Genomic DNA, 115,343 nt, shown 5'->3' on the forward strand with positions numbered 1-115,343 from the left:
CACGAAGCTTATAGACTCCGCGAAAATAGACCTTTCCAGTGCAGAGATACGCTTTAAAATCTCCGATCTAAAGCAAACAGATTATAAGTTCAGCCTTTCCAACTCTCAAGGTGATGAACTCGTCTTCGGGTATGATCATGCTGAAAAGGAATTTTACCTGGACAGGTCTAAAGCAGGTCAGACCGGTTTTTCTGAAGACTTTGCAAATAAGATATCCACAGCTCCGCGTATTTCGGATGCCGGCGACCTAACTGGAATTATCATTCTTGATAAGACCTCTGTTGAACTATTCTTTGACGATGGGAAAACTGTGATGACAGAAATTTTCTTTCCCAATTATCCATGGGAGCAGCTCTCTGTAAGTGCAGAGAACGGCGAATTCACCCTGGATCAGATAGATGCATACCAATTAAAATTTAAATAATAAACAACCATGAAACTAAAATTAAGCTTATTCCTGTTGCTCTTAGTGCCTTTGAGCTATATAACGGCTCAGGAGATACAGGTAACGGGAACCGTAACCACCGCGGCCGAAGGAATGCCACTTCCGGGAACCTCGGTTTTTGTAAAAGGATCCTCTCTGGGAACCTCCACAGATTTTGATGGGAATTACACCCTGGATGGGGTAGCTCCTGATGCCACCCTGGTATTCACCTTTGTGGGTTATAAAGAAACTGAAGTGCCCGTAGACGGTAGGGAAGTAATTGATATTGCCCTGGAGGCAGATGCCGCTTTGCTGGATGAAGTGGTGCTTACAGGTTATTCCCGGGAACGTAAAGTGGATGTGACCGGTGCAATCACAGTAGTAGAAACGGCACCGATCGAGGGCCAGAGCCGGAGTTCGGGTAATGCCATGCAGGCTCTTCAGGGACGTGTTCCGGGATTATTTGTTGAAAAATCCGGGGATCCTACCGGGGCCAGTAGCCGGGTGCTTATCCGGGGTATCACTACGCTGGGAAATAATGATCCTCTCTATGTTATAGACGGGGTTCCAACTCAGCGCCAGGAGGTGTTTTCATCCCTTAATCCCGATGCCATCGAATCTATTCAGGTGCTTAAGGATGCCTCGGCTTCTTCCCTTTATGGGGCCAGAGCAGGTAACGGGGTGATCGTGGTAACTACCAAGAACAAATCGGGTGCTGCAGAGAAGGTGAGCGTAAGCATAAACTCCAACGTTTCGGTTCAGTCTGAAGAGCAGCAAAGATATGATATGCTGAATGCGGTTCAGAGAGGGGAAGCAATCTGGAGAGCTTCTGTGAACGATGGGGCCGATCCTGCCGCCGGATACGGAGAGATCTATGATTTTGACTGGAACATGGATTATGATAATCCCGTACTAAACAGTGTGAGTGTCCAGCCTTTTGTGGGCGGGAATGAGAATGTTCCGGCCGGGGATACAGACTGGCAGGATGCACTCTATGAAACAGGCTATGTTTTTAATAATGAAGTGACCGTTTCTGCTAATTCTGAAAAATCCTCTTTCCTTGTGAATATGGGGTATCTGAAGAATACAGGGATCTTAAAGTATACCAATTACGATCGCTATACCGCCAAGATCAATGCGAACACAAAACTTTTTGATGATAAAGTGAGGTTTGGGGTAAATACCCAGTTCTCAACTTCAGATGAGACCCTGGCAGCCAGGGATGTTGGAGGGGCTCCAACTCCGGGACTGGCCATTACGCTGGCTCCTACGATTCCTGTTTATGATGCGAACGGAGATTTTGCAGGTCCGCTTGGAGCTGGGTATTCAGACAGGAATAACCCATTATTGATGCAGTATTTGAATCGTTGGGACAATGCCGAAAAGAATAACTTCTTCGGGAACATCTTTGCTGAAGTTGATCTGATGGAAAACCTTACGTTCAGGTCAAGTCTGGGTATTGACTTCAGTGATTTTAAAAGAAAGGATATCGAGCCAAGGGTGAACAATGGTTTTATTACCCGAAGCAATAACAGCCTTACCTTCGATACTAATAAATATACCAGCGTGGTATTTACCAATACCCTGAATTATAAACTTGAGCTGGATGATCATAAGTTTGGATTACTGCTGGGTGTGGAATCTGTGAAGAACGATTTTGATTCGGTCATTGCCAGGGCAGAGAATTTCGCTGTGGAACAGGAATCCTATTTTGTACTGGATGCCGCGACCGGAGCAAGAACAGCGAATGGTAATTCCTCAGGGAACCGCTTGCTTTCACAATTCGGAAAGATCAATTATTCATTTGATAACAGATACCTGGCCACAGTTACGGTGCGTAGGGATGGATCTTCAAGATTCGGAAAGAACAACCGTTATGGTGTTTTTCCTGCGGCTACTGCTGGCTGGAGAATAAGCAATGAAGAATTCCTTAAGAACAATAAGATAGTCACCAACCTGAAGTTAAGAGCAGGTTATGGGGAAGTAGGTAACCAGGCGATTGGAGACCTGGCTAGATTTGGACTTTATGAGGCTCGTTATGGAGCGACCCTTTCCCAGTTCACCGGTGGTTTCTTTGAACAATATTATAACGTAGGTACTGCCTATGATATCAACGGGAACGATACGGGTAACCTACCTTCAGGTTTCGTTTCTGTACAGGCCGAGAACCCTGATCTTAAATGGGAAACCACCAAGGAATGGAACTTCGGTGTAGACTTCGGATTCTTTGATAATAAGCTTACAGGTTCCTTTGATTACTTTACGAGGGAAACCGTAGACATTCTTACCACTCCGCCGATCCCTTCTGTAATAGGTGAGGGTCAGCAACGAGTACTTAACGGGGCATCCACCGAAACCAATGGATGGGAATTTGCATTGGCCTATTCTAATACCCTGGAGAACGGATTGACCTTTGCGGTGTCAACCAACCTGTCATCCTTTAAAGATAAGATAACTTACCTTCCGGAAGAAGTGCGACCCGCTTTCCCGGGAACTGCAGAGAACTCTATTCTTGGACATTCCCAGTTTTCGATCTTCGGATACAAAACCGACGGGCTTTTCCAAAGCGAGGAAGATATTGCCAATTCACCCGATCAGGTGGGTGCAAGACCAGGCGGTCTGAAATTCAGGGACCTTAACGGAGATGGGGTTATAGATACCGATGACCGTGATTTTATCGGGACTACCCTGCCAGATCTTGAATATGGTATACGTATAGATCTTGGGTATAAGAACTGGGATTTTTCAGTATTCGGTTCCGGGGTAACCGGAAGAATAGGTCAGGATCCTTATATATTCTGGAACAATTTCGTACAGGGAAGGGAGAATGCCGGTCTGGGAGTGCTGGATGCATGGACTCCTAACAATACGGGTAGTGATATCCCGTCTTTATCCCTTGCCTTCAATGACCTTAGGACTTCAGATTACCTGTTCAGAAATAATTCCTATTTCAAGATCAGGAACATGCAGCTTGGGTACAGCCTTTCAGATGGGCTGATCGAAAAATTAAGTCCTTTGCAAAGTTTCAGGGTTTACCTGCAGGGAGAGAATCTTTTCTGGTTTACTCCGCAGGACTATATAGGAGCTGACCCTGAACGTACGAATGTGGACGCGATACCGGTACCTACCGTAGTTTCTTTGGGTGTTAATGTGAACTTTTAATCAATGACAATCATGAAAAATATAAAACTTATACTAACAGGATTATTAATTGCATTTACCGCAATATCCTGTTCCGAAGATTTTCTGGAATATGAACCGGAAGGGGTTCTTTCCAGTGAGAATGTGGCAACGGCAGATAATGCCGAATCCCTTGTGATCGCTGCCTATGCCGCGATAGCAAATGATGAGATGATAGGTCCCCTTACCCATATGTGGGTCTATGGGAGTGTTAGGTCTGACGACTCCTACAAGGGAGGCGGAGGCCGTAGCGATGTAGATGTGGTAGACCGTTATGAACAGTATTATTTAACGGTGCCCGATCAGGGTGACTGGATGGCTCCGCGTACCTGGACCAATTACTACAAGGCTATTTCCAGGGCCAATTTTGCACTGTCTGTTATCAATGAGATTCCCGATGAGGAATATGAGATGAAGACCATAAGACAGGCCGAACTGCATTTTTTAAGAGCTCATTCCCATTTTATGCTGAAGCGAATCTTTAAGAAGATACCTTATATCACAGAGGAGCTTAGCCAGGAAGAGATCGCGCAAACCAGCAACGATATTCCTAACCAGGAACTCTGGAATATGATCGCAGACGATTTTTTGTTTGCCTATAATAATCTTCCTCAGGCCCAGGATGAGGTAGGAAGAGCCGACAGGAATGCGGCGGCAGCTTACCTGGCCAAGGTAAGATTGTACCAGGCATACGAGCAGAACGAGACTCACCAGGTAGTGAATATCAACGAAGCCATGCTTCAGGAGGTGATCGATTATGCCGATGAGGTTACCGGAAGCCTTGAACCTGATTATGCCAATAACTTTCTTGTGGAATATGAAAACGGGCCTGAATCTATCTGGGCCGCCCAGTTCTCTATCAACGATGGTACGAGAGTGGGAAGGGTAAGTTTTGTGACCGGGCTTAATTCCCCGCATGGTACCGGGCTTTATGGATGCTGTGGTTTTCATCTTGCCAGCCAGAATATGGTGAATGCCTTCAAGACCGATGCTAATGGATTGCCTTTACTGGATTCCTTCAATAATTCGGATATCCTGAACAATGTTCAGGAAGACGGAACAGTAGCGGTTTCTTCGGGCCTAACAGTAGATCCCCGACTTGATCATACGGTAGGAGTTCCCGGCAGGCCATTTAAATATCGAAATACCGTGAATTCACAGGGAGATATGATCTATAACTTCAGCTGGGCAAGGGATCCAGGGGTTTATGGATTCTTCGGAAATATGAAAGAACAGCAGGCGCCCGATTGCTCATGTTATGTGAAGGAAGGTCCTTTCGTGGGAACCTCAAGGAATGTGATCTTTATACGTTATGCCGATGTGCTTTTGTTCAAGGCTGAAGCGCTTATCCAGCTGAACAGGTATGAAGAAGCGCTGCCGCTTATCAACGAGATAAGATCACGGGCTGCCAATAGTGGGCAAAGACCTGTTGAAGCCGGAGCATCCGATATTTATAATGTTGGGTTGTATGATTCTTTCCCGAGCAAGGAATTCGCCTGGAAAGCCCTGAAGTTTGAAAGAAGACTGGAGTTTGGTATGGAAGGTCCAAGGTTCTTTGACCTTGTTAGATGGGGTGAAGCAGCCGAGACCCTTAACGCCTATCTCGATGAAGAGAAGACAAAAAGGGACTTTCTGGCAAATGCCGTTTTCACGGCCGGAAGGGATGAATATTATCCGATTCCACAGCGGGAGATAGACTTTACCGGAGGCTTATATGTACAGAACCCCGGATATTAATATAATAAGTGGTGTTTGAATTAGTCAAAAAAACACGGGGATCTTCCTCGTGTTTTTTATTCGATCTGTTTATTATGATCCTGCCCTGAAAATATTTTCTATCTTGAATGCAGAAGACTTTGAGATCATGAACATTCAGATAGAACATCGAAATCCCACACTTAGGGAATACCAGATCCTGAGAGGTTCTACGGGCTGGGAAGAACTGGACGACACTACGGTGGAAAAAGGCCTGGCCAGTTCATTGTTCTCTGTATGTGCCATCGCGGGTGGACAAACGGTGGGTATTGGGCGCATAGTTGGCGACGGAGCTATCTATTTCTATATCCAGGATGTGATCGTGATGCCGGCCTTTCAGAAGATGGGCATCGGCGACAGGATCATGAAAGAACTGGAAGAATGGCTCAATAAGAATACTTACAGGCATTCTTTCATCGGGCTCATGGCTGCGGAAGGGGTGAAGGATTTCTATACGAGGTTTGGTTACCTTGAACGTGGCAGTTCCAGGCCCGGGATGAATAAACTCAGGAAATAAAAAAATTGTAATTTAAAAGGCATGGCAAAAAAAGTAAAGGCGGTTTGTTTTGGTGAGATCCTCTGGGATGTGTTCCCCGATATGGAACGTATTGGCGGTGCGCCCCTGAACGTGGCGAGCAGGCTGAGCAGTATGGGCGTGGAAACCGAAATGATAAGTAAGGTTGGAACCGATGAGAAAGGGGAGGAGTTGCTTTCTTACCTGAGATCGAAACAGGTGGAAACCAAAAATATCATGAAAGATAAGGATCATCCTACCGGGATGGTAAATGTTACCTTATCGTCCAGTGGTTCTGCCACCTATGATATCACCTATCCTTCAGCCTGGGATAAGATCGGGCTGACCGATGAAATGGTGGAGTCAGTAAAGAATGCTGATGCCTTTATCTTTGGAAGCCTGGTGTGCCGTGATGAGGTGAGTCGCAATACATTGTTCCAGCTTATCCCGAAAGCCAGGTACAGGATCCTGGACTTTAATCTTCGTCCGCCGCATTATTCAAAGGAGCTCCTTATGGAACTTATGCAGCATGCCGAGTTCATCAAGTTCAACGATGACGAGCTTTTTGAGATCGCCGGGATGATGGGCTCAAAATACAATTCGCTGGAACAGAACCTGCTTTTTATGGCGGTGAAATCGAATGCCCGGTCTATCTGCGTGACCAAGGGCCGCCACGGGGCGGTGCTCATGCATGATAAAAAGCTCTATTACAATTCGGGTTACCAGATAAAGGTGAAGGATACCGTGGGTGCCGGAGATTCCTTTTTAGGAACTCTTATCGCTAAAATGCTCCAGGGAGAGGAACCTCAGTCGGCACTCGATCAGGCCTGTGCCGTGGGAGCTTTGGTGGCAGCAAGGGAAGGAGCAAATCCCGATATTTCTGCTGAAAGCTTACAGGCCTTCATAAAGCCTTATTAGGGAATTTAATTATTGTTTACAGGCGGTTTATTGACTATCTTAGAGGGTTTATGGGAAATCATGCTTCTCGAATAGAAGCAATATCTTCATAAGCTCCCAAAATTCCATTCTTTCCAGGCTTTTTGCTGGGTTATTTGATAATTCAAAACTCAATTATATGGAAAGACAGACCAACAATTTTTTAAGAATGTTCAGGATAGGGGCGGTATGCCTGCTTTTCCTGATGAACGGAGCGATCGCTTTTTCACAGGATCATAAGGATTCAAAGATGAAAAAGCATATCATGGTAAATCCTGATGATATCCAGTGGCAGAACGGGCCTGGCTCATTGCCGCCGGGAGCCATGTTCCAGGTGATAGAAGGCGATGTGACCAAAAAAGGCCTGTTTACCATGAGGCTTAAACTGCCTGCGGGTTATTCCATACAGGCACACTGGCATCCGGTAGATGAGCATGTGACCGTGATCTCGGGAAGCTTTAAGATGGGAATGGGAGATAAGTTTGACGCAAATGCCCTGGAGCATATTTCTGAAGGAGGTTTTGTGGTTATGCCGGCGAAGTCCACTCATTTTGCGACCACCGAAGAAGGCTGTATCATCCAGCTGCACGGTGAGGGACCCTGGCAGATCAATTACGTGAACAAGGCCGACGACCCGCGACAGACCAAATAAATTTTAAAAACTTAATCTAAAAAGAACAGGTGCCTTTCACCTGTTCTTTTTTGTCTTAACCTAATATTTTTATACCTAAACGTTATTATTGAATTATTCTGTTTATTTTAGATCGATATTCGGTTATCTCCTAACCTGGATTAGTGAAAAGCCGGTTGAAGTAAGGATATAACGAGTTGTGCGTAATGCTAAAATGAAAAAATGGCAATATCAGATTTAGAATGTGAACTATTAATTAAAGAAGAAAAACAGTTTTCAGATTTAATTAATCCATTAAAACTTGGACCTGCTCCTATTAGCTGGACAAGAGAAATAAAAGGGGTTAATAGTAAAAATTTGTATTTATTAGATTTCTATCGTGGTAGTTTTGAACTATCGAGATATACCTTTAATAAAAGATACAAGCAAAGCATTATTATATTTCGTTATGACAATGGCGGGAGACATACAAATCCCGATGGTAAGTCATTTGACGGACCTCATATCCATCTATACAAAGAAGGGTATAATGATAAATTCGCATACCCCATTGAGGATATAGGTATTGATAATTCAGATTCAATGGAAGAAGTTCTCAACAAAATATTGCACTTTTGTAACATAAAGAAAATACCATCGGTTGAAATATCTATGTTTTAAATGAATTGTGAATTAGTCATACAAGAATATCTTAAATGGATCAAGGATAATACAATGGTGAAAACCATTGATAATGAAAATGTATGCTCTATTTCAACTCCCTTTCTTGACAGGCATAATGACCATTTAGACATTTATTTATTAAAAGATAATGGTAATATTCTGCTGACTGATAATGGTTATACAATAGCAGATTTAAGAATGTCTGGAATGGAAATTAATACTCCAAAAAGAGAAAACATTCTTAAGACTGCTTTGAATGGATTTGGAGTTAAGGTAAACGATAAGGATGAGCTTTATATAATAGCAAATAGTAATAATATTGGGCAAAAAAAACACTATTTACTCCAAGCAATGCTTACGGTAAATGATATGTTTAATCTATCCCAAGAAACCGTTACATCATTATTTAAAGAAGATGTTGAATTATATTTTAGAAGTAAAGATATATTCTTCTCAAAAGATATAAAGCTAACTGGGAAAAGTGGTTTTGATCATAATATTGATTTTCTTATTCCTCAAACTCGAACTAAACCTGAAAGACTAATTAAGACGGTAAACTCTCCTAAGAAAAACAATATTTTAAATGCAATAATGGCTTTCAACGATGTTTCTCAAAGTAGAGATACTAAGACAGCTAATTATGTTATTTACAATGACATTGAGAAAGAGGTTTCTAATGATGTAATTATTGCGTTAGAAAATTATAACGTAAAACATATTCCTTGGAGTCATAAAGAAGATAATATATCAGAGTTCTCGTTGAATTAGCACTACGCACAACATCGGTTAACGGGTAAATGGCGACATTTGAAGAACTCAAACAAGCAACAAACTAGCGGAATAATCCGTGAAGATTATTCCGCATAATTTCTATAATCGCTGCCGTTGTGGCTTATTCGAAGCGGATCGTGGTATTTACGTTCCGTGCTCCAACCACAACACCTATGTGCTCAAAGGAACGCCCGTCTTCCAGTTCTCCCCGGGAGACAATGCTGTGCATTCCGGGCCGGCCGTTTTGTGGAAACTGGATCACATCCCTTTGATAGCTGGCATAGCCGATCAAAAGTGACGACAAGTCATTCAACTCCCCGATCGTTAGTATAAGATCCTGGGTAGCCGACTCAAACTCCGATAGTCCTACGAAATAGACCGGTACAGCGCCGAGTCCTCGATGCATGGCCTTGACGGCATTTGAGGGATTTGCAGGATCGCGTAACCATACCGTGCCCTCTATCGTAAGGCTACACCCGAATACAAACGGGATGTTGGGCGCCGACAGGAGATTGTAGTCGGCCGGGATACAATCCGGATTCCGCACGAAGGTGATAGCCACCCACTCGCCATCTGTTCGGGTCGCCCCGAAATCGGAGAGGCCAAGGCTCAGGCCTGAAGCATAGAGTGGAGGGCCGGGATTTTCTTGAGAAGGGAAGCTCTGGGTGATAAGGCCATTGCTGTTGGCATTCATCGCTGCTGCATTAACCTGAGCTGCTGCGTCATGTGAAATGACCGGTTCTTCGGTTAGATCATCTTTCGAGCATCCCATTAACAACATCATACTAACGAAAGCGATCGCAGTTATGAATGTTCGCCCAAAAGGCGAGGTCGATGCCATAAAATCACTCATAGGGAAGTGAAAGGCTTTGCCGGGATGAATAATACCGAACATTTTTTTGGTTTTGTCGGTCCTCCTGGCTTGCTGGTTTTCAGTATTTGTTTCCATACGCTTAGTTTTTTTTCGTAAAGCTATCCCAAATGCAGGGGCGTATGTTTTTTACAAACTGATTGTCAGTAAGTTACAAAATTCAAGGGAGTTTCTAATGAGAAAGTTCAGAAAAGATGAACCAGCTAAAACATATTTTGAAGGGATAAAAGAAGAAGTTGAAGTACTGGCAAATTCAAAATTAACTCCTGGTAACAATGCCTGACTCAAATAGGCTACAATCTTAAAAAGAAAATAACTAACTTCACTAACAAACCAGGCCGTAAACTGACAATTTGAAGCTTATAGCGATCGCGTTTTAAAATCTGTACACTTGCGATAACCGCAAACCATTGGCAGTAATGAAAAAAGCCATCATAAATCAAAGGAAAAATTATGGACAGAAAAGAATTTCTAAGAAACTCTGCAATTATAGGTGGAGCGACGGTTCTTCCTACCAATAACGTTTTTTCACAGAACGTGACTGAAAACGGAATAGACAAATTGGTAGATGAAAATGGAAACTTCATTCAAAAACCACTCCCTTATAATAAAAGCTTTTTGGAGCCATATATGGACGAAGAAACTCTACACTTACACTTTGAATTTCATCATGGTGGAGCGGTTAAAGGAGCGAACAAGGACTTGGAGAAAATCAAGAGCTATCTGAAATCAGGAGACCTGGACCAGGTGGATTTATGGACAAGAAAATTGGCATACCATTTTTCAAGTCACGTTCTCCATACTATTTTTTGGACTAACTTAACCAATAAAAGAAATGAACCTAAAGCCGAACTTTTAAAACAGATAGAAAAAGACTTTGGTTCATTTGATAAACTCAAAACTTATGTGGCCAAAATCTCAAAGACAGTTGAAGGAAGTGGTTGGGGAATTTTGGGTTATCAACCCTATTCAGACAGCTTGACAATATTACAGTGTGAAAACCACCAGAAGCTTACCCAATGGGGAGTAGTTCCGATATTAGTGATTGACGTTTGGGAACATGCCTATTATCTAAAATACAAAAATAAAAGAGCCGAATTTGTAGATACAATTTTGGAAATTATTAATTGGGATAATGTTGCAGACAGATTTATGACTGCAAAACGACTGACAAAATAATCACGACTGCAACAACGCTTATCTCTAATAGACCGGAGAGATTAGAAAGAAAATATTTAACTTGATCAGGCAGGTCTGAGCCTCGCGTTCTTCTCCGCTTGTTGTTAACAGGGATTCTAAGAAAAACAAAACTGGAAATGAAAGCAAAACTATACAGAGTGATTCTTCCTGTAAATGATATTGACAGGGCTGAGAAATTTTATTCTGATATTTTAGATCAAAAGGGGATAAGAGTTTCGCCGGGACGGCATTATTTTGATATTGGAGGAACTATACTTGCCTGTTATGATCCGAAATCTGATGGGGATGACCAGGGTGAATGGAAATTTCATGAAAATCAGTATATCTATATTTCAGTAGCCAATCTGGAAAACATAAGGGATAGAATGAAAAAATCTGATTGCAGGTTTCTGGGAGAAATTGAAGAAATGCCCTGGGGAGAAATCTTATTCTATGCGAATGATCCTTTTGGAAATCCGATTTGTTTTGTTGATGAAAAAACAGTGTTTACAGGAAATTAACGTCAACTAACAGCAAGGCATAACTCAAAATAGAAGTGACATTTTAAAAACACTATGACAAAAAGTAAATTACCAAAGATGCATAATGTTGGGATTGTCGTAGAATCCCTGGATAAGGCCATCTCGTTTTTCGAGGAAATAGGTTTGCAGCTGGAAGGGCGAACCACCATCGAAGGAGAATGGTCGGGACATGTTACCGGCCTGGATTCACAACAGGTAGAGGTCGCCATGATGGTTACGCCAGACGGGCATAACAGGCTTGAAATTTCAAGGTTTTTAAATCCACCTGTCATCGCTGACCACAGGACAGCGCCTGTAAACTCCCTCGGCTATTTACGAGTAATGTTCACGGTTGAGGATATTGACGAACTGGTATCCAGGCTCACCCAAAAAGGTGCTCAGCTTGTTGGGGAGATGGTTAATTATGAAGACACCTATCGCCTTTGTTACATTCGGGGAGTGGAAGGACTCCTTATTGGACTCGCGGAAGATATTAGCGGGAAATAATCATAAAGCCGTACATAAAAAAGAGGATTTAGGCGCCTGCCGGAAACATGCATTACAATTAGTGGCCGATCTTTCCAACAAAAATTGCTTAACTTATAGGTGGTTAGATTTTAAAAATTATTGACCGGAACTTCATATTTTTTATCATGAGACGTAGATATTCTCCATTCATCATTTTATTCTTCCTCCCTGTAATCATTTTGGGCTGTAAAGGCCAAAATTCAGAAAACAGGCTAGTTGGTGGCCCCTGCGAAGGTTGCGAGGCCATATTTGAATACGGTGACAGGGAACTGCAGCCTGTAGATACCCTGCCCGATTTTAGCGAGGAGGGAAAGAGGATGAAATTATCAGGAACGGTTTATCAGGAAGACGGAAAGACCCCGGCCAGCGATGTTGTGGTATATGTTTATCATACCAACCAGGAGGGAATATATCCCACCCGTGGTGACGAAAAAGGCTGGGCGAAAAGGCATGGGTATATCAGGGGCTGGACAAAGACCGATAACAATGGCCGGTATACCTTCTATACCCTGAAGCCGGCGCCTTATCCCGGCAGAACTGAGCCAGCCCACATTCATTACACTATCCTGGAGCCCGATGGAAAATATTACTGGCTGGGCAGTGTTCATTTTAAAGGCGACAGCCTGCTCAATAAGAAACAAACCGATCCCGAATCTCCGCGCGGAGGAACTTCAGGCCTCTTAAGCCTGAAAAAACAGGGCGATATCTGGGTAGGAGAGCGGGATATAATCCTGGGCAAGAATGTGCCTGGTTATGAATAGAAAAAGTATTTTCCGAAAATAAGTATCTTCATGCTTTAGGAGAGGCTTTCCTCATAGAAACTTATCATCATGGCAGGAAAAAGAGAATTATCGGCTCAACAGGCAGAGGAATTAATCGGCGTTCTAAGATCACGCTTTGAAAAGAACATGGATCGCCATCAGGGTTTTGACTGGGCGAAAATCCAGATAAAACTTGAAGCGAATCCCGATAAGCTTTGGTCCCTCAACGAGATGGATAACACCGGGGGTGAACCCGATGTGGTCGCTCAGAATGAAAAGGGAGAGTATATCTTCTATGATTGTTCGACCGAAAGTCCCAAAGACCGAAGAAGTCTTTGCTACGACGGGGAAGCTTTGGAGGCCAGGAAACAGCATAAGCCTGAAAATAACGCAGAAGATATGGCTGCTGCCATGGGAATAGAACTTCTATCTGAGGAAGAATACAGGGAATTACAGGAGCTTGATGACTTTGATACGAAAACTTCCAGCTGGCTCAAAACATATTCAGAAATAAGAGAACTGGGAGGCGCTATCTTTGGCGATTTCAGATACAACAGGGTATTTATATATCATAACGGGGCCCAGTCATATTATGCGGCCAGGGGATTTAGAGGGGTTTTAAGGTTGTAGATCAAAAATCCGTAATTCTATATTCATATTTAAAACACAGGACTATCATTAAAAACCTGCTCATATTAAGCTTTACCTTCATTTTATTCACCGTCGCAGGAACACTGAGTCATGAATTGGGACATATTGCCGTGGCTGAATTTTTAGGATACGAAACCACACTGCATTATGGAAGTATGAATTATGACAATTCTGAAATTAGTTCACTATTGGATTCGATCTATATTGAAAATCAATATGCCATTGAAAATGACCTGGACTTTGAGGAGAGAACTGTTTTTGAACGGGATATGGAAAAATTTTACGCTGATGATTTCCTGGTATTGATGGGCGGACCTGTACAAACAATCCTCACCGGAATGCTAGGTTTGATAATCCTTATTTTCAGAAGGCATAGAATTAGGAGATCTGGTTTAAAGATAGCAGACTGGCTGGCTGTTTTCCTTTCTTTGTTCTGGCTTCGTGAAGTTTTTAACCTGCTGCATTCAATTCTATTAGGATTTATATACCGGGAGGAAGGTTATTTTGGTGGTGATGAAAGGTATATTTCCGAATTTCTGGATCTGCATCCCGGGGTAGTTCCAGTTATACTTGGGTTTATCGGGCTTGGGTTATCGATGTATGTGATCTTTAAGATCATACCCCGCAGATTTCAATTGATATTTATTCTTAGTGGTATCATTGGAGGTGTTGGAGGCTTTCTGTTATGGTTTGAGGTTCTGGGGCCTGTTTTGATTCCTTAAACTGAAGTAAACAACAGGGAATCTTAAGCAGCCATTCACATAAAATAATTAATTTCACAGCCTGGGATAAGACGGATCCTAAAGATCAAATGGATCAGGATTCGAAAACATGAACTTGAGCCCGGAAATCTTGAAAATATGAAACTATTGGATACAATTTTTAAATCGACCTATTACTTCTGGGTGATTACAAGACTGGTTTTGTTACTCTTGTTTGGAAGTACCATCACCTATTACGCGAATGAAGAATTAGATGCGGGATCTATCATCGTTGGTGTCTTCATACTTGGGTTCGTGATCTCTTTGCTGATCATAGTCATAAGAAAACTGATGAAAAAAGATACAAAGCCGTTTCTTCATATTTATAATGGCGTCTTCGCGATCATTTTCTCTTTGGGGATCATCTATGTAAGCATTGCCTATTTTGACCTTTCCAGGGGCTGGTGGGTACTATATCTGCCGGTTTGGATACTTCTGTACGGACTCTGGGAACTAACCTATGAAAGTAAAAAGCGAGGTCTGGTTTCGAGTGATTCTTAAATGCGGGAATTATCTAAATTCAATAATGAAGAGATCTGTTAAATGAAAGAGATAGACTATAAGAACTGGAACAGGAGGGAGCACTTTGAGTTCTTTTCAAAATATGATAATCCCTTTTTTGGAATTGTAACAGAGATCGACTGCACAGAGGCCTATGAGCTTTCAAAGAAGAGTGATTTTTCCTTTTTCGCCTGGTATTTACACAGGTCTGTTATGGCTGTGAACAGAACTCAGGAATTAAGACTGCGTTTGCTGAATGATAAGGTGGTAAGTTTTGACAGGATACATGCGGCAACTACCATTGGCAGGGAAGATGGGACCTTTGGATTTTCTCATGTGGAATATTCCGAAAGCTTCAGCGAATTCAGTAAAAGCCTGAAAGAACAAATAAATATCGTTAAGAATTCTACCGGTTTAAGAGCCATAGAGGATTCTGAAAGGCTCGATGTTGTGCATTATTCAACATTGCCCTGGTTCAGGATCACCGGGGTGTCCTATGCCAAGAATCATAATACCGGAGAAAGTGTTCCAAAAATCACTTTCGGGAAATCCTTTATGGATGGGAATGCCCGGAAAATGGCGGTGTCTATTGAGGCTCATCACGGTCTCGTTGATGGGATCCATATAGCCAGATTCCTTGAGGAGTTCCAAAACCTGATGGCCGGATAGAGATTAAAAAATGCTTCTGTTTGGTTGCCCGTAAAAATGATTATTTTTGCAGCCGATATTAATTTTTGAATGAAGATGGCAGACAGTGATTCTCAGCTAACCGACTCAGCGGAAATGAATAAGGAAAGATCGGAGGTTTTACCTAAACTTTATTCCAAAAGGGTGATCTATTCCTTTTCTGTGATCTTTTCCACCATATTCGGGGCGGTGATCCTGATGAGCAATCTTAAACAGGTGAACGATAACCGGGCCAGGTGGGAGGTCCTTATTTTCGGGATCATTTTTACCCTGGGAACTGCACTAACCCTTACGACCATAGAATTAAAGACAAACCTGGGAATTCCCCTGAATATCCTGGGAGGAGTTATCTTGAATGAATTCTTCTGGAATAGGTCAATAGGGAAAGATGCGGAATTCGAAAAGAAGAGCTGGCATAAACCCGCGATCATTTCAGCACTTATTAGTCTACCTTTCGTTCTGGCACTTTTCTCAGCTGCATAGGATTTTTCAGTACAATATTTTCAGAATTCATTAAATGGAAAATCGGGATTTTCAGAGAATTTGGTAAGATTATAATTGTTTTCCCTCCCATCTTTGTAAACGTTTATTGGCTACATTTAATACGGTCTTTTTTATAAAACGTTTATAGTTATTTCCGGCAATAGAGATGATTTTCGAGAATGTTTATCCCTGTGCAGCATTGCAGGAATACGTTAGCCTGTACAGGATACGCCATTTTATCATTCCTTCTAATTTGAGAACTACCCCGAAGCCTTATCCTCCTCACCCTGAGCAGTGCATTATCTTTTATCCCAGAGGGGCAGAGGTTACAAATTTTTCTGGAGAAAATTCAAAGCATACCCGCTCGCGATCTGTTATAGTGGGTCAATTCACAAAACGTATAGACCGTATTAGTATCGATAATGAAATCATGATCATTCTGGTTGTTTTTAAACCGGGTGTACTTCATCGTCTCACCGGCATTCCTTTCAGGCTACTTATCAACATGGCGGTAGATTTGGAGGCCGTTATACCAGTAAAAGCGCGAGAGGTTAATGTTAGACTTAGCAGTTGTGAAACCTAGTAAGAGATGATCGGGGTTATTGAAACATTTTTATTAGACCTAACCGCAGCACCAAAAATGCTCTCCAGACCATCGGATAAGATTTTCGAATTCATGGTAACCAACAGTGGAAAATTCACCCTGGACTGGCTTTCAAAGGAGGCCTGTTTATCTTCCCGGCAATTCGAAAGAAAAGCAAAGGATTATATCGGAATAACCCCTAAGTTATTTGCCCGGATCGCCAGGTTCAGCCAGTCTTATTACATGAGCATGCAGCCTCGCCGGCCCGATTGGCTTGACATATCTCTTTACTGTGGTTATCACGATTATCAGCATCTGGTGAAAGACTATAAGGAATTTACCGGTGCCACCCCAACATATTTTATGAGTGAAGAGTCCAGGTCCATAGAAAGAGCACTGGGATTGAACCGATAAGGCCTAATAAATGTCGTTTTTTTACCACCAGAATATGTCTGGAAATTTCCAATTTTATGTTGTCAATCCCTGCGTTGTCATCCATTTTGTTTAATTAATTCATCAGTTATGAAAACGACATTCAAATTTTTAGGTGGACTAATAATCCTATTTAGTCTGGGGTCTTGTGAAAAAGACGTGATCGATTCTGGCGACGCCGAATTATCTTCAGCCGACATAAAAGGCGTCCAAAACTTCAATAATGGTATGATAAATTCATACAGTAATGAAGTTGTACTTCAATGGAACGAATTATTAAGTCAGTCTATAGACGACCTTATGCCGCTGCCGGCAGAAACTAAGATCTATGCAATGGTCACGCTGGCTATGCACGATGCTTTGAACAACGTTGTTCCAAAATATGAAACCTATGCTCTGGATAATTCAGGTGTTGATGTCACCGGTATTTCCAAAAAGAATATTCATTCCATTTCCGATGCTGCGGTCTCACTGGCGGCAAGGGATATGATGGTGCAGCTTTTCCCGGCATCGACAGCCGCCGCTGATGCCCAGTTAAGTGCAATTCTTGAAGGTATTGAAGATTCTGAGCTTAAAACCAGGGGTGTTAACATCGGTAAAGCCGCCGTGGCAGCCATTCTGGAAAAAAGAGCAAATGATTTTCCGCTGCGTTTTCAAACATATATTGGGGGGACCGCCCCGGGAGAATACCAGGTGAATTATATGCCTTTTATGCTTGCCAATCCTCCAGTATGGCCGGAAAATGCAGCTTACGCTCCCAATATGGGCGAGCTTACTCCATTCGGAATAATTTCGAGTGATCAATTCAGAGACGAGGGCCTTTATCCGTTAAACTCCAGTGAATATGTGGCAGATTATAACGAGGTTAAATCTCTTGGATGTACCGACTGTCCCATGAGAACTGAGGAGCAAACCGAGATAGGTGCCTTCTGGATTGAGAGCAATGCAAGTTCCATGAACCGGCTGGCAAGGACCTTAATAGAGGAGCGAAAACTGGATGGCTGGGAAGCAGCAAGGTTAATAGGTCTTGTAGAAATGGCGGTAATAGATGCCTATATAGCCTCATTTGAAGGCAAGGCCTATTACAAATTCTGGAGACCGGTCTCGGCCATACGCGCCGGGGACTTTGATGGAGTAGATGCTACCGTTGGAGATCTAACCTGGACATCAAGTTTTTTTACCCCTCCCACAGCAGAATACCCTTCAACTCATGCCTATGCCGGAGGTGCTAGTGCAGCTGTTTTCAAATCTTTTTTCAACAGCGATCATGTCAATCTGAATGTTACAAGTCCGTATTATTTACCCGGAGTTGAACGCCATTTGAACAGTTTTTCGCAAATGTCTTATGAAACTGCCATCTCAAGGATCTACATAGGCTATCATTTCAGACATGCTATAGAAGTAGGTGAAAGACAGGGTAAGGAACTTGGGGAATATGTCTTTCAAAATAACCTGAGGGAACTTAAAAAAACTCTCTAGTTCTATCGATATTTTATTTTGGAATAGTCCGGTTTCTAGAGAAGACCGGACTATTTATTTTGTGAGCCCATTTCTTGTAAAAATAAAGTCTTTCCCTTTTTTGTATTTTTATCGGAATAAACCCATTTTGACGGGATTTTCTTTTAACGAACTCCGGAAGGATCTTAACCCATATCAATGAAACTATCAGTGAAAGCTACCTTATTCTTTTTAATTTTTAGTATTCCATTATTCTCTTTTGCCCAGCTTAACAAGGCCGAAAAGAAGATCGTTAAGTCGGTAGATAAGCATACTCAGGAATCTTTGGATCTCCTTGAAAAGGCCGTGAACATTAATAGCGGTACCATGAACTTTGAAGGAGTTCGTAAAGTAGGCGAACTCTTTAAGAAGGAATTGGATGAACTTGGTTTTGAAACAAGGCTCACCTCGGGAGAAGCCTTTGGCCGGGCCGGACATTTGGTTGCTACTCACGAAGGTAAACCTGGACTAAAATTGCTGTTAATAGGCCACCTGGATACGGTTTTTGAGCTGGACAGTCCTTTTCAGGGTTCCAGCATGGAAAATGATTCGATCATGAAGGCACCGGGAGTGGCCGATATGAAAGGTGGCGATGTGGTGATCATACTTGCCATGCGTGCTCTTAAGGAAGCAGGAGTGCTGGATGACATGTCAATAGAAATTGTAATGACCGGCGATGAGGAGAAGAGTGGTGACCCAATTGAACTTTCCAAGAAAGACCTGGTAGATGGAGCAAAAAGAGCTGATGTTGCCCTTGGTTTCGAGAACGGAGACGGGAACCCTGAAACAATTGTGATCTCCAGAAGAGGTTCTTCCAGCTGGAAGCTTGAAGTAAGCGGAAACGCGGCCCATTCTTCACAGATCTTTACCGATAAGGTAGGAACCGGAGCCATTTATGAGGCTTCGCGTATCCTGAACGAATTCTATAGGCAGTTGTCGGCAGAGGAAAATCTCACTTTTAACCCGGGATTCATCCTGGGCGGCACCAGTGTGGACATGGAAGAAGATGGAACCGGAGGTTCGGCATTTGGAAAAACCAATGTAGTGGCGCAGAAGGCTGTAGTTCGAGGTGATATCAGGGCGGTTTCCCTGGATCAGCTGGACAGGGCAAAAGATATAATGAACAAAATAGTCACTGAAAACTACCCGGAAACCGGAGCGAAACTTAGTTTTGACGATGGAGGTTACCCTCCTCTTGCTCCTGCTGATGGGAACAAGAAGTTACTGGAATATTATACTAAGATCAGTGAGGACCTTGGTTTTGGAAAGGTGTACGCGGTTAATCCGAGAAACGCCGGGGCTGCCGACATCTCCTTTACGGCAGGGCATGTTGAAATGGCTGTAGACGGACTGGGCCTTAGCGGAGCCGATGATCATACCGTAAATGAGACCGGTAACCTGAATATGGTTTCCCGTCAGGCTAAAAGAGCGGCTATCCTCATGTACAGGCTATCGAAAAATTCCATGTTTAAGAAATAATTTTCAGCCGAATCAGGATATGGAACCGATAATAGATCATATTCAGATCACAGTGAAAGATCTGAATGCTGCCGAAGCTTTTTATGACAGGCTCATGCCCGTGCTCGGTTTTGATCTTCAGAAAAAATCCAAAGGCCGGGTACCAGAACATGATTTTGAGGTGATAGAATATTATCACCCCAATTTCACTTTTGGAATAAACTCACCAAGGAATGTGTTCAAAGAAGAGAGCATTCATCGCAGGAAACCTGGAGCCTTGCATCATCTTGCCTTCAGGGCGGGAAGCCGGGAGGAAGTAGACAGGATCTATCCTGAAATCAAGGCGGCCGGCGCAATGATCGTGGATGAGCCCAAATTTTACCCCCAACATGGGGAGAGCTATTACGCCCTGTTCTTTAAAGATCTGCAGGGCATAAAATATGAGATCGTTTACGAAGACTAATAACCTGAACAAATAAAATTTCTGAATTTTGAACAGCTTAGAATGAGGTCATCCGGAAAATATATGATTACTGCCTTACTGGCATCGGCATTAGCTTCCGTTTGTTGCATAGTTCCTGTACAGGTCATTCTTCAGATTCAGGTAGAACCAAATCAAGCTGTAATTCTGAAGATGGCGGAAAGGCTGGTTGTTGCAAGGCCTAGTATTTGAAGTTCGGGTAGAAAATCACTAATTGAAGACTATGCAAATTGAATTGAGATCGAAAATCACTTGTCCCGAGTGCGGGCATGAAAAGGAAGAGCTAATGCCTGAAAACGCCTGCCAGTTCTTTTATGAATGTGAGAATTGTAATAAGGTAATAAAACCGAAAGAAGGAGATTGTTGTGTTTTTTGTTCTTACGGAACACGCCCCTGTCCTCCTGTTCAGAAAAATCAAAGTTGTTGCTGAATGTCTTAAATCTATGATTGAAAAAATTAAGGAACTGGAAGCTTTGTCCAGAATTTTAAGCCCTTCCGGGGAGCAAAAAGAAAAATGGAACTCACGGGTACTTCAATACTCAGATTCCTTTCTGAAGGATATTGAAAAAGATAAGGCCTATTATCATTCCGAAGAAAAAGGCAGGGGGATATATGAATTCGATATTAGCGAAGAGCCAACCGAACTTACCAGGCTAATAACTGCCGTAGAAAACAATATTGACAATGCCGGCATTAATCCTGCTTCAGGCGGGCATATGGGTTATATTCCGGGTGGCGGGCTTTATCCTTCTGCACTGGGGGATTATATGGCCGCTATCAGTAACCGATATGCAGGTGTTTTCTTTGCCGCTCCCGGGGCGGTCAGGCTTGAAAATATGCTGCTCAGGTGGATGTGCAGGCTTATGGGTTTCCCTGAGAATTCTGCAGGTAATCTTACCTCAGGGGGATCTATCGCAAATCTTATCGCTATAGTTACGGCTCGTGAAGCCCAGGGGCTTAAGGCCCGTGATTTTGAAAATGCCGTGATCTATCTATCAGAACAGGCGCATCATTCCCTACATAAGGCTATTCGTATCGCCGGTTTATCTGAAGCGCATTTAAGGTATATCCCGATGGATGAAAACCTGAGGCTGTCAGCCACAGCACTTGAAAAAGCGATGATAAAGGATAAAGAGAGTGGTCTTATTCCCTTCTTTATAAATGCTTCGATAGGAACTACGAATACCGGGGCGGTAGACCCGGTAAATTCCATAGCCGATATTGCAGAAAAATACGGACTCTGGTTTCATATTGATGCCGCTTATGGAGGGTTCTTCAAACTCGTACCTGGACTGAAAGAAAAATTTAAGGGGGTAGAAAGAGCTGATTCCATTACCCTTGATCCTCATAAATCCCTTTTCCTGCCATTCGGAACAGGAGCAGTACTGGTAAAGAATAAAGAAGCGCTTTTAAAGGTACATCATTACCTGGCAGATTATATGCAGGATACTCATACCGAAAATGAAGAGATCTCTCCGGCCGATATCTCTCCTGAACTTACCAAGCATTTCAGGGGCATGCGACTATGGCTGCCTTTAAAACTGTTTGGGTTGAAACCCTTCAGAGCAGCACTCGAAGAAAAGATATACCTGGCCCGTTATTTTCATCAGGAGATACAGAAAATTGAAGGTTTTGAAGTGGGCCCCGAACCAGAGCTTTCGGTCGCCATGTTTCGTTATGTGCCCGACGATGAAACCCGGGCAAATGACTTTAATAGAAGGCTGCTGGAAGAAATAAGAAAGGACGGGCGTGTATTCCTGTCTTCTACCAACATAAATGATACCTACTGGATAAGGGTTGCAATACTGATCTACAGGACACATCTTGATAAGATAGAACTCCTTTTGGAGATCATAAAAGGAAAGCTAATTGAACTTAGGAGCTCCGTTTAAATTCTTTAGTTTCCAGTACTGCTAACTTCGGCATTTATTGATAAAACAATATGAAATAAGGACTAAATGCTGTAACTTATATGAGTGAATCAATTGTAAATGTGAATGTTATGAAGATTTCTGGAATAATTAGAATTGGTATCCTGTTAGTGGGATTTATGATCATTTCTTCTGCAGGGTTGAATGCCCAGGTAACAAAAAAGGTGAGAGCGGCAAAGAAGACAGAGGTGAAGTCTTATGAAGTTGTCGTTTCAGATCTGGAGTCTGAAGATCCGGCTGCTGCGCAACAGGCTCTTAAATGGAAAACAGCGAAGAATTTTATGTTAACAAAAGAAGGTAATTTTATTCCTTATTTACCCACAAGGGAAGGTTCTGATTCAGAATCTAAGGATGATATAAGCGCTGCACCGGTTAATTGCGTAAAAATTTCATGCCCGGAAGGTTTTAAACCAGAAGTTGTGTGCTGGGAATGTCATTAAGGAATGCTGTTTTAACTTTAAAAGGTGAGGGTAAAGGATTTGATAAAAGAATGGTTCAGCAAATGGGAGGAAGGTGATTTTCTGAATTTACCGGTATCAGATAACTTCTCACATATAAGTCCGTATGGAACCATTACAGGAAAAGATAAATACATAGAGTTGGTAGAAACTAATAAAGATAAATTTCTTGGGCATCGTTTTGAATTGCACGATGAGCTTTATGGAGAAGAGAGGGCCTGTGTGCGTTATACAGCCATTCAGGATGATTTTTCTCTAGAAGTAAGCGAATGGTATTATGTGCGCGATGGCCTCATTGAGGAAATTGTCGCCTATTATAACATTGAAGGGGAAATAAGCGAGGATAGAAAGCTATCTAATCCGGAGGCTTTTGAATAGACTAAAATGGTCAAAATAGGGCTTTGTTTTGACAGGATTGAAGCTCTAATAAGCTGAAAATGAAAATCTACATTAATATTTTTTTTGTAGGAAATATCTTTTGGAATTTAAAAAATGTGTAAGTTTACTTGCCAAATCTAAGTCTTAGCCTACTAACCGCGTTCCCTACTCCGCAGCTTGCGAGAGCTGAGACCACTAAACTTTAGAACATGAATAAAGTTCGCATTATCGGGTTAGGGGTTATAATCACAGGTTTTCTTACCGGGTATTTCTTTAAAGATTCAGATGTTTATATGTTTTCGGGAATGCTTATCGGCCTTGGGATAGGCTGGGCAATTACCGGTAAACTTCATGTAAGGTCACGAAGGAATAAAGTTTCCGTGGAATCTGAATGACCCGCGCTTAGGTTAAGTTCAACCTGTTTTCATTTAAAGACCGCTCTGGTTTTACACGATATTCATTTCTACATTTTCAACAGGGAAATTATAGTTTTGAAGATTTTCAAATTATCTAAAACAATAGGTAAAACCCAGGCTTTTAGAAAGCCTGGGTTTTTATTAGAAATTTCAGAAACTACCTTTTTACAAGCCTCAGCGTTTTCGTCTGGTTCTTATTATTCTCTACTTTTACCAGATACATTCCGTTAGGAAAGTCAGAAATGTCGAATTCTCCTGTATCGTTACTTAGCTTTCTCTGGAACATGAGCTTTCCGCTCATATCATAGATACTTATTTTGTTAAGAGCTTCCATGCCTTTCATCGAAAATTCAACAACACTCCTTGTCGGGTTAGGTGACATAAGGAAGTTTAAAGTGGTTACTTTTTTAGTCCCATCTTTTGATAATGTGGCATCACTTTTCTGAACAGAGGCTTTTTGAGCACCAGCCGTACAGGTTATTACATTACTGCTGCTATCATAGATCAAACTTGAATGTGATACAGCATCTACACAAAGCTCTACTGTTACACTTCCTTTTGCACTAGCCTGGGTTTGCAGGACCGCTGTACCATCGGTTCCGGTAATCGCCGTAGCCTGCTCGCTAAAACTTCCCGAGAAAGTTCCCGATATACTGGCTCCTTCAACCGGATTCCCAAGATCATCAATAACTGTGACGGTAGCAGTCCCATATTTTGCTCCCTTACCTGCATCTGCCGTACCGGTTGTTATTGAAGTTACATACATACTGGTAGCACTGCCTGTATTTTCTCCTGTAACATTTACACTAGCTGAGGTCGTACTTGCATTATCATTATCGGTAGCCACCGCAGTAATGCTTGAAGAACCTTCAGGAACCTGCCAGTCGATAGAGTAAGGTTGAGAATTGTCTGATCCAATACTATTGCCGTTCACAAAGAATTCAACGAGATCCACCGTTCCGTCAGCATCGGAAGCGTCTGCAGTTATGCTTATGGTAGAGCCGGTGCTAAAGCTTGCTCCGTCTGAAGGATTGGTGACAGAGACAGCCGGGCTTTGGTTTGAAGCACCGCTATCTGCATTATAGCTATCCAGATTATCATAATAGTAGGTGTCACCGGTAAAGCTGTTCGAGTTGAATAGCAGGATCATACTTTGAACACCGGCGTCTGATGCCGAAGGATCGGGTTCATCCATAAGATCGAATTCCAGTCTCTGCCAGTTGTTATTCTCTTTGATCGTAGCTACATATCGGCTATGTCTTCCCGTGGGATAATTGGTAGAAGTAGCATCGGCGGTTTCCAGTTGCAGGATTATTTCAGTTCCTATGGGAGCATTGGTATACACATCTATATAGAACTTTTTGTTCTTTAATACATATTCTGAAGCATCAGTAATATTAGTCACATCGTAAACGATAAGATCATACTGTTCTCCACTGTTACGTACATACTTTCCGCTTAGAGCACTGCTGTTTACAGGATTTGGTGCCGGGTTATTCACTTCGGTCAAAGTTCCGGTGGAAGAAGAAAAAGTAGCGGTGGCAGGATCATCAAAATTCTCAAATGAAAAAGCCTTTACATAAGGTGGCTCTACTTCTACAGCCATGCTTAGTGATTGACTGGTACAGCCATCGTTAAAAGAAGCCGATACGCTTCCGCTTTCAGAGCCAAAATCTATAGTTACCGAATCGGTTCCCTGGCCGCTAACTATGCTTGCGCCTGAAGGTACGCTCCACGTGACATTTACCCCTGAAGCCAGATTGTCAAGAGAATATATGACGCCCGACTCCATATTAGAAACCACCGATTCGCCATCAATAGAAGGCTTGAACCCGTCATAAACTCTCACATAATCTACTTCCATGGTTGCAGGAAGCATGCTGTCATTAACTTCACCTCCAAGGTTTCCGCCAACCGCAACATTCAGCAGAAAGTGAAAATCCTTATCAAAGGGCCAGTTGGCAGGTGAGATATCCTGGGTGGTTTTAGTGGAATATAGAATTCCATCCATATACCATCGTATCTCACCCGGTTCCCACTCAATGGCAAATTCATGAAATTCATTATAGAATACGTCATTCTGGAGTTTATAGGTATTTCCCTGTGACTGGTTATCGGGATACGGGTCTCCATAATGTATATAGCCAAGGATCTCATCAGGATTGGAGGCGACATACTCCATAATGTCTATTTCCCCGCTCTGAGGCCAGGTGCCGTAAAATTCATCGGTGGGCAGCATCCAGAAAGCTGGCCATAAACCATCGCCTGCAGGTAATTTTATAGAGGCTTCGAACCTTCCATAAGTGAAATCGGCTTTCCCTTTGGAATTTATCCTTCCCGAGGTGTACTGAGAGCCTCTAATGCGTTCCTTTCTGGCCGTGATCTTTAGAGTGCCATTGCTCACTTCAACATTGGCTTCCTGGTAGGATTGCAATTCATTGTTCCCCCATCCGCAGATATTCTGGTCACAACCATCCCCGATCTGATAGGTCCATTTTAAAAGATCAAGGTCGGTGCCGTCAAACTCATCCTGCCAGATAATATTAGGACACTGTGCCGTGAGTGACTGTAAACCGAAAATCAGTAAAATTAAAAAAGCATAATTTTTTAGCTCTTTTATTGTAGAATTGTTCATAATAGTAGGGTTTAATTGTTAGTAACGCATAAAACTATAGGTATGCTTGTCAGACTCCAAAATATGCGCCTCTACATGACCTCTACATTAGCTGTGAATCGGGCTTTTTTGACCAGATTTAACATAATTAGGTGTAAAAAAGAACTGACTTTAAGGATTTCCCCGAATTTAGGATCACGCTTTTTTTGATCGGATTTGTCACAAATTAGCCATTAATAAAACTAAGATCGGCGAGATTTAAGCTTGCTTTTTCTTAAATTGAATATCAAATTATAGGATTATTGATTCAAAAGATTGATCATGGCTTATGATGAATTTTTAGCTGATCGGGTTAGGCGCATTCTAAAGCAAAAAGCTGTTTCTTTTGAAGAGAAGCAAATGATGGGCGGTCTCTGCTTTATGGTAAACGATAAAATGTGTGTGGGTATTGTGGCAGATCAGCTTATGGCGAGAATCGACCCAGGAATTTATCGGGAAGCCCTTAAGAAGAAAGGCTGTAAAGAGATGAATTTTACCGGAAGACCAATGAAAGGATTTGTTTTTGTTGAACCCGATGGGATTGATACTGAAGAGGAGCTTGAATACTGGACTGGGCTTTGCCTCGATTTTAATCCTAAAGCAAAATCTAGTAAGAAAAAACACTGATTTAGTTTTCGCTTAAATAACTCTCAAATCTTTTATTCAATTATTTCCTTAAGTTTATAGAGCCTTTTTCAAAGCATACTGAAGGAGTTTAAAAATTATAAATGATCGGAATTCTTTTTGGCCTTGCCATTTCCTGGGGGATTTTGTATTTGTTTGAAAAAAGAAGTCTTCTGGCTCTTGGCATCCTGCCCCCCGGTAAAAGATCTATGCAGTTCCTTATAGGATTCCTTGTAACCGGTATCCTGTGTATTGGGGTACAGTATCTTGAATTATTATTAAGTGCGGGACATTGGAAACTTAATGAGTCTGCTACGGCAGAGCTGCTTCTGAATATGTTCTGGTGGGATTTTAAATCGGTATTCACTGAAGAACTATTATTCCGTGGAGCAATTCTTTTTATTCTGATAAGAAGAATTGGCGCCTTTAATGCCATTCTTTTTTCGGCAATGGCTTTTGGGATTTACCACTGGTTCTCATTTGGAATTCTGGGGAATATAATGCCTATGATCATTGTTTTTATTGGAACCGGGATGATGGGTTATGCCTGGGCCCTGGCATTCCACAGGACAGGATCCATGGCCATGCCTATTGGGTTTCATCTGGGGTGGAACTTTACTTTCAACAGTATTTTTTCAAACGGCCCACTGGGAGAAGGTCTTGTTCTTACTGATGGAGGCCATGCAATAAATGACTGGTATTCGCTAATTGGGCTTATGCTGGTGCCCGTAGTCGTGTTTCTGGTCGTTAAATACCTGGTGCCTTCGGTTCAGGATAGATCCTTATCTTCAACAAAAAGCTTTTCAATCTCTAAGGCCAATCAATAGAAATGAAAAAAATGAAAATTTTCCAGATACTAATTCTTTTAATAATTATCTCAAGCGAAGTTAACGCCCAGAATTTTACTATTCCTGACTCTGAAAGATCCGGAGTTTCTTTAATTGTCCTGGGAACCGTTCAGGATGGAGGCTCACCTCATATTGGATGCAAAAAAAGCTGTTGTGCAGCTTTATTTGAAGAGCCTGATAAAAACAGGAAAGTGGTTTCCCTGGGAATAGTCGATGCTTCGAATGATGCTAAATATCTTTTTGAAGCTACGCCAGATATCATCACCCAAATGAAAGCTCTGGCGCAAATGAGTACCTCCCCACAAAAGGAAGTTCCAGACGGGATCTTTCTTACCCACGCTCATATTGGCCATTATACCGGGCTTATGTATCTGGGGAAGGAAGCTATGGGAGCAAGAGATGTAAAGGTCTTCGCCATGCCAGAAATGAAAAACTTCCTTGAAAATAACGGGCCGTGGAGTCAGTTGGTTTCAGGCGGGAATATCAGTATTTCTCCCATTCAGAACCAAATTGAAGTAAGTCTTTCTCAAGATTTGAAGGTGGTTCCGCTAAAGGTTCCCCACCGTGATGAATATTCAGAAACTGTAGGCTTCAGGATCATAGGCCCGGATAAAACCGCCTTATTCATCCCCGATATTGACAAATGGCATAAATGGGAGAGGGATATTAAATCCGAGATAAGGAAGGCAGATTATGCATTTCTGGATGCTACATTTTATGATGCTGCCGAGATTAATAATCGTGATATTTCCGAGATCCCGCATCCGTTCATCATAGAAAGTATAAGCCTGTTCAAAGATTTTCCTGAAGAGGAAAAGAAGAAAATATACTTTATACATATGAATCATACCAATCCGGCACTTGATGTAAAAAGTGAGCAATATTCTGAAATACTAGGGCAGGGCTTTAATGTCGCTCGCATTTATGATGAGTTTAAACTCTAGGTAGGATTCATTTTTTTCTTTTTAAAGGAAGCTTACCGGTAAGTTGAAGCATTCCCAGTAGATTAAATTCTTTTCTTAACTCTTTTTTCATTGGGTTGATTATTCAAAAACGTATTTTGTTTAAAAAAAACGTTAAAAGATTAAACAAAACAATCAAAAGTTATATCTTTATGGAAATTAACTAATTGAAATTAAAGTTGTTATGAAGAAAATTATTTTAAACTCTGTTTTATTGCTCTTTTCCGTGGTGCTATTTACAGCCTGCGAAAAGGATGATCCTTCACCGACAGATCCTAATAGCTCTGATCTGGCTATCTATGAGGTAATGGACCTGTATACCGGTATAAATGATAACGGAAAAAAGCCCGCGCCTAAAAAAGGTGATGATCCTATTGCTGTGATCGCCCAGCAGGGTGGATTTGACGAGTTGGTTTCTGCTCTTGTTTATGTGGACTCCGAACTTGGTACAGGTCTAGTAGGTCTATTTAGCAGCGATGATGACCAGTACACTGTTTTTGCCCCTACCGATGATGCATTTGAAGCTCTGTATGCTGCATTAAGTACCGATGAGGCCGTAGTGGATGAGATTACCGATCTTCCTGCCGAACTCGTACTGGATGTGCTTTTATACCATGTAACCGATGGTAGAAGAGCTGCAAACAGCGTAGTGCCACCCAGAAACTATAAGTATATCACCACTCTTCTTGGAGAAGAATTTCAGGTTAATACAGACGCCGAGATCATGGCCATAGGAAGTACTGCCCAGATCATTGCGGCCGATGTTTCAGCCTCTAATGGAATAATACATGTTATTGACGCAGTATTATTGCCTATAAATTAATACCCTCTATTGTTTTCATTTATTTTCATTAAGAGGCTATCCATCCCGGGTAGCCTTTTTTTATATGGTTTTCCAAAATTTGCAAGCTAAATTCAATATCTTTTTATTTCAATTTAGCCGGAACCATCTTAATATGAAAGAAACAGAGAATACAAGGGCAATATTCAATAAATATGCTGAAGGATATCAGGATAAATATATGGATGTTGGTCTATACCATGAGTCCCTTGATCTGTTTTGTGAAAATTTGAATAGTAAGCAGACTGAAATTCTGGAAATTGGCTGCGGCCCGGGGAACCTTACAAAATACCTGCTTTCTCTGCGCCCCGATCTTAAAATTCTGGGAATAGATCTTGCTTCTAAAATGATCGATCTCGCAAGGCAGAATAATCCTGAAGCAGAATTCCGTACTATGGATTGCAGGGATATAAGCCAGTTAAACCAAAAATTTGATGGTATACTCTGCGGATTTTGTCTCCCATATTTATCTCAGAAAGAAACCATCAAACTCATCGAAGATATGTTTGCGCTGCTTAATCCGGGTGGAATAGTTTACTTAAGCACTATGGAAGCCGATCACAAAAAATCGGGATATGAGGGTTCATCTTCAGCAGAGGAAAAACTTTATATAAATTATTATGAGTCAGATTATCTTTTAAGAAACCTGGATAAGCAGGGCTTCAGGATCATTAAAATTTATACCCTGGAAAATCCTGTAAATAAAGAGGGTATCCGGGATCTTGTAATAATAGCTAAGAAAATATCCTAACCTGTGTAACAAAATTTCATGATGGAAGTCTATTGAAAAAACTACCATCATGAGATACAAATTACTTCTTTCAATTTTTCTTTTTGGCAATTTTGTGTGGTCACAAATGCCAGCTGAGCTTACCAATGCAGAAAAAGTCTATGGACTTTCCCGTTTCTGGCAGGAGGTGAACTATAATTTTGTTTATCTGGATAAAGTGGATCGAGCGGCCTGGGATGATTATTATATCCAGCTTATTGATGAGGTACAGCACACGCAAAACGACTATGAATATTACCGTTTACTGGAGAAATTCTCCGCGAAGCTTAAGGATGGACATACGGATATCTATATGCCCGAGGCTGTGCGAAACCAGTTGACCGATACCGATTTTGGAGAATATAAGATCTACCTTACCAATATTGATGGAAAGGCTATCGTTGCTGGAATCAATGAATCTAAAAGTGAGGAGATCCCTGTGGGAAGTGAGATCCTGACTGTAGATGGAATTGAAGCCAGTAAGTATATAGATCAGAATGTAAAACCTTATATATCTACTTCTGCAGAACATATTCTTGAGGATTGGGGAGTCTCAAGAATGCTTAGGGGCGTCATTGGAACATCGGTTGGTATCGAATATCGTACTCCGGAAAAACAGATTAAAAATGTTCTTTTGACCCGGGGAAAAGCTATAGAGGATAAGATGGTGCCAGAGACAGGTTCCGGTGAACTACTGGAATTCAAATGGCTTAACAAAACCACGGCATACCTTGCGCTGAATTCTTTTGGTGATAAAGCTATAGTTAAAATGTTCGAGGAGAAAATTCCCGAAATAGCTAAAGCAAAGAGTATTGTCATCGATCTCCGCAATAATGGTGGCGGTAATACTGATATTGGGGTTAATATTCTCAAATATTTTGTGAAGGACACTGTTTTATACGGTTCGCAATCTTCCACCAGGAAACATATTGCTACATATAAAGCCTGGGGAAGATGGACTCAGGAAAAGGATACTATTGGAAATCCGGGAGCCAGGGATACATATCTTGCAGCTAAAGATCTGTTAATCCATGATTTTGATAATCAGCCATGGAAGATCGAAAGACCTGAACAGATCTATGTTATTCCCATCGTCATTCTATTTGGGCATAATACGGCATCTGCAGCAGAGGATTTCCTGATCTTCGTGGAAAATCAGGAGCATATGGTTACCATTGGTGAACCCAGTTTTGGCAGCACCGGCCAGCCTTACGTATTCGAATTACCAAAAGGAGCTGCGGCAAGGGTGTGTACCAAGAAGGATACTTATCCCGATGGTCGGGAATTCGTTGGTTATGGAATACAGCCTGACATTCTGGTAAAGAAAAAACTCGAGGATTTTATCAATGATAAAGATCCGGTTTTGATAGAATCCCTAAAATACCTTTCGGATAATAGATCCTTGTAAAGCTGAAAGGAATAAGGAAGATTTAGTTTTATATCTTTGAGTTTTAAAATTTAAAGAGACCACAGCCTTGATTTGGTTGAGGTCTCTTTTTCGTTTTCAGGATTTAAAAATTCAATTTGACCGGACTATTTAATTTTTTCAAAAAGAACAGAAAGGAAGTAGGCTTTGGATGGGTGCTCACTTTTCTGTCCAGCTTCGGGCAGACATTTCTTATTTCTATTTATGTGCCAGAAATCCTCAGGACTTTCTCAATTTCAAACGGACTCTTTGGGAGTGTCTATGCGGTCGCCACGGTAACTGCATCAGTGATCATGCTTTCCATAGGCCATATGGTAGACCATAAACCGGTTAAGCGAATAACGGCCCTTACTCTGGCCGGCCTTGCGTTTTCATCTTTTTTACTTGGTATCTCCCATCTCAGTATCGCTATACTTATCATCGCGCTTACGGGATTAAGATTAACAGGCCAGGGACTTATGAGTCACATAAGCCTTACTGTAATGTCCAGGCACTATGATCTGGACCGGGGGAAGGCGCTTAGTATAGCTTCACTTGGTTATGCGGTTGGCGAGGCTGTTTTTCCATTGTTCATTTCCACACTTATTCTGTGGTATGATTATGAGATCGCGGCAATGGCAAGTGCGGCTTTCCTGTTATTATATTTGCTAAGGCTTTATTTTCTGGATCTTAAACACTTTGACAGGGATCTGGCTTTGACTAAAAAGCCTTCTGCCCTTTCTCTTTTAAAAGACTATAAAGACCTGTTGAAGAAAAAGGTTTTTTTCATACTTATGCCAGTTAGTTTCGCCTTGAGTTTCACCATTACTGCCGTTTTCTTCTATCAGTATGTGGTTGTTGAAGATAAGGGCTGGTCGGTATCGCTATATGCCAGCTTTTTTACTGCATATGCTATAACCAGGGTGGTCTTTTCCATTCTTGGTGGAGTGCTGGTCGATAAATACTCCGGAAAGCAGATGTTCCGGATCTATCTTATCCCGTTTACAATAGGTCTTATTCCGTTTGCGATTTCAGACAGTATTTTTGGTGCGCTGACTTTTCTTATCCTGGCCGGAATAAGCGTGGGAATGGCAGGAACTATAAAATCAGCGGTCCTGGCTGAAGTCTTTGGCGTTGAAAAACTGGGAACCATCCGGAGCGTTTTCACCATGTTCATGGTAATGAGTACGGCTCTTGGCCCGTTGATTTTCGGAAGCCTGATGGATATGGGTGTCGAATTCCAGACCATACTAATATTTACTTCGGTTGCACTGGCCTTTATCATTCTAAATGCACAACGTATCAGGAAAATTCAGCATGGCTGAAAAAGTATATTAATTTACCTTGAAAGCTGTAGTGGTACGTGGTTCTATGGTCTCAATGTCATGATCATTATACTTTAAGAATTTCGCTTTAAGCCGTTTTACAGTTTCCCCGTATTCCGGTTTATCTATAAGATTATTTTCCTGTCCAAGATCTGTTGAAAGATCATAGAGTTCTGTAGCCTGGTTTTCACGGTCCACCATGAGGACAAGATCGCCTTCGCGGATGGCACCATCAAAAGCAAACCCGGCCTGGTAAAGAACAAATTCATGCAATGGCTCATTTTCGGGCTGCTTCCCGGTAAGGATCGGCAATAATGAAGCGCTGTCTTTTGCCTGGTCTTCCTCCATATTCTGCTGTGTAAGTTCATACATGGTTGCAACCCAGTCATGGCCTACGATCAACTGGTCTGAAACGCTTCCCGGTTTTATGACCGAGCCGGCCTCGGTTCCATCTCCCCATTTGGCGATGAAGGGAACACGGTGCCCGCCCTCATAAATCGAGGCTTTATAATCCCGAAGCGGCCCATTATTGTCATGGGAGGGATCTCCATAATGGGTTACCCGCGGCCAGAGTGCACCATTATCACTGGTGAAAATAATAAGCGTATTTTCGAGGATGCCTTCTTCCTTAAGTTTTTCTATGATCTTCCCCACCTGAAGGTCCAGTTCATACAGCATGTCTGATGTAACTGCACCCGTTTTTCCATAAACCTGTTCGTCTATGGTTTCAGGATCTCCGTCAAAATCGAAAGGAGGAGTATGGGGAACGTGTATGGCTTGAGAAGCGAAGTATAATAGAAAAGGTTGGTCTTTTCCCTTATCCTCGTTTTCCTTAACATGATGATCAATGAATTCAACCGCTCCATTAGTTAGTATGATTCCTGCCTGGCTGGAGTCATAATTCACGTCGCCCCGTGCGGGAACATTTCCCGCCTCAACTATTTCCGAAAGTCCGTTATCGCTAACCCGGTAAAAACCATTTTTAAGTAACCTCGTACTTTCGTTGGTTGCCGGGCTACTTAGGTCTGCCGGCCTGTATTTGCCATTTTCGAAATAAGCATAAGGCTCATGCTGGATTCCGCTTAACAGCCCCAGCCAGTAATCGAAACCATGGTTGCTAAGGGCGTCATCCACGCCGCGGCTGTAATCCATGGTGTTCAGTTTATTTTTCTGCCGAATAACCTCTCCTTTCTCATTATAGACATTTCCCCCAAGATGCATTTTTCCGAAAAAGGCTGTTTTATAACCTGCATCCTGCATGATCTCTCCTACGGTGATATGTCTCCCTGCTTTTGTTCGGTCTCCGTTAAAACTAAAACCGGAACTATTGTTCACGTCCCATGAACCGCCAGGACGACCGTTGCGGTAGGGATAACTTCCGGTAAGCAGACTAAAACGTGAAGGAGCACATAAGGCCGCGGGAGAATGAGCATCTGTAAATCGCATTCCCTGCATGGCAAGACTGTCTATATTTGGAGTGGGTACGGTTCCTCCATCTATTCCCAGGTCGGCATAGCCTACATCATCGGCCAGGATAAAGACCACATTAGGTAGTTTATCTATTTTCTTTTGGCTAATTGCATTCAATGAGAAAGAAAGGCTTATTAGGAGCAATATTTTATATTGTAGGGAGGATTTCATAATGATTTAATTTAGGGTCAACAAAATAAGAAAAATACGCCGCTTTAAATATTTTAAAAATTTGAAACGGGCGACAATGGTTCAATGCCGCCCGTTCCTATAAATGAGACTGAAAAAATCTTAGTCTATAACGATTATTCCAACCAGGTAAACCACTTCAACAAGTTCACCTTCCTCATATTTTTCTTCGAGTATCAGTCCTGTGCCCGGAGCATAATATTTCAGTTCGTACACATCTTCTTCAAACGGGTTGATGTCTTTTGTAACCAGTACGTTCTCAAAGGTGCCAAGGTCGGTTGTCACTGTTTCATCTATGGCAATCACTTCGGCAAAATCTTCCGCTTCTCCTGCATACCATTCCTGGTAATAGATCTGACCCACAAAAGGATTTCCAGGAAGCCAGTAACCGGGTAAGGCTCCATCTACGCCGGCCTCCCACGAGCCTTCATTATCGATGAAATTTCCTTCTTCATCATAATTTTTAGAGTCTTCTCCAAAATACCATAGGTTTCCGTCCTCATCCTGGGCGAGCCAGTCATCGGTATCCTCTATAATCACACCATCTTCCATCACATAATCTCTCTGTATGATGGTGGTTACTCCCATCACAACTTTAGTTTCGGTCTTTCTTTCTATAAAGATCACTTCAGAAGGTTCTTCGGGAAGTTCTCCATCTTCAAGTTCGTAGCCTTCATATTCATAAATATGACCTGCTGGAGGGCCATAATATGGATTGGTAATGTTAGTGGGATTTGAAAATGCTGCTTCCTCTATATCCGGAAGGTCTTCAGGAGGTTCTGAATCACCGGCATCACAATTAAAGAAAACATGCTCATATTCTACATTTTCATCTCCGTTAAACTGGTCTTCGATATCTTCTCTGCTAAGACTTCCACTTACTTCTATCTCTTCCTCTATGGAATAAACTCCTTCCCATTCCAAAAGTCTTAAGGTGTAGTCTATATATTCTTCATCGTCATCGTAGATCTCCAGGTCGGGTAGAACTAGACAAAGAGGATCGGCAAAATACTCTCCATCTTCATTAATGCCGGTTACACTAATTTCTTCTTCATAAAGAATATTATCGCCTATACTAATTTCAACAGCATACCTCGCAGGATAGTGCCTGCCATTATCATCGCAATAATTTGCGAAGAAACAATACTGGAACAAAGGAATAGCATCCAGCTCAAAGAAAAGATACCCATACTCGTTAACGTCCCTGTTGTCATAGCACATAACCGGGATATCCATATAAGGTTTGGTGCCTGCCATAAGTTCTATATTCATGGGTAGCGGACTATCGGAAAAGGCGGCCATGTCCCCATCTATTCTTGGAGCCAGCCACAACAGGTCTCCGGCTTCGTTATAAACTGCAAAATGATCCAGGCCATAGGTGCCGGGAGGCAGTTTTAGGCCGGGAGTATCCCTGGTGAAGAGCTGTCCGGGTTCCAGATCGGCTCTAAATGGTGCACTGGGATCTCCGAGCATTTCTGTGTCTCCCTGCATTAAAATTAATTCCACATAAAAGGGAGTGTCATCAGAACAGTCAGGAACATCAGAAATAGACTGTTTTAGGCTTGATCGATTCATCATATCCAGGATCACGGTGTTAAAGTTAAGCTGCACCTGGTCTTCTAATTGGATGGGATCATTCTCTTCTCTGCTGCAGGAAAAGAACAGCAGCAGGCAGAGCATTAAGCACACCTGCTTTAGGTTGAAATTTTTCATCACTATTTGGTTTATAAAAGAATGGTTGTATACACAATTATGGCAAACCGGGGCGAAAAAATGCAATGTAGATAAGCAGTCTTCCCAAATTTATTAGATGATCGGGAAAATAGGGATGGGGTAAAACCCCGATTTTTGTATTCGATCAAAAGTAAATTGAAGTAAGAGGTTTTGAACTGAAGTTTTGAAAATTTCTAAATGCCCGGCTCAATTTTGAAGACTATAGGTAACGTATAGGATACGTTCACCGGTTTGTTCCTTTGGTGTCCCGGGGTCATTTTAGGGATTAATTTCACCACTCGTATGGCTTCTTTCTCGAGTGCCTTATGGGGCCCACGTGCACGAATATCGGTGACATCTCCCTTATAATCTATCTTAAAAACTACAATTACCCTGTTAATGCCTTCAAGACCCAGGTTAGCACCAAGATCGGTATCAAAATTTTTCTTTACCAGCTCCTGGATTTTATCAGACATGCATTTCTTTTTAGTATCATTTTCAGTCTCGTTCTCGCAACCAGGATAAACAGGGGTGTTGGCAATAAAAACAAAGGGCACTTCTTCGATTTTTTCCTCTGTTTTTTCTTCAACTATGGCCTCTACCGGTATCACTTTCTCCATGGGGTCATCTAGGCTGGTCTCGGTAGACTGAATTTCCGTCTCTTCAACTTCCAGTTCATCATCTATTACTTCTATAATTTCCGGTACAGGAGGCGGAGGTGGTGGAGGCATATTTTGAGGCTTTAGTTGAGTAACGGGGGGAGCCTCTGTGATGCTCATATCTATATTAAGTTTTTCATTGGTATACTCGGTGTCCTGTTTGAAAGACCATTCTATTCCAATATAAGTGATTCCCAGGCTTACGATTAATCCTATTTGAACGAATATAAGTCTGTATTTGGCAAGATCGGCCTTTGGATTTTTCTTAGTTTTCATAACTAAAATTTTTAAAGGCTAAAACCCGGGTTATCCCGTATTTTTAGTCGCAAAAAGCCTGAATAAATTATGACGAAAGTGAAATTATTTCCATTTTATTTAAAAGCGGATTTTTTTAAAACCTGAAGCTCATTTTCAAGTTATTAAGGAGAGTGGAAAATGAGATGCTTAAAGTTTTGAAAATAAAAAAGCCGACTTAAAAAAGTCGGCTTTTCTGGTGCGGGTGAAGGGACTCGAACCCCCACGCCGTGAAGCACTAGATCCTAAGTCTAGCGTGTCTACCAATTCCACCACACCCGCAGTCCTTTTTGAATTGGTCACTTAGTTTTCCTAAGCGGATGCAAATATAAACATAAGTTTTAAATAACAAATAGCTTCGCGAAAAATTATTCCTAACTTTACGAAAATTCGAAAAAAGCCTATATGGATAGTATAAAAGATTACGTTGAAAATAATAAGGAACGTTTCCTGGCCGAACTTAAGGGGCTATTGAAAATTCCTTCTATTAGTGCCGATCCCGCTTATAAAAATGACATGCTAAAAACGGCTGAGGTAGTGAAAGAGAACCTGCTCGATGCAGGTTGTGATCTGGCTGAAGTATGTAATACGCCCGGCCATCCTGTAGTTTATGCCGAAAAGATCATCGATAAAAGCCTGCCTACCGTTCTGGTGTATGGTCATTATGATGTTCAGCCGCCAGATCCTCTTGATCTCTGGGATTCACCACCTTTTGAACCTGTGATCAAGGAAACAAAGATCCATCCCGAGGGAGCAATCTTCGCCAGGGGCGCCTGTGATGATAAAGGGCAGATGTACATGCACGTGAAAGCCCTGGAATATATGACAAAGAATGATGAACTTCCCTGTAATGTGAAATTCATGATCGAAGGTGAAGAGGAAGTTGGGAGTGAACACCTGGAATGGTTTATAAAAGAATATAAAGATCGTCTTGAAAATGATGTGATCCTTATATCCGATACCGGAATGATCGCTAAGGATGTGCCTTCTATTACTACCGGCCTGCGTGGACTTTCCTATTTGGAAGTTGAGGTGACAGGAGCGAACCGGGATTTGCATTCTGGACTTTACGGTGGAGCCGTTGCCAACCCTCTGAATGTTTTAAGCAAGATGATCGCATCGCTCACCGATGAAAATAACCATATCACTATTCCCGGATTCTATGATAAGGTGGAAAACCTTAGTGATGAAGAAAGGGAAAAGATGGCCGAGGCTCCTTTCGATCTTGAAGAATATAAGGAGAAACTGGATATTGATGATGTCTACGGTGAAAAGGGCTACTCTACTCTCGAAAGAGGCTCCATAAGACCAACACTGGATGTAAACGGAATGTGGGGAGGTTATATTGGTGAAGGAGCCAAAACTGTCCTCCCGTCAAAGGCCTATGCGAAAATCTCCATGAGACTGGTGCCCGCTCAGGACTGGAAAGAGATCACCAAACTGTTCAAAGAGCACTTTGAAAGCATAGCGCCAAAGGGAGTAAGAGTGGAGGTGAAACCACATCATGGTGGTTATCCATATGTAACTCCAATAGATACCACAGGTTACCAGGCAGCCAGTAAGGCCTATGAAAAGACCTTTGGAAAGACTCCTATACCTCAGAGAAGCGGTGGAAGTATACCCATAGTTTCGCTTTTTGAAAAAGAGCTTAAAAGCAAGATTATTTTAATGGGCTTTGGCCTTGATACCGATGCTATTCACTCTCCAAATGAGAACTTCGGTGTTTGGAACTATCTGAAAGGTATAGAGACCATACCATGGTTCTATAAATATTTTACTGAAATGAGTAAGTAATTAAAGCGAATCGGTCATCCTTAACTTGTTTCAGGATCTCTATATTTAATTGAGAAGCTGAAACAAGTTCAGCTTGACGAAAATTTTAAGCGAGGTCATTTCTCTCCCGAAGAATCGGGAGAGAAATCTGATTAGGGATTAGATTTCTCAGTCGCAGGACATCTTCGAAATGCCCCGGAATATTAATCTAAAACGGGGAATCAGATTTTTTTAAGATTTGATTCCCCGTTTTCTTATTTTTGGAATCCAAAACTTAACAAACATGAAGAAAATATTAAGTATTGCATTGCTGGCAATGGCAATGACATTTGTGGCTTGTGATGATTCACAGGAAACTGAGCCAAAGGAGGTAGCAACTTCCGAAAACTTTGAATACAAAGTTGATGAGTTCGCTGATCTCAAGATCCTGCGATATCAGATCCCCGGATGGGAAAATCTTAGCCTGAAGGAGCAAAAGCTGGTTTATTATCTTACCCAGGCCGGTCTGTCAGGGCGCGATATCATCTGGGACCAGAATTACAAACACAATCTTGAGATACGTGATGCTCTCGAAAATATCTATGCCAACTACGAAGGTGAGAGATCTTCTGAGGAATGGGAAGCTTTTGAGACTTACCTGAAAAGGGTTTGGTTCTCAAATGGAATTCATCATCATTATTCCAATGATAAGCTGAAGCCTGGATTCAGTAAGGAATATTTAAACAGCCTTTTGGAATCTACCGGAACCGAACTTACCGGGGAGCCTTTGGAAGTGATCTTTAACGATAAGGATATGAAAAAGGTGAACCTTGACGAATCAAAAGGTCTTGTGGAAGGTTCAGCTGTTAATTTTTACGGGGAAGGGATAACTGCTGAAGAAGTTACAAAATTCTACCAGGCAAAAAAATCTCCAAATCCCGAGAAGCCTCTTGCCTTTGGAATTAATACCAAACTGGTTAAAGAGAATGGTGAATTAGTTGAAAAAGTATATAAAAGTGGTGGGCTTTATGGCGATGCAATAGATAAGATCGTTTTCTGGCTTGAAAAAGCCAAAGCTGTTGCCGAAAACGAAAAGCAGGCAAACGCACTGGGACTTCTTATAGAATATTACAAGACAGGGGACCTTCAAACCTGGGATGACTATAATGTTGCCTGGGTAGAAGCCACCGATGGGAATATTGATTATATCAACAGTTTTATTGAAGTATATAATGATCCTATGGGATATACCGGATCTTATGAAACCATAGTTCAGATCAAGGATTTTGATATGTCTGAAAAGATGAGCGTCGTTGAGAAGAATGTTCAATGGTTTGAGGATAATTCACCTATCATGGATGAGCACAAAAAGGATTCTGTGGTCGGAGTGACTTATAAGACGGTGATCGTGGCGGGTGAGGCCGGAGACGCTTCTCCAAGTACACCCATAGGGGTGAATCTACCTAATTCAAGTTGGATAAGAAAAGCTCACGGAAGTAAATCTGTTTCTCTTGGAAATATTATCAATGCTTATGAAAATGCGGGTGGATCAGAAAAGCTGAAAGAATTTGCTCATGATGAGGAAGAGATAGCTCTGTCTGAAGAGTACGGTAAACAAGCTGATAAACTTCATACCGCCCTTCACGAAGTGGTGGGTCACGCTTCTGGCCAGTTGAACCAAGGTGTGGGAACTACCAAGGAAACTCTGAAGAGCTATGCTTCAACCCTGGAAGAAGGCCGTGCCGATCTTGTGGGACTTTATTATCTGATGGATCCTAAGCTTGAAGAGCTTGGACTTACTGATGATGTTGAAAAGCTTGGAAAAGCAGCCTATAACGATTATATCAGAAACGGATTGATGACCCAGTTGGTGAGAATAGAGCAGGGAGCTGATATCGAGGAAGCGCATATGAGAAACCGCCAGTGGGTGAGCGCCTGGGTTTTTGAAAAAGGTAAGGAAGAAGGAGTAATCGAAAAGGTACAGAAAGATGGTAAAACCTATTATGATATAAAGGATTATCAGAAACTTAGAGAACTTTTTGGTCAGCTTTTAAGAGAGACTCAAAGGATCAAATCTGAAGGAGATTATGAAGCGGCTAAGAATCTAGTAGAAAATTACGGGGTAAAAGTTGATCAGGAGCTTCATAAAGAAGTGCTTAAGAGAAATGAAGCCTTTAAATCGGCTCCTTACAGCGGATTCGTAAATCCGGTACTCGTTCCTGAGACGAATGAGAATGGCGAGATCACGGCAATCAAAGTGACCCAGCCGGAATCTTTTGAAGAGCAGATGATGGATTATGCTAAAGAATATAGTTATTTAGCAAAACAAACTGAAACGAAAAACGAGGAGGAACCTGCTGAGGTTCAGTAACTCCTGTCTTACTAATTATAAAAAGCGCGACCATTGGCCGCGCTTTTTTATTTAATGGTCACTTCGAACGTATGGAGAAATCTATTATTAAATAATTTGATTCAGGAAATTTCTCAGTCGCTTTTCTCCTTCGAAATGACCTTAAAATGGTTCACATCACCCCGAATTTATTTGACTTCGTCGAATCTTTGATTTCAGGATCTTTAGATGTAGAAGCTGAAACGATTCCGATAGCTATCGGAACAGCTTGACGGAATTCTACATTAAAGTCATTTTGTTAGTCATTCCGAACGAAGTGAAGGAATCTCACAATAGAATATCAATTCTCAATTGAGAACTCATACTTTTTTTACAAATTTGGTAAGTATCACGATCTGCTGCCCCTCAACTTTACCTTCAATTTGTTCAGGATTGTCATGAACCAGAGAAACTCTTCTCACAGCAGTGCCGCGCTTAGCGGTGAGGCTTGATCCTTTTACATTAAGGTCCTTGATTAGTACGACCGTATCACCAGCTTCGATCACGGCTCCATTACTGTCCTTATGTACCGGGCTATTTTCGGTTACTTCTTCCTTAATTCCGGCTTTGGCCCATTCCTGTACATCTTCTTCCATATACATCATATCCAGAAGATCCTGTGGCCAGCCTTCAGCCTTTAACTTAGTTAGCATTCTCCATGCCATTACCTGAACCGCCGGGACCGGGCTCCACATACTATCGTTTAGACATCGCCAGTGATTAGCATCCACTTTTTCAGGATCTCCTATTTGTTCCTCGCAGGTGTCACAAATAAGAATACTGCTTTCCAGGCCTTCTGAGGGAGATTCCGGAACTTCAAAAATATTGAGATTATCAGATTTACTACAAAGTTCACAGGTGGAGTCACTTCTTTGCCTTAGGCTTTCTTCTATTTTCATTTTTGCTGAATCAGGCCACAAAGATAGTCTAAAGGTTTTTCCTCTTTTTCTGAAATTATGGTTTAATTCTGAAATGCCTGGTTTTAGTCCTAACTTTCGCTTCTGATATAAGCCATCACACGCTTTTCCAGGATCGGTAAAGTGACCACTCCCTCTTCAAGGATGACTTCATGAAATTTCCTGATATCGAAATTTGGGCCTAATGCGGCCTCGGCCTTTTTTCTCAACTCCCTGATCTTTAGTTCTCCAATCTTATAGGAAACCGCCTGTCCCGGCCACGAAATATAACGGTCTACTTCAGTATTGATCTCGTGTATTGAAAGTGCTGTGTTCCTTTTCATAAAATCGACAGCCCTTTCGCGGGTCCAGCCTTTGGAATGAATTCCCGTATCAACAACCAGTCGGCATGCGCGCCATTGTTCGTATGTGAGTTTTCCAAAGACTTCATACGGGTTCCTGTAAATGCCCATTTCTTCGGCCAGAAATTCAGAGTATAATCCCCAGCCTTCTCCAAAGGCTGAGATATAGAAATTCCTTCGGAATTCCGGAATACGATCTCCCAGTTCATTGTTCAGTGAGATCTGAAGGTGATGCCCCGGGACCGCCTCGTGTGCAGTAAGGGAGGGAAGTACATATAAAGGTCGGCTAGGCAGGTCATAGGTGTTCACCCAATAATAGCCGGGATCTGTATCATTTGACGCACCAATGTACCTGCCGGTGGTATATTTCGGTGCGATTGCTGCAGGGACTTCAGCCACTCCATATGGCTTTCGTGGTAGTTTTTTAAAAAATGCAGGAAGCCTCGCGTCAATACGTTTGGCGATATCTCTTGCGAACATGAGAAGTTCCTCGGGAGTCTCTGCATAAAACTGTTCATCGGTTCTAAGGAAATCGAAAAATTCAGCAAAACTGCCTTCAAACCCGGTTGCGCTCATTACCTCTTTCATTTCAGAATTGATCCTTTCCACTTCCGAGAGTCCTATCTGATGAATCTCATCTGCTGTCATATCCAGAGTGGTGTAATACTCCAGCAGATAATCATAATATTCCTCTCCATCTGGAAGTTCTGATGCTCCAAGAGATTTTCTCGTTTTTGGGAAATATTCGGTTTCGAAGAATTTCTTGATCCTTTTGAATTGCGGGATAACATTGTTGGTAATAGCTTTCTTCGCCGCCTCCCGTACCGAATCCTTTTGCTGTGCCGTAAGGGTGGGTGGAAGTTGTTCAAATGGTTTATAGAAATAACTCTTTTTATAATCATTTACGATCTGGCTGTCATAAGTGTTTTCGTATCCCTGAAAGATTACAAGTGGCTGTGTGATCCCTTTTTCCAGACCTTCTCTCAGTAAAGCGAAATGCTGATCAACGTATTCGGGGATAGCATTTAGTTTATTCAGATAAGCTTTTACCTGGTCATAAGAATTAAGATCCCTTATATGATAATTCAGGCTTAAATGAAAACCTGCGTCTGAAAGCAGCGGATTCAAATAGGCCTCATATTCATATGTTTTTATGGTATGTATGAGATCATATTTTAGAAGGGTTGCAGATATTTGCTGGGAGTCAGATAATTCTGAAAGCTCAAGTTTATTGAGTTGTCCAAGAAGTCCTTCAGCAAATTCTGCTTCTTTCTCATAATGGACCTTGGTGTAAAGGCCTAAAGGATGTTCCGAACGTTTAAAAGGCTTATGATCTTCATAGGTTTTAATGATTTTCTTCAGGTCTTTTGCTTCATTCTGGGATGAGAGGGGGGTGATGAAGAATAAGAAAAGGCTAAAAACGATAAAAAGGGAACGCATACACGGATTTTTCCCTAAAGATAATTAATTGCCGAGAATGCGGTTCCATAGCCTGGGAAGAAGCTCTTTTGCATCCTCCACTTCTTTTTCGGTTTCTGTTGCTACCAGTTCACCGTGCTCTTCTGAAAGTTTATAGCTAAAGACAAATGGAGCGTCGGGGTTTGTAATATCCATTTTTCCAAAACGCAGGTCGTTAAAATACAGCTCTCCTTTCTCTTCAGATAAAGTATACCAGCCCTTACTTATCTGTATAAGCCGATGCAGGTTTTCATTGTTGCTCCACGCTCCTGCCAGATCATAATTTTTCGGGACATGCTGAAATTCGATAGGTTTAGTGTCAAACACAGAAAAGTCTCCAATAAGGAATTCATCTTCGGTTTCGATATTTGCTGACCATAGAATGGCATTCAGCGGAGTTGGGCGTGTGTCCATTCTCTGATAATCTACCTGCTGATCTTCGAGCGCCTTTTCGAATTTCTGATAAGTATAAAATTTAAGGGAGGGGGTGATGATCAATAAGTAAATACAGCTTACTATTATTCCGAGCCTGTTGTACTTTTTTCGTTTTGGATCGGTCCTTTTTCTTCGCATAGCCATGATCAGGAAAACCAGGAATGGAATGGTGTACAAGGGGTCTATTACAAAAATATTCTTGTACGCCAGCCTTATATCAAACGGCCAGAACAGCTGCGTTCCCCACGTGGTGTGAGCATCCAGTAACGGATGGGTGAATAGGCCCCAGAACATAAGCCACGACCAGTTTTTCCAACCTACTTCCTTATTGCTTTCGATCTTTGAAATGATCCATCCAAAAATAGGCGCGAAAATCAAGCAAAAGACAATGGAATGTGAGAATCCCCGGTGCATCTCTATAGCTGTAATAGTATCGAAAAAATTCCCGACAAAGGTATCCAGGTCCGGGATAGTCCCGGCGATGGCACCATAAAGCATGGCTTTGTTGCCCGCCTTTTTGCCGAGCACCACTTCACCTACGGCAGCTCCTAATACGATCTGGGATAATGAGTCCATATCTGGCAAATATAAGGTCTTATTGAGAGACTGCTTCAGTCGTGATGCTCCTTCGCAGTGACCCTTTTGTAATTCCGAGTGAAGTGAAGGAATCTCACTCCTCCACGATTTTCATTTTCCTGAGCAAAAAAGAAGCATTCATATTCCTGCAAATGCCGGTCTTGAGATGATAGTCAAAATGAAGTTCATCGTTTACGATTTCGGCATCAAAATAGAAATTCTTGACCTGTTCCAGTTCTTCACTTATCTCGCAGAGGCTAAGATCGTGAGTAGCGATGATACCCGTAGATCTGCTACCAACGAGTCGCTGAACGAATTTCTTGGACCCGATCGCTTTGTCAGTACTATTCGTACCCTTAAGGATCTCATCAAGAATGATAAAATAGTTTTCTTTTTCTATTTTGTCTACAATGAATTTCAGCCTTTTTAATTCTGAAAAGAAGTAAGATTCGTCATCTCCCAGCGAATCACTGGTACGCATACTGGTAATGAGTTTGATCGGTGAATAGCCGCAGCTTTCCGCGCAAACCGGAAGACCTATGTTAGACATGACGATCTGAAGGGCTACGGTTCTCAAAAAGGTACTTTTTCCAGCCATGTTCGCACCGGTAATTATAAAGAACTGTTCGCCGTTGATCTCAAAATCATTATTTACCCGCTTCTTTATATCTAGGAGGGGATGTCCAAGATTTTTAGCTTTTATTCCTTTCTTTTCCGAAAGTATTTCAGGAAAATGATAATGTGGGTGATTGAAGGCGAAATTCCCAAGACTGTTATAGGCATCTGTTCTTTCTACTGCTTCAAACCAGTGTTCCACAGCGGTGTGATGGTGTTCTATCCATTTCTCGAAGCGGTAGCACTGTCTCAGGTCCCAGAGGAAAAATCCGTTGGCGAAAATCCCAAAAAGAAGGTTGTTCCTCTGATCCAGTGCATCGATGGCTTTGGAGAATTCACGGAGTATTACCGAAGCCTTTTTCGATTCTGATTTTATGGAATCCTTAAGTTTGATCATAAGTTCTGACTCGAACTCTTCATTTTCTATGAATGCCAGTAACTGGTGATATTGCTGAAAGGTGTCCTGAACTTTACTTACGCTGGAAGAAAGCTCATTTATTTTTTTCAGATAAAATCCGGTGACCATAACCCCTATAAGGAACCAGAGCAGTAACTGAGAAAAACCGATCTGATCAAAATAATAAGCCAGGAATACCACTACCGATAAAATTGTAAATACGTTTGGGAACCATCTCATATATTTAGGAACAAAACTCTTATAATTCCTTATCCAGTGCATAATGGTCTGAGAATCGGTTTCGGTTTTCACCAGTCTGGCCGTCGCAGTATAATTCTGCCTCCAGTCAGCTTTTGCGGCAAGTTCTTTTACCGCCTCCTGTTTTCGCTTAATCCTGTCAATCCTGTTGGCTAGAAGGATCCTCGAAAGTCTTGCCTTTCCTTCCTGAAGTGCTGTACGGTTTAGGTACTGAAAGAATGATTTTCTTCCGAAAAGATCAATATCCCTGCTAAATTCATGGCCTTCAATATCAAATTCACTTCCATCGGGAAGACCAGAAAAATCTCCCGTTTTAAGAATATGGAGCTCTTTTTCATTCATTTCGATAAGAGCCTTTATTTTTTCCCTTTCTTTTTTAAGATCGGTGTGCCTTGAAACGAGGAAAATGAAAACTGCTATAAGGATGATCACTACCGGAATAAGGATGCTCGCGTTTCCGAAGAAAAAATAGACAGCCAGGCATGTGGTCAGAAAAACGATTAGCCTTAGAGTGCTTGAAAAGATCAGTTTCTTGGAAAGTTTCCGGTGGGTTTCTTTATAGTCTGAGCTTCGACTGTTATAAAATTCTGTTGGATTTGTCATTATAGATCTTCGAGTTCTTTCTTCAGTTTTTTACTTAGGCTATCTGCCACCAGTTCGTAGGAATGATCAATAAGTTCAAAAACCAGCTTTGGGTCAAGTCTGTGGTCCAGCACCAGTGTGTTCCAATGCTGTTTATTCATATGGTAACCCGGTAGAATGGAGCCATCATATTCTTCACGAAGTTCAAGAGCGCGCTCGGGATCACACTTAAGATTTGCCCTTAGGGGAACTTCGTCAAGAGAAACTATAGAGAACATCTTACCCATTACCCTAAAAACAAGGTTGTCAGGGCCAAAGGGCAGATCCTCGGTCACGCCTTTTTTGCTTAGACAATAATTTCTGAAGGTGTCTATATTCATGACTATCTTAATAAAAGATTTCTCACTGCGTTCGAAATGACTTAACAGAATAGGGTCATTCCGAAACCATTAATTCGGGTGAGGAATCTCAGATTTTTTGTTCCTCTATCCGGTTAGCTTCCTTGTTTTCAATAGTCAAAGCCGTATAATCAAGTTTCCAGCCGATGGTTTCTACAATCTTTTCCATAAGTACGATGGTATCAAGAGCCTCTTTACGAGCCTGGTCCATAAGTCCGCTATGAGGGATCTTATCTACAATATGCTTTTTCGCGTCACGATTAATGTCTGTAAGATCGGAGGTAGTAAAAGGATTCGCCCAGCCTTCTCTTTTATCATAATATTTGAAATCGGTCTCTACGGTAAGCAATTCCGGCTGCGGGAAATTCGTCAAAATGATCTTTTTCTGCTGGTTATCGCTTTCCATCCTGATCTTGCTAAGATCGAAGCCAATATGAGCCTTGGCATTCACCAAAACGATGGCCTTTTTCTTTCCGAGGAACAGGCTAAGATACTTTTCCTTCATATTCTCATAATGATAGATCTCAGAAAAATCACCTTCCACCGTAATGAACTTGCATACGCTCCGGATCTTATCCATAAGGACAACAGACTGCTCACTGGTTTTCATTCTTGAACGCTCCTTATTGAAGCGGGCAAAAATGAAATAAGCCACTACAGCACCAACGGCCAGTCCTATAAATAGTAATTCCATATTATTTTCCTATTTCCCCCAGATGGGTAAATTTAAAACCTTTTTCGTATTTAAGTCCGTAGCCAGGCATGCGATCAAAACTGGAATGGGTAAAAAGAATGACGCCTGCTAATTGCCATTCTTCATTTGCCATAAAAACTCCGGTTAAGCCTAATGCTATTGCAACTCCCTTGTGATGAAAAAGATTATAAGTAAAAGCACCAATCCGGTTATTTATCAAATATCCCAGCATTCCAATATCGGGAACTAAAAACAAACCGGCAAACCACCACCAGCTGTAGTCAAGTAAACTAAAGGTACAGGCACCAAAAAGGAGCATGGCCAGTTCTTCGAGTTTTAGAACGGTGTTCATTATTATTTCATGATTTGATAAAGCACAGGTTTGCAGGGCGCTGCGTCGTTTTCGAAAGAAGCAGGCTGAAGGTTTAAAAAATAATCGCCGTCTTCGATCTTATTTGGAACATAGATCAGCTCTGTTATGGTGGCATCAAAACGTGTGTTCTTAGGATAATTCCAGAAGGCCTTATGCGCGAGTAGTTTACCGTTATCCTTTTCCTTATCCACAGAAGGCTGATCTGTAAGAAGATGTTTTATTCCTTTTTCCCTAATTAAGGTAGCGGCATCTTCTTCAAGATAGGGCCAGTTCGAGTTTGAATGATGTTTGGAGATCTTACCAATATAATTTGGAAGACACCTTATGATTAGAGCTTCAAAATCTGTATTATCCAATTTGTTTTCGATCATCTTTCGGGTGATCACCAGATCTTTTTCCTTCTTTTGAGGTTCCACAGAAATGAGCCTCGCCTTGAAAAAGAAGGTCTTTAAATGCTGCTGAATGCTGTGAAAGTTATTGCTGATATGCCCCACGCATTCGGTATGCGTGGCATGAGCATGGGGATTGAACCAGATATTATTGAAGTTTACTGAAGCGCCTGCGCTTACCTTTCCGATGAAATCTCCATCCCTAACCGGTTCTATTTCGGGGTGTTTAAGATACCAGGCCATTGGATTCTTTTCATCACCTCGAAGGCTTATTGAAATATCCAGCGGACGGGAAAAATCGATTTTATAGGAATTGCCATTATGGCTAATCGTAGCAAGCATTTAATTTAGATTGGTCAACACAAATTTATGATTGTTAGTTGATAAATAATAATTCAATTTCAAGAATAAGATTTCTCAGTCGCTGCGAGTGAAACTAAGCAGTCCTTTTACTATTTTGAGATTCCTCGACTCCGCTCGGAATGACTCCACCTAAGTCACTGCGAGTGAAACGAAGCAGTCTCTTTATTCAATTGAGATTCCTTCGCTCTGCTCGGAATGACTTCAGAATTGTCACCTCGAGTACTTCGGTTATGCTCAGCACAGGCTTTAGTCGAGAGGTCAGGTTTACGCTTCATCAATATAAAACAACTCCGCAGCTATTCCATCACTCAGGAATTTCCCTTTTTGAGTAATATGATAAATGCCATCATCATTTCTCATTAATCCATCCCGGAGGAATTTTTCAGCGTTCTCGACAAAATGAGTTGAGAATTTCTTCCCGAATTTTTCCTGAAGCTCTTTTATCTCAACGCCAAATCTGGTTCTTAGCCGGGTCATTACAAACTCATTATACCTATCGGAAATGGAGAGCGCTTCGGTTTCCTGGGGGATCTTATCCTTTTCCAGAGATTTTATGTAAAGCGTATTGTTACTGATATTCCATTTTCTGGAATTTCCATCGAACGAATGAGCCGAAGGTCCAATCCCCAGATATGTTTTTCCCATCCAGTAAGCCATATTGTTCCTCGAATGATAACCCGGTTTTCCAAAATTTGAGAACTCATAATGTTCAAATCCGTGTGTGGTAAGAGTGTTCACCAGAATCTCGAATTGTTCCCTGTACTGTTCGTCATCTACAGGCTTTACTTTGCCTTTTTCTATGAACTTTTCCAAAGCTGTTCTGGGTTCCACCGTGAGGGCATAGCTTGAAATATGGGGGATGTCCAAATCAAGAGTTGTCTGAAGGTTTTCTTTCCATTGTTCATTGCTTTGTCCCGGGATTCCGTAAATAAGATCAATGGAGATATTATCGAAATATTGCTTCGCATGTTTTAATGAACTCAGGGCTTCTTCAGAATTATGAGCCCGATTCATAAGTTGCAGGTCTTCTTCGAAGAATGACTGTACACCAATGCTCAGTCGGTTAACCGGCGATTCACTTAGCATTTTTAAGTTCTCTTGAGAAAGATCATCGGGGTTTGCTTCCAGTGTGATCTCGGCATTTTCAGATATTTCAAAATTATCAAAGATCGTTTGAAAGATATGCTCCAACTCTTCTTTGTTCAACAGAGAAGGAGTGCCACCTCCAAAATAGATGGTTTCAATCTCTTCAGAATCCAGTTCATTTTTTCGCAAAACAAGTTCACGGCATAACATTTCTACCAGTTGTGATTTTTTCTTAGTTGATGTAGAGAAATGGAAATCACAGTAATGACAGGCCTGTTTGCAAAAGGGGATATGTATATAGATACCGCTCATCAGTTAACAATGATCAATTAACAATTACCAATTGTCTTTTTTTGGTTGGATTCTGGTGGATTTCAGGATGGAATACAAAATTCTTGAAAGTTCATCGGCAGATTCAAATAGACTTTCAAAACTTTCTTCTTTCAGATAATTAGAATCCTTCAATAATCTAAGCCAATATTTAGTTTCCAGACTTTCTTTATAAGCGATTGAAATTTTTGCCGAAAAATCTGCATTTGAAATTGCTCCATTGGCTTCTGCTACATTCGCCCCGATAGATGTCCCACATTTTAAAAGTTGTTTGGATAAAATATACTCTTTTTGGGAAGTCAATTCTTTACAAACCGAAACAATTTTCAATGCAAACTGATAAGATTTATCAGCAAGAATATTCTTTTTATTAAAGTCGGTCATTGATAATTGTTTACTGCTAATTGATAATTGAAAAATTATTCAATTTGAAAATGCTGATCCTCAAATTTTCAAATTCTCAAATTGTTTCATTATTTAATTTTACCAGGGTTCTGCTTTACAAACGCCTCCCAGCCGGTATAGCTTTTTCCGATTTCGGTTCGGCCGGAATTGTAGAAATGGCATACCGCTGCAGCGAGCCCGTCGGTTGCATCCAGGTTTTTTGGAAGTTTTCCTATGTTCAGCTGACTTTGAAGCATTTTAGCTACCTGCTCTTTGCTGGCACTTCCGTTACCGGTAATGGCCATTTTGATCTTTTTTGGCAGGTATTCGGTGATGGGAATCTGTCTTGAGAGTCCGGCAGCCATAGCTACTCCCTGGGCACGTCCCAGTTTGAGCATGGACTGGACATTCTTCCCAAAGAATGGAGCCTCGATCGCAATTTCATCCGGATGATAATTATCGATCAATTCTATTGTTCGATCAAATATCAGTTTTAGTTTTACATAATGGTCTTTGTACTTACTCAGCTGAAGTTCATTCATCTGGATAAAACTCATCTTTTTATTTTCAACTTTTATGAGGCCGAAACCCATGATCGTGGTTCCGGGATCGATGCCAAGAATGATCTTTTCGCTTTTCAAAACCGATTTTTCAGAAGATTTGCTCACTAAAAATACCTAATTTGGGACTTTCACAAAGCTACGTAATTCTGCTTTGGCAGCGTCAAACCAACCGGTCATGCTTTTAGTTATTTTTATCGTACTCGTTACAGCCTGCTATCTAGGCTTAATTACGGCTCTTATTTATGGCTGGAAAAGACTGCCTGATTTCAGGCTTTATAAAATTGATGTTGAAACGGGGTTTACCATTGTGATTCCGTACAGGAATGAAGCTGAAAACCTTCCGAATCTTTTCAAGTCCTTGTCCGGATTGCATTATCCTCTGGATAAATTTGAAATAATCCTGGTGAATGATGAATCACAGGATCAATCAAAAACCCTGTGTGAGGAGTTCAAGAGAAATTTTCCGGAAATGAACATCAGACTTCTGGAGAATGTTCGAAGATCGGCTTCTCCAAAGAAGGATGCTGTGGAAACTGCGATTGCCGAATCTGCTTTTGATTATATCGCGACCACCGATGCCGATTGTATAGTTCCCGCAAACTGGCTACGCGGGTTTGATCAGGAAATCTGTGATAATAATTCCAGATTTATAGCAGGTCCGGTAGGATTTATACAGGAAGCGGGAAAGAGGAAAGCTCTCTTTAAAAGCTTTGAAGAGATGGATTTTCTGAGTCTGCAATCAACCACTATCGGTAGTTTTGGTTTAGAGAAGCCATTTATGTGTAACGCGGCTAATATGTGTTATGAGAAAAAGGCATTTATGGCTCATTCCGGTTTTTCAGAAAATGAGAATATTGCCAGTGGGGATGATGTTTTTCTGCTTCAGACATTGAGAAAGAATGGACTGAAGGTGTCGTTTCTGAATTCATCAGGCCAGATGGTTTACACAAAATTCCAGAGGGACTTACCAGGATTGATAAACCAAAGGATCAGGTGGGCTGCCAAAACTACGGGTTATAAGAGTTGGTTCGGAAAGTTTACGGGGATCATTGTATTTCTCATGAACCTTTTACTTATAATTTATGCGGGTCTTGCTTTGGTTGGCCTGGTGCCCTATCATTATGTTATGCTGGCTTTTTTGCTAAAATTCAATGTTGATTTTATACTTATTTATAAAGCCGCGAAATTCTTTAAACGAGAAAGTTTAATGAGGAGTTATTTCTGGTGCAGCATTTTATATCCCTTCTTTTCGGTTTATGTGGCGGGAGTTTCGCTTTTTAATGGATATGAATGGAAGGGAAGAAAGTTCAGGAAGTAATTGAAAATGAGATTCCATCACTACGTTCGGAATGACTTTCCAAAGTCAATGCGAGTGGAACGAAGCAGTCTCAATAATTAGTAAGACTTCTAATTTACGTCATGCTGAACTTGTTTCAGCATCTCAGGGGGACCCTGAAACAAGTTCAGGGTGACGTACAAAGATTTGATAAGGAGTAATTTCAATAATCAATTTAATAAAATTAAATATGAACTATTACATACTTTTTTACACACTCACTGAGAACTACCTGCAGGAAAGAGGACAGTATCGTGCCGAGCATCTGGGACTAGCCAAGGATGCAGCTGAGAAAGGAGAGTTGGTTTTGGGAGGAGCTCTGGACAACCCTGCAGACGAAGCGGTTCTAATCTTTCGGGGAGCTGATGAAAGCGTGGCAATTAATTTTGCCAAAGAGGATCCCTATGTGAAGAATGGATTGATCAAAGAATGGAAAGTGAGAAAATGGAATGCGGTTGTGGGGAGTAAGTTTGAGAACGAATAGGTGATTCCTTCGCTGCGCTCGGAATGACTTATAATCGAAATAACAGTAATGGAAATGGAGTCACCTCGAGCGAAGTCGAGAGGTCTTTTTTCAAACTTCGTACTTCTAAATTCTAACTTCCTCTTATTCCGCTTTCACTACTACGGGCATCTTAAAGACCGTTGAAACTGGAATTCCTCGTTTGCTGGCAGGATAGATCTTAGGGAGGGAGTCTATGCTTTGGTGTAACCATTCTTCGATATCTGGTAACTGGTTGGTTACCGTGGTGTCTACTTTTACAGAGTCAATCTGTGGCTGGCCCTCTTTCGTGATTTCCAAATAAATGTAAAGAGTGTCGTTAATGCTCTCAGTAACCACGGGTTGCTGACTTGCAAGAAAAGAGTAGATAGTTTGTGCTATCTTGTTTTCAAAGCAATTTTTGGCGGCAGCCAGTTCGGTCTGGTTCTTACATTCTTCAAATGCAGGGTACTCATCTACCTCTTTCCAGTTAAGGGAACGGCTTTCCTGCTCCAAAACTTCCTCTGACGAGATCTTTTTAGTTTCAAAATTGCAGGAAGCGATGATAAGAATTAGTACAGGCAGTAAAGATTTTCTCATTGACAATCCGCTTACGGATTTCAAAAATAGTGAAATATAGCAGCTTAGGAAAAATAATGTGCTATTCGGCCAGATGGATCTCTTTTTTTAATTCACTTATCCGATATTCGGCCATTGCTATCATCTGTTCATTGCCTATAGTCTCATATTTATCCAGGTATTTATGATAATAACTAAGTACAGATCTTTTATTTTTAAAATAGGCATCTGCAGCAATAGCTCTTTCCAGGAGTGCTCTTTCATTGTCCGGGTTTTCTTCCAGTGCCAATTCAAAATATTCCATCGCCTTTTTGTAATCTTTCTGATCCTTATAATTAAGGCCAAGACTTAAAAATTCTGCATCAACAGGCTGTTTTTTGATCAGTATAGACATTAGTAAATGCTGCTCTGCCTTTTTAAGATCTCCCATTTGGTTATAGATCTTTCCGAGGTTATAATGGGTGGCGCTGTTTCTGTCTTCTATATCCAGAGAACTTTTGAAATTTTCAGCGGCTTTTGCCAGGTCATCAGTACGATAATAGGCAAACCCAAGCCTGTCATATATAAAAGCTGATTCCTGGCCTAAGGATAGTAGTTTTTCATAGACCGGGATCGCCTTTTCGTACTGGCTTGACGCAGAGTATGCCTGTCCCAGCACAGATAATAATGAGACGTTGTTTGGGTTGGTATCCAAACCTAAATTACTTAGTTCAATGGCATTGCTGAACTGCTTTCTCTTTAGTTGTGTTTTAACGATCTTATATATTGCTGCCTGATGAGTTGAATCAAGCGCAATAGCCCTGTAATAAAAATACTCGGCCATTTTATCATGTTGTTTCTCTTTGATAAGTCCCATTCGATATCTGAAATTGGCGTTATCGGGATACTTTACAATAAGATCATTAAAAAGGCTGTCAGCTTTAACCAACCTGCCAGTTTCGATCAAAAGTTCACCATAATCAATGGCGGTAAGAACGCGATCAGGATTCTTCGCAAGTACTTTAGCATAGCTCTGCAAAGCTTCTTCAGTTAAGCCTTCAGCCCTTTGGTTTTTAGCAAGTTTTAGGTAGATATTATCAGTCTTTGGTTGGATATCCTCAAGAAGCTGAATAGCATTTTTTTGTTTTCCTACTGCTGAAAGGCTGTCTGCCAGTTTAATTTTATCCTCCTGAGCGACCGTCAGGCAGACCTGAAATAATAAGGCAATAATTAAAATACCTTCTTTTAAGTTGTACATGTCTCTATGTCTTAAATAAAGTAAGGCCAAAAACTGATTTTGACCTTACAGGTTATTGAATTATTACCTTTTATTTAATTCAGATATTTCGTTTTTCCACACTGGGCGAACTGGCCATCTTTAATAATATCTATCCTGTAGGTTTCCGCGAATTTAGTCATAAGGTCAGAATAGGCCCGTCTCTGAGACTCATTTATCTCTTCATTCATCATTTTGAAAGCATAGGTGTGGATCTCACCGTTTGGTTCAAAATAAAATTTATGGAGGATCATTATTTGGGACTCCTCAGTTTCCCACTCGAAATCATTTGCTTCAAGAAATTGTGCAATATCCCGATGCAATTTAGTCCAGGATTTTGTAACCGTTTCATGCTCCTCTTTAGCAATTTGAGGATTCAAAAGGTTGGGATGTGTTTTATCTAAAGCACTTGAACGGGTTTTTAAAATTTCAGGTTCCGAATCAAAGTCATAAACCTCTACAGCTTCCTTATTTTGAGAAACTGCGTTGAAACTAAAAATACATAGTGCGAATAGGAATAAGAAATATCTTTTAGACATGATGGTGGTTAATTTTAGAAAATTAAGTAAAGGCCAGAACCAGGTTCCGGCCTTGAATTAGAACAAATTTAATTTAAGTTATTCTGTTTTAAATGCAATTGGTAATGAATACATTACATTCACTGGCTTGCCATTCACTTCCCCTGGGTTAAATTGGGGTAGTTGAGAAATTACACGCTCAGCTTCTTCCTCAAGTTGAGGTAGTGGAGCTCTGGCTTTAATGTCTTTTACATTACCTGATTTATCGATCATAAACCTAACCACTATCCGGTTAATGCCGGTCAAACCAAACTCTTTTCCCAAACCGGTATTAAAATTGGCACTTACAAAGTTCGATATTTCCTTAGTGGTGCATTTCTTTCTTTCGCTAATATCCAATTGTTCACAGCTTTTAAAAGCTGGAGCTTTATCCAGAACAGCGAATGGTACTGCTTCTGTTTCCACTTCCACAGATCTTTTTTGATCAGTAGGTGGTTTTTCAGGTTGGAAACCCTTATGAATAAGGCCTATCAATTGTTGTCTTTCTTCTTCCGTTAAATTTTCCTTGGACTCTAATGTGGCTTCCAGATCGGAGATTTTGTCGGTAAGGCTCATTTCTTCTTCAACGATATCAGGATTCTTATTCTCTGAACAGGCTACGTAAGTAAGCATGAACAACATGGCTGGAATCAAGAGCAAGAATTTGAATGTTGAAAGTCTTGATGATTTGTGTTTTTGTAACATGACTATTCGTTTTTTGATTAAAGATTGATTGAAAAATTGATTGGTGAATGAGATGTCTTTGGTGTTGAAAGCAGTGTTAAGCAGTTGCTCGAAATAGGTCTTTTTAGTGAAAGTTTTTACAGCTTCACTATCGGCGATGAATTCATGAACTCCTGCAATTCTCGACTGGTAGATATACACCAGCGGATTGAACCAAAACAGGATCTTCAACATCTCGAAGAATAAAAGATCATAACTGTGTTTTTGCTTTACATGAACCAGTTCATGAGAAAGGATCTGTTTCTTTTCATTTTCATCCAGGTCTTCTCCCAGGTAAATTGAATTGAAAAAGGTATAGGCAAGTTTTGATCCGGGCACAATAATAATGCGTAATCCGTTTTCGTAGGATTGATTTCCGATTTGGGCAAGTTTTTTCAGATGAAGAAATCTAAAAGCGAAAAATCCAAGTGATACCAACAATCCGCCCAAGTAGGTGATAAGCCACCAGTTAGGAGTCCATCCGCCTTCTGCATTAATGATCAGGAGTGGTAATTGCTGTGTATATACATCAGGCTCATTAATTAGGGCCTTCGGTATCACCAGCCTGGCGCTATCCGGAACAGCCTCCACCAGGAATTCAAGTCTTAGCCATGGAATTATAAAGGCCAGGAGCGGGGTGACCAGCAGATATAGCCTGTTATAGTTAAAAAACGTTTCCTTTTTTAGGAAGAGGTCGTATACCAGCAGGAATAATAGCTGGAAAAAAAGTACCTGTAATATATAATGTATCATGATGTCTCTTCTTTATTGATTTCCTTCATAATGCTTTCCAGGTCTTCGGTGCTCATGTCATTTTTTTTCATAAAAAATGAGACCATACTTTTAAAAGAACCATTGAAGTAATTATTCATCAACTGAGTAATACTTTGGTTACTATAGGTTTCCCTTTCCAGGATGGGAAAGTAAATGTAGCCTTTGCCTTTCTGGCGATGGTCCACAAAGCCTTTATTCTCCAGAATACGAACAATAGTAGAAACAGTATTGTAGGCTGGTTTTGGTTCAGGTATTTTCTCAATGATGCCTGCTACATTGGTTTCTGTTAAATCCCATAAGATCTGCATGATCTCTTCTTCGGCTTTGGTTAACTGTTTCATGTTCTATGGATTTGTTACTACAAATATAAAACTAAATAATTAGTTGAACTAATAAATTAGTTAAAAAATTTAGTTCAAGTTACCTATCTTCGTTTTTAAACCTAAAATACCATGGAAATTATTCTCTTTATAGTAGCTGCATTTTTTATGATACTTGGGGTGATTGGCAGTTTTTTGCCCGTACTGCCAGGAGTCCCTTTAAGCTGGATAGGCCTTCTTATATTTTACTTAATTCCAGGTATAGGTATCAATTATCTGTTCCTGGGTATCACCCTGGCGGTAGCTATCCTTATATATATACTGGACCTAATTATTCCTGCCCTCGGAACAAAGAAATTTGGAGGTAGCAAAAAAGGTATGATAGGAGCCACCATTGGATTGCTTATAGGAATATTTGCTCCATTTCCATTTGCGATACTTATATGTCCTTTTCTCGGGGCTTTTATAGGAGAAATCCTGAATAAAAGTGATTCCAGAAGTGCTGGAAAAGCTGCATTCGGGTCATTTGTTGGGCTTCTTGCGTCCAGTTTTATGGAATTTATAGTGACCTTTGCCTTTCTGATTCTGTTTCTTTATCAGTTCTGGAATTATAAGGAGATCATTCTTTATTCATAAAGCTCATCCAGGTTTGCTTCATGAAGTTCAACAACGAAATCAGCAATTAGTTCCGTTGCCTTTTTAAAGAATTTCTCTCCTTTTCCGGCAGTAGCGGCTTTGGGGTTACCTACTCCTGTGTCTTTAGTAACCCTGGTCCATTCTCGCTGGGCACTAACCCAGCCTTCTTTTAGTCCCTTTAATTTATAAGTTCTTGCCGTGCCATCTCCCGCTTCTTCAAGTGGTAAGCATAGTTCAGGTCTTAGATGCATCATAGCTGCCGTTTCCAATTCACCTGCATGATCTCCGGGTTCATCAAAGAGTTCATTCGCATTGGTGACCTGCCACCAGTTAAGTGTACAGATAAAGACGTTTGGAAACTCCAGGCTCAGCTCTCTTATCATCTGCTTGAAGTTGTTCCCGCCATGTGCATTTACTATCACTAATTTGTATATGTTATGATGGTCCAGTACCTGAACCACGTCTTTAAGGACTGCATGCTGGGTGCTCGGATTCATGTTCATGCAGAGCTTTACATCCATCTGTCCTGTATTCACCCCAAAAGGGATGGTAGGTAGCACAATTGGTCTCGCATTTTTGTTCCAGGCTATCTCTGCTGCTTTTATGGCCGATTCCTCCGCCAGGATATTATCTGTTGCATAAGGAAGATGATAATTATGGGCTTCGGTAGCACCCCATGGTAAGATTGCTACCTTATAATTTTGTGATTTAACTTCTTTCCAGTTGGTTTCTGCCAGTACATATGGTCTTATAGCTTTCTTCATTTCCCTGTTTTTTTAACCGACCTAAAAATAAGGAAGTTTGAGAGATTTAGGTAGCCCCGTTAATAATCTTATTTTTGCATAAATTCTTCAGAATGCTCGATTTTATTGTTGTAGGTGGGGCTCAGGCAGGTCTGGCCATGGCTTATTACCTTAATAAACTGAATAAGGACTACCTTGTGGTAGACAAGGAAAATAAAATTGGTGCCTCCTGGCTTAACCGGTGGGATTCCCTTACCTTGTTCACTCCATCTGAATTTAACAATATGCCAGGTATGGAATTTCCTGCCGAAAAAGGACATTATCCCTCCAAAACTGAGGTGGCCGATTATTTCAAAAACTACGTTGCTAAATTTGATATTCCTGTTCAGCTTAATACGCTTATTGAAAATATTTCGCACGAAGAAGATCATTTTCTACTTAAAAGTCCGCAAGGCGATCTGGTCTCAAAAAATGTGGTGATTGCTACGGGTCCTTTTCATATTCCATACACTCCACCATTTTCAAAGAAGATCGACCAAAGTATTTTTCAGATACACAGTAACTATTATAAGAATCCTGATCAGCTTCAGAAGGGAAAGGCGATGGTAGTTGGAGCCGGGGATAGTGGTTTCCAGATACTGGACGAGGTTTCCCGTGATGATCGCGAAGTTTATTTTTCGGGTTCCACTGATGTAAGAGTGCTTCCGCAGGAAATTATGGGAAAAACATTGTGGTGGTGGTTTACCAAAACAGGTTTTCTAAGTTTCAGCAGGGATACATGGCTCGGAAGGAGGTTAAGCAGATCAAGACAGCCTGTTATTGGTACAGATGTGAAAGGAATTCTGAAAAGAGAAAATGTAGAAACTGTAGGGAAAACCAAAAATGCTGAAGGAACGATTGTCGTTACAGAAAAGAAAAAGATCACCGATCTTAAAAATATAATCTGGGCTACCGGCTACCGGCCTAATTTTAATTGGATAGACGGGCTTGAACTATCAAAAGACGGTTATCCAAAACATTACAGGGGAGTTAGCAATGTTGAAGGCTTATATTTTATTGGGTTGCCATGGCTACATACAAGGGGTTCGGCCACTCTGGGAGGGATAAAAAAGGATGCCAGGTATTTATATAAATATATTTCTGAATTAGATAATAGCTAGTATTGTGAGTTAAAATAGAGGCTCGGTATATGTTGTTTAACATATATTATGTAAATTTATTAAGGTATAGGGTAAAACTATACCTTTTTTATTTCCGTATATATGTAAAAAATGCGAAGTATTCTTTTCCATATTATTCTGTTTTTTCTGGTCTGCGCAAGTTGGCAGCCGGTACAGGCGCAGTTTTATCAAACCACTTCAGCTTCGGTGAGATTCTATTCTTCCGCGCCTGTTGAAGATATTGAAGCGATCTCAAAAGAAGGTGTATCGGTCATAAATTCTGATAATGGAGATATTTCCTTTAAGGTGAAAATGAGATCTTTTCGTTTTGAAAAAGCCTTAATGCAGGAACACTTCAATGAGAATTATATGGAAAGTGAAAAGTTTCCCGATGCCAGTTTCAAGGGAAAGAGTGTTGGACAGATTGATATTTCTTCTACCAAGCCGCAAAAAGTGATATTCAAGGGGAAATTTACGGTACATGGAGTGAGTAAGCAGCGGGAATTGCCAGTAACAATAAAGATGGGCAGCGATGGGGAAACCATGTCTTTAAGCTCTGAGTTCAAGGTGAAATGTGTTGATCACGATATTAAGATCCCCAAAATATTGTGGGAGAATATAGCTGAAGTTATAGACGTATATGTAAAAGCTGAATTCAAAATCATATCACAATGAAAAAAATATTACTATTTCTTTTTTTAATGATTTTATCGTTTGCCAAAGCTCAGGATGTAGATAGCATTATGGCGAATATTTCGGAGCAAAAGGAATATAAGACTCAGGCGACTTTTAAAAGTCCGCGGCTGGTTCTTCTTCAAACAAATGAAACTCAGAAAGCAAAGAACCTTGCTTTCTGGGTGGGTCACAGGTTTGGTGATATTGGAGGTGAATTTGGAAGCTCTCATACCTTATACGGGCTCGATTTCGCAACAGATCTTTACCTGGGGTTTGATTATGGGATTACCGATGAGCTTACAGTAGGTATTGGAAGAAGTAAATTTAATGAATCTTATAGTGCTTTGGTAAAATACAGGTTATTGTGGCAGGAAGAGGAAGGATTGCCTTTTTCGGTTACCTTATTTGGTCAGAGTAGCTGGATCACCAGGGAGCCATTTTCGAATAATGAATTCCAGGACGAAGGAGATCGCATAAATCATTTTTTTCAGGCAATAGTGGCCAGGAAGTTCACTCCGGGGATTTCTTTTATGGTGAGTCCGGGGTATTTTTTAAGGCCAGAAGCACAGGTTCAGGACGCTGGGGATAAGCAAAATCTTTTTGTGCTGGGAATAGGGGGGCGTTTCAAGATCTTAAAAAGAGTTTCCTTAATTACTGATTATACATTCGTAAATGGATTAAGCAGACCTGATGATCTTCAAACCGATTATCATAATCCTTTTGGTGTAGGGGTAGAGATAGAAACGGGAGGCCATGTATTTAGCCTCAATTTTCAGAATTCCCGCTACATCACCGCAAACAATTTTATTCCAAATACCACTAAAAGCTGGTCTGACGGCGGGGTGAGGTTTGGCTTTGCAATATCAAGGAATTTTAATCTGGGGCCTAAAGAAAGAAATGATTATTAAAATTATACCTAACTAAATATCACAATTATGAAAAGAGGAGAGTTTATAATTTCTGCAGGAAAAGGAGTATTATTAGTGTGTTCGGGGTCCTGTATGTTGGCCAGTTGTAGTTCTGGTGATGATGGTGGTGGCACTCAACCACCAGGTAATGGAGGGAATGGTTCTTCTACGGTGAGTGTGAGCCTTTCAAGTTTAAGTGATGTGGGGGATCAAACCTCTAAGAGTGGAGTGCTCTTTTTCAGGATTGCCGAAGGAAACACAACCAGTGCTTTTGTGGCTACCGAATCTGTTTGCCCACATCAGGGAGGGCAGTTAGTTTGGGTGGAAAATGAAGGCTATATAGAATGCCAATTACATTTTTCCAGATATGAGCAAGATGGAGATACCATCAGGGGGCCTCAGAATTCAGCCGGTTCTACCAGGGATCTTAAAGTGTACTCTACCACTATTAGTGATGGCAATCTCATCGCTACGGTAAGTTGATAATACTATATTCATGGGAACTTTATTGTATTCAGATTATTTCTGAAAGGATATGTATTGGTTTTTAAGAGAGTCTCTTTTATCATTCTGCAATCTTCTCTTACTTTTGCATTTATGAAAATAACCGATACTCACACGCATTTATATAGTGAAGCCTTTGATGATGATCGCGACGAAGTGATTAAAAAGGCGATTGAAAACGATATCAAACGTTTTTTTATTCCGGCCATAGATTCCGAATATACCCGGAGTATGTATGAGCTGGAGAAAAAATACCCCGAAAATGTATTTTTGATGATGGGGCTTCATCCTACTCATGTAAAGGAAAATTTTGAAGAAGAATTGGAGCATGTCGAGGCTGAATTTCAAAAAAGGGATTTCTTTGCTGTAGGAGAAATAGGAATAGATCTTTACTGGGATAAGTCAACCCTGGACATTCAAAAAGAAGCTTTTAAAAGGCAGATTCAGCTTGCGAAAAAATATGATCTTCCTATAGTGATCCATTGCAGGGAAGCCTTTGATGAGATATTTGAAGTCCTGGAGTCTGAAAAAGATGAGCAGCTATATGGGATTTTTCATTGTTTTACCGGAACACATGAACAGGCAAAGCAGGCGCTTTCATATAATATGAAACTTGGAATTGGCGGGGTGGTGACCTTTAAGAACGGGGGTATAGATAAATTCATTAACCAGATATCTCTTAATAATATAGTTATAGAGACAGATTCTCCTTACCTGGCTCCGGCTCCTTATAGGGGTAAAAGAAATGACCCGGTTTACATTTTAAAAGTGGTTGAGAAACTGGCCGATCTTTATGGTGTTGACAAAGAAGAAGTTGCGAGAATTACTACTGAGAATTCGAAGGAAATTTTTGGAATTTAAAGCTGTTAAGTAGAAATTTTGTTCATTTGTTAAAATAATTGAGTTATAGGTGCAAAATTTTGATGATATAAGATTTTATAACGATAAAGAGGTGAATGTTGCCTTACGGGAATATGTGCAACATCCTATGATTAAGGCTTTATTAAAGTTTACGTTTCCAGATCTGAAATTCAGGGAGATCGAAGAGATTGTACTAACCTGTAATTCGATTGAAGATTTTCAAACAAGGGTCATTTATCTTAGTGTGGAAAAGGTTTTGGAGCGAACCAGCGAAGGCCTAACCGATAAAGGTTTTGATAAATTAGACTCTAAGGAGTCTTATTTTTTTATTTCTAATCACAGGGATATTATTCTTGATACCTCGTTAATCAATTATACCTTATATAATCATGATCTTGTGATGACCGCATCTGCCATTGGTGATAACCTGGTGCAAAAGCCATTTTTGATGGCGCTTTCAAAACTTAATCGCAATTTCCTGGTGCTTAGGAATCAGTCTCCCCGTGAAATGCTGAAAAGTTCGATGAAGCTTTCAGAATACATCAGGCAGTTATTGCTGGAAGAAGGGCGATCGGTATGGATGGCACAAAGGGAAGGCAGAACCAAAGACGGGAACGACCATACCCAACAGGGAGTGCTCAAGATGCTGGCTATGGCCAAGGGTGAGAACGATATTCTGGATTATTTTGCAAAACTTAAAATAGTTCCTGTAGCGATCTCTTACGAGTTTGATCCTACCGATATGCTTAAAATGCCCGAAGTCCTGGCCAAAAGGATGAAGGAAGAATATAAGAAAACCGCCAACGAAGACTTCAATAGTATCATGCAGGGTGCGCTGGGGCAGAAGGGACGAATTCAGCTTAATGCCGGAAAAGTGCTTACCAGGGAGGATTTTGCTAAGATAAGGGAGCAGGAACTTTCGGTCAATGATCAGTTAAAGGAAGTGTCCAGGTTGATAGATCGCACCATATACAGAAATTTTAAATTATGGCCGGCAAATTATATCGCATATGATCTTCTTAAGAACGAAAACAGGTTTGCCGATAATTATTCAGAAAAAGAAAAAAGGAAGTTCGAAAGACGAATAAGTCGAAGGGTGGATGTTAAGAACCCTCTCGCTCTTAATAGCTATTTATTGATGTATGCCAACCCCGTGATCAATAAAATGTCTTTAGATGAAGAATAGGGCGAGGATACTTTTAATTTATACCGGGGGAACCATTGGTATGATAAAGGATTATGATACCGGGGCTCTTAAGGCATTCAATTTTGATGAACTTTTACAGAATATCCCCGAGCTCAAGATCCTTGAGCATGAGATAGAGACCTTAAGCTTTGAGGAGCCTATCGATTCTTCTAATATGAGTCCTGTCTATTGGTATAAGATCGCCCATATCATAGATGAGAATTATGATAACTATGATGGGTTTGTGGTGTTGCACGGTAGTGATACCATGTCTTATACGGCTTCTGCGCTCAGCTTCATGTTTGAAAATCTTACCAAACCAGTAATCTTTACCGGTTCTCAGCTACCGATTGGAGATCTAAGGACCGATGCAAAGGAAAATCTTATTACCAGTATTCAGATAGCAGGTCTCCAAAAGAATGGAAAACCGGTTATTTCAGAAGTAGGGCTTTATTTTGAATATAAATTATACAGGGCTAACAGGACCACAAAGATCAATGCCGAACATTTTCAGGCGTTCGCTTCTATGAATCATCCGCCTCTGGCAGAATCGGGTGTTTATCTTTCGGTGAATCATAAAGCCCTTTGGAAACCCAATCCCAAGCAAAAGCGAAAATTACATACCGGATTCAATGATGAAGTGCTTGTGCTCAAAATGTTCCCGGGAATTAGTGAAAGCACCGTGGAGCATATTCTTTCGAAGAAAAATCTGCAGGGAGTGGTACTAGAAACTTATGGGAGTGGAAATGCACCAAATGCCCCATGGTTTTTAGATATTTTAAAAGAGAAGATCAAAAGTGGGGTCAGGATAGTGAATGTAACCCAGTGTGTGGCGGGTAGTGTTATGATGGGACAGTATGAGACCAGCGTTGGTTTGAAAAAGATAGGGGTAGTCTCAGGAAAGGACATTACTACAGAAGCTGCCGTATCCAAATTAATGTATTTGCTGGGTAAGGATCTTTCGCCAAAAATATTCAAGACGATCTTCGAAACTTCCTTAAGAGGTGAAATGTCTTAAAATTAATGGCGGCATACTTGACGGGAATGATTTTTTTTTGTTATTTGCCGCCCCGAACAGATAAACAGAGAGGTGGCCGAGTGGTCGAAGGCGCACGCCTGGAAAGTGTGTATACGTCACAAGCGTATCGAGGGTTCGAATCCCTTCCTCTCTGCTAAGTGTTTTTATTAAAAATAATTTATATCTTTAACCCTTTAACTAATTAAATTAAGACAAACAGTAATGAAAAGATTATTTTCTATTTTGGTAATCGCCGCGATTACGGTTCTTGGGGCCTACAATCTAAAGGCGGCTAACAGCGCGAATACAATGCCAGGAACGATTGTGACCTTTGTTCAGGATGACGAAGAGGCCGCAGCTGGTGATGAAGCAGAGGAAGAAGAACTTGGTTTTCACCAGGAGCTTAAAAAACGTTTCATCGAAGGTGGTCCTGTATTTATGGGGATCGTTCTTTTATGTTTAATTCTTGGTCTGGCTATTGCCATTGAGAGAATTATCTTTTTAAACCTTTCTACTACTAATACAAGAAAGCTTGCTCAGGATGTTGAGGATGCACTTAACAGTGGAGGAATCGAAGCAGCTAAAGAAGTTTGTAGAAATACAAAAGGACCTGTTGCTTCTATCTATTATCAGGGTCTTGACAGAGCTGACGAAAGCATCGAAGCTGCTGAAAAAGCGGTTGTTGCTTACGGAGGTGTTCAAATGGGACAACTTGAGAAGAACGTATCTTGGGTTTCTTTATTTATCGCACTTGCTCCTATGCTTGGTTTCATGGGTACGGTAATCGGGATGATTCAGGCCTTTGACCGTATCGAGGCAGCGGGAGATATGCAGCCATCACTTGTTGCAGGAGGTATTAAAGTAGCACTTCTTACTACAGTATTTGGTTTGATTGTTGCAATTATTCTTCAGATTTTCTACAACTACATCATCGCTAAGATAGATAGTATCGTAAACGATATGGAAGATGCATCTATTCTACTTATCGATATGCTAGTAGCATACAAGAACAAAAAGAGAGTCTAAGAAAAATCATAAACAATTATGACCTTACATAAAATATTAAAATATCTGGCACTTGTTATTGGTGTGATAGGACTGGTTCTTCTTGGAAGAATCATCGCCACCGGTGACGACGCCATCAAAGCCTCGGCAGACCTTCAGGCCAGTCATCTTGATCCGTATATGTGGATCGCATACCTGGTTTTACTTGCAGTTATTGTGTTAGTGGCAATATTTGTGATAGTAGGTTTATTTAGAGGTAGCATTAAGAACACTATCATTGCAGTAGGATCATTTTTATTGATCATAGTAATCGCTTATGTATTAAGTGATGGTACTGCAAGAGAATTGAAAGACGGTACTATGCTTTCAGCATCTGGAGACCACTGGGTGGGAGCAGGTTTGGTTACCTTCTACATCCTGGCTGGAATTGCCGTTGCAGCAATGATATTCTCAGGAATTAAAAAATTGGCTAAATAATTATGGCAAAGAGATCAGCACCGGAAGTGAACGCTGGTTCCATGGCAGATATCGCTTTCCTGCTTTTAATCTTTTTCCTGGTAACTACTACCATTGAAACAGATAGCGGGATAAGTAGAAAACTACCGCCATGGCAGCCTGAAGACGTGGAGCCTCCGGTTATTAAACAACGTAACATCTTTACCGTACTGGTGAATAGTAACAATCAGTTACTAGTAGAAGATGAAGAGATGGAGCTTTCTGAACTACGGGAAGCTGCTGTAGAGTTCCTTGATAATGGAGCTGGTACAGGAGATGAAGCCTGTAGCTTTTGCCAGGGTGCTAAAGATCCTAATTCTTCAGTGAACCCTCAAAAGGCTATTATTTCCCTGGTTAATAACCGTGGAACAGAATATGGTACGTATATCGCCGTACAAAACGAACTTGTGGCTGCTTACAATCAGCTGCGTGATCGTGAAGCACAGCGTATGTATGGGATGACTTTTACACAGATGGAGAAGAATTACAACGATCCTAACTATAATGGGGATAAAGATGCCCTGAAAGAGAAGATCGATGTGATTACCGATATGATCCCACAAAAGTTATCTGAAGCCGAACCAACAAGCTAATAGAGCTTAAAAACCGAAAACGACTTTAATTATGTCTAAATTTAAAAAGAAAAAATCTGGAGATCTGCCTGCTATTAGTACGGCATCTTTACCTGATATCGTTTTCATGCTTCTGTTTTTCTTTATGGTGGCCACGGTGATGCGTCAGAATACTCTGATGGTTGAAAATAAATTACCGTTCGCTGATCAGGTTGAAAAACTTGACAAGAAAGATTTGATCATGTATATCTATGCTGGGAAACCTAGCCAGAGATATAGAGCACAATATGGAAATGAGGCCCGTATCCAGTTAAACGATAAGTTTGCCAGTGTTGAGGAAGTTCAGCAGTTTATATACTCTGAGCGTGAATCAAAAAGGGAAGAGTTGATACCTTACCTTACCACTGCACTTAAAGTTGATGAGGAAACAAACATGGGACTTGTTTCAGATATCAAACAGGAATTGAGAAAAGCTGAAGCTCTCAAGATCAACTACACCACTGTAGTTGGAGATGCGATGCAAAACGTAGAATAATCTTTTCGATTTAATTATATAAAGCATCCTGTCTGGGTAAAATCAGACAGGATGTTTTTTTATATTTAGGCTTCAGATATAAATGCTAATGAGCTTGAAAACTTACTTGTTCGCCCTTCTTATGATTTTCCCCCTCTTCACAATGGCACAGGAAGAAGAGGATAGGTACAAGATACCAGATAGCGTTCCATTTAGCATAGACAGCCTTTACAGGGAAGATCAGTTCTATGTTGGGTTTAGCTTTAACCTGGTCACCAATAAGCCTGCTACGATCTCCCAGGAAAGTTTTTCCGGTGGTCTGCATTTGGGATTTATCAGGGACTTTCCCTTGAATGAAAGGCGAAATATAGCACTGGGAGCGGGCCTGGGCTGGTCTATAAACAGTTATGGTCAAAACTTGTTTATTGGAAAGGATTCCAGTGGTAATACTCTTTTTAGAAGTCTGGATGATAGCCAGGATTATGATACGAACCGTTTTACAACACAACTCGTAGAAGCCCCGATTGAATTCCGCTGGCGCGCGTCGACTCCCGCAACCTATAAGTTCTGGCGTATCTATACGGGTTTAAGGCTGGGCTATATTTATAATTTCAGAAGTAATTATAAAGATCGGGATACACAGGTAATTATTAATGACTTGCCAGAACTAAACCGATTTCGTTTGGGAACCACTTTTACCTTTGGGTATAACACCTTCAATTTTCAATTCTATTATGCTCTTAATCCCTTTTTCAGAGATGCGATGGTAGACGAAAGGGAACTGGGACTTTCTACCCTAAAAATAGGTCTGACATTCTATATTCTGTAAACCAGAAATTGAACACTAGTAATTGAGGGATTAACCCGGCAAGAACTCCCAGGACTATTTCCCAGCCAGAATGCGCTTTGTAATAAAGACGTGAGGAGGCTGTTAGACCTGTTGCAACGATCAAAAAGCTGATGGTGTAAATAAAGTAAAGGTGAAAATAGATACAGAAGCCTGCTACGAACATTAAAAGACCTGACATCCCAACCATATGAAGGCTTAATTTTATCCTGAACCAGGTTAGAATATATGTGATCGCCGAAGAGATCAGGATTCCGACAAAATAATAATAGAGTCCCGGGTAATTATAGATGTTTAGAATCTGGTTAAGCACCATGAAACTTAAGAGTAAAAAAAAGAAAAGAGGCCATTTTCTCTCTTCAACTTTTTCCAGGAATATGTTGTTAACCTTGCCTAGGTTTTTTAGTAAAAAGTAAAATACTATTGGAATAAAAATAGTAATGATAGCGATTGCCAAAAGCTTTGCCTTAATGATTTCCTCAGGAAAATAACGCGGGATAAAGAGGAAGTAGAAAAGACTTCCTGCAAAAGGCATCCATAGCGGATGGAATAAGTAGGAGGCAAGCTTAAGGATTAATTTCATCAAATTTCTTTACGTAATCTTGCTACCGGAATATCCAGTTGTTCCCTATATTTGGCAACTGTTCTTCGGGCAATAGGGTAACCTTTGTCTTTTAATACTTTCGCCAGTTTTTCATCGGTTAATGGCTTGCGCTTATTTTCTTCTTCAATAGACATTTCAAGGATCTTCTTGATCTCCCTGGTAGAAACTTCCTCTCCCTGATCATTGGTCATAGACTCAGAAAAGAACTCCTTGATCAATTTAGTTCCGTAAGGAGTGTCTACATATTTTGAATTAGCTACCCTTGAAACCGTAGAAACGTCCATTTCAATCTCATCGGCGATATCTTTCAGGATCATAGGTCTGAGATTACGTTCATCGCCTGTGAGGAAATATTCCTTTTGATAATTCATTATAGAGCTCATGGTTACCATGAGGGTTTGTTGCCTTTGCTTGATAGCTTCAATAAACCATTTGGCTGCATCAAGTTTCTGCTTGATGAACATAACCGCATCCTTCTGGGCTTTGGTCTTCTCTTTGGATTCTTTGTAGCCCTTAAGCATATTACTGTAATCTCTGGATATATGCATTTCAGGAGCATTTCTCCCATTGAGGCTAAGTTGAAGCTCGCCGTCTTCTATTTTAATTGTGAAATCGGGAATCACATGCTCTACCATGCGCGTGTTTCCTGAATATGCTCCTCCGGGTTTGGGATTAAGGTGCTCAATGACTTCTATCGCATCACGCAATTCATCTTCACTAATATCGTGGCGGGAAAGAAGCTTTTTGTAATGTTTCTTACTGAAATGATCAAAAGATCGCTCAATGATTTCCGTGGCCAGGGTTACCTGTTTAGTAGGTTCTTTTCTTTTTAGCTGTATAAGCAGGCATTCTTCCAGACTGCGGGCACCCACCCCGGCCGGATCCAGTTTTTGCACCTTTTGCAATACCTTTTCTACAGTTTCTTCATCGGTATAAACATTTTGGGTGAATGCAAGATCATCTACAATGTCCTGAACACTTCGTCTTATATAACCACTCTCATCAACACTTCCCACGAGGAATTCTGCTATCTGTTGTTCAGTGTCATCAAACCTGAAAGTGCTTAACTGTGTCTTTAAATGCTGAGTGAAGGAAGTTCCGGCAGCATACGGTATACGCTTATCATCGTCATCGGGACTGTAATTATTTGTCTGAAGCCTGTAGCTGGGAATTTCATCATCACTTAAATACTCATCAACATCGATCTCTGTCTCTATCGTCTCATTATCATAATCATCTTCAGTGTTCTCGTTACTCAGATCGTCATACTCGTCAATTCTTTCTTCTTTACCATCTTCCAGAGCAGGGTTTTCCTCCAGTTCCTGCTTGATTCTCTGTTCGAATGCCTGAGTAGGCAGCTGAATCAGTTTCATCAGCTGGATCTGCTGAGGAGATAGTTTTTGAGACAGTTTAAGATTTAATTGTTGCTTTAGCATATAAAAATTGCTTCTCTAACAAAAATAAGGAAAATCCAGACCATACTCGCTTTGGCACGACCCATGATTGTGGTAAAATTTTGTTAAGGGAGCCTGTAGCGCTTAAGACTCCTTAGTTTTTTGGGAAGTGACATCTCAAAATGCATTGACTCCTTTGTGACAGGATGCTGGAAGGAGATACTCACGGCAAAAAGGTAAAGTGTTTTCCCCTTGAAAAGGCCCAATTCTTCTTCCCCGTACTCAACATCTCCCACAATCGGATTCCCGTTTTTTGCCAGATGTATCCTTATTTGATGAGTTCTACCTGTTAACGGATTTGCTTCTGCCAAAGTATATTTTTTATTCTCTATTTCGAATTTTTCCTTAGGAGTTACCTTCGTTGAAGCAGTTTTATCCTCGATACTGGAATTTATCTCTACCGGTTCTGGAATCTCCCCGTTTACAAGGGCATAATAGACCTTATTGATTCTTCTTTCCTTAAAATCCTGCTGGAGGCCTATGAGCGCTTTTCTTGATTTTGCACAGAGCAGAATTCCTGAAGTAGGATTATCTAATCGGTGAGCGGGAAGGGGTAAACTTAGCGCGTCTGGAGCTGTTGAAGCCTTAAGATTGTATGGCAAGGCATTCTGTATGGTTTTAAAATAGTTCCCGCTGGTAGGATAACCAGGAGGTTTGTGGACCACGGCCAAATCTTCATCTTCAAATAAGATCTCAAGTTTCAATTCAAAGACTTTCTTTGCTGAAACTTCCTGCTTTAGAAGATCAATTTTTTGCCCTTCCTTTATCCAGTCAGCAGTATGAGCTTTCCTGTCATTAATAAGGATAAGGCCTTTTTTTATGGCTTTTTTGATCCCGCTTCGGGTGCGGATAGAGGTGAAGATGGAAACCGCATATTCCTGCAATCTAATTTTCTCAGAGACTGCAGGAACAATATGGGTTTCTATTATTTTCAATAAACTAAAATTCGGCGTTCTGTGGAGTACGTGGGAACGGAATTACGTCACGAATATTGGTCATTCCGGTGGTAAACTGTACAAGTCTTTCAAACCCTAATCCAAAACCACTGTGTACGCAGGTTCCAAATTTACGGGTGTCCAGATACCACCAAAGTTCCTCTTCCGGGATATCAAGAGCTTTCATTTTTTCTTTAAGTACATCCAGGCGTTCTTCACGCTGACTTCCTCCAACTATCTCTCCGATACCCGGGAAAAGGATATCCATCGCTCTTACGGTCTTCTGATCTTCGTTCAGGCGCATATAAAAAGCCTTGATGCTGGCCGGATAATCGAAAAGTATCACCGGGGATTTGAAATGTTTCTCCACCAGGTATCTTTCATGTTCACTCTGGAGATCGGCGCCCCATTCTTCAATGATATAATTGAATTTCTTCTTCTTGTTAGGTTTGGAGTTCTTGAGGATCTCGATAGCTTCGGTATAACTTACCCTTTTGAAATTGTTCTCAAGGACAAAATTGAGCTTTTCAAGAAGGTTCATTTCACTTCTTTCGGCTTTAGGCTTCAATTTGTCTTCATTCGCCTGCCTTTCTGCAAGGAACTCAAGGTCTTCCTTGCAGTGTTTCATCACATATTTCAATACATATTTGATGAATTCTTCAGCAAGGTCCATATTCCCGTCAAGATCACAAAAAGCAACTTCCGGCTCTATCATCCAAAATTCAGCAAGGTGACGTGAGGTGTTGGAATTTTCAGCTCTAAAAGTTGGGCCAAAGGTATATACCTGCCCAAGCCCCATGGCAAATGCTTCAGCTTCCAGCTGACCTGATACCGTAAGATTGGTCTCCTTTCCGAAGAAATCTTCCTTGTAGTTTATGCTGCCATCCTCGTTCTTTGGGGGATTTTTCATATCCAGCGAGGTGACCCTGAACATTTCTCCAGCCCCTTCGGCATCACTTCCGGTAATAATAGGGGTGTTCACATAATGAAAATTCTTATCCTGGAAAAATTTATGCACGGCATAAGACAGTTTACTGCGAACCCTCATCACGGCACCAAAAGTATTGGTGCGCACTCTTAGGTGAGCCTGTTCTCTAAGCTTTTCCATACTGTGCTTTTTAGGCGACAGGATGGTCAGCTTCACCTCCTCGGGATTTGCATCTCCCAGAATCTCAAGCTCAGTTACTTCGATCTCAACCCGCTGCTGGCTTCCCATACTCTCCTTAAGGGTGCCTTTTACCGAGATCGCAGCTCCGATATTTATTCTTTTAAGCAGCTCTTCATCTGTATTTTCAAAATCGATAACACACTGAAGGTTTTTAAGGGTAGAACCATCATTAAGGGCTATGAACCTGTTGCTCCTAAAAGAGCGCACCCAACCTTTAACATGGTACTCCTGTAAAAACTGATCACTTTCCAGTATTTCAGCGATTTTTGCTTGTATCATTTACTCAAAATTTAGAAAAAACAAAGATAGTTTTTAGCCTGAAGCTTACCAAGCCAGGCCATTTCATTAATATTTTTAATTGCTTTGAACCTTTTCTTCCTGTTCCGGCTCACTTTCATCTTCTTCGATAATCTTCATGGCAGGCTCTTTCAATACATTCTTATTCGCAATGCTTCGCTCTAACGATAACAATAAAGATGGGAGCAAAAGGAGGTTTGCAAGCATGGCAAAAAGCAGGGTAGCCGAAACCAGTCCCCCTAATGCAACAGTTCCCCCAAAACTACTGATCATGAATACTGAAAACCCAAAGAACAATACAATGGATGTATAGAACATACTTACACCGGTCTCTCTTAGAGCCGCGTATACAGATCTTTTGATCTTCCAGTTATTCGCCTTGAGTTCCTGCCTGTATTTTGCCAGGAAATGTATAGTGTCGTCTACAGAAATTCCGAATGCTATACTGAATACCAGTATCGTGGAGGGTTTTATTGGAACCCCAAGAAAGCCCATCATTCCTGCAGTTACCAAAAGAGGTAAAAGGTTTGGAACGAGTGAAATCAGGATCATCCTGAAACTTCTGAACATCCATGCCATAAGCAGAGCGATCAGGAAGATTGCCAGGCCAAGGGAAATAATCAGGTTTCTAACAAGGTAATTTGTGCCTTTCTGGAAGAGTAAAGCTTTTCCGGTCAATGAAACCTCATAGCGCTCCTCTGGAAAAATTTTGTTGATTTGCGGAATAAGATCCTCCTCAATGCTTTCCATCTTTTCTGTGCCCACATCCTGCATAAAGGTGGTGATACGAGCATATTGCCCCGTTGAATCAACATAAGACTGCATTAGGCCTTCCTGTGAACCCAGGTTTTTCGCGTAAGGCATGATGAAATTCCTCTCCTGTGATGTGGGTAACTGGTAGTATTTAGGGTTGCCATTATAGTAGGCCTGTTTTGAATATTTTACCAGTCGTGTAACAGATAGCGGTTTGGAAAGTTCAGGGATATCCTGGATGAATTGTTCAAGTTCATCGATCCTCTTAAGTGTAGAAAGCTTCAGAACTCCTTTTGGTCTCTTTGTGTCTACTAATATTTCCAGTGGCATCACGCCGTCAAACTCTCTTTCAAAGAATTTCACATCCTTGAAGAATTGAGTACTCTGCGGCATGTCTTCCAGAATACTGCCTGAAATTCTGATGGTATAAATTCCAATGATGCTAGCCGCAAGTAGTGCGACAGAAGTGATATAGATTGCAATCCTGTGGTGTCTAACCATCTTTTCCATCCAGTTCACAAAACCACCTATCCATCTTTTGGTGAGATGCTTAAGGTGTCTGTCTTTCGGAGGTTTCAGGTAACTGTAGATGACAGGTATTATTAAAAGACTTAGAACGAAAATCGCCAGTATATTGATGGAAGCCACAACACCAAATTCCCTTAACAGCTGGCTGTCGGTTAAAATGAAGGTGGCAAAACCTGAAGCCGTGGTGACATTGGTCATAAGGGTGGCATTTCCAACCTTAGTGATCACCCTCTGGAGAGATTTGGCCTGGTTCCCATGCTTCTTTATCTCCTGCTGATATTTATTGATAAGGAAGATACAGTTAGGGATTCCTATCACAATAATAAGAGGAGGTATTAATGCCGTAAGTATGGTGATCTCATAATGGAGAAGACCAATTACCCCGAATGCCCACATCACACCAATACATACTGTAAACATGGAGATCAGTGTGGCTCTTACTGAGCGAAAGAAAAAGAAGAAGATAAGTGAGGTAACCATTAAGGCAGCCAGAATAAATAGACCGATTTCGTCTACAATATTCTGTGAGTTCAGGGTCCTTATATATGGCATTCCTGAGACCCTCACATCTATATCATACTTTTCTTCAAATTCATTTATAAGCGGGTCGAGTTCTTCCAGAACAAATACCTTTCTGGCCTTGGTGTTTACCAGTTCCTTATTCAGGTAAAGAGCAGATTGTATGGTGTTTGAATGTGAACTATATACCAGATTCTCATAAAAAGGAAGTTCAGTAAAAAGCTTGTTTTCAAACTGTTTTAACTGCAGGCTGTCTGGATCTTCTTCCAGTGCAGGCTGCATTTCAAATCTTTTGGGATCTTCAAGTTTTTTAAGCTCTTGAAGACTGGCAGGTGAGATGATATGATCTACCTCCGGGTATGATTCAAGTTTATCAGTAAGTTTATTCCATGCCTTGAATTTTTCAGGCGTAAACAATGCAGAATCCTGAACTCCTAAAAGTATGAGATTGCCCTCTTCGCCAAATTTGTTCAGGAAATCGGTGTATTTAATATTTACATCATGATCATCGGGCATCAGATTCGCTTCCGTATAGGAAAAACGCATGTTTTTCCATTGAGTGGAAAGCAGAAAGGTCGTAACCCCTATCATGACGATGATAGTGATCCTGTTTCGTAAAATTAAACGGGCAATGGAGTTCCAGAATCCAAAGCTAAAAATCTTATGCATGGCGGTCTTTTAGCGGCGCAAAGGTAAAAAAAGCTCAATTAATTAGTTTGGTATTAGGCCATTAATCTTATAATAATTACAACTGAAGCTGAAGGGTGAATTTGAATGAGAAATTCTGCTTAAATGTGGGAAGATGATAAGCTCCATACCTGTATGCTGCACTTAGACCAAAACCTGCAAAGATCTTATTTAGCTCCATTCCGGCTTCTGAATAGCCATGCTCCAGGGTGTTGAAATTGATGTTTTGATGATCACTGATATCTGTAAAATCACCGATGGCATGTCTGGAAATAAATACAAATTCAGGCTGGAAACTATCTGAAATCCTGAATGGTCTTAACTGGTGACGTATATGCAGCATTGCCTGCCTGTTACTGTAAAACTCATTAAAATACATGGTCTCAAAACTGTTTCTTCCTGCCACCGAAAACCTTCTAAAGATATTAGAACGGTTTGGGTTATTTGGATAGGCGTGGAAGGCATGGGTGAGAGGCAGGTCGCCAAAGCCGTAATTTCCTTCCAGTATGAATTCGGTCCTGGACTGGTCCAGTCTTTTGATTTCATGCTCAGCTTTTAATCCTATTCTGGTGAAATTAAAGTCTCCGTCAAAGGCTGCTACAGACTGCTGTATCTGCCCGGTGAACTGGGGGAAGTTCTTTTCAAGTAAAATGGTCTTTCCCGGGGTACTCAGGAATTTTGAAAAGGGTTGCCATAAGAATGATAGTGTAGCTGTGCTCAGTTCATAATCACGGTATGCATTATTGTTCTTTAAATAGCTGTAATCCTGAATTTGCCATATTTCTTCACGACCTAATCTAAGCTCAGTATTTAACTTTGGGCTTAACCTGTGTTCCAGGCTCGTCCAGTAAGTGCGGTAATTATAGAAATAGTTGATATTTACAAATCTGGGTTCAAGAATGGAGAAGGTGTTCTGACCCTTCAGGTAATCAAAAGAGGCAATTTCCTGAATATCCCTTGAGAAGAAAAAATTAAGATTTGTGCCCTTTCTTTTGTTAAGATAGATCTGAGTTCCTATTCCGTATTTTACTACTTCATCTTTGAATCCATAGGTGGTATATCCTTTAAGATTGAATTTTTCCGAAACCCGGTCGTTCGTTTTTCCTCCAAACCCAAGCCTTATCCCTTCATAATTATTGAATTTGAAAATTTTGCTCAGGTCAAGATCCCAGAAGCCTAAGGGGTAGGACCCGGAAGCGATCGCATTTTTAACCTGGAGTTTGCGTTTCACATTGCCGACTTTTATAAGGCTATCCACTTTCTCTCTGGTGGCTTTATCCCTGATGTTGAATTCTATCTGCCTATTGCTGGCCCAGAAAACAGAATCTCTTTCCGGAGCTATTGCTGTCACATCGATTTCAGCTCCCGGATTAGAGATCTCTCCTCGAAAATCTAAATTGATATCAGAATTTCTGGTGGTGGAAGTCAAATAAAGATCTCCTGATATTTGTTTTGATCCAAAAATGGTGCTTAGAATTCCTTTTTTCTGCTGTACGGCTCCCACTGAAATTGTACCGCCAAACACTGCAATTTCCTTTCCTCCAGAACCTGGTCGTATGGTCGTGGTTTGTTCAGAAGGAAACCAGATATCCTTTTCAGGGTAATATTTGTAATCATGCACCACTTCCAGTTTTACAGCACCCAGTAACTGGGCTTTTGCTTTCTGGATAGCCAGGCTTAAAGTATCCAGGTAAAGTATGCCCTCCAGCCCGGCCACTACCTTCTCTCGCCTGGGTTTGAAATAAACCATATAGGCCGGTCTTGCGGTTGAGGTGGTGTCCAGGATCCTGTATTCGTAATTATTGAGAGCGTTTTTTGCAAGTGGTCCGGCATATTCTGTTTTGTAGAGCTGATAATCCTTTTTGTAAAGCGAAAGCGGATTAACCTCCATAGCGAGTACGTTATACACAGGTTCTTCAAAACCAGCCGTCTTAATGCCGGTGACTTTCTCTTTACTGCCTTTATTTCTTACAAATAAGTGTTCTGATACTTTCTCGGAAAGATATGCTCTTCCTTCATCTATAATGGTTTCAATAGTGGCAGAGGTTGAATCCGCAGTCAGTTCTATTTGACTGTATTCATTATCGATAATGAATTTTGAATAGGAGTTATAACTGAAGCCCTCCAGCGCTTTTTCGGGATCGTTCTGCTCCCGCCTTGCAATAGCTCTTTTTACGATTTCATCAGCGGGGTTCGGTCCCGAAGAAATCAGGACTGTGTTGAGTTGTTCAAATGAAGGAGTAAGCCCGATCTGAAGATAACGGGTGCTTCGATGTACAAGTGTGGTCAAGGACTTAAAACCTACATAGGATATTGATATTCTTAGAGTGTCTTTGGTTAGGGGCAGCTCAAAGCTTCCATCAATATTGGTAAGGATCTGCCTGCCGTCCGAAGTCTGAATCTGAGCATAAGCCAGTGGCTTTCGGTTTTCCCTGTTTATTACTCTTCCGGGAATTGTAGTCTGAGCCGAAATGCTCATTGAACATAAGAGAAAAAGTAGTATGAATAAGGAATTTCGCATTCAGGCTGGTTTAAACTCTGGGGAAAATACTCAAAATAAAAATGCCGGATAAATCTGGTTCTAATTCAGATCTAAACCGGCATCTTAATATGGATAAGATAACATTAAACTGTCATTATCTCTTTTTCCTTGTTAGCAAGTATATTGTCTATCCTTTCAATATAGCTGTCTGTTAATTCCTGAACATCTTTCTCAGAATCTTTTAATTCGTCTTCTGAAATGTCCACTTTCTTAAGCTCCTGCATCGCCTGTTTCCTGTCGTTCCTCACACCTACTTTTGCGTCTTCAGCTTCGGCTTTGGCCTGTTTAGAGAGTTGCTTTCTTCTTTCTTCGGTTAGTGGCGGTACATTTATTATAACGCTCTCCCCGTTATTCATTGGATTGAAGCCAAGATTTGCCTGCATGATCCCTTTTTCGATCTCCTGGATCAGGCTTTTCTCGAAAGGCTGGATAGAAAGGGTTCTCGCGTCTGGGGTATTCACATTAGCTACCTGGTTAAGGGGAGTTTGAGCTCCATAATACTCAACCATTACGCTTCCAAGCATGCTTGGGTTGGCTTTTCCGGCGCGAATATTTGAAAGTTGCTTTTTAAGGTGTGCAATGGCTTTTTCCATTCCCTCCTTTGCTTCTTCTAGAATTAATTCGACTTCATCCATTTTAATATGATTTACAATTTCAGATTTTTATAGGTTCACTTTGGTTCCAACACGTTCCCCAGCCACTACCTTTAATAGATTTCCGGGTTTGTTCATGTCAAAAACTATAATAGGCAATTCATTTTCCTGGCTAAGGGTGAAAGCTGTGGTGTCCATCACCTTCAGTCCTTTCTTAATAACATCTTCAAATGTAATAAAATCGAACTTAGTAGCTTCCTTATCCTTTTCCGGGTCGGAGGTGTAGATTCCATCCACCCTGGTTCCTTTCAGGATCACATCCGCTTTTATCTCAATAGCCCTTAAAACGGCTGCTGAATCGGTAGTGAAGTAAGGGTTTCCCGTGCCACCTCCAAAGATCACAACGCGACCTTTTTCAAGATGCCTTATGGCCTTTCTCCTGATAAAAGGTTCAGCAACTTCATTGATCTTGATAGCTGACTGAAGCCTTGTCTGGATATCGGCATCTTCAAGTGCGCTCTGTAAAGCGAGACCGTTTATCACTGTTGCCAGCATTCCCATATGGTCTCCCTGCACACGATCCATCCCACGGCTTGCCCCCGCAACTCCTCTAAAGATATTTCCTCCTCCTATAACTATAGCCAGTTCAATACCTTTATCGACTACCGATTTGATTTCCTGAGCGTATTCTGCCAGGCGCTTGGGATCAATGCCATATTGGCGGTTTCCCATTAATGCTTCTCCCGATAGTTTTAAAAGTATTCTCTTGTATTGCATAGCTGATTTTTAGATAATCGTTGCAAATATAACTAATATCTGAATTTGTGAAATATAAAGCCAGTAAATTGAAAGGGAATCATAATAATTCATGAAAATGGAAGTATTGGCAGGATGTGTTCATAATATGATCTAAAAAATGTCGTGGCCGGATTTTTGATATATTTGAAGTCCTTAAAACAGATAAAACTTTTAACCTATGATGGGATATTATATAATAGCAGGACTTATTTTTCTTGTGAGCATGTTCGTGAGCAACAAGCTTAAGAGCAAATTCAAGAAATACTCGAAAGTTCATCTTCAAAACGGGATGAGCGGAAAGGAAATTGCAGAAAAAATGCTGAGGGATAACGGGATTCACGATGTAGAGGTGATTTCTACTCCCGGAATGCTTTCAGATCACTATAACCCTTCCAAGAAAACGGTAAACCTGAGCGAGGGTGTTTATTCGCAGAGAAATGCGGCTGCGGCTGCGGTTGCAGCTCACGAATGCGGGCATGCCGTACAGCATGCGAAGGCATACAGCTGGTTGCAAATGAGAAGTAAACTGGTACCAGTAGTAAGTGTGGCTTCCAAACTATCCCAATGGGCTATTTTTGGAGGTATTATGCTTATGATAATGGTTGGTTCAGGTATAGGCCAGACCATTCTTTTGCTGGGTATCATAATGTATGCTATGGGTACTCTTTTCAGTTTCATCACTTTGCCGGTGGAATATGACGCCAGTAAAAGAGCTTTAGTATGGCTGGAAAACGAAAATATGCTTACTTCAGCCGAACATGATGCGGCAGAAGATTCATTGAAATGGGCTGCAAGAACTTATGTGGTGGCTGCCATTGGTTCCCTGGCCACATTATTATATTTCCTGAGTATCTTTATGGGAAGGGACTAAACGAATTTTATAGAAAGAAAAAGCGGCCTTACCTGGCCGCTTTTTTTATATCTTGATCTGTCTTTTAATCTGTTGGTTAAGAGAAATAAAAGTTTCTGTTCTTGAAACTCCATCTATTGCCTGAATGTTCTTGTTAAGCACGATCATTAAGTGCTCGTTATCCCGGCATAGGATCTTTAGAAAGATAGACCAGTTCCCGGTTGTATAATGACATTCAATCACTTCGGGAATCTCACTCAACTGTTTTACCGCCTGCGGGTTGCTTACGGCCTTATCAAGATATACTCCCACAAAGGCCATGGTTTTATATCCTAAAAGTCGGGCATCCAGCATCATTCTCGAGCCTTCTATAAGACCCGATTTTTCCAGTTTCCTTAGCCGCTGATGCACTGCCGCCCCTGTGATACCTATATTCTTGGCAATTTCCAGAATGGGTTTTTTAGCATCTTCCATAAGGAAGTTCAAGATAGTTTTGTCTATCCCGTCCAGCTTGACATTTTCGTTTACTATCTTCATTAACTTTAGTTTTTTTGATAATTAAGCTAAAATACGAAAAATGCTTTTCAATTCTAATTTCCCACCTCTCCAAATGGGTTATATCCCAGGTATTCGGTCTCTTTTTCTTTAAATTTGATATCGTGATTCTCAAGTTTTTTCAAAATAGGTTCATAAACTTCTTTTTGAATCGGTAGTTGCACACCGGGCGTTTTGATCTCTCCATTAAGGATCATAATGGTGGCCATGGCAACGGGTAGACCTACAGTTTTGGCCATCGCGGTCTTTGACTGATCTTCCCCAATATGCACCATAGTGGAATCTATCTGTTTTTTCTCGCCATTAAGTTCATAACCAAATTTATGGTACATCACGATCATGTCTTTATCGTCCTGAGACAATGACCATTTATCCATTAAAATCTTTTGAAGAGCCTGGGCGGGAGTGGCGTTCTTCAGGCCTATCTTTTTATCAGGGTTGAAAATATCAAGCTCCAGAAGCTTTTCCCACATTATATCATCCTGATCTATCTTAAGGTTATGTCGTGTTTTAAGTTCAACCGAATCACTGGGTGAATAGGGAAGAAAGGAATTGATGAAGTCCCGATAGCTCATATCTTCTGAATCCTTCATTACAAAACTGTCATCTGTCATTCCCAGCTGAACGAACATGTTCCAGGCCCGGCTAAAACCAACTTTTCTGATAGTGCCACGATAAAGGGTGAGCGCATCTTCAAGTCCGTAGATACTCTGGTATTTTAGTGAATTACGGTTCGCGTAACCTTCAAATTTTCCATATTCATCGATTTCGAGAAATTCGGTACGCCGAAACAAACGATGATAAGGGATGTACTTGTATTTTCCTTCCTGGATGAACTCGGCAACGCCTCCCTGGCCGGCTACCACCACATTCCTGGGGTTCCAGGTGAACTTGTAGTTCCAAAGGTTATTATCGCTTTCCGGAGCAACCAGGCCACCGGTAAATGATTCAAAAAGCAGCATTTTACCGCCTTTATCTCTTATTCGGTCTATTACCTGCATGGCGCTCATGTGGTCTATCCCTGGGTCCACACCTATCTCATTCATAAAAACAAGGCCTTTTTGCTTGACTTCGGTGTCCAGAGCTTTCATCTCTTCACTTATATAGGAAGCTGTCACCATATTCTTGCCGAATTTCAGGCAGTCCCTGGCCACTTCTATATGGAACCTTGCAGGAAGCATGGAAATGACAATATCAGCTCTTTTAATCGCCGGTTCACGGCTTTCAGGCTTGAACACATCCAGGGTAAACGCTTCACATTTAGGATGGTCCTTACATGCATTTCTGGCATTGTTGATATCTATATCGCCAATTCTGAGGAAGAGATCTTCGGTTTCAGCTTGTTGCAGCAGGTAATTAATGAGGACCGAGGTAGATTTTCCAGCCCCCACAATTAAAATTTCTCGCATAAATTAAGTTAGTTTTGTGTAGTTGCAAACGAATGTATTAAAACTTTGGATGAAATAAAATTGAAAGTATGAACAGAAGATTTTTAATTGCCGGGGCACTTTTTGGATTGCTGGCTGTTATACTGGGGGCATTTGCCGTTCATGGTTTAAAGGATATCATTTCTGAAAATTCCCTGAATTCATTTGAAACAGGTGTGCGATTTCAAATCTATCATGCACTTTTGCTTTTGATAATTGGAGGATTTGGAAAAGCCTGGAATCTGAAATTCACCTGGATATTCTACTTGCTTTGTTTGGGGATAATTTTCTTTTCGGGTTCTATTTATTTGCTGGCTACCAACGATCTTACTGCTTTTGACTTTACCCGGATAGCTCTTGTAACTCCCCTGGGAGGGACTCTTTTAATCATAGCATGGTTCATTTTATTGCTGAATTTCATAACGTTAAAAAAGAAATAATTTGAGCCTGTTTGGCGATATATCTATATAAGATTTTTACTTTTGTCCACATAAACAAACCACAGAATTGATTTTTTTATGGTCGAAAACACCCAAATTACGAAAACGATTTCGTTAGAGGATTACGGGATCAATAATGCCAATGTACATTATCAGTTAGCTCCGCAGGAACTTCATGAAGAAACTCTAAGACTTGGTCAGGGTACTGAAACTTCATTCGGAGCGCTCGCAGTAAACACCGGTAAATTTACCGGAAGATCTCCAAAAGACAGATTTATTGTCAAAGATGAGGTAACTAAAGATAAAGTATGGTGGGGAGATATCAATATTCCTTTTGATTCTGAAAAATTTGATAAACTCTATAAAAAGGTTGTCGCCTATCTTGGAGGTAAGGAGATTTATGTGCGAGATGCCTTTGCCTGTGCAGATAATAAATATCGTTTGAATATACGGGTGGTCAACGAATTTCCGTGGTCAAATATGTTCGCTTTCAATATGTTCTTAAGGCCTGGTGACGACGAACTTGATCATTTTAAGGAAGACTGGCTTGTTATTAATGCACCTGGTTTTAAAGCGAATCCGGAAGTTGATGGTACTCGCCAGGAGAATTTTGCTATTCTCAATTTTTCAAAAAAGATCGCTCTTATTGGAGGTACTGGTTATACCGGTGAGATCAAGAAAGGTATATTCTCTGCTCTTAACTTCATCCTGCCTGTATATAAAGATACCCTGCCAATGCACTGCTCTGCAAATGTGGGAGAGGATGGAGATACAGCAATATTCTTTGGGCTTTCGGGTACAGGAAAAACAACATTGTCGGCCGACCCGGAAAGAAAACTTATCGGTGATGATGAGCATGGCTGGACGGCTGATAATACCATTTTTAATTTTGAAGGTGGCTGCTATGCGAAGGTTATAAATCTTTCGGAAGAAAATGAGCCTGATATCTACCGTGCGATCAAACCAGGAGCCATTCTTGAAAATGTTGTGCTGGACGATAAAGGCAATGTTGATTTCACCAATACCACAATTACTCAGAATACAAGGGTAAGTTATCCTATAAATCATATTCACAATATCCAGGAGCCTTCTTCAGGAAAAAATCCTAAGAACATCTTTTTCCTTACGGCAGATGCTTTTGGAGTTTTACCTCCTATAAGCAAGCTTACTCCGGGCCAGGCAGCCTATCATTTCATTAGCGGCTATACAGCTAAGGTGGCCGGTACCGAAGCGGGTGTAGATGAGCCTATTCCAAGCTTTTCAGCATGCTTTGGAGCCCCGTTTATGCCGTTACACCCTACCAAATATGCCGAGATGCTTAGTGCCAAAATGAAAGCGGCAGGAGTAAATGTATGGTTAGTAAATACGGGATGGACCGGTGGACCTTACGGAGTTGGAAGCAGAATGAAACTGAAATACACCCGTGAAATGATAAGTTCAGCTCTTGAAGGGAAACTGGATGATGTGGAGTTCGAAACCCATGAGATCTTCGGCCTGCAAATGCCTAAATCCTGTGAAGGTGTGCCTTCGGAAATTCTCAATCCTAAAAATACATGGCAGGATAAAGAAGCCTATGATAGAAAAGCAAAGGAACTCGCAAATTTCTTCAGAAAGAATTTTAGCAAATTTGAAGCTTATGCTAATGAAGAAATAATGAAAGGAGCTCCAAAAGAGTAGTTTTTTAAATTGTTAGATGTTGTAAATGAAAAATCCGGTCATTGAGTTGACCGGATTTTTTATGTTTAATCTTTATTGAAAGAAGGTAATTATTTCTTATTCACCTCGCTTATATATTTGTTGATAGCCATGGTCATACTCGGCGTTTCGGGCGTAGGAGCCTTAATATTCACAACAAGACCATGTTCTTTGGCTGCTTTGATAGTGGTATTACCAAACACGGCAATTCGAGTGTTATTCTGTTTGAAGTCTGGAAAATTCTCGAAAAGGGATTTAATCCCGCTAGGGCTAAAGAATACCAGAATGTCATAAGTAACATCTTTCAGGTGAGAAAGGTCACTTACAACAGTTCGATAAAAGATGGCTTTTTTCCATTCCACTCCAAGTTTATTCAACGTTCTTGGCACATCAGGCTTCAACATGTCTGATGATGGTAATAGAAATTTCTCGTTCTTATATTTTTTGATCAGTGGTGCCAGCTCAGCAAAAGTTCTTTTACCTACGTAGATCTTTCTTTTTCGGTAAACCACATATTTCTGAAGGTAATAGGCCACGGCCTCACTCTGGCAGAAATACTTCAGCGTATCTGGTACCTTATACCTCATTTCCTCAGCAATTCTAAAGAAATGATCTACGGCGTTACGGCTGGTAAGTATGATTGCCGTATACTGTGAGAGATCTACTTTTTGTTGTCTCACCTCTTTAGAAGGCACTCCTTCAACATGAATAAAAGGTATGAAATCAATTTTTACTTTTTGCTTTTCCTCCAGCTCAAAATAAGGTGAATTTTCAACCTTCGGTTCTGGCTGAGAAACCAAAATTGTTTTCACTTTCATATATAAAACTTTATTAGATCCTTTTTAGTTTGTAATAAGCTTGTACAAAATAATATAAGGGGCAATTTCAAGTGCGCAAAGGTACAAAATAAAATAGAACCAATTGGCGCTAAGCACACTTTGATTTCTTCTGTATATGATAAAAAGAGCAACAGAATTCGCAACAATTGCCGTACCTCCTACTACTCCTATAAGTAAGACTGTTGGATTCAAACTGTAAATCAAAAATAATGATGCCAGTAATAGAAAAAGAGAGATGAAATTACGATAACTAAATTTTTGGAAGAGGTAATAATCGATTTTTTCATCCATTTCAAAGATATTTCCTACGATCTTCTCAATTCCAGCTTTTATTAATAATAGGCAGAAATAAGCCGTGAGAATCCTTATAAAAACTATTAATGCTGATTGTTGAAGTTCATAAAAATAGCGATAAGCAATAAAAAGAAAGATGGAAACCGCCAGAGCCTGCATACACAACAATAAAATGTTAAAAGGATGAAAAGCCTTATTCTCCTTTCCTTTAAAGGCTATAAATTTACCGGAGTTCAAAAGGGAGGTGAATTCCTCGAAACGTTGTGGGAATAAAATCTTTGCAATGACCAGAAGAATAAAACAGGCTAGAAATACCAAAGTGATCCAGTCCTGATGTTCATGAATTCTTTCGATGGCCTGCATGGGATTTTTTTTACAAATGTAAAATTTTGACCATTAATCCCGGTGGTTAACATAAAGTTTTGAAGATTTAATTTGCCTACATTTGTGCAAAATTTTTGGGAATGGTGAATGGGATAATTATTATACCCACATTTAATGAAATTGAAAACATTGAACGCATTATAAGGAATGTGTTCTCTCAAAGACGTAAATTTCATATACTGGTGGTAGATGATAATTCTCCCGACGGAACGGCAACAAGGGTTAGAACCCTGCAGGCTGAATTCCCGGAAAAATTGTACCTGGAAGAACGTACTGGAAAACAGGGTCTCGGTACAGCATATATACATGGCTTTAAATGGGCCCTGAAAAGGGATTATGAATATATATTTGAAATGGATGCCGATTTTTCGCATAATCCCAACGACCTTGTACGTTTGTACAATACCTGTAAAAGGGATGGGGCAGATGTGGCTATAGGATCCCGTTATATAACCGGGGTAAATGTTATAAACTGGCCAATGAACCGGGTCTTAATGTCCTGGCTTGCCTCGAGATATGTTAGATTCATAACCGGAATGGATGTGGAAGATACTACCGCCGGTTTTGTTTGCTATAAAAGAGAAGTCCTGGAAGCAATAAACCTGGATAAGATCCAGTTTGTAGGTTATGCTTTCCAGATAGAGATGAAATTTAAATCTCATCTTTTAGGATTTAAAATAGTGGAAGTCCCGGTGATTTTTACTGACAGGACGCGGGGAACTTCCAAGATGAGTGGCTCTATTATTTCCGAAGCCGCTTTTGGAGTAATAAAAATGAAGCTGAAAAGTCTGTTTAACAGGATAAAAGTCTGATGAGAAAAGTATTAATTAAGAACGCAAAGATTGTAAACGAAGGTAAGATCCAGGATGGAGACGTATTTATAGAAGACGGTATCATCTCTGAGATCTCTGAAAGTATAAGCGCCAAGTCACCTGATGTGAGTATTTATGATGCAGAGGGAACTTATCTGCTTCCGGGGCTCATTGATGATCAGGTACACTTCAGGGAGCCCGGTTTAACACATAAAGAATGTATAGAGACCGGTTCCAAAGCAGCTGTGGCAGGTGGGATTACTACTTTTTTTGAAATGCCAAACACGCTTCCACAGACCACCACTATTGAGTTGCTTGAAGAAAAATTCAAACTGGCTGCTGAGACGTCCTGGGCCAACTATTCCTTTATGTTCGGCGGGACCAATGATAACCTTAGCGAGATAGAGAAAATAGATCCTAAATCGGTGGCTGCCCTGAAATTATTTCTTGGTTCTTCTACCGGGAATATGCTGGTAGATAATGAAAAGGTACTTGAGCAGATCTTCAAGAAATCGCCTGTCATTATCGCAGTTCATTGTGAGGATGAGCAAACAATCAAGGATAACCTGGCAGAATGTATGGAAAGATATGGGGACGATATTCCAATCGAATTGCACCCCAAGATAAGAAGTGAAGAGGCATGCTATAAATCTTCTTCAAAAGCGGTAAAACTTGCACAGAAAACCGGTGCCAGATTACATGTCTTCCATATCTCAACGGCAAAAGAACTCAGTCTTTTCAATAGTAAGAAAGCTTTAAAGGATAAAAAGATCACTGCTGAGGTTTGTATTCATCATCTCTGGTTCAATGATTCAGATTATGTGAACAAGGGAACCTTTATAAAATGGAATCCTGCGGTCAAGACAAAGAAAGACCAGGAAGCTTTACTGCAAGGGCTATTGGATAATCACCTGGACGTATTAGCTACAGATCATGCTCCTCATACAAGGGAAGAGAAAAAAAATGTTTATACCAAGGCGCCGAGTGGCGGGCCACTGGTACAGCATGCTTTGCCAGCTCTTCTTCAAATGTATCATCAGGGTAAGATTTCACTGGAAAAGATAGTGGAGAAGGCCTGTCATAATCCTGCAATTTTATTCCAGATAGAGAAAAGAGGATTTATAAGGGAAGGCTTTAAGGCCGATCTTGTACTGGTAGACCTGAATTCACCCTGGGCTGTACAACAGGATAATATTTTTTCCAAATGTAAATGGTCGCCTTTTGAAGGGACGACTTTCAAATCAAGAGTAACACATACCTTTGTTAACGGTAAGCTGGTCTACAAGAATTTTAAACATCAGCCATTTTCTAAAATTGCAGAACGCATCACTTTTGACCGTTAATTTCAAAAATACTGTTGCACTATTATTTCTTATGGTTTTTTCGGTGTCCTGCCAGGATCTGAAAAAAACCAGGAAGCCCGATGACCTCATTCCGGAAAGTAAAATGATAGATGTACTTACCGAAATATCGATTCTTCAGGCGGCCAGGAATTACAATAAATTTAAGCTTGAAGAAACCGGCATAAAGCCAGATCAGTATATTTATGAGAAATTCGATATAGACAGTCTGCAGTTTGAAAGAAGCAGTAATTACTATGCCGAGCAATATACCCAGTATGAGCGCATTTATGATAGTGTAAAAGCACGAATACAACGTATGAAAACCAGGCTGGATTCTTTAAGAGATCTGGAAATTAAAAGGGAGGATAGTATTAAGAAGGCACAAAAAGATTCCTTGGAGCTTCTAGACTCTTTAGGGATAGACAGGGACTCCCTGGAGACTGAAATCAAGAAACAGAAAAAATCGGTTCGGGATAGTTTGTTGCCCATTCCTAAAAGGATAAGTAGGGAACGGGATTCTCTTGAAGTTTAATTCTTCTTTGCAGATTCTTTAAGGTAGAAGCGAGTAGTTTCTTTAAGAACTTCAGAAATTGGGGTGAATTCCAGGTTGATGGCTTTGGAAATTTTCGAACTGTTATAATAGGTTTTTGTATATAAGCCTTTGATAGAGTCCTTAGTAATTTCTCTTTTCCCTCCAAACCAGCTACCAATCTTCTGAAATATCCAGCCAATCGCGATCATCCATTTCTTCAACTGTTTGTTGGGTCTGGGTTTATCCATATATTCTGCCGTAGCTTTAAGTACATATTCAAAACTCAGATTTTCAGATACCAGTATGAACTTTTCATTTCTGATATCAGTATTCATTAAGCGAATCATGGCTTCCACCACATCATTCACTCCTACAAATCCGCTCACCTTTGGAAAATGAAATTTTAATCCTTTGTCTATTCTGCTGAAAATTTTTCCGCTGCCGCTATTCCAGAAACCGGGACCGATTATTATTCCGGGATTTACAATTACCGTGTCGATTCCTTCCTGGGTTCCCCGCCAAACTTCTATTTCTGCTCCGTACTTTGAAATGGCATAATCATTATGATCCTCTTCAGGATTCCATTTGGCGTTTTCATCAATTTTTTCTCCTGGTCCAGATCCTATGGCTGCTACGCTACTTACATAACATAACTTCCTGATCTTTTTAGCAATACAAAGGTTGACCACATTTGCGGTTCCTTCAATATTTATTTTCCGAAGTCTTTTTTCATCAGAAGGATCAAAAGAAATAAGGGCGGCGCAGTGATATACAGATTTAATCCCTTCAAATGCCTCAGTGAGCGCTGGAATATCATTGATCTCAGCCGTTACCCAGTCTATCTTATTGAAAAGACGATCGGCTTCAGCCTTTTCCGAATAATATCCAAAGACCTTTCTAACAGTCCTTATGTCACTTGACGGACGAACTGTTGCCCGAATCCTTGCATTTTTTTGCACCAACTCATATAAGAGATGTGTGCCAACTAAACCTGTTCCGCCTGTAACCAGAATCATACGGTAAATATAGCTAAAGCACTTAGGAAAAATAAAGCTTTATGGTATCTTTACGGCTGCTTTTAAAAAGAATAGAATTTTTGTAAAGTAAATCACGTTGAAATCCCTTTAAAATGGTGATTTCACATGTTAAATACAGTAGCATAAGTAAGGAAAATAATTTGGAAGAAATGATTAAGAACCTGGTAGAAGAACTTCGCTGGCGTGGGATGTTGCATGATGCCATGCCCGGAACCGAAGAACATCTAAACGAAAAAATGAGATCGGCTTATGTTGGTTTTGATCCAACTGCCGATTCTTTGCATATAGGAAATCTGGTGCCAATTATGCTCCTGGCTCATTTGCAAAGGAGTGGTCATAAGCCAATTGCACTTGTGGGAGGAGCAACAGGTATGATTGGGGACCCCAGTGGTAAGTCCAGCGAAAGAAATTTGCTGGATGAGGAAACTTTAAGGCATAACCAGGAGTGTGTGAAAAACCAGCTTTCTCAGTTTCTTGATTTCAAAAGCGGGAAAGAGAATGATGCGGTGATGGTAAATAACTACGACTGGATGAAAGAGATCAGTTTTCTGGAATTCATTCGTGACGTTGGGAAGCATATTACGGTGAATTATATGATGGCTAAAGATTCTGTGAAGAACCGTATCTCGGGCGAAGGAACTGAGGGAATGTCTTTTACAGAGTTTACATACCAGCTGGTTCAGGGATACGATTTCTATCACCTGTTTGATAAAATGGATTGTACGCTGCAGATGGGGGGAAGTGACCAGTGGGGTAACATCACCACGGGTACTGAACTTGTTAGAAGAAAAGCCGCAGGGAAGGCTTTTGCACTTACCTGTCCTTTGATCACTAAGAGCGATGGAAGTAAATTTGGTAAAAGTGAAGGTGGAAATATCTGGCTGGATGCAAAACGTACATCTCCTTATAAATTTTACCAGTACTGGTTAAATACAAGCGATGAGGATGCCGAAAAATACATCAAGATCTTTACTTTTCTCGATAAAGAAGAAATAGAAGGTCTTATTGCAGAACATAAGGAGGCTCCTCACATGAGAAAACTTCAAAAGAGGCTGGCAAAAGAGGTTACCATTACGGTGCATAATGAAGAGGAGTATGAAAATGCCGTGACCGCTTCGGAAGTTTTATTTGGAAAAAGTACCGCGGACGATTTCAGGAAACTGAATGAGTCAACATTTTTGGATGTTTTTGAAGGTGTGCCGCAGGCTGAGGTCGAGAAGACTGAGATCGAAAATGGTTTGGATATGATAGGTGCTCTTGCAGCTAAAACCGGGTTTTTAAATTCAAATGGAGAAGCCAGAAGAGCTCTTAAGGAAAATTCTGTATCGGTGAATAAGGAAAAAGTAAAGGAAGATTATACTATTACCTCTTCAGACCTTATAAACGATAAATATGTGATCCTGAATAAGGGTAAAAAGAATACTTATATAATCAGAGTGGTTTAAAATACAAAACCCCTTAAGCGAGAGCCTAAGGGGTTTGCAACTAACTAACCAATCTAATATGAAAAATTTCACTTAGCCTGCAGATAATGATTTGAGAATCACTGATATCTGCATCTTATGTGTCGTAATTTTTTTTTCTTCTTTACAATCATTCTAAATAAATTTCAAAAAAATTATAGTAAAAGAAGGTTGCAGCCTCTAATGTCACTGTTATCGAACCTTCCCAGGATCTCTACCTCGTTATTTTTTTTTCTTCCAAGGTCCTGAGTGGCAATAAATGAGCAGGAATTTATATTGGCAAGATCAATTACGTTTATTCCTCCGGTTTTCCCGTTTTCCTGATAAGATAGGGCGTCTTCAGGATCCCGGATTAGTATCTTCATCCACGGAGGACATACAAAAATACCGTTGCCTTTGGAATAAGCCTGTGATAATAATTCGGTCATCCCATATTCGCTGTGTATTCTATTTACGCCGAATCCTTTTTTTAGTCGGCTATGAAGTTCTTCTCTTATCATTTCCCTGCGACGTCCCTTCATGCCACCTGTTTCCATTACAATGGCGTTTTTAAGCTCAAAATTTTTCTTTTCAATGAGATCTAATAGTGCAAAGGAAACGCCTATCAAAAAGAGTTTTTTACCTTCTATATCCAGTGTTTGTAGTTTCGATGCAAGCTCTTCAAGATTGTTCAGGTAGAATCCACTTTCGGGATTGTTTGAGCTTTTTATAAGAGAGTCCGCCATATAGACCAAAGAAGAACCTTTTCTTTCCAGATAGGAGGGGAGGAGGGCAAGAAAGATGTATTCTGAAGGATCTCCGTAAAAGTTTTTAAAAGCCTTCAGGGAACTTTCTTCGTAAAGTCGAATATCGGTAACGTAATGTTTACTGGTAGCCATTCCAGTGGTTCCGCTACTGGTAAAAGTGATCTGGGGAGGTTGAACTCCTGATATTAGCTTTTTGCTTTTGAAGAATTCTATAGGCAAAAACGGGATTTCGGTATAAGAGTCAATATTTTGTGGAGTTCTTCCTATAAGCTTACAGAACTGCCTGTAGATATTATTATTATCAAACTGAAACCTGAAAATATCAACGGACAAAGCTTCAAATTCTTTTTCCTGCGATATCTGAAAAATTCTTTCTTGAAGCATACTGAATAAGGAGAGTTTATCCAAAATTAAGGAATAAAAAAAGCCTCTGAAACAGAAGCTGATTAAAAATTAAAGGAATAAAGGTTTATTTAACGACCAGTTTTCTGGTTGCTTTAGCTTTTCCTTCCTGTATCTTTAAAATGTATATTCCTGGAGTCAAGGTAGAAACATCCATTTCTCTTCCCCGTATCCTCGTCTTATAAACGGATTTACCAAGAACGTTAAAGATCTCGATGATCTTATCCTGATTCTTGGTGGATGAAATATAAACTTTTCCCCCAGTTACCGGGTTAGGATAAATAGATAATCCATCAATAGGAGTCTCTGTTCGCTGTGGAACACGGGAAGTTTCCTGAGCAATTGCAGGAGCTGCAACCATCAGAAAACCAATAAGTAAGAAAGTTAATAAGTACTTTTTCTTCATCCTTAGCGATAGAGATTTCAACAAACTTACAAATAAAATTTCAAAAATCCTGCCAATAAAAATGCATAAAATCTAAAAATTATATAAATAAAAAACCGGGCAGTGATTTACCGCCCGGTTTTGGCTACTATCTGAAATTCAAATTATTACAAACAAATTGCTTTTTAATTAGCCCAGTCGAATGTACTTACGTCAACAGTAGCATCTGCATCAAAAGAGGCATCTAAAGTTGCATCTGTACCTTCTATCTGTATTCCTGAAAGATCGGTTCTCCCTGTTTCAGTGATGTCCAGTATGGTTTCGTATCCTGAAAGTGAAAGGCCTGTGATAGTTGCACCCGACTGTTTTTTAAATTGAAGTGCGGTACCTCCTGTTTCAGAAACAGCCGTAAAGTTCTCGATTGTAGGCATGTTATTCACCCCATCGGCTTCGATAGCAGTAGAGAAATTCTCAATAGTATGTAATACATAGGTATTCGTGATCTTTCCATCCCATCCTTCGGTCCAGTCAACGGCATCGTCTTCATTGTCTTTTAGAAAAAGATTGGTTATAGATGCTGATCCTCCAAAGAATTCAACCCCATCATCTTTTCCATTTAAAATAGCAACATTTTCAATGGTGGTCCCTGATCCTACGGCATAAAGGGAAAGGCCATTATACTGAGATTCAGAGTTGATCTGTGCTCCCGCATCCGAAAGAATGAGGTAGCTTATAGATCCTGAATTATCAGTCGCATCATTACCTCCGTAGATGATTCCACCAACTTCAGCAGTGGCATCAATACCTTCAGTAGTTACGGCCTTACCCGCGATCACAAGTCCTCCCCAGCTACCAGCTTTACCTGATGTAGAAGACATTATTACCGGATTCGATTCAGTTCCCTGAATATCGATCTTTCCGCCTTTTTGAACCACTATATAGATATTGGTTCCGGATGCATTATCATCAGATCTTGCTGTGATCTTGGTTCCCGCAGGAATTGTAAAAGTAGCTCCTTCTTCAACCGAAACCACACTGCTAAGTACATATTCGGTATTAGCATCAAGGCTTAGGTTATTATCAATGGTTTCCGGAAGTACAGAGACCTGTCCACGATTTGTGATCCAGTCGAAGCTAGCGGCAGATACGGTTTGAGCTCCTGAATATGCTTTTACAGACTCTGCTTCAGCTCCGTTTAATTGTATGTTTGAAAAATCTGTTCTTCCTTCTTCAACGATGTCTACAGAAGTATCATATCCTGAAAGAGACAGACCTGATATAGTTGCTCCGGAGTTTTTCTTGAATTGAAGTGCAGTCCCACCTGTAGTGGATACGGCAGTAAAGTTTGTGAATTTAGGACTATTGTCCACACCGTCTGCTTCAATAGCTGTAGAGAAATTAGCAATTGAGTGAAGCACGTAAGTGTTGGTCACTGAACCATCCCAGCCTTCTGTCCAATCCACAGCATCATCTTCATTATTCTCAAGGTAAAGGTTTGTCACAGAAGCCGAGCCGCCGAAGAACTCAACACCGTCATCGGCTCCATTTATGATCGCAACATTTTGTATGGTGGTTCCTGCACCAACGGCATAAAGTGAAAGACCATTGTATTGTGATTCAGAGTTGATCTGTGCACCGGCATCAGATAATACCAGGTAGTTGATAGAACCAGAACTATCATTAGCATCACTGCCTCCGTATATGATTCCTCCAACTTCTGCGGTAGCGGCAACTCCTTCTGTAGTAACAGCGTTACCGGCGATCACAAGACCTCCCCAGCTACCGGACTGGCCGCTTGCGGATGACATAACCACGGGAGCAGAAGAAGTACCGTTGATCTCGATATTAGCTCCCTGCTGAACAACAATATATACATCTGTTGCATCTGTGTCGTCCTTGGCGACAATTTGAGTTCCGGCAGGAATAGTCAGGGTCGCTCCAGATTCTACAGATAGTACTCCGGTAAGGCTGTAAGTTTTTGAAGGATCCAAAGTTCTGTCTTCTTCAACTGAGCCGTTAAGGTCTGTTCCTTCGGCTTGATTCCCAGTCCCATCATCTATTGGGTCAATTACCGGTTCCTCGCTACAGCCTATGGTTAAGAGGCTAAGGCTTACTCCAAAAAGAAGTATAAATTTTTTAATTACGTTTTTCATTTTTTTTGGTTTAAAATTCAAAATCTGGTTTTGAATGGTTAATAAATATTTGGTTAATAAATAATTGAGATTAGAATGAATAGTTTACTCCAAGGCTTAATATAGCTCCCCTGGTATATGATCTAACGGTTTCGAGGCTTTCAACTCCCGTAGAGCTTGGCCTGATTGCCTGTACTCTTTCGATTTCAGGATTTAGCAGGTTCTGGCCTTTAAATTGAACCTGCCAGTTGTCATTAAGTTCTTTTGAAATAATGGCATCCAGGGTTACAAAACCTTTTTCGATGATCTCGTCGTTATAGAATACATCATTCTGAGTCTGTACTTCCGGAGCACCAAGCGCATATATCTTATCTGAAGCGTAGTTAGCTACTAGAGATGCTCTGAACGGATTTTCAGTTTCGTTAGAAAAATTAACCGATCCGTTAAAGATCCAGTCTGATGCTCCCTGTAATCCAACTTTAGATTTACCGTTATATCTGAAGGTCCTTATAAAAGTGCCATTATCATTATTAACTTCCTTCAGGTCCTGTTCATGCCACATTCTTGAAGCATTAAAAGAAATTGCCATGTCAATCCCTTCTTCGGCTTCATTTTCGATCACATCCATCCTGGTTTCCAGCTCAAGGCCATAAATATTCGCCCTTTCCCCGGCATTGAAATATGAGAACACTCCGGCTGAACCTCTGTCCTGAACCCGGTTGATAGGATCATCAATTCTTTTGTAGAACCCGGTTAATGAGATCAATTGTCCTGAGCTAGGGAAAAACTCATATTTAAGATCAAAGTTGAGGTTGGTTGAAGCATTCAGGTCGGGATTACCCCTGGTAACCTGTCCTGTTTGAGATACATATTCAAATGGAGCGATCTCCTTGAATTCCGGTAGAGTAATAGTTCTACTTGCTGCAAATCTGATATTGGAATCCTCGTTTGGGGCGAACTTTATATTAAGATTCGGATAGATGTTATTGTAAGATTTGAATGAGAATTCCGGTTTGTTCGCAGGATAGTTGTTCACGTCAAAGACGATGTCAAGATTATCGTGCTGGTATCTTGCTCCCAGATTGATGTTCCATTTTCCAATTCCATAATTGAAATTAGCAAAGCCTGCGTAAGATTCCAGGATCGCATTATACCTGTCTGGAGTAAGGCGATTGAAATCTAAAGTCCCGTTCTCAAAGTTCTCAGTGGTGAACACCGGGGTGATATTGTCTATCGAGGGTGGGTTCACACTGTTCAGTTCTACCTCATCAGCGCCAAAGAATCGGGAGATAAAGTCTCTTTCCTTGTTTCTGTAATTAGCTCCCGCCTCAACAAAAATGTTCTTTGCGGCCTCCTCATCCTTTACAAGGTTATACTTATCTTCCAAAAAGGCATTCAATTCTGTATCATCTATCTTCTGTGAAGATTTTCGTTGCTGATAACCTCCGGTTCTGGCCAGTTGAACAAAGTCTTCACCATCAAAATTCACTTCGTTACGAATACGATTTGGCTCGTCGGCATTTACGATATTATATCCCAGCGCCCAATCCAGCTCATTTTTGCCATCCATGAAATCATGGTATCCATGCAACTGGTTCACCCAGAGTCGGGTTTGTTTGATATTCTGGTCACGAACAAATTGATTCAGGTTTTCACTTGGAGTAGTCTCTTCAAATACAACCCCTTCTCCGTTACGTCCTGCTTCATATACTTCGTCAGTAAGCTTATTGATGAATAAACTGGTAGCCTTAAAACGGTGGTTGTCATCCAGTTCATAGATTACATCAAGCAATCCTGTGGTATTGTCGGTTTTTGAGAAATTCTCCACATCGGTGAAATAATCATACAGGTTATTACTCCTGTACTCCCTGAAAATACCTTTGTTGTATTCAAATTTAGCCGATTGAGAAGCCGTTAATAATACTTTTAGATTTTCCCCAAACTTCTTACCTGCAGTGATAGAATATTTGCGATTTAGTGGAAAAGGATCAGTTTGTGTGTTCCAGGTTTGATTATTAAGTGAATGCTGGATCGGGATCGCCTGGTCGTAAAATCCGAAATAAACATCATCCTGGTTTGGAGATACCTTAAAATTACTGAATTCTCCAACGGCATTCGTATTCATTCCAAACTGAAGCCCGAGGTCAAGTTCTTCGGTCCCCGACAGCTCCCTGGATGTTATATCAATGGTTCCCGAAGCCTGATCGGCCGAATTCTCAGAAGAATAAGCCTTGCTTATACTCACGTTTTGAATTACCCTGGTAGGGAATAACCCAAGATCGATATTCTTTCTTTCCACATCATCAGAAGGAATTGGAAGTCCGTTTAAAGTAGTATAAAGGTAACGGTCACCCAGACCTCTGACGAAAATATCCCCTGAAGCCTCACTACTTGTAACTCCCGAAATTTTTGTAGTGGCGGTTGCGGCATCAGAGACTCCAAGTTTGGCGAGCTCTCTGGCTCCTATACTCTCCTTTATTTCAACTGAATTCTTCTGTTCTATTAACAATGCAACTTCTGAGTCGCGCCTTGCTACCGTTGAAATAACTACTTCATCAAGAGAGGCAGCGCTGGAGCCAAGATCGGTATTCACCTCAGTAACCTTACCTGCTTCAACAACTACCTCTGGCACCTCAAGCGTCTCATAGCCCACAAAACTGAAGACTACCGTGTAGGTTCCTGGATCAAGATTTTTTAATTGATATAGGCCATCATAATCTGAAGTAGTTCCCGTGGATGTTCCTTTGATGATTACATTTGCAAATGGAAGAGGTTCACCGTTCATTTCCCGGTCGGTTAACTTTCCTGCAATGGAACCTGTTTGGGGATCCTGGGCTTTCAAAGTTGATACAAATAATATTAGTGCGAGTAATACGTAATTTTTCATTTCCTTTTTTTGCTATAAATCTCGCTGCAAATTAAAGGCGGGGGTGTAAAGCCTGTATTACCTCAGGATTAATCATTTGTCATTATAATGTTAGCTTAATGTTACTATTTCTGTGAGGCCGCTATAATTCAAATTAATGGTTAATTTTATGGCTCCTTAATACAGTGTAATTCATTATGAAGAAAAAAGACATTCAAATTTTACTGGTTGATGATGAGCCGGATATCCTGGAAATTGTGGGTTATAATCTCTCTTCCGAAGGTTATAATGTAATCACTGCAGATAATGGAGCCGACGCGGTGAAACTTGCAAAAAAGAACAAGCCTCACCTTATAATTCTTGATGTGATGATGCCCGAAATGGATGGTATAGAAGCCTGTGAGCAGATTAGGAGGATACCGGAAATGGAAGATACCATCATTACTTTCTTAACTGCCAGGGGAGAAGATTATTCCCAAATGGCCGGCTTCGATGCGGGTGCAGATGATTATATTACCAAACCGATCAAGCCAAAGGTGCTTGTGAGTAAGGTAAAGGCTTTGTTAAGGCGTTACAAGGAAGATGATAAATCATCTAATATTGTTAAATTAGGAGATATTACTATCAACAGGGAGGAATATAAAATAGTTCAGGAAGGGGAAGAAATGGCCCTGCCCAGAAAAGAGTTCGAGCTTCTTTCTTTACTGGCTTCAAAACCGGGTAAAGTTTTCAAAAGAGAAGATATCCTGGATAAGGTTTGGGGAAATGATATCGTTGTTGGAGGAAGGACTATCGATGTGCATATAAGAAAGCTGCGCGAAAAAATTGGAGATGAAAGAATTAAGACCATTAAAGGTGTAGGTTATAAGTTTGTAGTTTAATGACCAAAAAATTTAAACGCTCATATCGTTTTGCCTTAAGGACTTCACTATATATTAGTATTTTTCTTGCGGTGGCGGTTAGCGTTTTTCTGTATCTCGACCCTGAATTTTCAGTAACACGGATCCTTCTCTTTGTCATCGCATGTTATCTTTTCTGTTTCTTCATTATTCAATACAGGGTTGAAAGGTTCATTTATCGCAGAATAAAGAAGGTTTATGATAATGTCTCGCTGTTAGATTCAACAACCCTTAACCCTAATCAGATCACTACCGATATGTCCAGCCTCACCAGGGAAGTGAAGAAGTTTGCTGAAGATAAAAAGCTGGAGATTGAAACTTTAAAGGTTCGGGAAGCCTACCGTAAAGAATTCATGGGAAATGTATCGCATGAGCTTAAAACGCCCCTGTTTACTGTCCAGGGCTATATACTTACTCTTTTAGATGGTGCTTATAAAGACAAAGCGGTGCGCAAGAAATATCTTAACCGGGCGAGCAAAGGTGTGGAAAGACTAATTTATATCGTGAGGGATCTTGATATGATTACTAAACTTGAGACCGGTGATCTTCATTTGAGGTATGAGAGTTTTAATATTGTAGAACTTATTCAGGGCTCTTTTGACCTGCTTGAGATGAAGGCGGCAAAAAAGAATATCACGCTCACATTTGATATGGATTATTTCAAACCGGTATACGTAAGGGCCGATAAGGAAAGAATTCAGCAGGTGCTTACCAATCTTATTGTGAATTCCATCAAATATGGTAAGAAAGGAGGTACTACCGAAATAAGTATCGAAAATCTTATAAAAAATAAAGTGATTATCAGGGTTACAGATAATGGTGAAGGTATAGAAGAAGAAAATATCCCGCGCCTTTTTGAACGTTTCTATAGGGTTGATAAGAGTGGATCGAGAAAAGAAGGAGGTTCCGGTCTGGGGCTTTCAATCGTTAAGCATATCCTGGAGGCCCATGGCGAAAAGATCTATGTTGAAAGTGTTTTTGGAGTAGGTAGTGAATTTTCATTTACCCTCGAAAAAAGCAAAGAGGTCCCTGAAGAAAATGTGATCCCCGAAATTACTTAAACCTTTGTAATTTTCTATCTCCCCTAATTTTGATTTATCGAACTTATCCTGTTTACAGGAAGGGGCGATTTTTAATTTTTTCAATCTTTCTGCGAGGTATTCCTGTTCATCCTGACCCGGGGTGGGAATAAAGAATGCTTTTTTTTCCAGTTTGGCAAGATCCATCAGGCTTGTATAGCCAGGCCGGCTTATTATATACCTGCTGCAATTTATAGCTTCCTGAAGGGCGCTTCCGTACAAGTAGTTCTTTATATTAATATTCGGATTGTTAGTGATGTCTTGTGCTTCTTCAGTAAATACTCCTCTCACAAAAAGTATTTTATAATCAGAATCTTTCAGCTCATGTATTAAAATGGATTCAAGAATGCTGCGCTGAGGTTCCGGGCCACTTAGGAGGACCAGATAATCGTAGATCACCGGCACATCAGTTTTCTCTAACCGGCTTACAGGGCCAATATATTTTACATGATCAGGTTTTGTGGGCAGATGTCCCAGAACACCACTCAAATTCTTTTCGCCTTCAATATCTGGCACCCAACACTGGTCGAATTTTTTGATATATCTCTGATGAAAATAACTGCTCAGGAAGGTGGTGTTTCCGCTTAGAACATTTAGCTGATGGGTGATAAAAACATTCCTTTTTAATTTCTTGCTTCTAACCCCCAATCGGTTATCTGAAATTATCCCTTTAAGCTCATATTGCTTTACCAGCTTTTTAGTAAGCTCTTTTTCAGCTTTGATAGCGTTCAGGATCCTGGGGCTGTCCATCATCAGCTTCCATTTTAAATAATTTCCATTTTTGGAATACTGAATATTATAGGAGGGAAGTTCGATATATGTTAAATGCGGAAATTCTTTTTGAAGAAGATCTCCAGCCTGACCGTCAGAAGCTATAACCGGTTCAAAATCATGGCTTTGAAGTCCTCTTATTATCGGAATGCAACGGGTGGCGTGGCCAAGTCCCCAGTTGAGTGCTGCCACCAGTATCCTCTTCTTTCGCATAATACAAATATATTCTTGTCTACAGCTGTGCGATTTTATTTAATTTTACCAAAATATTAATTTTTTTGTGGGAAGTAAGAATAAACTCAAACGCTTTAAGGAAAACGAAAAGTTTGAAAATGTAATTCAGCCTTCACGGGAGGAGCTAATTGATGGTTCTTTTGAACTGAAAGGTAACTGGAGTCGGGATTTCTTTAAGAACGATAATCCAATAGTCCTTGAGCTGGGTTGCGGAAAAGGCGAGTACACCGTGGAACTTGCAAAACAGGATCCAGGTAAGAATTATATAGGAATCGATATTAAGGGAGCTCGTTTCTGGCGTGGCGCAAAAACCGCTTTGGAAGAAGGCCTGGACAACGTTGCTTTTGTAAGGACTCAGATTGAACTCATAGAACATGTTTTTCAGAAATCAGAAGTAAGCGAGATCTGGATCACTTTTCCCGATCCGCAGATAAAATATAAAAGAACAAAACACAGGCTAACCAATACTAATTTCCTTCAGAGGTATAAGAATATACTTAAAAATGACGGTTTTGTTCACTTAAAAACAGATTCCGAATTCATGCATGGATATACTTTAGGGTTATTGCATGGTGAAGGTCATGAGGTTTTATATGCCCATCACGATATTTACAGTAATGAATATTCACCAAAAGAAGTGACAGGGATACAGACTTTCTATGAAAAACAGTATCTTGAAAAAGGAAAACCTATTACGTATATTCAATTCAAGATTAAATAAGGGGTATTGGAAGAAACAAAACTATTCCTCATTACTTATTTTGCGGCATTTCTAGGGGTGGTGCCCCCGGGGCTGGTTAATATGACGGTCGCCAAGACCTGTGTGGAGCGAGGTAAGAAAAATGGGATGTATGTTGCTGTGGGAGCAGCAATTGTAGTATTAATCCAGGCTTTTATTGCCGTACTGCTAGCAAAGTATATTTTTGATCATCCTTTCGTGCGAAAGATGCTTTTAAGAGCAGGCCTGGTAATCTTTTCCATTCTTTTTGTCTATTTTTTTCTGAAGGCAAGGAAAAAGAGAAAATTTGAACATTCAGCAAAAGAAGCCGATGCACACAGTATTCTTAAGGGAATGCTGGTGGCAGTATTAAACCTTTTTCCAATTCCTTATTTTGTGGCAATAGCGGGAGCCATGGACCTTAGTGATACGGTTACTTATGACTGGTCTATGATAATTTCATTCTCTTTTGCGGCTGCTCTGGGTACTTTCAGTACACTTTATATTTATGTGCTATCCTTTGCGAAGATTGAGGAAAAGGTCGATTCTTTCGCGAAATACTCCAATTATTTTATGGCTGGCCTAATGATGGTACTTATCGTTATTACTCTGGTAAGGATGTATAATTTTTAAGTATGGATGATAACCAGGGCTTTTTTGAAAGGGTTTATGAGGTTTGCAGGCATATTCCTGAAGGAAGAGTAACTTCATATGGAGCAATAGCGAAATATCTCGGAGCCGCCAGGAGCGCCAGGATGGTTGGCTGGGCAATGAATTCATCTAAGAACTTAGAAGATGTCCCGGCTCACAGGGTGGTTAACAGGAATGGTATGCTCACCGGTAAAAGTCATTTTGGAGGGAGTGATGCCATGCAACAGCTTTTGGAAGAGGAAGGAGTTCCGGTGAAGAGCCTGCAGGTTCAGGATTTTGAGAAATTCTTCTGGGATCCCATGAAAGAGCTTCCATAAAATAAGGGCATTTATTTCTCTATAATTTCCGGTTATTTCCCCATAAATCTATTATTGCTAAATTCTTCGTATTCTTAGCTTTTCCACCTATATTTGCATTTAGAATCAATCTATATAAGCTAAAGATCTGATTAAAACCGGTCTATGAAATTAAACAGAAAAGATATTTTAAAAGCCCTGGAAACTATCTCTGTAGCAGGAGAAGGAAAGAATATGGTGGAAAGCGGCGTAGTTCAAAACGTAATGACATTTGGTGATGAAGTGGTGGTTGATCTGGTTCTTCAGAATCCCGCCCTTCATATAAAGAAAAGAGCCGAGGTGGATGTAATGAAGGTTATCCACGAAAAAGTTTACCAAAAAGCCAAGGTCAAGGTAAATATAAAAGTACAGGCTCCGGAGAAGAAGAAACCGGAGATTAAAGGAAAACCAATTCCCGGGATTCAGAATATAATAGCTGTGGCTTCCGGAAAGGGAGGGGTAGGTAAATCTACCGTTACTGCAAACCTTGCCGTGACCCTTTCTAAGATGGGATTCAAGGTTGGAATTCTGGATGCCGATATCTATGGTCCATCAGCACCCATTATGTTTGATGTAGAGGCTGAAAGGCCGCTCTCTGTGAATGTAGATGGAAAATCCAAGATGAAACCTATTGAGAATTACGGGGTTAAGATCCTCTCTATCGGGTTCTTTACCAAACCAAATCAGGCTGTGGTATGGAGGGGTCCTATGGCTGCAAAGGCATTGAATCAAATGATCTTTGATGCCGCGTGGGGAGAACTGGATTTCCTTCTGGTAGATCTTCCTCCGGGAACAGGTGATATTCATCTTTCTATTATGCAGTCATTGCCAATTACAGGATCTGTAATAGTTAGTACCCCGCAAAATGTGGCGCTTGCCGATGCTAAAAAAGGTGTTGCAATGTTCCAGCAGGAAAGTATAAACGTACCTGTTTTGGGAATCATTGAGAATATGGCCTATTTCACGCCGGAAGAATTGCCTGACAACAAATACTATATTTTTGGTAAGGAAGGAGCGAAAAATCTGTCTGAAGATCTTAAGGTGCCTTTCCTTGGAGAAATACCACTGGTGCAGAGTCTAAGGGAGTCCGGAGATATAGGACGGCCTGCAGCCTTACAAACAGCCACTCCTCTGGAAGCGGCTTTCGAGAATATCACAAGAAATATGGTACAGGAAACCGTAAACAGAAATAAGAGTCTGCCTCCAACCGAAGCGATTAAGATTACTACCATGGCAGGATGCAGTGCTGTTAATAAGAAATAAATGACAAGCGAAGAAGTTAAAATTAATGTTGAAAAGGCCCTTGCAGAGATTCGTCCTTTCCTGGAAAGTGACGGAGGAAATATCTCTCTGGTGTCTATTGAAGATGACAGGCTGGTTAAGGTTCAGCTGGAAGGCGCATGCGTAGGATGCACTGTTAACCAGATGACCCTTAAAAGTGGTGTGGAGATGACCATAAAGAAGTATGTGCCTCAGATTGAGCAAGTGGTTAACATCGAAAAATAAGACCTGCCTGCGTTTAATTGAAGTCAGAACATGATTAAAACCGATATACTTATCATTGGTGCCGGGCCAACCGGCCTTTTTGCTGTTTTTGAAGCAGGATTGTTAAAACTGAAATGTCACCTGATAGATGCCCTACCTCAACCGGGAGGACAATGTTCCGAGATATATCCCAAAAAACCGATCTATGATATTCCCGGATTTCCGGAAGTTCTGGCGGGAGATCTTGTAGATAATCTGATGGAGCAGATCAAGCCTTTTGAGCCGGGATTTACCCTTGGTGAAAGAGCTGAGACAATAGATAAACAGGAAGATGGTAGCTTTATTGTTACTACCAGTAAAGGAACAAAACACCATGCTCCGGTAGTTGTGATCGCTGGTGGACTTGGAAGCTTTGAGCCGCGAAAACCCCCTATTCCTTGTATTAAAAAATTTGAAGATAAGGGAGTCGCCTATATAATTCGTGATCCGGAAATTTACCGGGATAAAAAAGTGGTTATTGCAGGTGGCGGTGATTCTGCTTTAGACTGGAGTATCTATCTTGCAGAGATCGCGAAGGAAGTTTCACTCGTACATCGTAGAAAGGACTTTAGAGGTGCTTTGGATTCGGTTGAAAAAGTAGAGGAGTTATCGAAGATAGGTAAGATCAATCTGATCACTGATGCCGAAGTAGTGGATCTTAAAGGAGAGGGCAGCCTTAAATCTGTACTTATCAGGCATAAAGATGAGGCCAGAGGAGAAGAGTTGAAAGAAACGGATTATTTTATTCCATTGTTTGGCTTGTCCCCAAAGTTAGGACCTATTGCAAACTGGGGTCTTGAGATAGAAAAGAATGCAATAAAGGTGGATAATTCATATGATTATCAAACGAATATTCCCGGGATCTATGCTATTGGAGATGTGAACACCTACAAAGGGAAGCTTAAACTTATACTTTGCGGCTTCCATGAAGCGGCTATCATGTGCCAGAGTGCTTATCAGCGAATAAACCCTGATAAGAAATATGTTATGAAATATACTACAGTAAGTGGTGTGAATGGGTTTGATGGTAGTAAAAAAGAGGCTAAAAAAGAGGTGATAAGAAGTATCAAATAAACATCTTCATATAACTACATATTCCACGTCTAAAAAATTCTGTAATAAAATCAGAATCACGATATTTGGGACCAGATTAAAGAAATTATGTCTGATATTAAAATTACTATTATAGACAGGGAGGGGGAAGCTCATACCATAGATGCTCCTACCGATATGAACATGAACCTCATGGAAGTAATTCGTTCTTACGAACTGGCTCCTGAGGGAACTATAGGAATTTGTGGTGGCATGGCCATGTGTGCTTCCTGTCAGTGCTATATGCTTAATTATGAACATATGCTTCCCGAAAAAAGTATTGAAGAGGAAGATATGCTTGATCAGGCATTTTTGGTGGAAGATAATAGCAGGCTTAGCTGTCAGATCCCCATAACCGAAGAGCTTGATGGGCTTGAGGTGAAAATCGCACCTGCCTCAGAATAGACTATAGTCTTTAGTCTGTAGTTCGGAGTATTTTTATCGATGATGTTAGAGGGGAAATCCCAAAGTCACTGCGAGTGAAACGAAGCAGTCTCTTCCAGTTCAAAAATAGCCCGGCTAATTAAGCATATTCCAGTTCAGCCTTTTTCTCTATCTCGGCTTCTATCCCATTCCAGAGTTCAAGCCTGCTTTTTAATGAGGTTTCGGCTGTTTCTTTTACAGCATTCCATTTGGTTTGATCATCACCGCATAGGTCTTCAACCATTTTGAAAGCCATTGGGCCGTGTTCGTCTTCGTCCAGCTCGATATGCCTGTCAAAATAATATTTGAAGAGATTAAGATCTTCATCCGGAAAATTCTTCTGTACTTTTTCAATAATGGAAGAGAACATTGCGGGAATCAGTCCTTCCCTGCCAAATGTAAATGATGAAGCTATTTTGTGTGGTCCATTGCTATAGACCACCTCAAAGGTGTTTTTTAAGAATTGCTTGATGCTTACAGGTAGCTTGCTTGTAGCAATGATCAAAAAGACATCGGTTCCGTGGGTCACGTGAAGAAGAAAATCCTGAATCTTTTTTTTGTTAGCCCCTGCGGCGGTCATGGCATCCAGGTACATCTCGAAATGACTCTGTCTTTCTCCATTTAAATTGATATCGGTCTCTTCAGCAAGTACTATTTCATTGATGAGATAACGTGTTTCCGGATCTCCTACAGGTAACCACGGATTTGTAGTTTTGGTAAGTCGTTCCTGTAAAGCGGTTAGGAGAGACATGAAATCCCATACTGCAAAAACATGGTGCTCCATGAAGATCTGCAGGTGCTGCGGTGAATTTATCTTTTTGTAAAGTGAATGATTTATTAACTGATTGGTTAGAGGTTCTAAACTTGCGTTTATCTCTTTTATCATATAGAATCAATTTTTTGCAAAGGTAAAATCTGAAAGAGGAATTATAAAATCTTAGAGAGTTTTTAATGCTTGTTTAACTCAGATTATCAGCATATTGAATTAATTTAATATGATGGCTCTTCAGAATATACATATCATAAAAGTGATAGTGTTCTATTCCAAAAAATCCAAAGATTATCTTCGGGTAGAGGGTGTTGTGGCCAAAAAACCAAAGCCTTTAAAAAAAGAATGCTGTGAAAAATATAAAAAGGGCAAGCGCTGTAAGCGTTGCCCTTGTTTTGATCTTTTGTAAAATGTCACTGCGAGGGAATGAAATGACCGAAGCAGTCTATTTATAAGATTGCTTCTCCGCCTATAACGGATCGCAATGACAACTCGTTTAAAATGAATTCTGCCGGACTGAGCCTGTCGAAGTCCGAGTTTTGACAAATGCGCTTCGTAAAGCTCAGCGCGTCAAACTAAAAAGCAGGAATGCCGGTAATATCCATTCCGGTGATAAGAAGGTGAATGTCATGCGTACCTTCATAGGTGATCACACTTTCCAGGTTCATCATATGGCGCATAATACTATATTCGCCGGTGATTCCCATTCCTCCTAATATCTGGCGGGCCTCTCTCGCGATCTTTATGGCCATTTCCACATTGTTCCTTTTAGCCATTGAGATCTGCGCTGAGGTAGCTTTACCTTCATTTCTTAGCACTCCAAGTCTCCAGGCCATCAACTGTGCCTTGGTGATCTCTGTGATCATCTCTGCCAGTTTCTTTTGTTGAAGCTGTTTGGAGCCGATAGGTTTATCAAATTGGATACGCTCTTTAGCATATCTTAAAGCGGTGTCATAACAATCCATCGCGGCGCCGATTGCTCCCCAGGCAATTCCGTAGCGGGCAGAATCCAGACAGCCAAGAGGGGCTCCAAGCCCTGATTTATTGGGCATAAGATTTTCTTTCGGAACCTTTACATTGTCAAATATAAGCTCCCCGGTAGCACTGGCTCTTAGCGACCATTTATTGTGAGTTTCGGGAGTGGAAAAACCTTCCATTCCTCTTTCCACGATCAATCCATGAATCCTTCCTTCTTCATTCTTCGCCCATACGATTGCAATATCAGCGAAAGGCGCGTTGGAGATCCACATTTTCGCCCCGTTGAGGAGATAATGATCGCCTTTGTCCTTAAAGTTGCTGACCATTCCACCCGGATTTGACCCGTAATCTGGTTCGGTGAGACCAAAACAACCGATCATCTCCCCGGTCGCTAGTTTTGGTAAATACTTCTTTTTCTGCTCCTCGGTACCATACTTAAAAATAGGATACATAACCAGTGAGGACTGAACCGAGGCGGTAGAGCGTATTCCACTGTCTCCGCGTTCAATTTCCTGCATGATCAAACCATAAGAGATCTGGTCTAGACCTGCCCCTCCATATTCTTCTGGGATATAAGGTCCAAAAGCGCCAATTTCGGCAAGTCCTTTAATAAGTTGTTTCGGGAATTCTGCTTTTTGCGCAGCTTCTTCTATTATTGGAGAAACCTCACGCTTTACAAATTCGCGTGTGGCGTCCCGTACCATTTTATGTTCGTCGGTTAACAGCTCATCAAGATTGTAATAATCAGGAGCCTGGAATTGATCTGGTTTCATTTTGTGTAGTGTTTCCAACAAATGTAACCAAGTCTTTTATGAGAAGCAATCTTTTATTTTGAATGGTATTAAACCTGTGAGGTTTTCAAAATCTCACAGGTTTATTTAAGTTGTCATGCTGTCCCGAAGCTTCGGGAGGTTCTGCATCTATATGGAAAGACCCCTGAAACAAGTTCAGGGTGACGGCATCAGGTGAAGATAATTATAATTTCAGGTAGAAATCTTTCACCAAAGCCTTGAATTCTTCAGTGTAATTATGCCTTGAAATCTCCAAAATAAGTTCGTCGGTTTCTGTTTCAGTTTTTTCAAATCCAAAGCTGATAAGACTTCTTTTGATTGGAGCATTTTTATTGCCTTTAACCCTGGTAATTCGGTTTGGAAATAAAAGATGCTTTTTACCAAGTTTCAAAGCTTTTTCTTCTTCAGAAAATGGGATAATGAGATCAAAATATCCTGTTTTGGAGAGTAGAAGGGAAGCTCCTTCAATAAGTTCGGCTAAGGGGAGTGCATCAGCAAACCTGGCTTTGTCGCGATTAATTTCACCTGATTTATAATTTTCAGAATAGAATGGGGGATTGGAAATAATAAGATCATATTTCTCTTCTTCATCCTGCATCTCATCAACAAATTCATCAAAGCCTGCGTGATAACAGAAAAGCCTGTCTCCCCAGTCGCTTTTTTCAAAGTTTTCAACGGCCTGCTCATAAGCATTATCCTCGATCTCCAGGGCATCGATCTGGAAAGCATCCGATCTTTGAGCGAGCATCAGAGCGATCAAACCCGTGCCTGTGCCAATATCCAGAATACTTTCAGGATTATGTTCCAGGGATGTCCAGGCACCAAGGAGGACTCCGTCTGTTCCAATTTTCATCGCACAACGGTCCTGGTCTATGCTGAATTGTTTGAATTTGAATGGTTTTGGAGGCATAATATTGAATTGTACTTAAGAGTTCAAAAGTCATTGCGAACGAAGTGAAGCAATCTCATTAGACTGCTTCGTTTCACTCGCAGTGACACTTTTTAATTTTGGAAAACAAAAAAGAGGTCCTAAATAAATAAGACCTCTTTTTCAGAAAATTATAAAAATTAGCTTATCCTAAAGCTACTCTTTCAAATCCTACAACTTCAAGGTCGCCGTCTACAGACTTAACGTACTGAGCAACGCTTTGCTTGTTGTCTTTGATGTAAGCCTGGTGAACAAGAGTATTGTCTTTAAAGAAACGCTGAAGTTTACCCTGAGCGATCTTATCAAGCATGTTCTCTGGCTTACCTTCCTGTCTAAGTGTGTCTTTAGCGATTTCTATCTCTTTATCGATAGTTTCCTGATCTACACCTTCTTCGTTAAGAGCAACAGGATTCATAGCAGCTGCCTGCATAGAAACGTTTTTTGCAGCTTCTTCAGCTCCGTCAACATTTTTAGAAAGGCCAGTTAGAACAGCGATCTTGTTACCAGCGTGGATATAAGATCCTACGAAAGGAGCTTCAAGAGTTTTGAATGCACCTATCTCGATCTTTTCACCAATTACTCCGGTTTGCTCTGTTAACTTATCTTCTACAGAGATTCCATTGTAATCTGCTTTTAATAACTCTTCTTTTGTAGAGTAGTTAAGAGCCATATCAGCGAAATCGTTCGCTAGCTTGATGAAATCTTCGTTTTTCGCAACAAAGTCGGTCTCACAGTTAAGGGAGATGATCACACCTTTAGTGTTGTCTCCGTTTACCTGAGCGATTGCAGCACCTTCAGAAGATTCCCTGTCGGCTCTCTTTGCAGCTACTTTCTGACCTTTTTTACGAAGCAACTCGATTGCCTGGTCAAAATCACCATCAGCTTCAACCAATGCTTTCTTACAATCCATCATCCCAGCACCGGTAGCTTTTCTTAATTTATTTACTTCAGCGGCGGTTATCTTAGCCATAATATTGTTTTTTATTTAAAAAAGTCGTTCAGAAACTCACTGTAAAGAAAGAAACTAAACGACTTTTAGATTTTATGAAAACGTTATTTATTCTTCTTCGTTAGATGATTTTGCTTTATCTAAAGTTTCACTTTTAGATTCAAGCTTAACATCTTTTTTAGCTTCTTTCATTGCCTTTTTATCTTCGGCATCTTTTGAAGGGGCTTCAGCTTTCTCCTTTTTTGCTTTTGGAGCTTTTTCTTCTTTACCTTCTTTTGAAGCTTTCTCTTCTTTCTTCTTAGAGTCTTTGTTAGACTTTCTTTCAGAAAGACCTTCTACGATAGAATCTGAAACATAAGAAACAACTTTGCTAATAGATTTAGAAGCATCGTCGTTAGATGGTATTACATAATCAACCTCACGGGGGTCTGAATTTGTATCTACCATTGCAAAAATTGGAATGTTTAATTTTTGAGCTTCCTTGATAGCGATGTGCTCACGAGTGATATCCACTACGAAAAGCGCTCCAGGAAGTCTGGACATATCAGAAATCGAACCTAAGTTCTTTTCAAGCTTCGCTCTTAGACGGTCTACCTGAAGACGCTCTTTTTTAGAAAGAGAGTTAAAAGTTCCGTCTTTCTTCATTCTATCGATAGAAGCCATTTTCTTAACAGCTTTACGGATAGTTACGAAGTTGGTAAGCATACCACCGGGCCAACGCTCAGTGATATAAGGCATATTCGCCTTTTCAGCCTGCTCAGCTACAATTTCTTTTGCCTGTTTTTTAGTGGCTACGAAAAGGATCTTTCTACCACTGGCTGCGATCTTTGCAAGTGCCTCACCGGCTTCCTGCATTTTTGCAGCACTCTTATATAAGTTGATGATGTGGATACCGTTACGCTCCATATAGATATATGGGGCCATATTTGGGTTCCATCTTCTTGTTAAGTGTCCAAAATGAACACCAGCATCAAGTAATTCTTTTACTTCTACTTTGTTTGCCATTTTTGTAATAGTTTACTTTCTGTTGAGATAGCAACATTCAGGTGGCTACTTTTAAGTACGGCCCTGACTGTTTAGATGCTAAACTAACCCCTGTTCGGCATGAACAGAGTAACAACAAATTGATTAATTTTTTAAGAACATTCCGGATATGAGTCCGGCAAATAATATTAACGTTTAGAGAACTGGAATTTCTTACGGGCTTTCTTCTGACCGTATTTCTTACGTTCTACCATACGTGGATCCCTTGTAAGAAGACCTTCTGGCTTAAGAACGCCGTGGTTTTCTTCGTCTAACTCTACCATAGCTCTGGAAAGTGCAAGACGGATCGCTTCAGCCTGACCAGTGATACCACCACCGTAAACATTGATCTTTACGTCAAAGTTTCCTTCGTTGTTGGTAAGCATCATCGGTTGATTTACCTTATATAATAAGGTTCCTGTAGTGAAGTAATCTTTAAGGTCTTTCTTGTTTACGGTAACGTTTCCTTTTCCTTCTGAAACGTAAACACGGGCCACAGCAGTCTTTCTACGGCCAATTTTGTGAATTACCTCCATTACTTAATGTCGTTTAAGTTAATAGTTTTAGGTTTTTGCGCTTCATGATCATGCTCAGATCCTGCATAAACCTTTAGATTTCTGAATAAATCTGCTCCAAGCTTGTTCTTTGGAAGCATGCCTTTTATGGCTTTCTCAACAAGTCTTTCAGGGTTCTTGTTGAATAATTCTGAAGCTGTAAGGCTTCTTTGTCCACCCGGGTAACCTGTGTGACGGATGTATTCTTTCGCGTCCCATTTTTTTCCAGTCAGGTTAACTCCAATTGCGTTAAGTACAATTACATTGTCTCCGCAATCAACATGTGGGGTGAAATTAGGCTTGTGCTTTCCTCTTAGCAAATATGCTACTTTGGAGGCAAGACGACCTAAATTTTGTCCGTCAGCATCTACCACAACCCATTCTTTGGTTCTGGTGGCCTTATTAGCCGATACTGTTTTGTAACTTAATGTGTCCACACCAATTGATTTTACTAATTATTAAACATTCCAATCCCGTTTGCCCGAATCTCAATCGGGAAAACAGGGGTGCAAATGTACAATTATAAATTCATATAGCAAATAGGGAAAAGATTATTTTGTCTTTAATGAATAAGCTGATTTTCAGTGTCATTTGGATGCTCTTTATTCTGCTTTATAAATCTATAATACTGTATTGCTCTTGTAAGCTTTTTCATTACTCATGAATTTAAATAATCCTCTTTTGAATCGGTGAAATGCGTTAAAAATCGTTTAAAGGCAATTTTAATGTTAAAAAAGTCATAAAATTTGTTTTGCTTTTATAAGTTTGCAGCCGAAATCTAAACCCGATGAAGATGATTAACATGTTAGAGATTAAAAAGTTAGCCTGCTTTGCTCTTGTAGCGCTGCTTTTAGCAAGTTGTAGTAAGGAAGAAGCTTACATGGAAGATGAAATGATCAAGGTAAGTAATGCTACAATTACTACAAACGATCTTATAGGTCACTGGGAATTATCCAGAATGGTATCTGATACAGCCGTAAATTTAAACCAGGATGGAAGTTACAGTACGAATTTATTGGATGAGACCTCATGTTTTAACAATATGAGTATAACATTTAACAGTGATGCTACGTTTGTAACTAATAATGCGACCATGACCTTCGAGTCTGGGAGTAATGGTGACCAGTTTGCCTGTATTGCCGATAGAATTGATACCGGTACGTGGAAAGTGGAAAATGACAATCTGATTCTTACTATGGAAATCAATGGATCTACTTATACTCATACTAAGGCATTAGATATGACCGGTAACACATTTAATTTTGATGTTACTAAAATTGAATCAGATCAATATGTGAACGATCCGGGTAATACCCAGGCATCGGAAATAAGAATTTTAGAGCTGGAGTACACTAAAGTTGAATAACCCAGCCTAATTGTAGTTTTTAGTGTTAGTTGGAAAACCTCACAGGTAAGAACCTGTGAGGTTTTTTATTTTTTGTGCTATTTTTGCCGTCCAAAATGTTAAAAAAAGCCTAAAAGGGTCGAAATTCTGTCACATTTTCAAAATCTAATTGTCTTTTAATAAATCATCAATCAAAAAACGAAATGAAATCCATCAAGCTTAAGCTGCTTTTCCTTATTATCATCTTTACTTCTAATAACATCACCGCTCAGGGGAATTCAAAAAATACTGATGCTGATTTCAGCCTGGCGAAGAGATCCTATACCACTACTTCGGTAGCCGGGAAAACCCCTATTAAAATTGATGGTCTTATTGATGATGCGGCATGGGATGCTGTAGAATGGACGTCAGACTATGTAGAATGGGAGCCAGATAACAGTACATCGCCAACTTACCAGACAAAGATGAAGATCGTCTATGATGATAAGAACTTATATGCGGCATTTCGATGTTATGAACCTAATCCCGAAATGATTGTTCAGAGAATGGGACGGCGGGATGATTTTCCTGGTGATTGGGTAGAGTTGAATATTGATAGTTATAATGACGATAGAACGGCATTTTCTTTTACCATTTCTGCCAGTGGTGTGAAGGGGGATGAATTCGTTTCTAATAATGGAAATTTTGATCCGAGCTGGAATCCTATCTGGTATCTTAAAACGAATATAGATGATGAGGGCTGGACTGCCGAGATTAGAATCCCGCTTAGCCAGTTACGTTTTAGTGCTGATAAAGATCAGGTATGGGGTATCCAGTCAACCAGAAGGTATTTTAATAATGAAGAGAGGTCTACCTGGCAGCCTGTTCCTGCCAATCCTGCCGGCTGGGTTAGTTCTTTTGGAGAGTTACGCGGACTTAAAAATCTGAAGCCTCAGAAACAATTGGAGATCCAGCCTTACACGGTGGGGAAATACAATTCATATGAAGCTGAAACGGGTAATCCTTTTCGAGATGGAAGAGACGGTGACCTAACAGCCGGTTTGGATGCGAAAATAGGTGTGACAAATGATCTTACTGTAGATCTAACCATAAATCCTGATTTTGGACAGGTAGAAGCCGATCCGGGTGCGGTTTCCCTTGACGGTTTTGAAATTTTCTTTGAGGAGAGAAGACCTTTTTTTGTGGAGAATAAAAGTGTATTTGATTACAGTTTTGCTAATACCCAGGATAATCTGTTCTTTTCAAGAAGAATTGGAAGGTCCCCGCAGGGTACTGCTGTTGGGCCTAATACGGCTTATGTAGATCAACCCAATAATACTACCATCTTAGGTGCAGCGAAGTTTAGCGGGAAGACCCAGAACGGATGGACCATCGGAGTGCTAGAGTCGGTTACTGCCAGGGAATTTGCTGAAGTGGTAAATGATGATGGTACCGAAACCGAAAAACTGGTAGAACCTCTAACTAATTACTTTGTGGGTAGAGTCCAAAAAGACTTCAATGATCGTAATAGTTATATAGGAGGGATGATCACTTCAACTCACAGAAATATTGAGGAAGATCTTACTTTTCTCCATACTCAGGCTTATTCCGGAGGCCTCGATTTTAAACATAATATGAAAGATAGAAAGTATTATGTTGAAGGAAACGCTGTGATGAGCCATGTTAGAGGTAGTGAGGAAGCTATTCAGAATACCCAGAACTCAATCACACATCTTTTCCAAAGGGTTGATGCAGATCATGTTGAGGTAGATCCTAACAGAACCTCACTCACCGGAACCGGTGGGCGGATTGAAGCAGGAAAAAGCGGTGGAGGTAACTGGCGCTATAGCCTTGGGGGAAAATGGATTTCGCCAGAACTTGAAACCAACGATTTAGGTTTTCTGCGTCAGGCCGACGATATCAGGCAGTACGCAGACGTGCGTAGGTTATTCACTAAACCAACCAGCTGGTTCAGAAGGGCGGTTATTGGTCTTGAACAAATGACGGCCTTTGATTTTGAAGGTAATTATAACAGGATTCAGTACGAGACAAAAGGATTTATAAATTATAAGAATAACTGGTGGAGTGAATTTGGTGCTGCACATAAACCCAGGATCTTCATTAATTCTTTTCTAAGAGGCGGTCCAAGATGGCGGTTTAATGAAGAGAACTATTTTTATATTTTTTCAGGAACTGACCGACGCAAGAAAATGAGCTTTGATCTGGGATATGTAAATTCTCAGGCTACTCAGGACGCATTTAGTCTTGAAAGATATGTTTTCAGGACACGATATCAGCCTTTGAATTCTCTTAGCTTGTCGCTGAACCTGGAATACGAGAAAAACCCGAATAAGACCCAGTATATTGCTGAACGCTCTTATAACAATTCAGCCCGTTATATTCTGGGGAATATAGACCAGGAAACTTTAAGCGCGACATTCAGGCTGAACTATAATATCAATCCTAACCTTACCATTCAATATTATGGGCAGCCATTCATATTTAAGGCTGATTATTCAAAGCTCAATTATGTGGTTGATGCCACCGCTGAAGATTTAAATAATAGGGT

116 protein-coding genes and 2 tRNA genes (2 of these 118 cut by a window edge) are annotated in these 115,343 nt (G+C 40.7%); 70 read left to right on the plus strand and 48 right to left on the minus strand.

The window, feature by feature from the left end; all coding sequences use genetic code 11:
- The 8 genes from NE848_RS04455 to NE848_RS04490 form a co-directional block, all read left to right on the plus strand.
- Positions 1 to 424, plus strand: partial view of a glycoside hydrolase family 32 protein gene (locus NE848_RS04455; RefSeq protein ID WP_252111020.1) — the 3' portion only. 1,175 nt of this gene lie to the left of the window's left edge; 424 of the gene's 1,599 nt are visible here — the last part of the coding sequence; its start codon lies off the left edge, out of view; the stop codon is at positions 422 to 424.
- A gap of 9 nt (positions 425 to 433) precedes the next feature.
- Positions 434 to 3,586: a SusC/RagA family TonB-linked outer membrane protein gene (locus NE848_RS04460; RefSeq protein WP_252111021.1), complete on the plus strand. Its 3,153-nt coding sequence runs from the start codon at positions 434 to 436 to the stop codon at positions 3,584 to 3,586.
- 12 nt (positions 3,587 to 3,598) lie between these two features.
- The gene (locus NE848_RS04465) at positions 3,599 to 5,341 is read left to right on the plus strand and encodes a RagB/SusD family nutrient uptake outer membrane protein (RefSeq protein ID WP_252111022.1); all 1,743 of its coding nucleotides are present in this window, start codon (positions 3,599 to 3,601) and stop codon (positions 5,339 to 5,341) included.
- A gap of 103 nt (positions 5,342 to 5,444) precedes the next feature.
- On the plus strand, positions 5,445 to 5,876 hold the full coding sequence (locus tag NE848_RS04470; protein ID WP_252111023.1) for a GNAT family N-acetyltransferase: 432 nt from the start codon (positions 5,445 to 5,447) through the stop codon (positions 5,874 to 5,876).
- 21 nt (positions 5,877 to 5,897) lie between these two features.
- Positions 5,898 to 6,791, plus strand: a complete 894-nt coding sequence (locus tag NE848_RS04475) for a carbohydrate kinase family protein (protein WP_252111024.1) — start codon at positions 5,898 to 5,900, stop codon at positions 6,789 to 6,791.
- Between the two features lie 157 nt (positions 6,792 to 6,948).
- Positions 6,949 to 7,461: a cupin domain-containing protein gene (locus NE848_RS04480; RefSeq protein WP_252111025.1), complete on the plus strand. Its 513-nt coding sequence runs from the start codon at positions 6,949 to 6,951 to the stop codon at positions 7,459 to 7,461.
- Positions 7,462 to 7,662: 201 nt separating this feature from the next.
- Positions 7,663 to 8,100 carry a DUF6978 family protein gene (locus NE848_RS04485; protein WP_252111026.1) on the plus strand — a complete coding sequence of 146 codons (438 nt, stop codon included), beginning with the start codon at positions 7,663 to 7,665 and terminating at the stop codon, positions 8,098 to 8,100.
- A 54-nt stretch (positions 8,101 to 8,154) separates the two neighbouring features.
- Positions 8,155 to 8,871 carry a DUF1828 domain-containing protein gene (locus tag NE848_RS04490; RefSeq protein WP_252111027.1) on the plus strand — a complete coding sequence of 239 codons (717 nt, stop codon included), beginning with the start codon at positions 8,155 to 8,157 and terminating at the stop codon, positions 8,869 to 8,871.
- A gap of 124 nt (positions 8,872 to 8,995) precedes the next feature.
- On the opposite strand, the gene NE848_RS04495 is transcribed toward NE848_RS04490, so the two are convergent.
- Complete coding sequence (locus NE848_RS04495) at positions 8,996 to 9,823, minus strand: hypothetical protein (protein ID WP_252111028.1); 828 nt, start codon at positions 9,821 to 9,823, stop codon at positions 8,996 to 8,998.
- 375 nt (positions 9,824 to 10,198) lie between these two features.
- Between NE848_RS04495 and NE848_RS04500 the strand changes: the two genes are divergently transcribed.
- The 19 genes from NE848_RS04500 to NE848_RS04590 all read left to right on the plus strand — a co-directional run bounded on the left by NE848_RS04500 (position 10,199) and on the right by NE848_RS04590 (position 23,430).
- Positions 10,199 to 10,924, plus strand: coding sequence for a superoxide dismutase (locus tag NE848_RS04500; RefSeq protein WP_252111029.1), 726 nt, complete (start codon positions 10,199 to 10,201; stop codon positions 10,922 to 10,924).
- A gap of 137 nt (positions 10,925 to 11,061) precedes the next feature.
- Positions 11,062 to 11,445 carry a VOC family protein gene (locus NE848_RS04505; RefSeq protein WP_252111030.1) on the plus strand — a complete coding sequence of 128 codons (384 nt, stop codon included), beginning with the start codon at positions 11,062 to 11,064 and terminating at the stop codon, positions 11,443 to 11,445.
- A 54-nt stretch (positions 11,446 to 11,499) separates the two neighbouring features.
- Positions 11,500 to 11,952: a VOC family protein gene (locus tag NE848_RS04510; RefSeq protein WP_252111031.1), complete on the plus strand. Its 453-nt coding sequence runs from the start codon at positions 11,500 to 11,502 to the stop codon at positions 11,950 to 11,952.
- A 146-nt stretch (positions 11,953 to 12,098) separates the two neighbouring features.
- Positions 12,099 to 12,734: a dioxygenase family protein gene (locus NE848_RS04515; RefSeq protein WP_252111032.1), complete on the plus strand. Its 636-nt coding sequence runs from the start codon at positions 12,099 to 12,101 to the stop codon at positions 12,732 to 12,734.
- A gap of 69 nt (positions 12,735 to 12,803) precedes the next feature.
- Positions 12,804 to 13,364: a DUF4256 domain-containing protein gene (locus NE848_RS04520; protein WP_252111033.1), complete on the plus strand. Its 561-nt coding sequence runs from the start codon at positions 12,804 to 12,806 to the stop codon at positions 13,362 to 13,364.
- A 116-nt stretch (positions 13,365 to 13,480) separates the two neighbouring features.
- On the plus strand, positions 13,481 to 14,107 hold the full coding sequence (locus NE848_RS04525) for a hypothetical protein (protein WP_252111034.1): 627 nt from the start codon (positions 13,481 to 13,483) through the stop codon (positions 14,105 to 14,107).
- 138 nt (positions 14,108 to 14,245) lie between these two features.
- Complete coding sequence (locus NE848_RS04530; RefSeq protein WP_252111035.1) at positions 14,246 to 14,647, plus strand: hypothetical protein; 402 nt, start codon at positions 14,246 to 14,248, stop codon at positions 14,645 to 14,647.
- Between the two features lie 42 nt (positions 14,648 to 14,689).
- Entirely contained in the window at positions 14,690 to 15,316 is a 627-nt protein-coding gene (locus tag NE848_RS04535) for a CatA-like O-acetyltransferase (RefSeq protein ID WP_252111036.1), read from the plus strand.
- Between the two features lie 69 nt (positions 15,317 to 15,385).
- A complete protein-coding gene (locus tag NE848_RS04540) occupies positions 15,386 to 15,817 on the plus strand; it encodes a hypothetical protein (RefSeq protein WP_252111037.1) in 432 nt (143 codons plus the stop codon).
- A gap of 166 nt (positions 15,818 to 15,983) precedes the next feature.
- Entirely contained in the window at positions 15,984 to 16,400 is a 417-nt protein-coding gene (locus NE848_RS04545) for a DUF6597 domain-containing transcriptional factor (protein ID WP_252111038.1), read from the plus strand.
- Between the two features lie 6 nt (positions 16,401 to 16,406).
- Positions 16,407 to 16,814: a helix-turn-helix domain-containing protein gene (locus NE848_RS04550; protein ID WP_252111039.1), complete on the plus strand. Its 408-nt coding sequence runs from the start codon at positions 16,407 to 16,409 to the stop codon at positions 16,812 to 16,814.
- Between the two features lie 108 nt (positions 16,815 to 16,922).
- Positions 16,923 to 18,311, plus strand: a complete 1,389-nt coding sequence (locus NE848_RS04555; protein WP_252111040.1) for a vanadium-dependent haloperoxidase — start codon at positions 16,923 to 16,925, stop codon at positions 18,309 to 18,311.
- 177 nt (positions 18,312 to 18,488) lie between these two features.
- Positions 18,489 to 19,808: a M20/M25/M40 family metallo-hydrolase gene (locus NE848_RS04560; RefSeq protein WP_252111041.1), complete on the plus strand. Its 1,320-nt coding sequence runs from the start codon at positions 18,489 to 18,491 to the stop codon at positions 19,806 to 19,808.
- A 19-nt stretch (positions 19,809 to 19,827) separates the two neighbouring features.
- The gene (locus tag NE848_RS04565) at positions 19,828 to 20,250 is read left to right on the plus strand and encodes a VOC family protein (RefSeq protein WP_252111042.1); all 423 of its coding nucleotides are present in this window, start codon (positions 19,828 to 19,830) and stop codon (positions 20,248 to 20,250) included.
- A 241-nt stretch (positions 20,251 to 20,491) separates the two neighbouring features.
- The gene (locus NE848_RS04570; protein ID WP_252111043.1) at positions 20,492 to 20,698 is read left to right on the plus strand and encodes a GDCCVxC domain-containing (seleno)protein; all 207 of its coding nucleotides are present in this window, start codon (positions 20,492 to 20,494) and stop codon (positions 20,696 to 20,698) included.
- Positions 20,699 to 20,711: 13 nt separating this feature from the next.
- Positions 20,712 to 22,160, plus strand: coding sequence for a pyridoxal phosphate-dependent decarboxylase family protein (locus NE848_RS04575; protein ID WP_252111044.1), 1,449 nt, complete (start codon positions 20,712 to 20,714; stop codon positions 22,158 to 22,160).
- An 80-nt stretch (positions 22,161 to 22,240) separates the two neighbouring features.
- On the plus strand, positions 22,241 to 22,639 hold the full coding sequence (locus NE848_RS04580; protein WP_252111045.1) for a hypothetical protein: 399 nt from the start codon (positions 22,241 to 22,243) through the stop codon (positions 22,637 to 22,639).
- A gap of 24 nt (positions 22,640 to 22,663) precedes the next feature.
- On the plus strand, positions 22,664 to 23,035 hold the full coding sequence (locus NE848_RS04585; protein ID WP_252111046.1) for a nuclear transport factor 2 family protein: 372 nt from the start codon (positions 22,664 to 22,666) through the stop codon (positions 23,033 to 23,035).
- A gap of 209 nt (positions 23,036 to 23,244) precedes the next feature.
- Complete coding sequence (locus NE848_RS04590; protein WP_252111047.1) at positions 23,245 to 23,430, plus strand: hypothetical protein; 186 nt, start codon at positions 23,245 to 23,247, stop codon at positions 23,428 to 23,430.
- Between the two features lie 178 nt (positions 23,431 to 23,608).
- Here NE848_RS04590 and NE848_RS04595 read toward each other — a convergent pair whose 3' ends face one another.
- Complete coding sequence (locus NE848_RS04595) at positions 23,609 to 26,086, minus strand: family 16 glycosylhydrolase (RefSeq protein ID WP_252111048.1); 2,478 nt, start codon at positions 26,084 to 26,086, stop codon at positions 23,609 to 23,611.
- Positions 26,087 to 26,386: 300 nt separating this feature from the next.
- Here NE848_RS04595 and NE848_RS04600 point away from each other — a divergent pair, with 300 nt between their 5' ends.
- The 7 genes from NE848_RS04600 (at position 26,387) to NE848_RS04630 (ending at position 32,878) form a co-directional block, all read left to right on the plus strand.
- A complete protein-coding gene (locus tag NE848_RS04600; protein ID WP_252111049.1) occupies positions 26,387 to 26,731 on the plus strand; it encodes a TfoX/Sxy family protein in 345 nt (114 codons plus the stop codon).
- Positions 26,732 to 26,832: 101 nt separating this feature from the next.
- Entirely contained in the window at positions 26,833 to 27,555 is a 723-nt protein-coding gene (locus NE848_RS04605) for a CPBP family intramembrane glutamic endopeptidase (protein WP_252111050.1), read from the plus strand.
- 2 nt (positions 27,556 to 27,557) lie between these two features.
- Positions 27,558 to 28,520, plus strand: coding sequence for an MBL fold metallo-hydrolase (locus NE848_RS04610; RefSeq protein ID WP_252111051.1), 963 nt, complete (start codon positions 27,558 to 27,560; stop codon positions 28,518 to 28,520).
- A 202-nt stretch (positions 28,521 to 28,722) separates the two neighbouring features.
- Positions 28,723 to 29,361, plus strand: coding sequence for a fasciclin domain-containing protein (locus NE848_RS04615; protein ID WP_252111052.1), 639 nt, complete (start codon positions 28,723 to 28,725; stop codon positions 29,359 to 29,361).
- A gap of 133 nt (positions 29,362 to 29,494) precedes the next feature.
- Positions 29,495 to 30,130: a class I SAM-dependent methyltransferase gene (locus NE848_RS04620; protein ID WP_252111053.1), complete on the plus strand. Its 636-nt coding sequence runs from the start codon at positions 29,495 to 29,497 to the stop codon at positions 30,128 to 30,130.
- A 49-nt stretch (positions 30,131 to 30,179) separates the two neighbouring features.
- Complete coding sequence (locus NE848_RS04625) at positions 30,180 to 31,556, plus strand: S41 family peptidase (protein WP_252111054.1); 1,377 nt, start codon at positions 30,180 to 30,182, stop codon at positions 31,554 to 31,556.
- A 116-nt stretch (positions 31,557 to 31,672) separates the two neighbouring features.
- A complete protein-coding gene (locus NE848_RS04630) occupies positions 31,673 to 32,878 on the plus strand; it encodes an MFS transporter (RefSeq protein WP_252111055.1) in 1,206 nt (401 codons plus the stop codon).
- A 9-nt stretch (positions 32,879 to 32,887) separates the two neighbouring features.
- On the opposite strand, the gene NE848_RS04635 is transcribed toward NE848_RS04630, so the two are convergent.
- The 4 genes from NE848_RS04635 to NE848_RS04650 all read right to left on the minus strand — a co-directional run bounded on the left by NE848_RS04635 (position 32,888) and on the right by NE848_RS04650 (position 37,485).
- Positions 32,888 to 34,519 (minus strand): sulfatase family protein, encoded by a 1,632-nt coding sequence (locus tag NE848_RS04635; RefSeq protein WP_252111056.1) that lies wholly within the window; start codon positions 34,517 to 34,519, stop codon positions 32,888 to 32,890.
- 120 nt (positions 34,520 to 34,639) lie between these two features.
- Positions 34,640 to 36,250 carry a hypothetical protein gene (locus tag NE848_RS04640; RefSeq protein ID WP_252111057.1) on the minus strand — a complete coding sequence of 537 codons (1,611 nt, stop codon included), beginning with the start codon at positions 36,248 to 36,250 and terminating at the stop codon, positions 34,640 to 34,642.
- A gap of 194 nt (positions 36,251 to 36,444) precedes the next feature.
- Complete coding sequence (locus NE848_RS04645) at positions 36,445 to 37,185, minus strand: energy transducer TonB (RefSeq protein ID WP_252111058.1); 741 nt, start codon at positions 37,183 to 37,185, stop codon at positions 36,445 to 36,447.
- Between the two features lie 215 nt (positions 37,186 to 37,400).
- A tRNA-Leu gene (locus tag NE848_RS04650) sits at positions 37,401 to 37,485 on the minus strand.
- Positions 37,486 to 37,608: 123 nt separating this feature from the next.
- On the opposite strand from NE848_RS04650, the gene NE848_RS04655 reads away from it, so the two are divergent.
- Positions 37,609 to 38,997, plus strand: coding sequence for a dipeptidase (locus NE848_RS04655; RefSeq protein ID WP_252111059.1), 1,389 nt, complete (start codon positions 37,609 to 37,611; stop codon positions 38,995 to 38,997).
- A 262-nt stretch (positions 38,998 to 39,259) separates the two neighbouring features.
- Positions 39,260 to 41,326, plus strand: a complete 2,067-nt coding sequence (locus tag NE848_RS04660) for a dipeptidyl peptidase 3 (RefSeq protein ID WP_252111060.1) — start codon at positions 39,260 to 39,262, stop codon at positions 41,324 to 41,326.
- 338 nt (positions 41,327 to 41,664) lie between these two features.
- Here NE848_RS04660 and NE848_RS04665 read toward each other — a convergent pair whose 3' ends face one another.
- The 11 genes from NE848_RS04665 to ruvC form a co-directional block, all read right to left on the minus strand.
- Complete coding sequence (locus tag NE848_RS04665) at positions 41,665 to 42,243, minus strand: PhnA domain-containing protein (protein WP_252111061.1); 579 nt, start codon at positions 42,241 to 42,243, stop codon at positions 41,665 to 41,667.
- A gap of 89 nt (positions 42,244 to 42,332) precedes the next feature.
- Entirely contained in the window at positions 42,333 to 44,042 is a 1,710-nt protein-coding gene (locus NE848_RS04670; protein WP_252111062.1) for a DUF885 domain-containing protein, read from the minus strand.
- Between the two features lie 24 nt (positions 44,043 to 44,066).
- Complete coding sequence (locus tag NE848_RS04675) at positions 44,067 to 45,071, minus strand: metal-dependent hydrolase (protein WP_252111063.1); 1,005 nt, start codon at positions 45,069 to 45,071, stop codon at positions 44,067 to 44,069.
- 94 nt (positions 45,072 to 45,165) lie between these two features.
- Positions 45,166 to 46,944: a MutS-related protein gene (locus NE848_RS04680; protein ID WP_252111064.1), complete on the minus strand. Its 1,779-nt coding sequence runs from the start codon at positions 46,942 to 46,944 to the stop codon at positions 45,166 to 45,168.
- A complete protein-coding gene (locus NE848_RS04685) occupies positions 46,944 to 47,303 on the minus strand; it encodes an MmcQ/YjbR family DNA-binding protein (protein WP_252111065.1) in 360 nt (119 codons plus the stop codon). Before NE848_RS04685 ends, NE848_RS04680 begins: the two co-directional genes overlap by 1 nt.
- Positions 47,304 to 47,391: 88 nt before the next feature.
- A complete protein-coding gene (locus NE848_RS04690; protein ID WP_252111066.1) occupies positions 47,392 to 48,015 on the minus strand; it encodes a DUF4230 domain-containing protein in 624 nt (207 codons plus the stop codon).
- Between the two features lies 1 nt (position 48,016).
- Positions 48,017 to 48,367 (minus strand): DUF4260 domain-containing protein, encoded by a 351-nt coding sequence (locus NE848_RS04695; protein WP_252111067.1) that lies wholly within the window; start codon positions 48,365 to 48,367, stop codon positions 48,017 to 48,019.
- A 2-nt stretch (positions 48,368 to 48,369) separates the two neighbouring features.
- Positions 48,370 to 49,119, minus strand: coding sequence for a cyclase family protein (locus NE848_RS04700; RefSeq protein ID WP_252111068.1), 750 nt, complete (start codon positions 49,117 to 49,119; stop codon positions 48,370 to 48,372).
- Between the two features lie 285 nt (positions 49,120 to 49,404).
- Positions 49,405 to 50,538 (minus strand): radical SAM family heme chaperone HemW, encoded by a 1,134-nt coding sequence (gene hemW / locus NE848_RS04705; RefSeq protein ID WP_252111069.1) that lies wholly within the window; start codon positions 50,536 to 50,538, stop codon positions 49,405 to 49,407.
- 24 nt (positions 50,539 to 50,562) lie between these two features.
- Positions 50,563 to 50,940 (minus strand): four helix bundle protein, encoded by a 378-nt coding sequence (locus tag NE848_RS04710; RefSeq protein ID WP_252111070.1) that lies wholly within the window; start codon positions 50,938 to 50,940, stop codon positions 50,563 to 50,565.
- An 89-nt stretch (positions 50,941 to 51,029) separates the two neighbouring features.
- Complete coding sequence (gene ruvC / locus NE848_RS04715) at positions 51,030 to 51,581, minus strand: crossover junction endodeoxyribonuclease RuvC (protein ID WP_252112105.1); 552 nt, start codon at positions 51,579 to 51,581, stop codon at positions 51,030 to 51,032.
- A 97-nt stretch (positions 51,582 to 51,678) separates the two neighbouring features.
- Here ruvC and NE848_RS04720 point away from each other — a divergent pair, with 97 nt between their 5' ends.
- Together NE848_RS04720 and NE848_RS04725 are read left to right on the plus strand one after the other, a co-directional pair.
- Entirely contained in the window at positions 51,679 to 52,821 is a 1,143-nt protein-coding gene (locus tag NE848_RS04720; RefSeq protein ID WP_252111071.1) for a glycosyltransferase, read from the plus strand.
- A 208-nt stretch (positions 52,822 to 53,029) separates the two neighbouring features.
- Positions 53,030 to 53,323: a YciI-like protein gene (locus NE848_RS04725; protein WP_252111072.1), complete on the plus strand. Its 294-nt coding sequence runs from the start codon at positions 53,030 to 53,032 to the stop codon at positions 53,321 to 53,323.
- A gap of 123 nt (positions 53,324 to 53,446) precedes the next feature.
- Here NE848_RS04725 and NE848_RS04730 read toward each other — a convergent pair whose 3' ends face one another.
- From NE848_RS04730 to NE848_RS04750, 5 genes are all read right to left on the minus strand, one after another.
- A complete protein-coding gene (locus tag NE848_RS04730) occupies positions 53,447 to 53,920 on the minus strand; it encodes a hypothetical protein (RefSeq protein WP_252111073.1) in 474 nt (157 codons plus the stop codon).
- Between the two features lie 61 nt (positions 53,921 to 53,981).
- The gene (locus NE848_RS04735) at positions 53,982 to 55,136 is read right to left on the minus strand and encodes a tetratricopeptide repeat protein (protein WP_252111074.1); all 1,155 of its coding nucleotides are present in this window, start codon (positions 55,134 to 55,136) and stop codon (positions 53,982 to 53,984) included.
- A 74-nt stretch (positions 55,137 to 55,210) separates the two neighbouring features.
- Positions 55,211 to 55,693 (minus strand): hypothetical protein, encoded by a 483-nt coding sequence (locus NE848_RS04740; protein ID WP_252111075.1) that lies wholly within the window; start codon positions 55,691 to 55,693, stop codon positions 55,211 to 55,213.
- 78 nt (positions 55,694 to 55,771) lie between these two features.
- Positions 55,772 to 57,187 carry a M56 family metallopeptidase gene (locus NE848_RS04745; protein ID WP_252111076.1) on the minus strand — a complete coding sequence of 472 codons (1,416 nt, stop codon included), beginning with the start codon at positions 57,185 to 57,187 and terminating at the stop codon, positions 55,772 to 55,774.
- Positions 57,184 to 57,549, minus strand: a complete 366-nt coding sequence (locus NE848_RS04750; RefSeq protein ID WP_252111077.1) for a BlaI/MecI/CopY family transcriptional regulator — start codon at positions 57,547 to 57,549, stop codon at positions 57,184 to 57,186. The genes NE848_RS04745 and NE848_RS04750 overlap by 4 nt, the downstream gene beginning before the upstream one ends.
- Before the next feature lie 111 nt (positions 57,550 to 57,660).
- Between NE848_RS04750 and NE848_RS04755 the strand changes: the two genes are divergently transcribed.
- Positions 57,661 to 58,164, plus strand: coding sequence for a DUF456 domain-containing protein (locus tag NE848_RS04755; RefSeq protein WP_252111078.1), 504 nt, complete (start codon positions 57,661 to 57,663; stop codon positions 58,162 to 58,164).
- Here NE848_RS04755 and NE848_RS04760 read toward each other — a convergent pair.
- The gene (locus tag NE848_RS04760; RefSeq protein WP_252111079.1) at positions 58,155 to 58,928 is read right to left on the minus strand and encodes a creatininase family protein; all 774 of its coding nucleotides are present in this window, start codon (positions 58,926 to 58,928) and stop codon (positions 58,155 to 58,157) included. The two genes, NE848_RS04755 and NE848_RS04760, sit on opposite strands and share 10 nt — an antisense overlap.
- A 92-nt stretch (positions 58,929 to 59,020) precedes the next feature.
- On the opposite strand from NE848_RS04760, the gene NE848_RS04765 reads away from it, so the two are divergent.
- From NE848_RS04765 to NE848_RS04825, 13 genes are all read left to right on the plus strand, one after another.
- Complete coding sequence (locus NE848_RS04765) at positions 59,021 to 60,067, plus strand: flavin-containing monooxygenase (protein WP_252111080.1); 1,047 nt, start codon at positions 59,021 to 59,023, stop codon at positions 60,065 to 60,067.
- Positions 60,068 to 60,178: 111 nt separating this feature from the next.
- Positions 60,179 to 60,742, plus strand: a complete 564-nt coding sequence (locus NE848_RS04770; RefSeq protein ID WP_252111081.1) for a YceI family protein — start codon at positions 60,179 to 60,181, stop codon at positions 60,740 to 60,742.
- On the plus strand, positions 60,739 to 61,650 hold the full coding sequence (locus NE848_RS04775) for a DUF5777 family beta-barrel protein (RefSeq protein ID WP_252111082.1): 912 nt from the start codon (positions 60,739 to 60,741) through the stop codon (positions 61,648 to 61,650). The genes NE848_RS04770 and NE848_RS04775 overlap by 4 nt, the downstream gene beginning before the upstream one ends.
- A 27-nt stretch (positions 61,651 to 61,677) precedes the next feature.
- Positions 61,678 to 62,133, plus strand: a complete 456-nt coding sequence (locus NE848_RS04780) for a QcrA and Rieske domain-containing protein (RefSeq protein WP_252111083.1) — start codon at positions 61,678 to 61,680, stop codon at positions 62,131 to 62,133.
- Between the two features lie 114 nt (positions 62,134 to 62,247).
- A complete protein-coding gene (locus NE848_RS04785; RefSeq protein WP_252111084.1) occupies positions 62,248 to 63,015 on the plus strand; it encodes a TatD family hydrolase in 768 nt (255 codons plus the stop codon).
- Between the two features lie 49 nt (positions 63,016 to 63,064).
- Positions 63,065 to 64,201, plus strand: coding sequence for a 1-acyl-sn-glycerol-3-phosphate acyltransferase (locus tag NE848_RS04790; RefSeq protein ID WP_252111085.1), 1,137 nt, complete (start codon positions 63,065 to 63,067; stop codon positions 64,199 to 64,201).
- Complete coding sequence (locus NE848_RS04795; RefSeq protein WP_252111086.1) at positions 64,191 to 65,219, plus strand: asparaginase; 1,029 nt, start codon at positions 64,191 to 64,193, stop codon at positions 65,217 to 65,219. The genes NE848_RS04790 and NE848_RS04795 overlap by 11 nt, the downstream gene beginning before the upstream one ends.
- Before the next feature lie 66 nt (positions 65,220 to 65,285).
- A tRNA-Ser gene (locus NE848_RS04800) sits at positions 65,286 to 65,373 on the plus strand.
- A 68-nt stretch (positions 65,374 to 65,441) separates the two neighbouring features.
- Positions 65,442 to 66,245: a MotA/TolQ/ExbB proton channel family protein gene (locus NE848_RS04805; protein ID WP_252111087.1), complete on the plus strand. Its 804-nt coding sequence runs from the start codon at positions 65,442 to 65,444 to the stop codon at positions 66,243 to 66,245.
- Between the two features lie 18 nt (positions 66,246 to 66,263).
- Positions 66,264 to 66,701, plus strand: coding sequence for a hypothetical protein (locus tag NE848_RS04810; RefSeq protein ID WP_252111088.1), 438 nt, complete (start codon positions 66,264 to 66,266; stop codon positions 66,699 to 66,701).
- A gap of 2 nt (positions 66,702 to 66,703) precedes the next feature.
- Entirely contained in the window at positions 66,704 to 67,312 is a 609-nt protein-coding gene (locus NE848_RS04815) for an ExbD/TolR family protein (protein ID WP_252111089.1), read from the plus strand.
- 31 nt (positions 67,313 to 67,343) lie between these two features.
- Positions 67,344 to 67,826, plus strand: a complete 483-nt coding sequence (locus tag NE848_RS04820) for an ExbD/TolR family protein (protein ID WP_252111090.1) — start codon at positions 67,344 to 67,346, stop codon at positions 67,824 to 67,826.
- Between the two features lie 142 nt (positions 67,827 to 67,968).
- Complete coding sequence (locus NE848_RS04825) at positions 67,969 to 68,634, plus strand: porin family protein (RefSeq protein WP_252111091.1); 666 nt, start codon at positions 67,969 to 67,971, stop codon at positions 68,632 to 68,634.
- On the opposite strand, the gene NE848_RS04830 is transcribed toward NE848_RS04825, so the two are convergent.
- From NE848_RS04830 to pyrH, 8 genes are all read right to left on the minus strand, one after another.
- Complete coding sequence (locus NE848_RS04830) at positions 68,597 to 69,235, minus strand: hypothetical protein (RefSeq protein WP_252111092.1); 639 nt, start codon at positions 69,233 to 69,235, stop codon at positions 68,597 to 68,599. The two genes, NE848_RS04825 and NE848_RS04830, sit on opposite strands and share 38 nt — an antisense overlap.
- A complete protein-coding gene (rpoN, locus tag NE848_RS04835; protein ID WP_252111093.1) occupies positions 69,235 to 70,692 on the minus strand; it encodes an RNA polymerase factor sigma-54 in 1,458 nt (485 codons plus the stop codon). Before rpoN ends, NE848_RS04830 begins: the two co-directional genes overlap by 1 nt.
- 83 nt (positions 70,693 to 70,775) lie before the next feature.
- Positions 70,776 to 71,645 carry an RluA family pseudouridine synthase gene (locus NE848_RS04840; RefSeq protein WP_252111094.1) on the minus strand — a complete coding sequence of 290 codons (870 nt, stop codon included), beginning with the start codon at positions 71,643 to 71,645 and terminating at the stop codon, positions 70,776 to 70,778.
- 4 nt (positions 71,646 to 71,649) lie between these two features.
- Complete coding sequence (asnS, locus tag NE848_RS04845; protein WP_252111095.1) at positions 71,650 to 73,092, minus strand: asparagine--tRNA ligase; 1,443 nt, start codon at positions 73,090 to 73,092, stop codon at positions 71,650 to 71,652.
- A gap of 75 nt (positions 73,093 to 73,167) precedes the next feature.
- On the minus strand, positions 73,168 to 75,579 hold the full coding sequence (locus NE848_RS04850) for an efflux RND transporter permease subunit (protein ID WP_252111096.1): 2,412 nt from the start codon (positions 75,577 to 75,579) through the stop codon (positions 73,168 to 73,170).
- 76 nt (positions 75,580 to 75,655) lie between these two features.
- A complete protein-coding gene (locus NE848_RS04855; protein WP_252111097.1) occupies positions 75,656 to 78,118 on the minus strand; it encodes a DUF5686 family protein in 2,463 nt (820 codons plus the stop codon).
- A 104-nt stretch (positions 78,119 to 78,222) separates the two neighbouring features.
- On the minus strand, positions 78,223 to 78,774 hold the full coding sequence (gene frr, locus NE848_RS04860) for a ribosome recycling factor (protein ID WP_252111098.1): 552 nt from the start codon (positions 78,772 to 78,774) through the stop codon (positions 78,223 to 78,225).
- A 27-nt stretch (positions 78,775 to 78,801) separates the two neighbouring features.
- Positions 78,802 to 79,509, minus strand: a complete 708-nt coding sequence (gene pyrH / locus NE848_RS04865) for a UMP kinase (RefSeq protein ID WP_252111099.1) — start codon at positions 79,507 to 79,509, stop codon at positions 78,802 to 78,804.
- A gap of 199 nt (positions 79,510 to 79,708) precedes the next feature.
- Here pyrH and NE848_RS04870 point away from each other — a divergent pair, with 199 nt between their 5' ends.
- Entirely contained in the window at positions 79,709 to 80,401 is a 693-nt protein-coding gene (locus tag NE848_RS04870; RefSeq protein WP_252111100.1) for a zinc metallopeptidase, read from the plus strand.
- A gap of 45 nt (positions 80,402 to 80,446) precedes the next feature.
- On the opposite strand, the gene NE848_RS04875 is transcribed toward NE848_RS04870, so the two are convergent.
- A complete protein-coding gene (locus tag NE848_RS04875) occupies positions 80,447 to 80,917 on the minus strand; it encodes an Lrp/AsnC ligand binding domain-containing protein (RefSeq protein ID WP_252111101.1) in 471 nt (156 codons plus the stop codon).
- Between the two features lie 53 nt (positions 80,918 to 80,970).
- Positions 80,971 to 82,344, minus strand: coding sequence for a saccharopine dehydrogenase family protein (locus tag NE848_RS04880; RefSeq protein ID WP_252111102.1), 1,374 nt, complete (start codon positions 82,342 to 82,344; stop codon positions 80,971 to 80,973).
- Between the two features lie 68 nt (positions 82,345 to 82,412).
- Between NE848_RS04880 and NE848_RS04885 the strand changes: the two genes are divergently transcribed.
- The gene (locus tag NE848_RS04885) at positions 82,413 to 82,802 is read left to right on the plus strand and encodes a DUF423 domain-containing protein (protein WP_252111103.1); all 390 of its coding nucleotides are present in this window, start codon (positions 82,413 to 82,415) and stop codon (positions 82,800 to 82,802) included.
- Between the two features lie 78 nt (positions 82,803 to 82,880).
- A complete protein-coding gene (gene pckA, locus NE848_RS04890; protein WP_252111104.1) occupies positions 82,881 to 84,479 on the plus strand; it encodes a phosphoenolpyruvate carboxykinase (ATP) in 1,599 nt (532 codons plus the stop codon).
- An 89-nt stretch (positions 84,480 to 84,568) separates the two neighbouring features.
- Here pckA and NE848_RS04895 read toward each other — a convergent pair whose 3' ends face one another.
- Both NE848_RS04895 and NE848_RS04900 read right to left on the minus strand, forming a co-directional pair.
- Entirely contained in the window at positions 84,569 to 85,315 is a 747-nt protein-coding gene (locus tag NE848_RS04895) for a uroporphyrinogen-III synthase (protein ID WP_252111105.1), read from the minus strand.
- 24 nt (positions 85,316 to 85,339) lie between these two features.
- Entirely contained in the window at positions 85,340 to 85,993 is a 654-nt protein-coding gene (locus NE848_RS04900; protein WP_252111106.1) for a DUF4271 domain-containing protein, read from the minus strand.
- A 101-nt stretch (positions 85,994 to 86,094) separates the two neighbouring features.
- Between NE848_RS04900 and NE848_RS04905 the strand changes: the two genes are divergently transcribed.
- Genes NE848_RS04905 through NE848_RS04915 form a run of 3 tightly spaced genes read left to right on the plus strand, consistent with a single transcriptional unit; the run spans position 86,095 to position 88,701 of the window.
- Positions 86,095 to 86,826 carry a polyprenol monophosphomannose synthase gene (locus NE848_RS04905; protein ID WP_252111107.1) on the plus strand — a complete coding sequence of 244 codons (732 nt, stop codon included), beginning with the start codon at positions 86,095 to 86,097 and terminating at the stop codon, positions 86,824 to 86,826.
- Complete coding sequence (locus NE848_RS04910) at positions 86,826 to 88,169, plus strand: dihydroorotase (protein ID WP_252111108.1); 1,344 nt, start codon at positions 86,826 to 86,828, stop codon at positions 88,167 to 88,169. Before NE848_RS04905 ends, NE848_RS04910 begins: the two co-directional genes overlap by 1 nt.
- Positions 88,141 to 88,701 (plus strand): DUF4296 domain-containing protein, encoded by a 561-nt coding sequence (locus NE848_RS04915; protein WP_252111109.1) that lies wholly within the window; start codon positions 88,141 to 88,143, stop codon positions 88,699 to 88,701. Before NE848_RS04910 ends, NE848_RS04915 begins: the two co-directional genes overlap by 29 nt.
- On the opposite strand, the gene NE848_RS04920 is transcribed toward NE848_RS04915, so the two are convergent.
- On the minus strand, positions 88,698 to 89,717 hold the full coding sequence (locus NE848_RS04920) for an NAD-dependent epimerase/dehydratase family protein (protein ID WP_252111110.1): 1,020 nt from the start codon (positions 89,715 to 89,717) through the stop codon (positions 88,698 to 88,700). The two genes, NE848_RS04915 and NE848_RS04920, sit on opposite strands and share 4 nt — an antisense overlap.
- Positions 89,718 to 89,887: 170 nt before the next feature.
- On the opposite strand from NE848_RS04920, the gene tyrS reads away from it, so the two are divergent.
- Positions 89,888 to 91,183 carry a tyrosine--tRNA ligase gene (gene tyrS, locus NE848_RS04925; RefSeq protein WP_252112107.1) on the plus strand — a complete coding sequence of 432 codons (1,296 nt, stop codon included), beginning with the start codon at positions 89,888 to 89,890 and terminating at the stop codon, positions 91,181 to 91,183.
- A 173-nt stretch (positions 91,184 to 91,356) separates the two neighbouring features.
- Here tyrS and NE848_RS04930 read toward each other — a convergent pair whose 3' ends face one another.
- The 4 genes from NE848_RS04930 to NE848_RS04945 form a co-directional block, all read right to left on the minus strand.
- Positions 91,357 to 92,331 (minus strand): LuxE/PaaK family acyltransferase, encoded by a 975-nt coding sequence (locus NE848_RS04930; protein ID WP_252111111.1) that lies wholly within the window; start codon positions 92,329 to 92,331, stop codon positions 91,357 to 91,359.
- Positions 92,332 to 92,416: 85 nt separating this feature from the next.
- A complete protein-coding gene (locus tag NE848_RS04935) occupies positions 92,417 to 92,755 on the minus strand; it encodes a T9SS type A sorting domain-containing protein (RefSeq protein WP_252111112.1) in 339 nt (112 codons plus the stop codon).
- Between the two features lie 164 nt (positions 92,756 to 92,919).
- Positions 92,920 to 94,887 (minus strand): hypothetical protein, encoded by a 1,968-nt coding sequence (locus NE848_RS04940; RefSeq protein WP_252111113.1) that lies wholly within the window; start codon positions 94,885 to 94,887, stop codon positions 92,920 to 92,922.
- A gap of 70 nt (positions 94,888 to 94,957) precedes the next feature.
- Positions 94,958 to 97,753: a TonB-dependent receptor gene (locus tag NE848_RS04945; RefSeq protein WP_252111114.1), complete on the minus strand. Its 2,796-nt coding sequence runs from the start codon at positions 97,751 to 97,753 to the stop codon at positions 94,958 to 94,960.
- A 176-nt stretch (positions 97,754 to 97,929) separates the two neighbouring features.
- Here NE848_RS04945 and NE848_RS04950 point away from each other — a divergent pair, with 176 nt between their 5' ends.
- Together NE848_RS04950 and NE848_RS04955 are read left to right on the plus strand one after the other, a co-directional pair.
- Entirely contained in the window at positions 97,930 to 98,613 is a 684-nt protein-coding gene (locus NE848_RS04950; RefSeq protein WP_252111115.1) for a response regulator transcription factor, read from the plus strand.
- Entirely contained in the window at positions 98,613 to 99,692 is a 1,080-nt protein-coding gene (locus tag NE848_RS04955) for a sensor histidine kinase (RefSeq protein ID WP_252111116.1), read from the plus strand. Before NE848_RS04950 ends, NE848_RS04955 begins: the two co-directional genes overlap by 1 nt.
- Here the strand turns inward: NE848_RS04955 and NE848_RS04960 are convergent.
- Positions 99,630 to 100,694: a glycosyltransferase gene (locus NE848_RS04960; protein WP_252111117.1), complete on the minus strand. Its 1,065-nt coding sequence runs from the start codon at positions 100,692 to 100,694 to the stop codon at positions 99,630 to 99,632. The genes NE848_RS04955 and NE848_RS04960 overlap by 63 nt on opposite strands.
- Before the next feature lie 67 nt (positions 100,695 to 100,761).
- Between NE848_RS04960 and trmB the strand changes: the two genes are divergently transcribed.
- The 7 genes from trmB (at position 100,762) to NE848_RS04995 (ending at position 105,440) form a co-directional block, all read left to right on the plus strand.
- A complete protein-coding gene (gene trmB / locus NE848_RS04965; protein WP_252111118.1) occupies positions 100,762 to 101,436 on the plus strand; it encodes a tRNA (guanosine(46)-N7)-methyltransferase TrmB in 675 nt (224 codons plus the stop codon).
- Positions 101,437 to 101,442: 6 nt separating this feature from the next.
- Positions 101,443 to 102,066 carry a LysE family translocator gene (locus tag NE848_RS04970; RefSeq protein WP_252111119.1) on the plus strand — a complete coding sequence of 208 codons (624 nt, stop codon included), beginning with the start codon at positions 101,443 to 101,445 and terminating at the stop codon, positions 102,064 to 102,066.
- A gap of 2 nt (positions 102,067 to 102,068) precedes the next feature.
- A complete protein-coding gene (locus NE848_RS04975) occupies positions 102,069 to 102,401 on the plus strand; it encodes an MGMT family protein (RefSeq protein ID WP_252111120.1) in 333 nt (110 codons plus the stop codon).
- Between the two features lie 144 nt (positions 102,402 to 102,545).
- Positions 102,546 to 103,682 carry an Mrp/NBP35 family ATP-binding protein gene (locus tag NE848_RS04980; protein WP_252111121.1) on the plus strand — a complete coding sequence of 379 codons (1,137 nt, stop codon included), beginning with the start codon at positions 102,546 to 102,548 and terminating at the stop codon, positions 103,680 to 103,682.
- On the plus strand, positions 103,683 to 103,925 hold the full coding sequence (locus tag NE848_RS04985; RefSeq protein ID WP_252111122.1) for a NifU family protein: 243 nt from the start codon (positions 103,683 to 103,685) through the stop codon (positions 103,923 to 103,925).
- A 30-nt stretch (positions 103,926 to 103,955) separates the two neighbouring features.
- Entirely contained in the window at positions 103,956 to 105,017 is a 1,062-nt protein-coding gene (locus NE848_RS04990; RefSeq protein ID WP_252111123.1) for an NAD(P)/FAD-dependent oxidoreductase, read from the plus strand.
- 87 nt (positions 105,018 to 105,104) lie between these two features.
- Positions 105,105 to 105,440 carry a 2Fe-2S iron-sulfur cluster-binding protein gene (locus tag NE848_RS04995; protein WP_252111124.1) on the plus strand — a complete coding sequence of 112 codons (336 nt, stop codon included), beginning with the start codon at positions 105,105 to 105,107 and terminating at the stop codon, positions 105,438 to 105,440.
- A 118-nt stretch (positions 105,441 to 105,558) separates the two neighbouring features.
- On the opposite strand, the gene NE848_RS05000 is transcribed toward NE848_RS04995, so the two are convergent.
- The 7 genes from NE848_RS05000 to rplM form a co-directional block, all read right to left on the minus strand.
- Positions 105,559 to 106,344, minus strand: a complete 786-nt coding sequence (locus tag NE848_RS05000; protein ID WP_252111125.1) for a DUF3050 domain-containing protein — start codon at positions 106,342 to 106,344, stop codon at positions 105,559 to 105,561.
- Positions 106,345 to 106,802: 458 nt separating this feature from the next.
- A complete protein-coding gene (locus NE848_RS05005; RefSeq protein ID WP_252111126.1) occupies positions 106,803 to 107,978 on the minus strand; it encodes an acyl-CoA dehydrogenase family protein in 1,176 nt (391 codons plus the stop codon).
- Positions 107,979 to 108,180: 202 nt separating this feature from the next.
- Positions 108,181 to 108,906 (minus strand): tRNA1(Val) (adenine(37)-N6)-methyltransferase, encoded by a 726-nt coding sequence (locus NE848_RS05010; protein ID WP_252111127.1) that lies wholly within the window; start codon positions 108,904 to 108,906, stop codon positions 108,181 to 108,183.
- Between the two features lie 163 nt (positions 108,907 to 109,069).
- Entirely contained in the window at positions 109,070 to 109,894 is an 825-nt protein-coding gene (gene tsf / locus NE848_RS05015; RefSeq protein ID WP_252111128.1) for a translation elongation factor Ts, read from the minus strand.
- An 87-nt stretch (positions 109,895 to 109,981) separates the two neighbouring features.
- On the minus strand, positions 109,982 to 110,878 hold the full coding sequence (gene rpsB, locus NE848_RS05020; RefSeq protein WP_252111129.1) for a 30S ribosomal protein S2: 897 nt from the start codon (positions 110,876 to 110,878) through the stop codon (positions 109,982 to 109,984).
- 167 nt (positions 110,879 to 111,045) lie between these two features.
- A complete protein-coding gene (rpsI, locus tag NE848_RS05025) occupies positions 111,046 to 111,432 on the minus strand; it encodes a 30S ribosomal protein S9 (RefSeq protein WP_252111130.1) in 387 nt (128 codons plus the stop codon).
- Positions 111,432 to 111,887: a 50S ribosomal protein L13 gene (gene rplM / locus NE848_RS05030; RefSeq protein WP_252111131.1), complete on the minus strand. Its 456-nt coding sequence runs from the start codon at positions 111,885 to 111,887 to the stop codon at positions 111,432 to 111,434. Before rplM ends, rpsI begins: the two co-directional genes overlap by 1 nt.
- A 350-nt stretch (positions 111,888 to 112,237) precedes the next feature.
- Here rplM and NE848_RS05035 point away from each other — a divergent pair, with 350 nt between their 5' ends.
- Both NE848_RS05035 and NE848_RS05040 read left to right on the plus strand, forming a co-directional pair.
- Positions 112,238 to 112,816 (plus strand): lipocalin-like domain-containing protein, encoded by a 579-nt coding sequence (locus tag NE848_RS05035; RefSeq protein ID WP_252111132.1) that lies wholly within the window; start codon positions 112,238 to 112,240, stop codon positions 112,814 to 112,816.
- Positions 112,817 to 112,998: 182 nt separating this feature from the next.
- Positions 112,999 to 115,343 carry the 5' portion of a DUF5916 domain-containing protein gene (locus NE848_RS05040; RefSeq protein ID WP_252111133.1) on the plus strand. Its footprint extends 304 nt past the window's final position, so only the first 2,345 of its 2,649 coding nucleotides appear in the window; it begins with the start codon at positions 112,999 to 113,001; the stop codon falls past the right edge of the window.

This window comes from Gramella jeungdoensis, assembly GCF_023805255.1.
In the GTDB taxonomy this organism is placed as follows: Bacteria; Bacteroidota; Bacteroidia; order Flavobacteriales; family Flavobacteriaceae; genus Christiangramia; species Christiangramia jeungdoensis.

Excerpts from the sequence above, each read along its gene's own strand:
- NE848_RS04695 (WP_252111067.1), bottom strand. The coding sequence starts at position 48,367 with ATGAACACCGTTCTAAAACTCGAAGAACTGGCCATGCTCCTTTTTGGT.
- NE848_RS04515 (WP_252111032.1), top strand. The coding sequence starts at position 12,099 with ATGAGACGTAGATATTCTCCATTCATCATTTTATTCTTCCTCCCTGTA.
- NE848_RS04815 (WP_252111089.1), top strand. The coding sequence starts at position 66,704 with ATGGCAAAGAGATCAGCACCGGAAGTGAACGCTGGTTCCATGGCAGAT.
- NE848_RS04490 (WP_252111027.1), top strand. The coding sequence starts at position 8,155 with ATGGTGAAAACCATTGATAATGAAAATGTATGCTCTATTTCAACTCCC.
- NE848_RS04510 (WP_252111031.1), top strand. The coding sequence starts at position 11,500 with ATGACAAAAAGTAAATTACCAAAGATGCATAATGTTGGGATTGTCGTA.
- NE848_RS04810 (WP_252111088.1), top strand. The coding sequence starts at position 66,264 with ATGACCTTACATAAAATATTAAAATATCTGGCACTTGTTATTGGTGTG.
- NE848_RS04910 (WP_252111108.1), top strand. The coding sequence starts at position 86,826 with ATGAGAAAAGTATTAATTAAGAACGCAAAGATTGTAAACGAAGGTAAG.
- pckA (WP_252111104.1), top strand. The coding sequence starts at position 82,881 with ATGGTCGAAAACACCCAAATTACGAAAACGATTTCGTTAGAGGATTAC.
- NE848_RS04775 (WP_252111082.1), top strand. The coding sequence starts at position 60,739 with ATGAAAAAAATATTACTATTTCTTTTTTTAATGATTTTATCGTTTGCC.
- NE848_RS04945 (WP_252111114.1), bottom strand. The coding sequence starts at position 97,753 with ATGAAAAATTACGTATTACTCGCACTAATATTATTTGTATCAACTTTG.
- NE848_RS04635 (WP_252111056.1), bottom strand. The coding sequence starts at position 34,519 with ATGAAATCCTCCCTACAATATAAAATATTGCTCCTAATAAGCCTTTCT.
- NE848_RS04535 (WP_252111036.1), top strand. The coding sequence starts at position 14,690 with ATGAAAGAGATAGACTATAAGAACTGGAACAGGAGGGAGCACTTTGAG.
- NE848_RS04940 (WP_252111113.1), bottom strand. The coding sequence starts at position 94,887 with ATGAAAAACGTAATTAAAAAATTTATACTTCTTTTTGGAGTAAGCCTT.
- NE848_RS04605 (WP_252111050.1), top strand. The coding sequence starts at position 26,833 with ATGATCGGAATTCTTTTTGGCCTTGCCATTTCCTGGGGGATTTTGTAT.
- rpsB (WP_252111129.1), bottom strand. The coding sequence starts at position 110,878 with ATGGCAAACAAAGTAGAAGTAAAAGAATTACTTGATGCTGGTGTTCAT.
- NE848_RS04785 (WP_252111084.1), top strand. The coding sequence starts at position 62,248 with ATGAAAATAACCGATACTCACACGCATTTATATAGTGAAGCCTTTGAT.
- NE848_RS04595 (WP_252111048.1), bottom strand. The coding sequence starts at position 26,086 with ATGAACAATTCTACAATAAAAGAGCTAAAAAATTATGCTTTTTTAATT.
- NE848_RS04950 (WP_252111115.1), top strand. The coding sequence starts at position 97,930 with ATGAAGAAAAAAGACATTCAAATTTTACTGGTTGATGATGAGCCGGAT.
- NE848_RS04485 (WP_252111026.1), top strand. The coding sequence starts at position 7,663 with ATGGCAATATCAGATTTAGAATGTGAACTATTAATTAAAGAAGAAAAA.
- NE848_RS04990 (WP_252111123.1), top strand. The coding sequence starts at position 103,956 with ATGATTAAAACCGATATACTTATCATTGGTGCCGGGCCAACCGGCCTT.
- NE848_RS04500 (WP_252111029.1), top strand. The coding sequence starts at position 10,199 with ATGGACAGAAAAGAATTTCTAAGAAACTCTGCAATTATAGGTGGAGCG.
- frr (WP_252111098.1), bottom strand. The coding sequence starts at position 78,774 with ATGGATGAAGTCGAATTAATTCTAGAAGAAGCAAAGGAGGGAATGGAA.
- NE848_RS04985 (WP_252111122.1), top strand. The coding sequence starts at position 103,683 with ATGACAAGCGAAGAAGTTAAAATTAATGTTGAAAAGGCCCTTGCAGAG.
- NE848_RS04995 (WP_252111124.1), top strand. The coding sequence starts at position 105,105 with ATGTCTGATATTAAAATTACTATTATAGACAGGGAGGGGGAAGCTCAT.
- NE848_RS04795 (WP_252111086.1), top strand. The coding sequence starts at position 64,191 with ATGAAGAATAGGGCGAGGATACTTTTAATTTATACCGGGGGAACCATT.
- NE848_RS04575 (WP_252111044.1), top strand. The coding sequence starts at position 20,712 with ATGATTGAAAAAATTAAGGAACTGGAAGCTTTGTCCAGAATTTTAAGC.
- NE848_RS04745 (WP_252111076.1), bottom strand. The coding sequence starts at position 57,187 with ATGATACATTATATATTACAGGTACTTTTTTTCCAGCTATTATTCCTG.
- NE848_RS04560 (WP_252111041.1), top strand. The coding sequence starts at position 18,489 with ATGAAACTATCAGTGAAAGCTACCTTATTCTTTTTAATTTTTAGTATT.
- NE848_RS04820 (WP_252111090.1), top strand. The coding sequence starts at position 67,344 with ATGTCTAAATTTAAAAAGAAAAAATCTGGAGATCTGCCTGCTATTAGT.
- hemW (WP_252111069.1), bottom strand. The coding sequence starts at position 50,538 with ATGAGCGGTATCTATATACATATCCCCTTTTGCAAACAGGCCTGTCAT.
- NE848_RS05010 (WP_252111127.1), bottom strand. The coding sequence starts at position 108,906 with ATGCCTCCAAAACCATTCAAATTCAAACAATTCAGCATAGACCAGGAC.
- NE848_RS04980 (WP_252111121.1), top strand. The coding sequence starts at position 102,546 with ATGAAATTAAACAGAAAAGATATTTTAAAAGCCCTGGAAACTATCTCT.
- NE848_RS04460 (WP_252111021.1), top strand. The coding sequence starts at position 434 with ATGAAACTAAAATTAAGCTTATTCCTGTTGCTCTTAGTGCCTTTGAGC.
- NE848_RS04765 (WP_252111080.1), top strand. The coding sequence starts at position 59,021 with ATGCTCGATTTTATTGTTGTAGGTGGGGCTCAGGCAGGTCTGGCCATG.
- NE848_RS04920 (WP_252111110.1), bottom strand. The coding sequence starts at position 89,717 with ATGATTCTGGTTACAGGCGGAACAGGTTTAGTTGGCACACATCTCTTA.
- NE848_RS04700 (WP_252111068.1), bottom strand. The coding sequence starts at position 49,119 with ATGCTTGCTACGATTAGCCATAATGGCAATTCCTATAAAATCGATTTT.
- NE848_RS04675 (WP_252111063.1), bottom strand. The coding sequence starts at position 45,071 with ATGGACTCATTATCCCAGATCGTATTAGGAGCTGCCGTAGGTGAAGTG.
- NE848_RS04755 (WP_252111078.1), top strand. The coding sequence starts at position 57,661 with ATGGAAATTATTCTCTTTATAGTAGCTGCATTTTTTATGATACTTGGG.
- NE848_RS04645 (WP_252111058.1), bottom strand. The coding sequence starts at position 37,185 with ATGAAAACTAAGAAAAATCCAAAGGCCGATCTTGCCAAATACAGACTT.
- NE848_RS04935 (WP_252111112.1), bottom strand. The coding sequence starts at position 92,755 with ATGAAGAAAAAGTACTTATTAACTTTCTTACTTATTGGTTTTCTGATG.
- NE848_RS04825 (WP_252111091.1), top strand. The coding sequence starts at position 67,969 with ATGGCACAGGAAGAAGAGGATAGGTACAAGATACCAGATAGCGTTCCA.
- asnS (WP_252111095.1), bottom strand. The coding sequence starts at position 73,092 with ATGATACAAGCAAAAATCGCTGAAATACTGGAAAGTGATCAGTTTTTA.
- NE848_RS04550 (WP_252111039.1), top strand. The coding sequence starts at position 16,407 with ATGATCGGGGTTATTGAAACATTTTTATTAGACCTAACCGCAGCACCA.
- tyrS (WP_252112107.1), top strand. The coding sequence starts at position 89,888 with ATGATTAAGAACCTGGTAGAAGAACTTCGCTGGCGTGGGATGTTGCAT.
- NE848_RS04735 (WP_252111074.1), bottom strand. The coding sequence starts at position 55,136 with ATGTACAACTTAAAAGAAGGTATTTTAATTATTGCCTTATTATTTCAG.
- NE848_RS04555 (WP_252111040.1), top strand. The coding sequence starts at position 16,923 with ATGAAAACGACATTCAAATTTTTAGGTGGACTAATAATCCTATTTAGT.
- NE848_RS04495 (WP_252111028.1), bottom strand. The coding sequence starts at position 9,823 with ATGGAAACAAATACTGAAAACCAGCAAGCCAGGAGGACCGACAAAACC.
- NE848_RS04960 (WP_252111117.1), bottom strand. The coding sequence starts at position 100,694 with ATGCGAAAGAAGAGGATACTGGTGGCAGCACTCAACTGGGGACTTGGC.
- NE848_RS04955 (WP_252111116.1), top strand. The coding sequence starts at position 98,613 with ATGACCAAAAAATTTAAACGCTCATATCGTTTTGCCTTAAGGACTTCA.
- NE848_RS04655 (WP_252111059.1), top strand. The coding sequence starts at position 37,609 with ATGGATAGTATAAAAGATTACGTTGAAAATAATAAGGAACGTTTCCTG.
- NE848_RS04665 (WP_252111061.1), bottom strand. The coding sequence starts at position 42,243 with ATGAAAATAGAAGAAAGCCTAAGGCAAAGAAGTGACTCCACCTGTGAA.
- tsf (WP_252111128.1), bottom strand. The coding sequence starts at position 109,894 with ATGGCTAAGATAACCGCCGCTGAAGTAAATAAATTAAGAAAAGCTACC.
- NE848_RS04855 (WP_252111097.1), bottom strand. The coding sequence starts at position 78,118 with ATGCGAAATTCCTTATTCATACTACTTTTTCTCTTATGTTCAATGAGC.
- NE848_RS04670 (WP_252111062.1), bottom strand. The coding sequence starts at position 44,042 with ATGCGTTCCCTTTTTATCGTTTTTAGCCTTTTCTTATTCTTCATCACC.
- NE848_RS05035 (WP_252111132.1), top strand. The coding sequence starts at position 112,238 with ATGAAGATGATTAACATGTTAGAGATTAAAAAGTTAGCCTGCTTTGCT.
- NE848_RS04895 (WP_252111105.1), bottom strand. The coding sequence starts at position 85,315 with ATGAAAGTGAAAACAATTTTGGTTTCTCAGCCAGAACCGAAGGTTGAA.
- NE848_RS04540 (WP_252111037.1), top strand. The coding sequence starts at position 15,386 with ATGAAGATGGCAGACAGTGATTCTCAGCTAACCGACTCAGCGGAAATG.
- NE848_RS04880 (WP_252111102.1), bottom strand. The coding sequence starts at position 82,344 with ATGCGAGAAATTTTAATTGTGGGGGCTGGAAAATCTACCTCGGTCCTC.
- NE848_RS04770 (WP_252111081.1), top strand. The coding sequence starts at position 60,179 with ATGCGAAGTATTCTTTTCCATATTATTCTGTTTTTTCTGGTCTGCGCA.
- NE848_RS04720 (WP_252111071.1), top strand. The coding sequence starts at position 51,679 with ATGCTTTTAGTTATTTTTATCGTACTCGTTACAGCCTGCTATCTAGGC.
- NE848_RS04730 (WP_252111073.1), bottom strand. The coding sequence starts at position 53,920 with ATGAGAAAATCTTTACTGCCTGTACTAATTCTTATCATCGCTTCCTGC.
- NE848_RS04545 (WP_252111038.1), top strand. The coding sequence starts at position 15,984 with ATGATTTTCGAGAATGTTTATCCCTGTGCAGCATTGCAGGAATACGTT.
- NE848_RS04475 (WP_252111024.1), top strand. The coding sequence starts at position 5,898 with ATGGCAAAAAAAGTAAAGGCGGTTTGTTTTGGTGAGATCCTCTGGGAT.
- rpsI (WP_252111130.1), bottom strand. The coding sequence starts at position 111,432 with ATGGAGGTAATTCACAAAATTGGCCGTAGAAAGACTGCTGTGGCCCGT.
- pyrH (WP_252111099.1), bottom strand. The coding sequence starts at position 79,509 with ATGCAATACAAGAGAATACTTTTAAAACTATCGGGAGAAGCATTAATG.
- NE848_RS04530 (WP_252111035.1), top strand. The coding sequence starts at position 14,246 with ATGAAACTATTGGATACAATTTTTAAATCGACCTATTACTTCTGGGTG.
- NE848_RS04615 (WP_252111052.1), top strand. The coding sequence starts at position 28,723 with ATGAAGAAAATTATTTTAAACTCTGTTTTATTGCTCTTTTCCGTGGTG.
- NE848_RS04975 (WP_252111120.1), top strand. The coding sequence starts at position 102,069 with ATGGATGATAACCAGGGCTTTTTTGAAAGGGTTTATGAGGTTTGCAGG.
- NE848_RS04725 (WP_252111072.1), top strand. The coding sequence starts at position 53,030 with ATGAACTATTACATACTTTTTTACACACTCACTGAGAACTACCTGCAG.
- NE848_RS04740 (WP_252111075.1), bottom strand. The coding sequence starts at position 55,693 with ATGTCTAAAAGATATTTCTTATTCCTATTCGCACTATGTATTTTTAGT.
- NE848_RS04565 (WP_252111042.1), top strand. The coding sequence starts at position 19,828 with ATGGAACCGATAATAGATCATATTCAGATCACAGTGAAAGATCTGAAT.
- NE848_RS04780 (WP_252111083.1), top strand. The coding sequence starts at position 61,678 with ATGAAAAGAGGAGAGTTTATAATTTCTGCAGGAAAAGGAGTATTATTA.
- NE848_RS04885 (WP_252111103.1), top strand. The coding sequence starts at position 82,413 with ATGAACAGAAGATTTTTAATTGCCGGGGCACTTTTTGGATTGCTGGCT.
- NE848_RS04685 (WP_252111065.1), bottom strand. The coding sequence starts at position 47,303 with ATGAATATAGACACCTTCAGAAATTATTGTCTAAGCAAAAAAGGCGTG.
- NE848_RS04680 (WP_252111064.1), bottom strand. The coding sequence starts at position 46,944 with ATGACAAATCCAACAGAATTTTATAACAGTCGAAGCTCAGACTATAAA.
- NE848_RS04875 (WP_252111101.1), bottom strand. The coding sequence starts at position 80,917 with ATGAAGATAGTAAACGAAAATGTCAAGCTGGACGGGATAGACAAAACT.
- NE848_RS04805 (WP_252111087.1), top strand. The coding sequence starts at position 65,442 with ATGAAAAGATTATTTTCTATTTTGGTAATCGCCGCGATTACGGTTCTT.
- NE848_RS04905 (WP_252111107.1), top strand. The coding sequence starts at position 86,095 with ATGGTGAATGGGATAATTATTATACCCACATTTAATGAAATTGAAAAC.
- NE848_RS04590 (WP_252111047.1), top strand. The coding sequence starts at position 23,245 with ATGAATAAAGTTCGCATTATCGGGTTAGGGGTTATAATCACAGGTTTT.
- NE848_RS04830 (WP_252111092.1), bottom strand. The coding sequence starts at position 69,235 with ATGAAATTAATCCTTAAGCTTGCCTCCTACTTATTCCATCCGCTATGG.
- NE848_RS04750 (WP_252111077.1), bottom strand. The coding sequence starts at position 57,549 with ATGAAACAGTTAACCAAAGCCGAAGAAGAGATCATGCAGATCTTATGG.
- NE848_RS05000 (WP_252111125.1), bottom strand. The coding sequence starts at position 106,344 with ATGATAAAAGAGATAAACGCAAGTTTAGAACCTCTAACCAATCAGTTA.
- NE848_RS05005 (WP_252111126.1), bottom strand. The coding sequence starts at position 107,978 with ATGAAACCAGATCAATTCCAGGCTCCTGATTATTACAATCTTGATGAG.
- NE848_RS04870 (WP_252111100.1), top strand. The coding sequence starts at position 79,709 with ATGATGGGATATTATATAATAGCAGGACTTATTTTTCTTGTGAGCATG.
- NE848_RS04505 (WP_252111030.1), top strand. The coding sequence starts at position 11,062 with ATGAAAGCAAAACTATACAGAGTGATTCTTCCTGTAAATGATATTGAC.
- NE848_RS04850 (WP_252111096.1), bottom strand. The coding sequence starts at position 75,579 with ATGCATAAGATTTTTAGCTTTGGATTCTGGAACTCCATTGCCCGTTTA.
- NE848_RS04760 (WP_252111079.1), bottom strand. The coding sequence starts at position 58,928 with ATGAAGAAAGCTATAAGACCATATGTACTGGCAGAAACCAACTGGAAA.
- NE848_RS04600 (WP_252111049.1), top strand. The coding sequence starts at position 26,387 with ATGGCTTATGATGAATTTTTAGCTGATCGGGTTAGGCGCATTCTAAAG.
- NE848_RS04625 (WP_252111054.1), top strand. The coding sequence starts at position 30,180 with ATGAGATACAAATTACTTCTTTCAATTTTTCTTTTTGGCAATTTTGTG.
- NE848_RS04610 (WP_252111051.1), top strand. The coding sequence starts at position 27,558 with ATGAAAAAAATGAAAATTTTCCAGATACTAATTCTTTTAATAATTATC.
- NE848_RS04480 (WP_252111025.1), top strand. The coding sequence starts at position 6,949 with ATGGAAAGACAGACCAACAATTTTTTAAGAATGTTCAGGATAGGGGCG.
- NE848_RS04710 (WP_252111070.1), bottom strand. The coding sequence starts at position 50,940 with ATGACCGACTTTAATAAAAAGAATATTCTTGCTGATAAATCTTATCAG.
- NE848_RS04570 (WP_252111043.1), top strand. The coding sequence starts at position 20,492 with ATGCAAATTGAATTGAGATCGAAAATCACTTGTCCCGAGTGCGGGCAT.
- NE848_RS04660 (WP_252111060.1), top strand. The coding sequence starts at position 39,260 with ATGAAGAAAATATTAAGTATTGCATTGCTGGCAATGGCAATGACATTT.
- NE848_RS04930 (WP_252111111.1), bottom strand. The coding sequence starts at position 92,331 with ATGCTTCAAGAAAGAATTTTTCAGATATCGCAGGAAAAAGAATTTGAA.
- NE848_RS04520 (WP_252111033.1), top strand. The coding sequence starts at position 12,804 with ATGGCAGGAAAAAGAGAATTATCGGCTCAACAGGCAGAGGAATTAATC.
- NE848_RS04620 (WP_252111053.1), top strand. The coding sequence starts at position 29,495 with ATGAAAGAAACAGAGAATACAAGGGCAATATTCAATAAATATGCTGAA.
- NE848_RS04465 (WP_252111022.1), top strand. The coding sequence starts at position 3,599 with ATGAAAAATATAAAACTTATACTAACAGGATTATTAATTGCATTTACC.
- NE848_RS04900 (WP_252111106.1), bottom strand. The coding sequence starts at position 85,993 with ATGCAGGCCATCGAAAGAATTCATGAACATCAGGACTGGATCACTTTG.
- rpoN (WP_252111093.1), bottom strand. The coding sequence starts at position 70,692 with ATGCTAAAGCAACAATTAAATCTTAAACTGTCTCAAAAACTATCTCCT.
- NE848_RS04640 (WP_252111057.1), bottom strand. The coding sequence starts at position 36,250 with ATGAAAAATTTCAACCTAAAGCAGGTGTGCTTAATGCTCTGCCTGCTG.
- NE848_RS04580 (WP_252111045.1), top strand. The coding sequence starts at position 22,241 with ATGAGTGAATCAATTGTAAATGTGAATGTTATGAAGATTTCTGGAATA.
- NE848_RS04690 (WP_252111066.1), bottom strand. The coding sequence starts at position 48,015 with ATGGAATTACTATTTATAGGACTGGCCGTTGGTGCTGTAGTGGCTTAT.